Origin of the sequence: Pantoea sp. B65 (assembly GCF_047308185.1) — a bacterium.
Lineage (GTDB): Bacteria > Pseudomonadota > Gammaproteobacteria > Enterobacterales > Enterobacteriaceae > Erwinia.
Genome location: NZ_JAHXPU010000011.1, coordinates 1 through 115,343, shown reverse-complemented (window position 1 = coordinate 115,343; position 115,343 = coordinate 1). Strand labels below are relative to the sequence as shown.

General features: G+C 54.3%; 103 protein-coding genes and 1 riboswitch (1 of these 104 running past the window's edge). Of the genes, 59 read left to right on the top strand and 44 right to left on the bottom strand.

The annotated features are described in order from the left end of the window. Both dnaG and rpsU read right to left on the bottom strand, forming a co-directional pair. Nucleotides 1–957: the 5' portion of a DNA primase gene (gene dnaG / locus JWF83_RS01340; RefSeq protein WP_413648099.1), read on the bottom strand. 789 nt of this gene lie to the left of the window's left edge; the window shows 957 of its 1,746 coding nt (coding positions 1–957); the start codon lies at nt 955–957; its stop codon lies beyond the left edge, outside the window. A 151-nt stretch (nt 958–1,108) separates the two neighbouring features. Then, the gene (gene rpsU / locus JWF83_RS01335) at nt 1,109–1,324 is read right to left on the bottom strand and encodes a 30S ribosomal protein S21 (RefSeq protein ID WP_001144069.1); all 216 of its coding nucleotides are present in this window, start codon (nt 1,322–1,324) and stop codon (nt 1,109–1,111) included. A 304-nt stretch (nt 1,325–1,628) separates the two neighbouring features. Between rpsU and tsaD the strand changes: the two genes are divergently transcribed. Then, nucleotides 1,629–2,648 carry a tRNA (adenosine(37)-N6)-threonylcarbamoyltransferase complex transferase subunit TsaD gene (tsaD, locus tag JWF83_RS01330; protein ID WP_413648098.1) on the top strand — a complete coding sequence of 340 codons (1,020 nt, stop codon included), beginning with the start codon at nt 1,629–1,631 and terminating at the stop codon, nt 2,646–2,648. Between the two features lie 22 nt (nt 2,649–2,670). Here tsaD and plsY read toward each other — a convergent pair whose 3' ends face one another. After that, on the bottom strand, nt 2,671–3,282 hold the full coding sequence (gene plsY / locus JWF83_RS01325; RefSeq protein ID WP_413648097.1) for a glycerol-3-phosphate 1-O-acyltransferase PlsY: 612 nt from the start codon (nt 3,280–3,282) through the stop codon (nt 2,671–2,673). A 107-nt stretch (nt 3,283–3,389) separates the two neighbouring features. On the opposite strand from plsY, the gene folB reads away from it, so the two are divergent. Beyond that, nucleotides 3,390–3,749, top strand: coding sequence for a bifunctional dihydroneopterin aldolase/7,8-dihydroneopterin epimerase (gene folB / locus JWF83_RS01320; protein ID WP_413648096.1), 360 nt, complete (start codon nt 3,390–3,392; stop codon nt 3,747–3,749). Between the two features lie 150 nt (nt 3,750–3,899). After that, nucleotides 3,900–4,718 (top strand): undecaprenyl-diphosphate phosphatase, encoded by an 819-nt coding sequence (gene bacA, locus JWF83_RS01315; RefSeq protein ID WP_413648095.1) that lies wholly within the window; start codon nt 3,900–3,902, stop codon nt 4,716–4,718. 33 nt (nt 4,719–4,751) lie between these two features. On the opposite strand, the gene JWF83_RS01310 is transcribed toward bacA, so the two are convergent. Together JWF83_RS01310 and JWF83_RS01305 are read right to left on the bottom strand one after the other, a co-directional pair. After that, nucleotides 4,752–5,972, bottom strand: a complete 1,221-nt coding sequence (locus tag JWF83_RS01310; protein ID WP_413648094.1) for a multifunctional CCA addition/repair protein — start codon at nt 5,970–5,972, stop codon at nt 4,752–4,754. Nucleotides 5,973–6,167: 195 nt separating this feature from the next. Continuing rightward, nucleotides 6,168–6,788, bottom strand: a complete 621-nt coding sequence (locus JWF83_RS01305) for a TIGR04211 family SH3 domain-containing protein (RefSeq protein WP_413648093.1) — start codon at nt 6,786–6,788, stop codon at nt 6,168–6,170. Between the two features lie 220 nt (nt 6,789–7,008). Between JWF83_RS01305 and JWF83_RS01300 the strand changes: the two genes are divergently transcribed. The 3 genes from JWF83_RS01300 to hldE all read left to right on the top strand — a co-directional run bounded on the left by JWF83_RS01300 (nt 7,009) and on the right by hldE (nt 12,745). Further along, entirely contained in the window at nt 7,009–8,334 is a 1,326-nt protein-coding gene (locus JWF83_RS01300) for an inorganic triphosphatase (RefSeq protein WP_413648092.1), read from the top strand. A gap of 59 nt (nt 8,335–8,393) precedes the next feature. After that, complete coding sequence (gene glnE / locus JWF83_RS01295) at nt 8,394–11,249, top strand: bifunctional [glutamate--ammonia ligase]-adenylyl-L-tyrosine phosphorylase/[glutamate--ammonia-ligase] adenylyltransferase (protein ID WP_413648091.1); 2,856 nt, start codon at nt 8,394–8,396, stop codon at nt 11,247–11,249. 65 nt (nt 11,250–11,314) lie between these two features. Next, nucleotides 11,315–12,745, top strand: a complete 1,431-nt coding sequence (gene hldE / locus JWF83_RS01290) for a bifunctional D-glycero-beta-D-manno-heptose-7-phosphate kinase/D-glycero-beta-D-manno-heptose 1-phosphate adenylyltransferase HldE (RefSeq protein ID WP_413648090.1) — start codon at nt 11,315–11,317, stop codon at nt 12,743–12,745. Nucleotides 12,746–12,783: 38 nt separating this feature from the next. Here hldE and ubiK read toward each other — a convergent pair whose 3' ends face one another. Beyond that, nucleotides 12,784–13,071 (bottom strand): ubiquinone biosynthesis accessory factor UbiK, encoded by a 288-nt coding sequence (gene ubiK, locus JWF83_RS01285; RefSeq protein WP_413648089.1) that lies wholly within the window; start codon nt 13,069–13,071, stop codon nt 12,784–12,786. A gap of 236 nt (nt 13,072–13,307) precedes the next feature. Continuing rightward, a riboswitch (FMN riboswitch) is annotated at nt 13,308–13,459 on the top strand. 108 nt (nt 13,460–13,567) lie between these two features. On the opposite strand from ubiK, the gene ribB reads away from it, so the two are divergent. Further along, complete coding sequence (gene ribB, locus JWF83_RS01280; protein WP_413648088.1) at nt 13,568–14,206, top strand: 3,4-dihydroxy-2-butanone-4-phosphate synthase; 639 nt, start codon at nt 13,568–13,570, stop codon at nt 14,204–14,206. 201 nt (nt 14,207–14,407) lie between these two features. Beyond that, nucleotides 14,408–15,193 carry a 4,5-DOPA dioxygenase extradiol gene (gene ygiD, locus JWF83_RS01275; RefSeq protein WP_413648087.1) on the top strand — a complete coding sequence of 262 codons (786 nt, stop codon included), beginning with the start codon at nt 14,408–14,410 and terminating at the stop codon, nt 15,191–15,193. A gap of 47 nt (nt 15,194–15,240) precedes the next feature. Here ygiD and JWF83_RS01270 read toward each other — a convergent pair whose 3' ends face one another. The 3 genes from JWF83_RS01270 to tolC form a co-directional block, all read right to left on the bottom strand. Next, complete coding sequence (locus JWF83_RS01270) at nt 15,241–16,401, bottom strand: glutathionylspermidine synthase family protein (RefSeq protein WP_413648086.1); 1,161 nt, start codon at nt 16,399–16,401, stop codon at nt 15,241–15,243. Nucleotides 16,402–16,409: 8 nt separating this feature from the next. Further along, complete coding sequence (locus JWF83_RS01265; RefSeq protein ID WP_413648085.1) at nt 16,410–17,075, bottom strand: DUF1190 family protein; 666 nt, start codon at nt 17,073–17,075, stop codon at nt 16,410–16,412. Between the two features lie 147 nt (nt 17,076–17,222). Continuing rightward, nucleotides 17,223–18,698: an outer membrane channel protein TolC gene (gene tolC, locus JWF83_RS01260; protein WP_413648084.1), complete on the bottom strand. Its 1,476-nt coding sequence runs from the start codon at nt 18,696–18,698 to the stop codon at nt 17,223–17,225. Nucleotides 18,699–18,912: 214 nt separating this feature from the next. Between tolC and nudF the strand changes: the two genes are divergently transcribed. From nudF to JWF83_RS01230, 6 genes are all read left to right on the top strand, one after another. Beyond that, nucleotides 18,913–19,548 carry an ADP-ribose diphosphatase gene (nudF, locus tag JWF83_RS01255; protein WP_413648083.1) on the top strand — a complete coding sequence of 212 codons (636 nt, stop codon included), beginning with the start codon at nt 18,913–18,915 and terminating at the stop codon, nt 19,546–19,548. After that, the gene (locus JWF83_RS01250; RefSeq protein WP_413648082.1) at nt 19,545–19,970 is read left to right on the top strand and encodes a DUF1249 family protein; all 426 of its coding nucleotides are present in this window, start codon (nt 19,545–19,547) and stop codon (nt 19,968–19,970) included. Before nudF ends, JWF83_RS01250 begins: the two co-directional genes overlap by 4 nt. Nucleotides 19,971–20,015: 45 nt before the next feature. After that, complete coding sequence (gene cpdA / locus JWF83_RS01245; RefSeq protein ID WP_413648081.1) at nt 20,016–20,843, top strand: 3',5'-cyclic-AMP phosphodiesterase; 828 nt, start codon at nt 20,016–20,018, stop codon at nt 20,841–20,843. A gap of 3 nt (nt 20,844–20,846) precedes the next feature. Beyond that, a complete protein-coding gene (yqiA, locus tag JWF83_RS01240; RefSeq protein ID WP_413648080.1) occupies nt 20,847–21,428 on the top strand; it encodes an esterase YqiA in 582 nt (193 codons plus the stop codon). 54 nt (nt 21,429–21,482) lie between these two features. Continuing rightward, entirely contained in the window at nt 21,483–23,378 is a 1,896-nt protein-coding gene (gene parE / locus JWF83_RS01235) for a DNA topoisomerase IV subunit B (protein ID WP_413648079.1), read from the top strand. A 274-nt stretch (nt 23,379–23,652) separates the two neighbouring features. Beyond that, nucleotides 23,653–24,081, top strand: coding sequence for a TOBE domain-containing protein (locus JWF83_RS01230; protein ID WP_413648078.1), 429 nt, complete (start codon nt 23,653–23,655; stop codon nt 24,079–24,081). Nucleotides 24,082–24,135: 54 nt separating this feature from the next. Here JWF83_RS01230 and JWF83_RS01225 read toward each other — a convergent pair whose 3' ends face one another. Genes JWF83_RS01225 through JWF83_RS01215 form a run of 3 tightly spaced genes read right to left on the bottom strand, consistent with a single transcriptional unit; the run spans nt 24,136 to nt 28,526 of the window. Next, the gene (locus tag JWF83_RS01225; RefSeq protein WP_413648077.1) at nt 24,136–25,326 is read right to left on the bottom strand and encodes a glycoside hydrolase family 88 protein; all 1,191 of its coding nucleotides are present in this window, start codon (nt 25,324–25,326) and stop codon (nt 24,136–24,138) included. Nucleotides 25,327–25,358: 32 nt separating this feature from the next. Further along, complete coding sequence (locus JWF83_RS01220; protein ID WP_413648076.1) at nt 25,359–26,651, bottom strand: oligosaccharide MFS transporter; 1,293 nt, start codon at nt 26,649–26,651, stop codon at nt 25,359–25,361. A 36-nt stretch (nt 26,652–26,687) separates the two neighbouring features. Continuing rightward, entirely contained in the window at nt 26,688–28,526 is a 1,839-nt protein-coding gene (locus JWF83_RS01215; protein ID WP_413648075.1) for a DUF2264 domain-containing protein, read from the bottom strand. 237 nt (nt 28,527–28,763) lie between these two features. Between JWF83_RS01215 and JWF83_RS01210 the strand changes: the two genes are divergently transcribed. From JWF83_RS01210 to JWF83_RS01185, 6 genes are all read left to right on the top strand, one after another. Next, on the top strand, nt 28,764–29,621 hold the full coding sequence (locus JWF83_RS01210) for an AraC family transcriptional regulator (RefSeq protein WP_413648074.1): 858 nt from the start codon (nt 28,764–28,766) through the stop codon (nt 29,619–29,621). Nucleotides 29,622–29,919: 298 nt separating this feature from the next. Next, nucleotides 29,920–31,236, top strand: coding sequence for a BNR repeat-containing protein (locus tag JWF83_RS01205; RefSeq protein ID WP_413648073.1), 1,317 nt, complete (start codon nt 29,920–29,922; stop codon nt 31,234–31,236). Between the two features lie 3 nt (nt 31,237–31,239). Then, on the top strand, nt 31,240–32,514 hold the full coding sequence (locus tag JWF83_RS01200; RefSeq protein ID WP_413648072.1) for an oligosaccharide MFS transporter: 1,275 nt from the start codon (nt 31,240–31,242) through the stop codon (nt 32,512–32,514). 160 nt (nt 32,515–32,674) lie between these two features. Further along, complete coding sequence (locus tag JWF83_RS01195) at nt 32,675–33,370, top strand: oligogalacturonate-specific porin KdgM family protein (protein WP_413648071.1); 696 nt, start codon at nt 32,675–32,677, stop codon at nt 33,368–33,370. Nucleotides 33,371–33,527: 157 nt separating this feature from the next. Continuing rightward, nucleotides 33,528–34,805, top strand: coding sequence for an acid phosphatase (locus JWF83_RS01190; protein ID WP_413648070.1), 1,278 nt, complete (start codon nt 33,528–33,530; stop codon nt 34,803–34,805). 156 nt (nt 34,806–34,961) lie between these two features. Then, nucleotides 34,962–35,861 (top strand): LysR family transcriptional regulator, encoded by a 900-nt coding sequence (locus JWF83_RS01185; protein ID WP_413648069.1) that lies wholly within the window; start codon nt 34,962–34,964, stop codon nt 35,859–35,861. Between the two features lie 33 nt (nt 35,862–35,894). Here the strand turns inward: JWF83_RS01185 and JWF83_RS01180 are convergent, their stop codons facing one another. Beyond that, a complete protein-coding gene (locus JWF83_RS01180; RefSeq protein ID WP_413648068.1) occupies nt 35,895–36,203 on the bottom strand; it encodes a putative quinol monooxygenase in 309 nt (102 codons plus the stop codon). Between the two features lie 27 nt (nt 36,204–36,230). Beyond that, nucleotides 36,231–36,812 carry an NAD(P)H-dependent oxidoreductase gene (locus JWF83_RS01175; protein ID WP_413648067.1) on the bottom strand — a complete coding sequence of 194 codons (582 nt, stop codon included), beginning with the start codon at nt 36,810–36,812 and terminating at the stop codon, nt 36,231–36,233. 155 nt (nt 36,813–36,967) lie between these two features. Between JWF83_RS01175 and JWF83_RS01170 the strand changes: the two genes are divergently transcribed. Next, nucleotides 36,968–37,729, top strand: a complete 762-nt coding sequence (locus JWF83_RS01170; protein ID WP_413648066.1) for a transporter substrate-binding domain-containing protein — start codon at nt 36,968–36,970, stop codon at nt 37,727–37,729. A gap of 33 nt (nt 37,730–37,762) precedes the next feature. On the opposite strand, the gene JWF83_RS01165 is transcribed toward JWF83_RS01170, so the two are convergent. Further along, nucleotides 37,763–38,623 (bottom strand): VOC family protein, encoded by an 861-nt coding sequence (locus tag JWF83_RS01165; protein WP_413648065.1) that lies wholly within the window; start codon nt 38,621–38,623, stop codon nt 37,763–37,765. Beyond that, nucleotides 38,623–39,774 (bottom strand): amidohydrolase, encoded by a 1,152-nt coding sequence (locus tag JWF83_RS01160; RefSeq protein WP_413648064.1) that lies wholly within the window; start codon nt 39,772–39,774, stop codon nt 38,623–38,625. The genes JWF83_RS01165 and JWF83_RS01160 overlap by 1 nt, the downstream gene beginning before the upstream one ends. Nucleotides 39,775–40,055: 281 nt before the next feature. Here JWF83_RS01160 and JWF83_RS01155 point away from each other — a divergent pair, with 281 nt between their 5' ends. Beyond that, nucleotides 40,056–41,177 (top strand): amidohydrolase, encoded by a 1,122-nt coding sequence (locus tag JWF83_RS01155; protein WP_413648430.1) that lies wholly within the window; start codon nt 40,056–40,058, stop codon nt 41,175–41,177. A gap of 262 nt (nt 41,178–41,439) precedes the next feature. Then, nucleotides 41,440–41,655, top strand: coding sequence for a hypothetical protein (locus JWF83_RS01150; RefSeq protein ID WP_413648063.1), 216 nt, complete (start codon nt 41,440–41,442; stop codon nt 41,653–41,655). A gap of 44 nt (nt 41,656–41,699) precedes the next feature. Here JWF83_RS01150 and JWF83_RS01145 read toward each other — a convergent pair whose 3' ends face one another. From JWF83_RS01145 to JWF83_RS01120, 6 genes are all read right to left on the bottom strand, one after another. Then, on the bottom strand, nt 41,700–42,566 hold the full coding sequence (locus JWF83_RS01145) for a ketose-bisphosphate aldolase (RefSeq protein ID WP_413648062.1): 867 nt from the start codon (nt 42,564–42,566) through the stop codon (nt 41,700–41,702). A 94-nt stretch (nt 42,567–42,660) separates the two neighbouring features. Continuing rightward, the gene (locus JWF83_RS01140) at nt 42,661–43,512 is read right to left on the bottom strand and encodes a class II fructose-bisphosphate aldolase (RefSeq protein ID WP_413648061.1); all 852 of its coding nucleotides are present in this window, start codon (nt 43,510–43,512) and stop codon (nt 42,661–42,663) included. A gap of 11 nt (nt 43,513–43,523) precedes the next feature. Then, nucleotides 43,524–44,615: a PTS fructose transporter subunit IIC gene (locus JWF83_RS01135; RefSeq protein ID WP_413648060.1), complete on the bottom strand. Its 1,092-nt coding sequence runs from the start codon at nt 44,613–44,615 to the stop codon at nt 43,524–43,526. A gap of 25 nt (nt 44,616–44,640) precedes the next feature. After that, nucleotides 44,641–44,955, bottom strand: a complete 315-nt coding sequence (locus JWF83_RS01130) for a PTS fructose transporter subunit IIB (protein ID WP_413648059.1) — start codon at nt 44,953–44,955, stop codon at nt 44,641–44,643. A 23-nt stretch (nt 44,956–44,978) separates the two neighbouring features. After that, a complete protein-coding gene (locus JWF83_RS01125) occupies nt 44,979–45,449 on the bottom strand; it encodes a PTS sugar transporter subunit IIA (protein ID WP_413648058.1) in 471 nt (156 codons plus the stop codon). 21 nt (nt 45,450–45,470) lie between these two features. Further along, a complete protein-coding gene (locus JWF83_RS01120; protein ID WP_413648429.1) occupies nt 45,471–47,036 on the bottom strand; it encodes a BglG family transcription antiterminator in 1,566 nt (521 codons plus the stop codon). Nucleotides 47,037–47,500: 464 nt separating this feature from the next. Between JWF83_RS01120 and parC the strand changes: the two genes are divergently transcribed. The 3 genes from parC (at nt 47,501) to ftsP (ending at nt 52,195) form a co-directional block, all read left to right on the top strand. Continuing rightward, nucleotides 47,501–49,774: a DNA topoisomerase IV subunit A gene (parC, locus tag JWF83_RS01115; RefSeq protein WP_413648057.1), complete on the top strand. Its 2,274-nt coding sequence runs from the start codon at nt 47,501–47,503 to the stop codon at nt 49,772–49,774. Between the two features lie 114 nt (nt 49,775–49,888). Continuing rightward, nucleotides 49,889–50,626, top strand: a complete 738-nt coding sequence (locus JWF83_RS01110) for a 1-acylglycerol-3-phosphate O-acyltransferase (protein WP_413648056.1) — start codon at nt 49,889–49,891, stop codon at nt 50,624–50,626. A gap of 144 nt (nt 50,627–50,770) precedes the next feature. Further along, the gene (gene ftsP, locus JWF83_RS01105; protein ID WP_413648055.1) at nt 50,771–52,195 is read left to right on the top strand and encodes a cell division protein FtsP; all 1,425 of its coding nucleotides are present in this window, start codon (nt 50,771–50,773) and stop codon (nt 52,193–52,195) included. A 14-nt stretch (nt 52,196–52,209) separates the two neighbouring features. Here the strand turns inward: ftsP and JWF83_RS01100 are convergent, their stop codons facing one another. From JWF83_RS01100 to yqhD, 4 genes are all read right to left on the bottom strand, one after another. Beyond that, nucleotides 52,210–55,893 carry a hypothetical protein gene (locus JWF83_RS01100; RefSeq protein WP_413648054.1) on the bottom strand — a complete coding sequence of 1,228 codons (3,684 nt, stop codon included), beginning with the start codon at nt 55,891–55,893 and terminating at the stop codon, nt 52,210–52,212. A 180-nt stretch (nt 55,894–56,073) separates the two neighbouring features. After that, complete coding sequence (locus tag JWF83_RS01095; RefSeq protein ID WP_413648053.1) at nt 56,074–62,484, bottom strand: hypothetical protein; 6,411 nt, start codon at nt 62,482–62,484, stop codon at nt 56,074–56,076. A 124-nt stretch (nt 62,485–62,608) separates the two neighbouring features. Continuing rightward, nucleotides 62,609–63,433 carry a 2,5-didehydrogluconate reductase DkgA gene (gene dkgA, locus JWF83_RS01090; RefSeq protein WP_413648052.1) on the bottom strand — a complete coding sequence of 275 codons (825 nt, stop codon included), beginning with the start codon at nt 63,431–63,433 and terminating at the stop codon, nt 62,609–62,611. 92 nt (nt 63,434–63,525) lie between these two features. Next, a complete protein-coding gene (gene yqhD, locus JWF83_RS01085; protein WP_413648051.1) occupies nt 63,526–64,683 on the bottom strand; it encodes an alcohol dehydrogenase in 1,158 nt (385 codons plus the stop codon). Between the two features lie 175 nt (nt 64,684–64,858). Here yqhD and JWF83_RS01080 point away from each other — a divergent pair, with 175 nt between their 5' ends. Beyond that, nucleotides 64,859–65,749 (top strand): AraC family transcriptional regulator, encoded by an 891-nt coding sequence (locus JWF83_RS01080; RefSeq protein ID WP_413648050.1) that lies wholly within the window; start codon nt 64,859–64,861, stop codon nt 65,747–65,749. A 31-nt stretch (nt 65,750–65,780) separates the two neighbouring features. Here the strand turns inward: JWF83_RS01080 and JWF83_RS01075 are convergent, their stop codons facing one another. From JWF83_RS01075 to JWF83_RS01055, 5 genes are all read right to left on the bottom strand, one after another. Further along, a complete protein-coding gene (locus tag JWF83_RS01075; protein WP_413648049.1) occupies nt 65,781–66,446 on the bottom strand; it encodes a DedA family protein in 666 nt (221 codons plus the stop codon). A gap of 156 nt (nt 66,447–66,602) precedes the next feature. Next, nucleotides 66,603–67,793 carry a cystathionine beta-lyase gene (gene metC / locus JWF83_RS01070; protein ID WP_413648048.1) on the bottom strand — a complete coding sequence of 397 codons (1,191 nt, stop codon included), beginning with the start codon at nt 67,791–67,793 and terminating at the stop codon, nt 66,603–66,605. Nucleotides 67,794–67,931: 138 nt separating this feature from the next. After that, the gene (locus JWF83_RS01065) at nt 67,932–69,224 is read right to left on the bottom strand and encodes a TRAP transporter large permease (protein WP_413648047.1); all 1,293 of its coding nucleotides are present in this window, start codon (nt 69,222–69,224) and stop codon (nt 67,932–67,934) included. 9 nt (nt 69,225–69,233) lie between these two features. Next, the gene (locus tag JWF83_RS01060) at nt 69,234–69,740 is read right to left on the bottom strand and encodes a TRAP transporter small permease (RefSeq protein ID WP_413648046.1); all 507 of its coding nucleotides are present in this window, start codon (nt 69,738–69,740) and stop codon (nt 69,234–69,236) included. Nucleotides 69,741–69,752: 12 nt separating this feature from the next. Further along, a complete protein-coding gene (locus tag JWF83_RS01055; RefSeq protein ID WP_413648045.1) occupies nt 69,753–70,721 on the bottom strand; it encodes a TRAP transporter substrate-binding protein in 969 nt (322 codons plus the stop codon). A gap of 331 nt (nt 70,722–71,052) precedes the next feature. Between JWF83_RS01055 and exbB the strand changes: the two genes are divergently transcribed. Next, nucleotides 71,053–71,787, top strand: a complete 735-nt coding sequence (gene exbB / locus JWF83_RS01050; RefSeq protein WP_413648428.1) for a tol-pal system-associated acyl-CoA thioesterase — start codon at nt 71,053–71,055, stop codon at nt 71,785–71,787. Between the two features lie 5 nt (nt 71,788–71,792). Beyond that, nucleotides 71,793–72,215, top strand: a complete 423-nt coding sequence (gene exbD, locus JWF83_RS01045; protein ID WP_413648044.1) for a TonB system transport protein ExbD — start codon at nt 71,793–71,795, stop codon at nt 72,213–72,215. Nucleotides 72,216–72,270: 55 nt separating this feature from the next. Here the strand turns inward: exbD and JWF83_RS01040 are convergent, their stop codons facing one another. Together JWF83_RS01040 and JWF83_RS01035 are read right to left on the bottom strand one after the other, a co-directional pair. Beyond that, nucleotides 72,271–74,349, bottom strand: coding sequence for an EAL domain-containing protein (locus JWF83_RS01040; RefSeq protein WP_413648043.1), 2,079 nt, complete (start codon nt 74,347–74,349; stop codon nt 72,271–72,273). Nucleotides 74,350–74,447: 98 nt separating this feature from the next. Beyond that, entirely contained in the window at nt 74,448–76,544 is a 2,097-nt protein-coding gene (locus tag JWF83_RS01035; RefSeq protein WP_413648042.1) for a putative bifunctional diguanylate cyclase/phosphodiesterase, read from the bottom strand. A gap of 556 nt (nt 76,545–77,100) precedes the next feature. On the opposite strand from JWF83_RS01035, the gene JWF83_RS01030 reads away from it, so the two are divergent. The 8 genes from JWF83_RS01030 to JWF83_RS00995 all read left to right on the top strand — a co-directional run bounded on the left by JWF83_RS01030 (nt 77,101) and on the right by JWF83_RS00995 (nt 86,325). Continuing rightward, the gene (locus JWF83_RS01030) at nt 77,101–77,667 is read left to right on the top strand and encodes a spore coat protein U domain-containing protein (protein WP_413648041.1); all 567 of its coding nucleotides are present in this window, start codon (nt 77,101–77,103) and stop codon (nt 77,665–77,667) included. 55 nt (nt 77,668–77,722) lie between these two features. Then, on the top strand, nt 77,723–78,220 hold the full coding sequence (locus JWF83_RS01025; protein ID WP_413648427.1) for a spore coat U domain-containing protein: 498 nt from the start codon (nt 77,723–77,725) through the stop codon (nt 78,218–78,220). A 31-nt stretch (nt 78,221–78,251) separates the two neighbouring features. Beyond that, the gene (locus JWF83_RS01020; RefSeq protein ID WP_413648040.1) at nt 78,252–78,959 is read left to right on the top strand and encodes a molecular chaperone; all 708 of its coding nucleotides are present in this window, start codon (nt 78,252–78,254) and stop codon (nt 78,957–78,959) included. 9 nt (nt 78,960–78,968) lie between these two features. Then, nucleotides 78,969–81,413 carry a fimbria/pilus outer membrane usher protein gene (locus JWF83_RS01015; protein ID WP_413648039.1) on the top strand — a complete coding sequence of 815 codons (2,445 nt, stop codon included), beginning with the start codon at nt 78,969–78,971 and terminating at the stop codon, nt 81,411–81,413. Then, nucleotides 81,410–82,402: a spore coat protein U domain-containing protein gene (locus JWF83_RS01010; RefSeq protein WP_413648038.1), complete on the top strand. Its 993-nt coding sequence runs from the start codon at nt 81,410–81,412 to the stop codon at nt 82,400–82,402. Before JWF83_RS01015 ends, JWF83_RS01010 begins: the two co-directional genes overlap by 4 nt. A 430-nt stretch (nt 82,403–82,832) precedes the next feature. Further along, on the top strand, nt 82,833–83,321 hold the full coding sequence (locus JWF83_RS01005) for a DUF2569 domain-containing protein (protein WP_413648037.1): 489 nt from the start codon (nt 82,833–82,835) through the stop codon (nt 83,319–83,321). Between the two features lie 432 nt (nt 83,322–83,753). Further along, nucleotides 83,754–84,626 (top strand): Rpn family recombination-promoting nuclease/putative transposase, encoded by an 873-nt coding sequence (locus JWF83_RS01000; RefSeq protein WP_413648036.1) that lies wholly within the window; start codon nt 83,754–83,756, stop codon nt 84,624–84,626. Nucleotides 84,627–84,915: 289 nt separating this feature from the next. After that, on the top strand, nt 84,916–86,325 hold the full coding sequence (locus JWF83_RS00995) for a PLP-dependent aminotransferase family protein (RefSeq protein ID WP_413648035.1): 1,410 nt from the start codon (nt 84,916–84,918) through the stop codon (nt 86,323–86,325). A 1-nt stretch (nt 86,326) separates the two neighbouring features. On the opposite strand, the gene JWF83_RS00990 is transcribed toward JWF83_RS00995, so the two are convergent. The 8 genes from JWF83_RS00990 to JWF83_RS00955 all read right to left on the bottom strand — a co-directional run bounded on the left by JWF83_RS00990 (nt 86,327) and on the right by JWF83_RS00955 (nt 93,162). Further along, nucleotides 86,327–86,812, bottom strand: coding sequence for a YlaC family protein (locus JWF83_RS00990; protein ID WP_413648034.1), 486 nt, complete (start codon nt 86,810–86,812; stop codon nt 86,327–86,329). A gap of 136 nt (nt 86,813–86,948) precedes the next feature. Continuing rightward, the gene (locus tag JWF83_RS00985; protein ID WP_413648033.1) at nt 86,949–89,048 is read right to left on the bottom strand and encodes a flagellar biosynthesis protein FlhA; all 2,100 of its coding nucleotides are present in this window, start codon (nt 89,046–89,048) and stop codon (nt 86,949–86,951) included. After that, nucleotides 89,035–90,171 carry a flagellar biosynthesis protein FlhB gene (gene flhB / locus JWF83_RS00980; protein ID WP_413648032.1) on the bottom strand — a complete coding sequence of 379 codons (1,137 nt, stop codon included), beginning with the start codon at nt 90,169–90,171 and terminating at the stop codon, nt 89,035–89,037. Before flhB ends, JWF83_RS00985 begins: the two co-directional genes overlap by 14 nt. After that, nucleotides 90,171–90,944, bottom strand: a complete 774-nt coding sequence (fliR, locus tag JWF83_RS00975) for a flagellar biosynthetic protein FliR (RefSeq protein ID WP_413648425.1) — start codon at nt 90,942–90,944, stop codon at nt 90,171–90,173. The genes flhB and fliR overlap by 1 nt, the downstream gene beginning before the upstream one ends. 2 nt (nt 90,945–90,946) lie before the next feature. Then, nucleotides 90,947–91,219 (bottom strand): flagellar biosynthesis protein FliQ, encoded by a 273-nt coding sequence (gene fliQ, locus JWF83_RS00970; RefSeq protein WP_413648031.1) that lies wholly within the window; start codon nt 91,217–91,219, stop codon nt 90,947–90,949. Then, complete coding sequence (gene fliP, locus JWF83_RS00965) at nt 91,216–91,920, bottom strand: flagellar type III secretion system pore protein FliP (protein ID WP_413648423.1); 705 nt, start codon at nt 91,918–91,920, stop codon at nt 91,216–91,218. Before fliP ends, fliQ begins: the two co-directional genes overlap by 4 nt. Before the next feature lie 50 nt (nt 91,921–91,970). Further along, nucleotides 91,971–92,345: a flagellar motor switch protein FliN gene (gene fliN, locus JWF83_RS00960; RefSeq protein ID WP_413648030.1), complete on the bottom strand. Its 375-nt coding sequence runs from the start codon at nt 92,343–92,345 to the stop codon at nt 91,971–91,973. After that, on the bottom strand, nt 92,338–93,162 hold the full coding sequence (locus JWF83_RS00955; protein WP_413648029.1) for a FliM/FliN family flagellar motor switch protein: 825 nt from the start codon (nt 93,160–93,162) through the stop codon (nt 92,338–92,340). Before JWF83_RS00955 ends, fliN begins: the two co-directional genes overlap by 8 nt. Nucleotides 93,163–93,723: 561 nt before the next feature. Between JWF83_RS00955 and JWF83_RS00950 the strand changes: the two genes are divergently transcribed. The 9 genes from JWF83_RS00950 to JWF83_RS00910 are packed head-to-tail and all read left to right on the top strand — an operon-like array spanning nt 93,724 to nt 102,573. Further along, a complete protein-coding gene (locus tag JWF83_RS00950) occupies nt 93,724–94,740 on the top strand; it encodes a sigma-54 interaction domain-containing protein (protein ID WP_413648028.1) in 1,017 nt (338 codons plus the stop codon). Nucleotides 94,741–94,759: 19 nt separating this feature from the next. Continuing rightward, nucleotides 94,760–95,107: a flagellar hook-basal body complex protein FliE gene (locus JWF83_RS00945; RefSeq protein ID WP_413648027.1), complete on the top strand. Its 348-nt coding sequence runs from the start codon at nt 94,760–94,762 to the stop codon at nt 95,105–95,107. Between the two features lie 9 nt (nt 95,108–95,116). After that, nucleotides 95,117–96,745, top strand: a complete 1,629-nt coding sequence (fliF, locus tag JWF83_RS00940; protein ID WP_413648026.1) for a flagellar basal-body MS-ring/collar protein FliF — start codon at nt 95,117–95,119, stop codon at nt 96,743–96,745. Further along, nucleotides 96,717–97,763 carry a flagellar motor switch protein FliG gene (locus JWF83_RS00935; RefSeq protein ID WP_413648025.1) on the top strand — a complete coding sequence of 349 codons (1,047 nt, stop codon included), beginning with the start codon at nt 96,717–96,719 and terminating at the stop codon, nt 97,761–97,763. Before fliF ends, JWF83_RS00935 begins: the two co-directional genes overlap by 29 nt. Before the next feature lie 3 nt (nt 97,764–97,766). Then, a complete protein-coding gene (gene fliH, locus JWF83_RS00930; RefSeq protein WP_413648024.1) occupies nt 97,767–98,459 on the top strand; it encodes a flagellar assembly protein FliH in 693 nt (230 codons plus the stop codon). After that, nucleotides 98,459–99,778, top strand: a complete 1,320-nt coding sequence (fliI, locus tag JWF83_RS00925) for a flagellar protein export ATPase FliI (protein ID WP_413648421.1) — start codon at nt 98,459–98,461, stop codon at nt 99,776–99,778. Before fliH ends, fliI begins: the two co-directional genes overlap by 1 nt. A 12-nt stretch (nt 99,779–99,790) precedes the next feature. After that, nucleotides 99,791–100,234, top strand: coding sequence for a flagellar FliJ family protein (locus JWF83_RS00920; protein WP_413648023.1), 444 nt, complete (start codon nt 99,791–99,793; stop codon nt 100,232–100,234). A 12-nt stretch (nt 100,235–100,246) separates the two neighbouring features. After that, nucleotides 100,247–101,677, top strand: a complete 1,431-nt coding sequence (locus JWF83_RS00915; RefSeq protein ID WP_413648022.1) for a glycosyltransferase family 2 protein — start codon at nt 100,247–100,249, stop codon at nt 101,675–101,677. Further along, nucleotides 101,677–102,573 carry a hypothetical protein gene (locus JWF83_RS00910; RefSeq protein ID WP_413648021.1) on the top strand — a complete coding sequence of 299 codons (897 nt, stop codon included), beginning with the start codon at nt 101,677–101,679 and terminating at the stop codon, nt 102,571–102,573. The genes JWF83_RS00915 and JWF83_RS00910 overlap by 1 nt, the downstream gene beginning before the upstream one ends. Nucleotides 102,574–102,622: 49 nt before the next feature. On the opposite strand, the gene flgN is transcribed toward JWF83_RS00910, so the two are convergent. The 3 genes from flgN to flgA form a co-directional block, all read right to left on the bottom strand. After that, on the bottom strand, nt 102,623–103,054 hold the full coding sequence (gene flgN / locus JWF83_RS00905; RefSeq protein ID WP_413648020.1) for a flagellar export chaperone FlgN: 432 nt from the start codon (nt 103,052–103,054) through the stop codon (nt 102,623–102,625). After that, entirely contained in the window at nt 103,051–103,320 is a 270-nt protein-coding gene (flgM, locus tag JWF83_RS00900; RefSeq protein ID WP_413648019.1) for a flagellar biosynthesis anti-sigma factor FlgM, read from the bottom strand. The genes flgN and flgM overlap by 4 nt, the downstream gene beginning before the upstream one ends. 83 nt (nt 103,321–103,403) lie before the next feature. After that, nucleotides 103,404–104,165: a flagellar basal body P-ring formation chaperone FlgA gene (gene flgA / locus JWF83_RS00895; protein ID WP_413648018.1), complete on the bottom strand. Its 762-nt coding sequence runs from the start codon at nt 104,163–104,165 to the stop codon at nt 103,404–103,406. Nucleotides 104,166–104,248: 83 nt separating this feature from the next. Here flgA and JWF83_RS00890 point away from each other — a divergent pair, with 83 nt between their 5' ends. The 13 genes from JWF83_RS00890 to JWF83_RS00830 all read left to right on the top strand — a co-directional run bounded on the left by JWF83_RS00890 (nt 104,249) and on the right by JWF83_RS00830 (nt 115,324). Next, entirely contained in the window at nt 104,249–104,599 is a 351-nt protein-coding gene (locus JWF83_RS00890; RefSeq protein WP_413648017.1) for a flagellar basal body protein, read from the top strand. 2 nt (nt 104,600–104,601) lie between these two features. Next, on the top strand, nt 104,602–105,027 hold the full coding sequence (gene flgC / locus JWF83_RS00885) for a flagellar basal body rod protein FlgC (RefSeq protein ID WP_413648016.1): 426 nt from the start codon (nt 104,602–104,604) through the stop codon (nt 105,025–105,027). Between the two features lie 2 nt (nt 105,028–105,029). Then, entirely contained in the window at nt 105,030–105,758 is a 729-nt protein-coding gene (locus JWF83_RS00880; RefSeq protein WP_413648015.1) for a flagellar hook capping FlgD N-terminal domain-containing protein, read from the top strand. Nucleotides 105,759–105,768: 10 nt separating this feature from the next. After that, complete coding sequence (gene flgE / locus JWF83_RS00875) at nt 105,769–106,959, top strand: flagellar hook protein FlgE (protein WP_413648014.1); 1,191 nt, start codon at nt 105,769–105,771, stop codon at nt 106,957–106,959. A gap of 2 nt (nt 106,960–106,961) precedes the next feature. Further along, a complete protein-coding gene (locus tag JWF83_RS00870) occupies nt 106,962–107,693 on the top strand; it encodes a flagellar basal body rod protein FlgF (RefSeq protein ID WP_413648013.1) in 732 nt (243 codons plus the stop codon). Between the two features lie 22 nt (nt 107,694–107,715). Continuing rightward, on the top strand, nt 107,716–108,501 hold the full coding sequence (flgG, locus tag JWF83_RS00865; protein WP_413648012.1) for a flagellar basal-body rod protein FlgG: 786 nt from the start codon (nt 107,716–107,718) through the stop codon (nt 108,499–108,501). A 51-nt stretch (nt 108,502–108,552) separates the two neighbouring features. Continuing rightward, nucleotides 108,553–109,215, top strand: coding sequence for a flagellar basal body L-ring protein FlgH (gene flgH / locus JWF83_RS00860; RefSeq protein WP_413648011.1), 663 nt, complete (start codon nt 108,553–108,555; stop codon nt 109,213–109,215). Nucleotides 109,216–109,226: 11 nt separating this feature from the next. Beyond that, nucleotides 109,227–110,330: a flagellar basal body P-ring protein FlgI gene (locus tag JWF83_RS00855; RefSeq protein WP_413648010.1), complete on the top strand. Its 1,104-nt coding sequence runs from the start codon at nt 109,227–109,229 to the stop codon at nt 110,328–110,330. An 11-nt stretch (nt 110,331–110,341) separates the two neighbouring features. After that, entirely contained in the window at nt 110,342–110,650 is a 309-nt protein-coding gene (locus JWF83_RS00850; protein ID WP_413648009.1) for a rod-binding protein, read from the top strand. An 80-nt stretch (nt 110,651–110,730) separates the two neighbouring features. After that, nucleotides 110,731–112,101, top strand: a complete 1,371-nt coding sequence (gene flgK, locus JWF83_RS00845; RefSeq protein ID WP_413648008.1) for a flagellar hook-associated protein FlgK — start codon at nt 110,731–110,733, stop codon at nt 112,099–112,101. Nucleotides 112,102–112,111: 10 nt separating this feature from the next. After that, nucleotides 112,112–113,020 carry a flagellar hook-associated protein FlgL gene (flgL, locus tag JWF83_RS00840; protein WP_413648007.1) on the top strand — a complete coding sequence of 303 codons (909 nt, stop codon included), beginning with the start codon at nt 112,112–112,114 and terminating at the stop codon, nt 113,018–113,020. 9 nt (nt 113,021–113,029) lie between these two features. Then, entirely contained in the window at nt 113,030–114,073 is a 1,044-nt protein-coding gene (locus tag JWF83_RS00835; protein WP_413648006.1) for a hypothetical protein, read from the top strand. Nucleotides 114,074–114,334: 261 nt separating this feature from the next. After that, nucleotides 114,335–115,324 carry an IS110 family transposase gene (locus JWF83_RS00830; protein WP_413647956.1) on the top strand — a complete coding sequence of 330 codons (990 nt, stop codon included), beginning with the start codon at nt 114,335–114,337 and terminating at the stop codon, nt 115,322–115,324. Nucleotides 115,325–115,343 lie beyond the last annotated feature (19 nt).

Below are 115,343 nucleotides of genomic sequence, written 5' to 3'. Positions count from 1 at the left end.
CCATGCAGCTTCGCGACCAGCACGATCGCCGTCATAACAACAAATTACATTATCGGTCGAACGGAAAAGAAGTTGAATATGATCGGCAGTTGTTGCGGTGCCAAGCGAGGCTACAGCATAATCGATGCCAAATTGCGCCAGCGCCACCACATCCATATAACCTTCCACAACCAACAAACGTGCAGGTTCTGGATGGTTTCTATGTGCTTCATACAGGCCATAAAGCTGACGGCCTTTGTGAAAAATTTCCGTTTCCGGCGAGTTGAGGTATTTCGGCATACCATCGCCTAATACACGCCCGCCAAAGCCGATTACCCGTCCGCGTTTATCGTGAATTGGAAACATCACGCGCTCACGGAAGCGGTCATAACTGCGACCTTTGTCGTTGGTCACCAGCATGCCGGCATCAATCAGCGACTGACGATTCTCTTCGTCGCGGCCAAAGCGTTTTAATACGTTGTCCCAGCCTGGCGGGGCAAAGCCAATCGCAAACTGCTTAATAATTTCAGCACTCAGTCCGCGTTGCGCCAGGTAGTCACGGGCCGTTGCGGCGTTATCCTGTGGTAAGGCTTGTTGATAGAAGCTGCTTAAGCCTTCCATTAACTGATACAGGCTTTGACGCTGATGACGCTCCAGCTGACTTGGGCCGCTACCGGCTTCATAGGGAACTTCCAGCCCATATACAGTGGCAAGTTCTTCAATGCTCTCAACAAATTCCAGACGATCGTAGTTCATCAGGAAATCAATCGCATTGCCGTGTGCGCCACAGCCGAAGCAGTGATAAAATTGTTTTTCACCATTTACGGTGAATGAAGGGGTTTTCTCGTTATGAAAAGGACAGCACGCGTGATAATTCTTACCCTGCTTTTTTAGCTTCACGCGCGCATCGATAAGATCCACGATGTCCGTGCGAGCCAGTAAGTCATTGATAAATACCCGTGGAATACGTCCAGCCATAAGCCCCGCTTGTTCTGCCTATAAAATGATTCAGCTCATAAACGAGAACAAGCCGCGCATTCCTTTCGGAAAGCACGGCCTCTTATAATGACTCTGTCTGCGTGTCTATCTGCGTGTACTACGCGCGGCGGAGGCGAGCCTCCGGAAGAAATTAGTACAGACGAGTGCGGCGTGCGTTTTCGCGAGCCAGTTTCTTCGCGTGGCGTTTCACTGCTGAAGCTTTAGCGCGCTTACGTTCGGTCGTTGGTTTTTCGTAAAACTCACGACGACGAACTTCAGCCAGAACGCCTGCTTTCTCACAAGAACGCTTGAAGCGACGTAATGCTACGTCGAATGGCTCGTTTTCACGTACTTTAATTACCGGCATGTAACTCTCACCTCGATAAATTCGGTTTTTGCGGCTGGCGTCGGTGCCAGCTAATTTCAAAATGGTGCGGAATATTACTCCAACATAAGCTGCGTTGTAAAGCACCATAAGCAAATGACACCAACAGAAGCGCCTGTGCGGCTGCCGGCTTTTTTCAGGGGGCTGATTATACATCAATCAATTTGCCGCCGGGGGAATATTTTACCTTTTCTGGCGGTTTAGTGAGCGGTTAGCCGTCAAAATAGCCGCAGGCGAAGGGGGGGTTATGCTAAACTGCGCGCCGCGACAAAGAGGTAAACAATTGATGCGTGTACTGGGAATTGAAACATCCTGCGATGAAACCGGCATCGCGATTTATGATGATATCAGCGGTCTGCTGGCTAACCAGCTGTATAGTCAGGTAAAACTGCATGCGGATTACGGCGGCGTGGTGCCTGAACTGGCATCGCGCGATCATGTGCGTAAAACCGTGCCGCTGATTCAGGCGGCATTAAAAGAGGCCGGGCTGACGGCGCAGGATATTGATGGCGTCGCCTATACCGCAGGACCTGGCCTGGTTGGCGCGCTGCTGGTGGGAGCCACTATTGGTCGCTCACTGGCTTTTGCCTGGGATGTGCCAGCGGTACCGGTACACCATATGGAAGGCCATCTGCTGGCGCCGATGCTGGAAGATAATCCACCGGCGTTCCCGTTTGTGGCGCTGCTGGTCTCTGGTGGTCATACCCAGCTGATTAGCGTCACCGGTATCGGTGAATACCGCTTACTTGGCGAATCGATTGACGATGCCGCCGGTGAGGCCTTTGATAAAACCGCCAAACTGTTAGGGCTGGATTATCCGGGGGGACCGATGCTGTCGAAAATGGCGCAGCAGGGGCAGGCGGGACGGTTTACCTTTCCACGGCCGATGACCGACCGTCCGGGGATGGATTTCAGCTTCTCCGGTCTGAAAACCTTTGCGGCTAACACCATTCGTGAAAATAGCGCTGATCAGCAGACACATGCCGATATTGCACGTGCCTTCGAAGATGCGGTGGTTGATACGCTGGCGATTAAATGCAAGCGTGCACTGGAGCACACGGGGTATCAGCGTCTGGTGATTGCTGGCGGCGTCAGCGCCAACCGGACTTTGCGCAGCAAGCTGGCGGAGATGATGCAGACGCGTGGCGGCGAGGTATTTTATGCGCGCCCGGCGTTTTGTACCGATAACGGCGCCATGATTGCTTATGCCGGAATGGTTCGCCTGAAAGGCGGCACCCGTGGTGATCTCAGTGTTAGCGTGCGGCCGCGCTGGCCGCTGGCCGAGTTGCCCGCCATCGCCGGTTAACCTGCAGGCAAAAAAATCCGCATTATGCGGATTTTTTGTTTTTACGTTTTTTCTTCCAGATTCGGTTTTCCTGCCCGCGCCACAGGCGCTGAATATTGTCGTGATGACGCAACAATATCAGGCAGGAGAGCATCGCCACCGGAAAGGTGAACTGCGGTTTAAACCACCAGACGTAAAACGGCGCAATCAGCGCGCTGACAATCGCGCCAAGCGAGGAGTAACCGCTGAGCAGTACGGTAAGTAGCCAGGTGCCGGTCATCAGGCCGGTTAAATCCCAGCCGATCGGCGCAATTGCCCCGAGGGCAGTTGCCACCCCTTTACCGCCTTTAAAACGGAAGAATACCGGATAGATATGGCCGAGGCAGGCAGCGATGCCGGTCAGTCCCAGCCAGACCGGTGAGACGCCGAGAAAGTAAGCCAGCCAAACCGGCAACATTCCCTTCAGTACATCAAACACCAGTACGGTTGCGGCTGCGCCTTTGCCACCGATGCGCAGTACATTGGTGGCGCCGGGATTACCGGAACCGCTTTGGCGCGGATCGGGCAGACCTGCGAGACGGCACACCAGGATCGCGCTGGAAATGGAGCCGCAAAGATACGCGAAAATGATCATACCAGGCGCGATTGCACTCATAACAACGTTCCGTTCCGTAAAGGTCGTTTTATTCTCATCATCTGTGGATAATACGCATAAACCGCCGGAAGTGGTATCCGGCTAACGCAAAAACAGAGAGCGTCATCATGGATATCGTATTTATTGAGCAACTTACCGTGGTCACCACCATTGGAGTTTATGACTGGGAACAGACCATTCAGCAGAAGTTAGTGTTCGATGTCGAAATGGCATGGGATAACCGTAAAGCAGCGGCCAGCGATGACGTGAACGACTGTCTGAGCTATGCCGATGTGTCAGAGGCGATTATTTCACATGTTGCTAACGGCAAGTTTGCGCTGGTAGAACGTGTGGCTGAAGAAGTGGCTTCATTACTGTTGTCACGTTTCGCTACCCCCTGGGTGCGGATAAAAGTCAGCAAACCCGGAGCGGTGGCGCAGGCGGCGCAGGTGGGGGTTTTAATTGAGCGCGGGACTAATCTGAAATAAACCCAATGTGATTGCCATCACAATGAAACCAAACCACATTATGTTGTGTCAAAAGCCGGCTTACAAACGTGGTTGGCGTATTTTTCTGGCGGTAGCCCATGTAGCGACCGCCTTTTTAATGGTTTAAAAATTTAGGGTAGAGGGCATTTGATGGCAGATATTCATCAGCTTTGGGTGGCGGCAATCCTCGGGATTGTTGAGGGGCTTACTGAGTTTCTTCCAGTATCATCCACCGGTCATATGATCATTGTCGGCCATCTGTTGGGTTTTGAAGGTCAGAAAGCTGAGACCTTTGAGGTGGTGATTCAGCTGGGTTCCATTCTGGCGGTGGTCGTGATGTTCTGGCGCCGACTGTTTGGCCTGATTGGTATTCACTTCGGTGAAGTGAAGCATGAAGGCAGCGGTAGCGGTCATCTGACGCTGATTCACATTTTGTTGGGGATGGTTCCGGCCGTAGTGATTGGCCTGGTCCTGCATGATCAAATCAAATCGCTGTTTAACCCAGTCAACGTGATGTATGCGCTGGTGGTCGGCGGTGTGCTGCTGCTGGCGGCCGAATTCCTCAAGCCAAAGAAGCCGAAGGCGGAAGGGATTGATGATATTACTTATCGTCAGGCCTTTATTATCGGCTGCTTCCAGTGTCTGGCGTTATGGCCGGGCTTCTCGCGTTCCGGTGCCACTATCTCCGGCGGGATGCTGATGGGCGTCAGTCGTTATGCCGCGTCAGAGTTCTCTTTTATGCTGGCTGTGCCGATGATGATGGGCGCCACGGTTCTGGACCTGTATAAGAGCAGGGGCTTCCTGAGCCTGGCCGACTTCCCGATGTTTGCCGTCGGTTTTGTCACCGCCTTTATCGTGGCGCTGATTGCGATTAAAACCTTCCTGCATATTATCAAACGTATTTCGTTTGTGCCTTTTGCCATCTACCGCTTTATTATCGCGGCAGTGGTTTATATGCTGTTTGTCTGAGTGAGTTTGCCGGGGCCGGCATCGCGCTGGCCCCTATATTGCCTGCCACGCCTCTAACGCCGCAACTCTTCGGCGCGTTAATTCTTCTCGTACCGCCGGCCCGGTAAACCCTGCCGCGACTACTGCTTTCGTCGGGACACTTAATGCTACCTGAAACGCTGCCCGCAGGTAGTCACCCTGTGGATAAGGGTTGTTCTCAAAACCGCTACGTCCACGCGCATCGGCTTCACTGGTGATGGCAATCTGCTCGACGCGATGCGGCTTGCGCCAGGCATCAATACGGTCAAATAGCTGGATTAGCGTTTCCGCCTGATGGCGCTGCACGCCATGCACCAGGTCGTGGAACTCGGCGACCAGCATTGCCAGATCGCGCGCGCTATTGGGGACTCTTAATCGCTGGCATAACCCGACAACCAGCGGGACGCCGGCAGGGCCATGTCCATGATGGCTGGGCCATTTCTCCCGTGGCGTGAGCGCCTTGCCGACATCATGGCACAGGGTGGCAAAGCGGATATCAACTTCCGGGCTGAGCCTGGCGGCGATCGCCAGCGTCATCAGCGTATGCACGCCGGTATCGATCTCCGGATGCCACTTCGCCGGTGCCGGTACGCCATACAGATTATCGATTTCCGGGAAAAGTACCGCCAGCGCCTGGCAGTCGCGCAATACCTGGAAATAGACTTGCGGATTGGGCGACTGCAGGGCATTTTCCGTCTCTTTCCATACCCGTTCCGCGGTTAACTCGGCCAGCTCGCCGCTTGTGGCCATCTGTTGCATTAACGCCATTGTTTCATCGGCAATGCGAAAACCGAGATGGGCAAAACGCGCGGCAAAACGCGCCACGCGCAGCACGCGCAGCGGATCTTCATTAAATGCCGCAGAGACATGGCGCAGCAGGCGCCGTTGGATATCCTCGCGGCCACCGTAAGGATCGATATATTCGCCATGCTCGTCACGCGCAATCGCGTTAATCGTCAGATCGCGACGCATTAAATCTTGTTCAAGGGTGACATCAGCGGCAAAGTCAGTGACAAAGCCGGTGTAGCCTTTGCCTGACTTACGTTCAGTACGCGCCAGCGCATACTCTTCACGGCTTGCCGGATGCAAAAAGACCGGGAAATCACGGCCCACCTGCTGATAACCCTGATCCAGCATGGTCTGCGGGGTGGCGCCGACCACTACCCAGTCTTTGTCTTTGATCGGCAGCTTAAGCAGTCCATCGCGTACTGCGCCACCGACAAGGTAAGTTTTCACTAACAGCTCTCCAGAACGCTTTGGTCGCGAAATTCGGGGAATGAAAATCAATTAGCGTAATTGTCGCACAAAGGAGGGGAAATGCGGGCACGAAAAAAGCATTGCCATGCGGGCGGCATAAATGCTGTGACCACCGGTAGGGTAACGCATTGATACGGGCAGCATAAATGCCGCCCGTACCACGGGGGCAAACCATCAATTCATCCAGCGATCGCTCTTCTTGCGGCGCGGGATCATATGCGGCAGCAACAGGCCCAGCAGCAGGCCAACGCCCGCGACGCCACCACCATACATAAACCACTGCATAATAATGGTGCGTTGTTTATCATCCAGCTGCACATTGGCGGCATTCACTTTCTTCTGCGCTACCACCAATTGATTTTTCAGCTTCTGATTCTCATCTTTCAGCCCGTTGATCACGCTATCGCTGCCGGTGACTTTCTTCTGCATATCGGCAGTGCGTTGATTCCAGCTGCTATCAATATTAGCCAGCTTATCGGTCAGATCTTTCACCTGTTTTTCTAACTCCGGCACCCGGGTGCGCAGGCTTGGCTGCGCACTCAGTTGCGCCAGAGGGATCCAGGTGGTGCGGCCATTGGCATCGCGAATCTGACCATATTTAGTATTGTCGTTAGTCTGCAGCAGCGTGACTTCTTCACCTGCATTCACACTACCTATCAGCCGATAGTCGTCACCTGGACCACTGCGAACCCAGGTGGAGAGTTCGTCAGAAATATAACGTTTCTCTTCAGCGTGAGCAGAAAGTGCGATGGTAAAAGTGAGTAAAGTCAGGCCAATAAGCTGTGATTTCTTCATTAAATCTCTTTTTTGCATAATGTCCGGGAAAGTAAAGGCACAGTCTGGAGAGGCTCTGCAAAAATCTGAATGAGAACTTTCCTGGTCTCAGAGAGGTGCAGATACGCTCGCGAAAATGTAAGAAAGCCGAGACAGCGGCGGTTTTTCTGCATTACTCTTCACTCTTAACTATCTGCTTAATCTCATCTGCCTGTGCCGGTGAGTCTTTGAATAAGAAATTATGACCATCGAAATCGAACTAAAGTTCATTGTGTTGCCCGAAGCGGCGACAAAACTTGCCACTCAGCTGGCTGGCTGGCCGCATCAGCACACCCCTGCGCTGGCGCTGACCAACATCTATTTCGAAACCGCAGACAACCAGTTACGTCGCTGGGATATGGGGCTGCGCATCCGTGGATGTGGCGAACGCTATGAAATGACGTTAAAAACCGCCGGACAAAGCATTGGCGGCCTGCATCAGCGACCGGAATATAATATCGACCTGGCGCAGCCGGAACTTAATCTCCAGTTGCTGCCGGCCGATGTCTGGCCTGCCGGTTGCGATGTCGCCGCGCTGCAGCAGCAGCTTAGCGCGCTGTTCAGCACCCATTTTCAGCGTGAGAAATGGCTGGTGAGCTATCACAACAGTGAAATCGAAGTGGCGTTTGACCAGGGCGAAATCACGGCAGCTGAGCTAAGCGAGCCTCTCTATGAAATCGAGCTGGAACTGAAAAGCGGCGAACGCAATGACCTGCTGGCGTTTGCTGCTGAACTGGCCAAAATGGGCGGTTTGCGCCTTGGCAGCCTGAGCAAAGCCGCGCGCGGTTATGCTCTGGCGCAGGGAAAACCGCAGCAGGCGTTACGTCCGGTGCCGGTAATGCACGTAAAGCCGAAAGCCACGGTAGAAGAGGGGATGCGTGCGGCCTTTATGCTGGCACTGAGCCAGTGGCAGTACCACGAAGAGCTGTGGTTGCACGGCCATTCTGCGGCGCAAGCAGCGGTACAGGAAGCGCTGGAAACGCTGCGCCAGGCATTTTCGTTGTTTGGCACGCTGGTACCGCGCAAGGCCAGCAGCGAATTGCGTCAGAACCTTACCGCGCTGGAAGAGGCGCTGATGGATGCGTCTGCCGATGCGCAACACCTCTGTTACAGCACTCTCTGGTTGGATACCCAGTTAGCGCTTACTAACTGGCTGGCAACGGAGCGCTGGCGCCTGTTTATTGATGCCAAAGCGGATGCCAGATTGCAGGGTTCCTTTAAACGTTTTGCCGACATTATGCTGGGACGTATTGCCGCCGATCTGAAAGAGACGTTTGCCCATGTCCACCATTCCGGTGAGTATCAGGATAAGGCGACCCGTCTGGCACGTCAGTTGTTAGCGGTGCATCTGTTAGCCGGTGCTTACAATAGCACGGCGGTAAATGCATGGATTGGCAGCTGGCAGCAGTTGCTGCAGGCGATCCGCGATGGCCAGGAGAGCTGGCTGGACGCCCATTGTCGTCAGGCGCTGAAGCAACCGGCATTCTGGATGAATGGCAGCGTAAAAGAGCGTCCGGCAAGCGAATAACCCCGCACTGCCACCGGTAGCGTGGCTGATATTGACGAAACAGGTTTCAGGGAGAGTTTATGTTGCCATTGTTATCACAACCGTTGCCCGCGTTGTTGCTGGATCAAGCCGCTAAATGCTGTGAACGCCTGGCTTTGCCGCTCACGGAAGTTAGCACGCAGCAACAGGCGGTGCTGGCGTTCAGTGATTTCATCAGCGAAAACCTGGCGATGCATCCGCAATGGTGGCTGCAGTTGCAGCAGTCAGCCCCGGAGCCGGGTGAGTGGCAACACTATGCGCAGTGGCTGGATGTGCAACTGGCGGCAGTGAGCGATGAAACTACCCTGATGCGTGAGCTGCGGCTGTTTCGTCGTCATATGCTGGTGCGCATTGCCTGGATGCAGACGCTGGCGATTAGCACCACCGAACAATCATTGCAGCAGCTAAGCGTGCTGGCTGAGACCCTGATTATCACCGCGCGCGACTGGTTGTATCAGGCCTGCTGTCGCGATTTTGGCACCCCGTGCAATGCACAGGGCGAACCACAGCCCCTGCTGATTTTAGGCATGGGCAAACTCGGCGGCGGCGAGCTGAATTTCTCCTCCGATATCGACCTGATCTTCTCTTATCCGGAAAATGGCAGTACACGCGGCGGCCGGCGTGAACTGGACAATGCGCAGTTCTTTACCCGCCTCGGCCAGCGGCTGATTAAAGTCCTCGATCAACCCACCGTTGATGGTTTTGTCTACCGGGTGGATATGCGTTTACGGCCGTTTGGCGACAGCGGTCCGCTGGTGCTGAGCTTTGCGGCGCTGGAGGATTATTATCAGGAGCAGGGGCGCGACTGGGAGCGCTATGCGATGGTAAAAGCGCGCCTGATGGGGGGGGCTGATGACCGCTGGAGCCAGGAACTGCACCAGATGCTGCGCCCGTTTGTCTTTCGCCGTTATATCGATTTCAGCGTGATTCAGTCGCTGCGCAATATGAAAAGCATGATTGCGCGCGAGGTGCGTCGGCGCGGCCTGACCGACAATATTAAGCTGGGTGCCGGCGGTATCCGCGAAACCGAATTTATCGTTCAGGTGTTTCAACTGATCCGCGGTGGACGTGAGCGCTCGCTACAGCTGCGTTCCTTGCTGCCAACGCTACAGTCGATTGGCGCATTGAATCTGTTATCGGCGTCGCAGCTGAGTCAGCTGCATAATGGCTACCTGTTTTTACGCCGGCTGGAGAACCTGTTGCAAAGTATCGCCGATGAGCAGACCCAGACCTTGCCGGTTGATGAGCTGAACCGTGCACGTCTGGCATGGGCGATGGGATATGCTGACTGGCAGGCGTTGCATGCCGAACTGGATCGCCATATGGCGGCAGTTCGGGCGATTTTTGATGAGTTAATTGGCGATGACACGCCGGACATTGATGAGCAGCAGGACGCCGCCGACTACGGCGTATTATGGCAGGACACGCTGGATGAAGCTGAACTGGCGCCGCTGGTGCCGCATCTGGATGATATTGGCCGACACAGTCTGCTGCGGGAAATTAACGATTTTCGTCATGATGTTGATAAGCGTACTATCGGGCCGCGCGGACGTCAGGCGCTGGACCAGCTGATGCCACGCTTGCTGAGTGAGGTCTGCCCGCGCGATGATGCGGCGATTACCCTCAGCCGTTTAACTCCGTTGTTGCTCGGCGTGGTGACCCGCAGTACCTATCTGGAACTGCTGACGGAATTCCACGGTGCGCTGAAACATTTGATCCGCCTGTGCGCCGCCTCGCCAATGCTGGCCAGCCAGCTGGCGCGCCATCCGCTGTTGCTTGACGAACTGCTGGATCCGGCCACCCTCTATCAGCCCACCGCTACTGACGCCTATCGTGATGAGTTGCGCCAGTATCTGCTGCGTATTCCCGAGGATGATGAGGAGCAGCAGCTGGAAGCACTGCGCCAGTTTAAACAGGCACAGCATCTGCGTATCGCGGCGGCGGATATCGCCGAAACCCTGCCGGTGATGAAAGTCAGCGATCATCTGACCTGGCTGGCCGAGGCAATTATCGAATCGGTGGTGCAGCAGGCGTGGAACCTGATGGTACAACGTTATGGCCTGCCTTCGCACCTGACGCACGAAGGTGAACGCGGCTTTGCGGTGGTTGGGTATGGCAAGCTGGGCGGTTGGGAGCTGGGATACAGTTCCGATCTGGATTTGGTGTTTCTGCACGACTGCCCGGTTGATGCTGTCACCGTCGGTGAGCGCAGCATTGATGGCCGGCAGTTTTATCTGCGTCTGGCGCAGCGGGTGATGCATCTGTTTAGCACTCGTACCTCTTCCGGTATTTTATATGAGGTAGATGCCCGTCTGCGCCCGTCCGGCGCCGCCGGCATGCTGGTCAGCACCTTCGACGCCTTTGATGATTATCAGCGCAATGAGGCCTGGACCTGGGAACATCAGGCGCTGGTGCGGGCGCGTATTGTCTATGGCGAGGCGGATCTCAGCCGACGCTTTGATGATATCCGCCGCGGGATTCTCTGCCTGCCGCGCGATGCGCAACAGCTGAAAACCGAGGTGCGTGAAATGCGGGAAAAGATGCGCGCGCATCTTGGCAATAAGCATAAAGGGCGCTGGGATATCAAAGCCGATGCCGGTGGCATTACGGATATTGAATTCATTACGCAATATCTTGTCTTACGCTATGCTTCGGAACAGCCGAAGTTAACGCGCTGGTCAGATAATGTGCGCATCCTCGAGTTGCTGTCCAGTTACCACAAGATGGATGAGGCGGAAGCGAAAGCGCTGACTGCCGCTTATGTCACTTTGCGGGATGAGCTGCATCATCTGGCGTTACAGGCGCTGCCGGGGCATGTCGATGATGAGGCTTTCCCCGAAGCGCGCCAGCAGGTTACCGCCAGCTGGCAGCGTTGGTTTGAGAACCCGCAGGGATAGACCGTGTTTTTCGCAACTATGTTATTATCCCGCGCAATATTTTTCCGCAGTCTGGAGTGTCAGGAATGAAAGTAACACTGCCCGATTTTAGCCGTGCAGGCGTGCTGGTGGTTGGTGATGTGATGTTGGATCGTTACTGGTATGGCCCGACCAGCCGTATTTCACCGGAAGCGCCGGTGCCGGTAGTCAAAGTTGATAACGTGGAAGAGCGTCCGGGCGGCGCAGCTAACGTGGCAATGAACATTGCTTCGCTGGGAGCGGGATCGCGCCTGGTGGGGCTGACCGGAGTGGATGACGCGGCGCGCGCGCTGAGCGCTTCCCTGAGTAATGTCAATGTGCAGTGCGATTTTGTCGCGGTGCCGACCCATCCGACCATCACCAAATTACGTATCCTTTCACGTAATCAGCAGCTGATTCGCCTCGATTTCGAAGAGGGATTTGAAGGCGTGGATCCGCAACCGATCCATCAGCGCATTAGCGCGGCGTTACCGCATATTGGTGCGCTGGTGCTGTCTGATTATGCCAAAGGCGCGCTGGCCAGCGTTGAGGTGATGATCAAACTGGCGCGCGCGGCGAACGTGCCGGTGCTGGTGGATCCGAAAGGGACCGATTTTGCCCGTTACCGTGGCGCCACTCTGCTGACGCCGAACCTGTCAGAGTTTGAAGCGGTGGTGGGTAAGTGCCGGGATGAGGCGCAGATTGTCGAACGCGGTATGCAGCTGATTGCTGATTTTGAGCTGTCGGCGCTGCTGGTCACGCGTTCCGAGAATGGCATGACCCTGCTGCAACCGGGCAAACAACCGCTGCATTTGCCAACCCAGGCGCAGGAAGTGTTTGATGTTACCGGTGCCGGCGATACGGTGATTGGCGTACTGGCTGCTACCCTGGCGGCAGGTGATTCGCTGGAAGAGGCCTGTTTTATGGCCAATGCCGCTGCCGGTGTCGTCGTGGGTAAACTCGGTACTTCAACTGTCAGCACAGTGGAACTGGAAAATGCCATTCATGCCCGCCCGGAAACCGGCTTTGGGGTGATGGATGAAGTACAGCTGAAACATGCGGTTGAACAGGCGCGTAAACGCGGCGAAAAAGTGGTCATGACCAACGGTTGTTTCGACATTCTGCATGCCGGACACGTTTCTTATCTCGCCAATGCGCGCAAGCTGGGCGACCGTCTGATTGTCGCGGTAAACAGCGATGCATCAACCAAACGCCTGAAAGGGGAGAGTCGCCCGGTGAATCCGCTGATCAATCGTATGATCGTGCTGGGCGCGCTGGAAGCGGTGGACTGGGTGGTGCCTTTTGAAGAGGACACGCCGCAGCGTTTAATCGCTGAGGTATTGCCTGACCTGCTGGTAAAAGGCGGCGATTACAAGCCGGAAGATATCGCCGGCAGCAAAGAAGTATGGGCGAACGGCGGTGAAGTTCGCGTCCTGAACTTTGAAGATGGCATCTCGACCAGCAATATCATCAAAACCATTCGCGCAGCGAAAAGCTGAGCTTAGTGGGACGGGCCACGCCCGTCCCCTTCCACGTTTTACTGCGGATCTTCGGTCTTAATCACTTCTTTTGGCACAGTTTCGCTGGCGCGGCTTTCCAGCACCGCCAGGCGTTGCTCCAGTGCAGCCAGTTTTTCCCGCGTACGTAACAGCACCTGGGTCTGGACGTCAAACTCTTCCCGATTTACCAGATCCATGCGCGTCAGCTGTGCCTGTAGTACCTGACGAATTTTCTTTTCAACGTCGTCGCCAAACTCACGAATACCTTTCGGCATTGATTCATGAACCTGTCGGGCAAGTTGTTCAATTTTTTTCGGGTCAATCATGGCGGTTTCCTGGTCACAACAAGTATCTGCTAAGTGTAATGCCTGAACCGAAAAGGATAAACCTGAAAACAGCGATAGCTGTCTGTGCGGGCGGTATTAAACCCTTGCTTGCGGGGATGGCGGTGTTTGCGGGCTTGCTGCGCGGCGAATTATGCAGCGTATTCAGCAGCATTTTGCATAACAATTTGCCGTTTTTGTTCGTTGCTCTGATTTTTTATTGGCGCTATAGTGAGTGTGCTTATTCTCAGGGCGGGGCGAAATTCCCCACCGGCGGTAAATCAGCTTACGCTGAAAGCCCGCGAGCGCTTCAGGCCGCCAGGCCCGAAGGTCAGCAGACCCGGTGTAATTCCGGGGCCGACGGTTAGAGTCCGGATGGGAGAGAGTAACGACATTTGTCGGGCGAAAGCCCGGCACGCGTTATTTTTTGTCACAGCATGACACTCCTCAAGATCGCCCTGATTCTGGTAACCCATACATTTAATAAGGTTTATTTACCATGAATCAGACGCTACTTTCTGAATTTGGCACGCCGGAACAGCGTGTAGAACGTGCAATCGCAGCGCTGCGTGAAGGTCGCGGCATAATGGTCCTCGACGATGAAGATCGTGAAAACGAAGGTGATATGATCTTCGCTGCAGAAACCATGACGGTTGAACAAATGGCCCTAACCATTCGCTACGGCAGCGGGATTGTCTGTCTCTGCCTGACCGAAGAACGTCGCCAGCAGTTGGATCTGCCGATGATGGTGGAAAACAACACCAGCGCTTACGGCACCGGCTTTACCGTCACCATTGAGGCGGCAAAAGGCGTGACCACCGGCGTCTCGGCTGCAGACCGCCTGACCACCATTAAGACCGCTATCGCCGATAATGCCCGGCCTTCCGACTTAAACCGTCCGGGCCACGTATTCCCGTTGCGCGCCCATCCTGGCGGCGTGCTGTCACGTGGTGGTCATACCGAAGCGACCATTGATCTGGTGACGCTGGCAGGATTTAAACCGGCCGGTGTGTTGTGCGAACTGACCAATGATGATGGTTCAATGGCACATGCGCCGGAAGTGGTGGCATTTGCGAAGCAGCAAAATATGCATGTCGTCACTATCGAAGATCTGGTGGCTTATCGCCGCAACCGTTAAGCGCGGGCAGAACGACGTTAGCAGGCCGGTGCGGGTAATCGCAGCGGCCTTTTTTCTGGCCAGGATAAACTTCAGCCATCTCTGTGACGCAGGATATATCAAATTTATTGAATATCTTCGTCATCGTTATCCGGGTTCATCTGCCAGGCAAAGAGCGTAATGTAACTGACATCAACCATAACACTCTTTCCGGGGATGAAGATGAGTCAAACACGTATGCCGGCTCTTTTCCTGGGTCACGGCAGCCCAATGAACGTGCTGGAAGAAAATATCTATACCGAAAGCTGGCGCAAACTGGGTGAGACCCTGCCGCGCCCAAAAGCGATTGTCGCGGTTTCTGCCCACTGGTATACCCGTGGCACAGCGGTGACGGCAATGGAAAAGCCGCGCACCATTCATGATTTTGGTGGCTTTCCACAGGCACTGTTTGATACGCATTATCCTGCCCCCGGGTCGCCGGCATTAGCGCGGCAGATTGCGGAACTGCTGTCACCGGTTGATGTGCATCTCGACCAGGAGTGGGGTTTCGATCACGGCTCATGGGGCGTGCTAATCAAAATGTACCCGCAAGCGGATATTCCGTTGGTACAGCTGAGCGTTGATGGCACTAAACCTGCCGCGTATCATTTTGAGCTGGGCCGCAAACTGGCCGCATTGCGTGAACAAGGGGTGATGATTGTCGCCAGCGGCAATGTGGTGCATAACCTGCGTATGGTGAAATGGCAGGGGGCGGCGGATGCGTATCCATGGGCGGAATCATTTAATCAGTATGTGCGTGACAATCTGAGCTGGCAGGGGCCGACAGAACAGCACCCGCTGGTGAACTTTATGAACCACGAAGGGGCTGCCTTATCGAATCCGACACCGGAACACTATCTGCCACTGCTGTACGTGTTAGGTGCCAGAGCGCAGGATGAGGCGGTATCAATCCCGGTCGATGGGATTGAGATGGCATCATTAAGTATGTTGTCCGTGCAGGTCGGTTAAAACGAGCCGCAGGGAGTCATTAATGGCTCCCTTTGTCTGATGCAGATCTATTCCACAAATGCATGTGGATAGAAGCGTGACAGATCCTGAGTGATCAGCGCACGATCCTCACGCAAACCAATCCCTGCAGGTTGATCGTCAATCAGCCAACTGCCAATCAGTGTATAACTGTCACCAAACTTCGGTAACGGGTGGAACTGCTGCACAATCATCCCCTCTTCACCGTAAGGCCCGTCGACACGCGCAATTTCCTGGCCATTTTCGACAATGCGAATATTAGCGCCTTCGCGGGAAAACAGCGGTTTCACCACGTATTTATCCATGGCCGGCACATTATCTTCGGCGAAGTAAGCAGGCAGCAGATTGGGGTGGTTCGGGAACATTTGCCACAGCAGCGGCAGCAGCGCTTTATTCGAGATAATACTTTTCCAGCCCGGCTCCAGCCAGCGTACGCCAGCATCTTCCAGTTTGGTTGAGAACATCTCGCGCAGCATAAACTCCCACGGATAGAGCTTAAACAGGTTACTAATCACCTGATCGTTAATATCGGTAAACTGCCCCTTTTCACCGAGACCAATTTCATCAATATAGAGAAATTCGACCGGCAGACCGGCTTCGGTGGCGCAATCCTGCAGATACTGAACGGTGCCGCGATCTTCATCGGTATCACGGCAGCAGGCAAAGTGCAGCCAGCTAAATCCGTGCTGCTGATGCAGTGCGGCGAAGCGTTCAATCAGCTTCTCCTGCAGGCTGTTAAACTGATCGCTGCCCACCGCAAGCTGGCCGGCCTTCAGCTGATCTTCCAGCCAGATCCACTGGAAAAACGCCGCTTCATACAGAGAGGTTGGCGTGTCGGCATTATTTTCCAGCAGTTTGGCATCACCCTGACCATCCCACGCCAGATCGAGGCGAGAATAGAGGGAGGGTTGCGACGTTTTCCATGAGTGGCGCACAAAATCCCAGGTGTGCTTCGGGATGCGGAATTTGGTCAACAGCTCTTCGCTGTTGACCACTTTATCCACCACCTGCAGACACATCTGATGCAGTTCACGGGTGGTATCTTCCAGATAATCGATTTGCGCCAGGGTAAACTGATAGTAAGCGTCTTCACACCAGTACGGCTCACCGTGCATGGTATGAAAACGGAAACCGTACTCTGTCGCTTTCTCGCGCCAGTCAGGCCGTTCGCTTATAGCAATACGCTTCATCAGGCTGATTAGCCTCCGTAAGTGCGGCTGGAGCCGGAAGCGGCGCCGCTGCTGCGCTGCATACTGGTTTGCTTCATCACCGTCTCACCGAAGCCACCGCGCGTTACCGTGCTGGTGGTGGCCGGTTTCGGCGCCAGTGCGGTTTTCGGTACCGTCATGGTGCGGCCTGGTGTCGCCGCGCCATAGTTACGACCGGCAGCATCGACAAAGTTGCCGTTGGCCGGACTGCCAGGCGCGCGTGAGGTAAACAGCGGTTGCGATGCGCCGCCACCCATCATCCGCCCCATCATATAACCCGCCATCAGCGGCATCCAGAAGCTACCGCTCTGCTGGGCTTCGGCATTGTTGGTGGTGCCGACACCCGCCTGTGCTGGCGCCTGCTGACACTGGCTTTCACCAAATTCAGCAACACAATCTTCGCGCGTGGCATATTTCGGCGCGGTTTTTTCCGCTTCCTTCAGCGCGCTGTTATAGGCAGTGGTGCACTGCGCACTCTGACCCGGATTCGCTTTCGAACAGTCATCCGCATTTTGATACATGGAGACGGTTTCGTCTGACTGCTCACAGCCCGCTAACATAAACACTGCAGTAACGGCCAGCGCAACTGGCGTTAAATGACGTGCGCTCCAACTCTTACGGAAGGAGGCATAATTAATTTGTTTAGTCCGTTTCATAACCATCTGTCCTGTGCCCAAAGGTAGGGCATAGAATAGGGTAAGAGTGGTGGAATTTGAAGCGATCAGGGCGGTCGGAACGGGGATCTTTACTTAGCTATACGTTTGATTGTGAAAGGGGCAGTGGATTACTGCCCCTGAAACTACTTACTGGCCGAATGGGTTGGCTGAAGAACGGGCAGAGGTGCGCTTCGCCGCCGGCGTTGCTGCTGTAGCCTGAGTCGACTTGCTGCCGTTATCGGCTGCGGCATCCTGCTGCGGATTTTCTGGCGCCACGCTGTCTGGCGTGGTGGAGATATCCTTCCCTAAACGGTTGTTCAGCGCGGTCAGATCCTGCTCATTCAGCGTACCGAGCGCAGATTTAATATTCAGCTCGTTAATCATGTAATTATAACGGGCATCAGACAGCTGCTGCTTGGCATTGTACAGCGTGGTCGTCGCATCCAGCACATCAACGATGGTACGCGTACCCACCTGATAACCCGCTTCCATCGCATCCAGTGAACTCTGAGCTGACACCACTGCCTGTTTGTAGGCATTGATGCTGCTGATAGAGGCGTTCACATTGTTAAATGATGAGCGCACGGTTTGCACCGTGGAGCGATGCGCGCTTTCCAGCTGTTCGCTGGCGCTGACAAAAGAATACTGCGCCTGCTTCACCTGTGAAGTGACCGATCCGCCACTGTACAGCGGCAGAGTAAAGCTCAGACCAACCTGGTTGCTACCGGTAATGCTGTCGGTAGTGGAGCTACTCTGGCCGGCACGACTACCGCCATATTTGTTGTTAGACAGGCCGGATGAGGCCGTCAAGTCCAGAGTTGGCATATGGCCGGTTTCGGCGGAGCGAATCTGCTCACGTGCCAGATCCTGTGACAGGCGCGCGGATAACAGGCTCAGGTTACGGCTTTCTGCCTCTTTCAGCAGGGCGTTCACCGGCTGCGGTCGCTCAGTTTTAAAGCTGTCGATATTCAGCGAAGCCAGTGACGGGTAGTAATTACCGGTCACCTGCCGCAGCGTTTCCACCGCATTATCCAGATTGTTACGGGCAGTGACCTCACTCGCCAGCACGCTGTCGTACTCGGAGCGGGCGTTCTGCACATCGGTGATCGCCACTAAACCAACGTTAAAACGTTGCGTGGTCTGATCCAACTGGCGGTAGATCGACTGTTTCTGCGCTTCAGTATAAGAGAGCGAGTCAATGGCGCGTAACACATTGAAATAGGCCGTCGCGGTGTTCAGCATCAGCGTCTGCTGCGCAGTCTGATAGGTGACATCCTGAATACCGGCAGTTTTTTCCTGCAACGTCAGCGCGCGCCATTTCGACATATCAAACAGCGTCTGGGTAAGCTGCAGCGTGCCGCTGGTGGTATTAGAGTGCACACCACTGCTGTCGCGATAGCCGTTGTTATAGGTATAATCTGCGCCTAAACCGAGTTGTGGTAACAGTGGGCTGCGCGCTTCATTAATTTTTTCGAATGCAGCATCTCGGTCAGCAGCCGAGCTACGAAGGTCAGGGTTAGTGATGCGTGCCTGCTGATAGATTTGCAACAGGTTCTCTGCCTGACTTGCAACGCTGAAGCCACCCAGGCTCAGGCCGATAAGTAATGGGAGCAGTTTCTTCATTTGCATTCCTTGTAGTGCAGCAATATTGCTATGGTAGCGCTGACATAAGTCAAAAAATAATCGCCGATTCTAGCAGAGTCTGCCGTGGGGATAAGTTGGCTGAACGTGCCATCTTTCCTTAATTTACGTAAATAATTCAGAAAGAACCATACTTCTGCAAGATTGAGATTTATCGACCTCAGTTTTGCTCCCGGATGACGAAGGAGGCGTGACGATGACCAGCGAAAAAAAATACCCTGTGACTTTCACAAAAAACGATGTAGAAATTATTGCACGTGACGCACTATACCGCGGTTTTTTTTCATTAGAACGTTATCGCTTCCGCCATCGTCTGTTTAATGGCGAAATGAGCGGCGTCGTGCAGCGCGAAATTTTAGAGCGTGGTCATGCTGCGGTGCTGCTACCCTATGATCCAATCCGTGATGAAGTGGTGTTGATCGAACAGATCCGCATCGCTGCCTTTGATACCAGCCCGACCCCCTGGCTGATGGAGATGGTGGCCGGTATTATAGAGCCGGGGGAAAGTGTTGAAGACGTGGCGCGGCGTGAAGCGGTCGAAGAAGCCGGCGTCATCGTCGGACGACTGAAGCCGGTACTAAACTATCTTGCCAGTCCCGGCGGCACCAGTGAGCGTTTATTCATCATGGTAGGCGAAGTGGATGCCAGCGCGGCAAAGGGATGCCACGGTCTGGAGGAAGAGAATGAGGATATTCTGGTCCATGTGGTAAGCCGTGAACAGGCCTATCAGTGGGTAGAAGAGGGTAAAATAGATAACGCGGCCTCTGTCATCGCCCTGCAATGGCTGGAGCTGCACCATAAGAAACTACGCGAAGAGTGGGATTCGAAATGACCAAGCGCTACATTCCTGATTTTCCCGAAATGATGCGCCTGTGCGAGACCAATTTCGCGCAGCTGCGTCGCTTACTGCCGCGCAACGATGAAGCGGGTGAAGCGGTGACTTATCAGGTCAAGAGCGCCAGCTATAGCATCACTATTCTGGAGTCAACGCGCTACACCACGCTGGTGGAAATTAAGCAAACCGTGCCGGCCGTAAGTTACTGGAGCCTGCCGTCAATGTCTGTCAGGCTTTATCATGACGCGATGGTTGCGGAAGTGTGTTCGACGCAGCAGATCTATCGCTTTAAAGCACGTTATGATTATCCCAATAAGAAGTTGCATCAACGTGACGAAAAGCATCAAATAAACCAGTTCCTTGCTGACTGGTTGCGCTACTGTTTAGCGCATGGCGCGATGGCTGTACCAGCCTGTTAACCGTGCGATAAAAAGCGATAATGGCGTGGAGACTAAGGATACTCTTTGGATAGCCTGTTAAAACTTCCTGTGTCGAGTGGGGACAAAATCAGGATTTTACAAATAACGGATACCCACCTTTTCGCAGGTAAAAATGAAACGCTGCTGGGTGTGAATACCTGGGCAAGTTATGACGCAGTGCTAAACGCTATTGAGGCGGAAGGGCGTTATTACGATTTGATCGTGGCGACTGGCGATTTAGCTCAGGATCATACGATCGAAGCCTATCAGCATTTCGCTGAGGGTATCTCGCGCCTGTCTGCTCCTTGTGTCTGGTTACCCGGCAATCATGATTTTCAGCCTGCCATGTTTAATACCCTGGCCGAGGCGGAAATCGCTGATGCCAAGCATGTGCTGTTGGGCGATCGCTGGCAGGTGGTGCTGCTGGATAGTCAGGTATTTGGCGTACCGCACGGGATGCTGAGCGACTATCAACTTGAGTGGCTGGAAAAAACACTCGCTTTGCAGCCACAGCGCCATACGCTGGTGTTATTGCATCATCATCCGCTGCCATCGGGTTGTAACTGGCTCGATCAACATAGTTTACGCAATTCCCATGCGCTGGATGCGGTGCTTCAGCACTACCCGCTGGCAAAAACGCTGCTGTGTGGTCATATCCACCAGGATCTTGACCTCGACTGGAATGGACGCCGCGTTCTGGCCTCACCATCGACCTGTGTTCAGTTCAAACCGCACTGTACCAATTTCGCCATTGACTCTGTGGCGCCGGGCTGGCGTGGATTGGATCTGTTTAACGATGGCCGGGTGGAAACGCAGGTACAACGTTTGCAAACGCAGGCGTTTAGTCCCGATCTCGATTCCGAAGGTTACTGAGCCATGGCCACGCTGCTCTATCTGCATGGTTTTAACAGCTCGCCGCGATCTGCGAAGGCGACCCAGTTCAGCCAATGGCTGGCGCAGCATGCGCCTGAGATTGAAATGCTGGTGCCGCAGCTGCCCGCTTTTCCCGATGAGGCGGCATTGCTGCTGGAAAAAGTGGTGATGGAGCGCGCCGGTGAACCGCTGGGCATCGTGGGGTCGTCATTGGGCGGCTACTATGCCACCTGGTTATCGCAATGCTTCCTGTTGCCGGCGGTGGTGGTGAACCCGGCGGTCAGGCCGTTCGAGCTGCTGGCCGACTACCTTGGCAACAACGAGAACCCATACACCGGCCAGCAATATGTGTTAGAGTCTTGCCACATTCACGATCTGAAAGTCATGCAAATTGACCCGCTGGAGTCGCCGGATCTTATCTGGCTACTGCAACAGACGGGCGATGAAGTGCTCGATTACCGTCAGGCCCTGGACTATTACAGCGCCTGCCGCCAGACGGTAGAAGAGGGCGGAAACCATGCCTTTATCGGATTCGAACGCCATTTCTCGCAGATCCTCGACTTTATTGGTTTGCATCACGCCTGAAGCGATTGCGAGAGCATGGCTAACCGTTTTTAAGCCACCAATCAGATTTATACGATGACTCAATCCAGCTATAACGCTGATTCCATTGAGGTACTCAGCGGCCTCGAACCCGTTCGCCGACGTCCGGGAATGTACACCGACACCTCGCGCCCGAACCATCTCGGCCAGGAAGTCATAGATAACAGCATCGATGAAGCGTTAGCAGGACATGCCAAACGTGTGGAAGTGATTCTGCATGCCGATCAGTCACTGGAAGTCATTGATGACGGTCGTGGTATGCCGGTGGATATCCACCCTGAAGAGGGCGTACCAGCCGTTGAGCTGATCATGTGTCGTCTGCATGCCGGTGGTAAATTTTCCAATAAGAACTATCAGTTCTCAGGCGGCCTGCATGGCGTCGGCATTTCTGTGGTCAACGCCCTGTCGAAGCGCGTGGAAGTCACGGTACGGCGTAATGGCGAAGTGTACGAAATGGCCTTTGAAAATGGCGATAAAGTGCAGGATCTTACGGTAACCGGCACTGTCGGTAAGCGTAACACCGGTACCCGCGTCCATTTCTGGCCGGATGTCTCTTTCTTTGATAGTCCACGTTTCTCGGTATCGCGCATGACGCATGTGCTGAAAGCCAAGGCGGTGCTCTGTCCGGGCGTGGAAATCCTGTTTAAAGATAAAGTTAACAACACCGAACAACGCTGGCTTTACGCCGATGGTCTGAATGACTATCTCGCCGAAGCGGTAAACGGTCTGCCGACACTACCGGAAAAACCGTTTATCGGTTCATTTTCCGGTGATGTCGAAGCGGTGGACTGGGCGTTGCTGTGGCTACCGGAAGGCGGTGAACTGCTGACGGAAAGTTACGTTAACCTGATACCGACCATGCAGGGCGGTACCCACGTTAATGGCTTACGCCAGGGGTTGCTGGATGCGATGCGTGAATTCTGCGAGTACCGCAATATCCTGCCGCGCGGCGTGAAGCTGTCGGCGGAAGATATCTGGGATCGCTGTGCTTACGTGCTATCGGTGAAAATGCAGGATCCGCAATTTGCCGGTCAGACTAAAGAGCGTCTCTCTTCACGTCAGTGTGCAGCCTTTGTTTCTGGGGTGGTGAAAGATGCCTTCAGTCTGTGGCTGAACCAGAATATTCAGATCGCCGAACAGCTGGCGGAACTGGCGATCTCCAGCGCCCAGCGCCGTATGCGTGCGGCGAAAAAGGTGGTGCGTAAAAAACTCACCAGTGGCCCGGCACTGCCCGGCAAGCTGGCGGACTGTAGTGCGCAGGATCTCAGCCGTACCGAACTGTTCCTGGTGGAAGGGGATTCCGCCGGCGGATCGGCGAAACAGGCGCGCGACCGCGAATATCAGGCGATCATGCCGCTGAAAGGTAAGATCCTTAACACCTGGGAGGTCTCTTCCGACGAGGTGTTAGCCTCGCAGGAAGTGCATGATATTTCGGTAGCGATCGGGATCGATCCGGATAGCGACGATCTGAGTCAGTTGCGTTACGGTAAAGTGTGCATCCTCGCGGATGCGGACTCCGATGGTCTGCATATTGCCACCCTGCTGTGCGCGCTGTTTGTGCGTCATTTCCGCTCGCTGGTAAAAGGTGGCCACGTCTATGTGGCGATGCCGCCGCTGTACCGTATCGACCTCGGCAAAGAGGTCTATTACGCCCTCGATGAAGAGGAGAAGGCGGGGATCCTTGAGCAACTGAAGCGCAAGAAAGGCAAGCCGGGCGTCCAGCGCTTTAAAGGTCTGGGTGAAATGAACCCACTGCAACTGCGTGAAACCACGCTGGATCCCAATACCCGCCGTCTGGTGCAGCTAACCATTGACGATGACAATGTGGAGCAGACCTTAGCGGTTATGGATATGCTGCTGGCCAAGAAGCGTTCGGAAGATCGCCGCAACTGGCTGCAGGAAAAAGGGGATACTGCGGAAATCGAAGTTTAACTGCGATTCTGACCACTATTTAGATAAACGCCTAATTCTGCGCTAAAATGCCGGGATTAGGCGTTATAACGATGTTGTTTATCACCCTTCCCCGAATCAAATATTCATTATCAACCACCGCATGCGCACGGGTTTTGCTGCCATCTGTATCTGCCCGCTGAGGACCCGCGCTCAGGCAGCATGCCACTGCAAACATGGCGTATGGCTTGCTATTGTTAAATCCATAGTTTAATAATGGTTATTCCCTTTGTTGCGGATTTATCACGGAGTGAAGATGAAAGTTTCGGCGCGTAATCAGCTGTCCGGCACAGTTTCGGCAATTGTCGAAGGTGCGGTTAATGATGAAGTTATTTTATCACTGGATACCGGTGAAAGCCTTGTAACCGTGGTGACGAAAAGTAGTGTGAAGACCCTCGGGCTGACGGTGGGTAAACACGCTATCGCGATTATCAAAGCCCCCTGGGTGGTGCTGGCAGCTCCGGATTGCGGACTGAACTTCTCAGCGCGTAATCAGTTTGTCGGTAAAATCGACGCGGTAAATCTCGGTGCGGTGAATTCCTCTGTGAGTCTCACTTCAGAGAAAGGGCTGGCGCTGACTGCGGTCGTCACTAACGACAGTGTCAGCGAGTTAAGCCTGAAAAAGGGCGATACCGTTCTGGCGCTGATTAAAGCTTCCAGCGTGATTTTAGCGACGCAAAAGTAAACCCGGTGCTGTTTAGCGACAGGCCACAACCCTGCATCGGGTGGTGGCCATCGATTACCAGTATGGCTTCCAGGGTTGTGTCATCCGCACTAATGCTTCGACGTAGAAATAGTCCCCCCAGCTGCAGCACTCATCCACCCCTTTATTGTCGGCCAGATGATATACCGAATGTTTTAGCAGGCCATTACCGGCATCACTGTGGCGGGCAAGGTAGTCTTTTGTCAGGGAAGACATAATGCGCATTGCCCATTGATGGTAGCTTTCACGATCGGGATCGGTAAGCGGCAAATGTTTAATCAGCTCCAGTAAACCACACACCGCAATCGCGGCAGAAGATGAATCGCGCAAGGCATCGGTTCCCAGCAACGAGAGGTCCCAGTGGCATACGGCATCGTCAGGCAGACGATTGAGAAAATAGTTTGCCAGCCGTTTCGATAACTCCACCATCTCCCGGTCACCGGTATAGATATAGCTAAGCAGGAAGCCATAGATTCCCCAGGCCTGACCCCGCGACCAGCAGGAGTCATCGGTATACCCTTGCTGCGTATTGCCATACTTAGGGGCGCCGGTTATCACATCCATATAATAGGTATGATAAGTTGAAGCATCACTGCGCACCAGGTAGCGGGCGGCATGGCGAACGTGTTGTTGCGCCGCATCAGCAAAGCGCGGATCGCCGGTTTGTTCGCTTGCCCAGTAAAGCAGGGGAAGATTCATATTACAGTCAATAATCATTCGTCCGGCCTGCTGCGGATCATTCAGATCTCCCCAGGCCTGAATAATATGAGCCTGTGCATGATAGCGTTCTAACAGCGCTTCTGCCGCCAGCAGAGAAAAACCACGCGCTTCCCTGTTAGCGGTCAGCCGCCATGCCGGCACACAGGAAAGGGTATACAGAAAGCCCAGATCGTGAGTATTGGTATCATGGCGACCGGCAATGCGCAGACCGAAAGAGCGCACATGTTTCTCAGCCATAATGCGGAATTTATCCTCCCCACTCATTTCCCAGGCCAGCCATAACTGACCGGTCCAGAAACTGGTCGTCCATTCAACATTCTCCGTCAATGGGTAATAACCATTGACGCAGGTTTCAGCCGGATATTTCTCTCCGAATTCAGTTAAATTACGACTAATCAGCTCAAGAACATGATTACGAGCGGAAGTTAACTCATCATGAATTTTATTACGATCAACAACTGGCGTTGTGACTTCACGTAATTGTTCTTTGTTGATATTATTTAACATACTTCGGCTTCTCCATAATTTAAAAATGATAATTAATGTTCAACTGGCTGCTGCCTGACCCCGGCGGCACTATTTTCTTCGGTTTGCGGATGCTTATTAGCGCCCGGGCGACGCTGACAGCTGGACAGCGTCACTGACGAGATCAGCGTAAATGTCAGTGCGGTGATCCCCATAATTATATAAGTTTTTTCGAAGCCAATACGGTCATACATATAACCGGCTGGTGATGACACCACCACATTTCCCAGATATAACATCGCCTGATAACCCAGTAAATACATGGTGGCATTAACTCGCTTGTCGAAATGTTCAACAATGTATTTAAATACTGAAACCAGCAACAGACAAATTTCCACACCGTACATTGGTTTAATTACGGAGATCAGCAGGTGGGAGTCGCACAGGCCGGAAATTATCAGACGGGTACTGACTATCAGACCAACCAGCAGCAGTCCTTTCTTGGCGCCGATATAATTAACAAACAACGGAACAAACATATACATGATAAATTCAATACCTGACTGCACGGTTCCAAGGTAACCGAAAATGGTATTGCCTTTATGAATATCATCAAAGAAAGTGACGAAATAGCGGGAGAACTGTTGTTCGGCGATAAACATCATCCAGCACACGCCCGCTACGTAAAGACAGAATGCCCAGAATTTTCTATTTTTGAGTAACTGATAAACATCAGTCAGCACAATTTTATCTTTTGCAATCACTTCACTGGCATGACTTGAGTGGACATTTACCTTCAGGCTCAGCAAAACCATTAGCATAACCACAGAAGTCACGCTGCCGAGGATAAAGTTATAGGCTGGCGACAGGTTGAACAGGATGCCGGAGAAAGACGAGGCTACCGCCCAGCCAAGGGATCCCCACATGCGTACCTGGCCAAACTCCATGCCATTAAGGCGGCTAAAGCGGTCAGTATAGGATTCACAGGCCGCCACACCGGCGTACCAGGCGAAACTGAGATAGATGGCGCCGACAATGATCCCCAGCATGGTATTGGAAAGCAGTAATGGCTGGTACACATAAATAAAGAATGGCGCCATTAATGCCGACATGAAAACCACAAAATAGAGTAAATATTTCTTCATGCCGATCTTATCCAGAATATAACCGTACACCGGTTTTAGCAGCACGGAGAAGATGCCGTTAACCGCAAAGACGGTACCGATAACAGATCCACTTAAGTTGGTTTTTTGCCCCAGCCAGATGGCGAGAAGACCGATACTGGCAGACCAGGTGAAAAAATAGAGGAAAATAAAGCTGCTTATTTTATAATATTCAGCTCTGTTACTGTCTGTGATATTTTTCATAGAGATCCCGATAAGGTATTTAATTTTGTTAAAGGGTCAGATGAGTATGGTAGTTTTCTTTTTGCTATCGGCAGAGATAACCGTAATCATGTTCTCTGTTAGTAATAACTGAGGCTTGTCCTGATAAACCTCAGCGGTTTTTCCTGTTGCCGCCACGGCGCAACACAGCCATTGTTTTCCGGTGGTTATCCTGCCATTCAATACCGGAATAATGGCACATTCAGCAAACATAATGCTGCTATTCGGCGGAGTAATAACCGACCCGGCAGAGCGTTGCTGGCCGACCGGCAGATCATAAATGACACTGGCGCCATTACTGGCATTGATCAGGCATCCTTTTCCCTGCCCGATTATTTTCGCCACTTCAGGCGCATTTATCAGTGCGAAACCGCCTTCAACGGATTTCAGCTCACGCTTGCTATCAATAAGATGGGCGCGAATATGCCATTCGCCGCAGGGAATTAACCAGCTGGCGATATGCACGTCATGCCATGGAGACCAGCGGGAGAAAATATAATCCTCAGCGACAATAACTTCGCTACATTCGCGACGGCCACGATAATAGTCATCATTTTCACAGAGTAATAAAGCAGAATCCGCTGCGGCATGTTTAATGCCGAAACGTCCCCGTTCGATAGTAAAGCCAAATAGAGAGGAGTAGGCAAAGCGCGTGTATTTTGCCTCAGTGTTGACGTAGTTGTTCAGTTCAAGTTGTCCGGAGGTCAGCATATAGACATGTTTTGAATCGTCGCTATGCACAATAATCTGAGACGCTTGGGGTATTACGCGCTTTTTGTCCGGCAGCGACAGTGGTTTTTCTTCCGCCAGCCAGAAGGGATGATCTTCCGCCAGCGCCAGGATAAGAAACACTTTCAATGCCCAGTAGGGTGAACCGGGGGAATTGTAGTCCTCACACATCGCCAGATTAGGATACGCATACCCTAAGGTAAGAATGCCGTCACGATCAAAAATCGGCTGGCGTAACCACCAGCGTAAATGTCGCAGGATAAGCCCTTTCAGCTCTCCCGGCGGTAAGATATCAACACCCGAAAATGCCACCGCGCACCAGAACGCAATCATCGCAAAGCGATAAGTCAGGCTGCGTCCAAAGGGAACCGAGGCGCCATCGGCAGCGGACATATAAATGAAGTCTGTGGCGAAGGCTTTTGCCCGCTCGCGCAGTATTGTGGCTCTTTCTGCGTCTTCACTGTCGCTCAGCGTGGCATATATCAAGCCATAGAAATGGAAAGCCATTGAAATATAATAATCTTTTGGCCGCCCCGCGCCATCAGAATACCAGCCATGGCCAAGATAATAGGCTTCCATTTGCGCGAAACGGCGTTCAATAACGTGCTTATCCCACGGGAATCCGGCGCGCCGGAACCCGAGTTGTACCATGATCGCAAAGTAGTTCCAGTTGCTGTCCGGCATTTCGGCAGCAGAGATTTGATTCAGCCAGTTAAAGATATTTTGCTGCTGCCGTTGGCTAAATTTATCAGTCAGTTTCTCCTGCAGCAGGGCCAGCCCCACGCCGTAGACGCCCATTTCCACCAGTCGCTGGTCATACGGCCCGCTATAACCCCAAAATCCGGCATGTTGCGGATCCGTTCCTTGCTTAATGGCCTCAATATATTTTTCACTGAACGGCACTTCTGCACCCGAACTCATCAGTGGAAACAGTCCCCACAGTACCCGGGATAACCCCTCCATTTTGGCTATCTCAGTGCCATAATGCGCGGCAGTTTCACCCAATGAGAAACCGGATGCTCCGGCAGGAAACTGTTTATCTACATCGCGCAACAGGGTGAGTAAGACTTCAATTACGCTGTTTCTGGAGGACAATATAATTGAGTTTTTATTTTTGCCGGCATGCATACAATGACCTCTAACGGTAAGATGGCCGGTCGCCGGGATAATGCCGGTTATTCAGGGTTTTTGCCTGAAAACCGGTTTTATGCGACCTTTTATGCATTAAAGGATAGGGAAATAGCCGATATCAGAAGTGTTATCTTCGTCACAATAAATGAATATTGATGGTTTGTGGATCTTTGAAATTTAAAATTATGGTTTATTCTCTGTTTTCTGATATGAAAAATTTAGAAACATTGCACAATGACTCACGATACTCAAGCTAAACCCGAACGGCTGGAGCTGATTTCGCTCAATAACAGTATCGTTTCGTTCAGTCGCCTCTATGCCAATACGGTGCGCTATCACCACTGGCACCAGTGTATTGAAATACTCTATGTTGAGCAGGGGCATGGGGTGGTGATTGTTGATAACAAACATTACACCATGCGTCCGGGACGGCTATTTATATTTCCGCCGTTTACCCTGCACAAAGTGATGGTGGAAGAGAGTGATCGTGATATATATCGCCGCACTATTATTCATGTTGATCACTATGCGATCCTCGGTATTCTGAAACACTTTCCGCTTAATCAAAACCGGTTGCGTAACTTTTCCAAAAAAGGCGGCGCGGCATTTGTTGCCGATGTCCGGCATATTCATGCCTACCTCGAAGTGATGTTTGACCTGTATAATAAAAACGATCTGAATACCGAAGGCGTTGCCTGTTTGTTGTTAAATTTATTCAGTGTCTTGCCGGAAGAGCAGCAGGAGAGCCCTGAAGAGAGCTATCGTCTCTCTACCCAGGTTTTGTTCTGGATAGAAGAAAACTACACCGGGAAGTTCAGTTTAGATAAGCTCGCCGCCGATATTAATAAGTCCAGAAGTTATATATCCCGACGATTTCAGTATGAAACTGGTGAGAAAATCCATGATTACATTACTATTTTTAGATTAAGAAAGGCATGTGAGCTGCTGTTGCATGAGTCATTGAGTATCAATGACATCGCAGCCAAAGTGGGTTTTTCCGATGTGACTTACTTTATCAGCTCCTTTAAAAAAGGCATTGGCGAGACCCCACTGCAGTACAGAAAACATCATAGCGCCCGTAAACAGTCCTGAGACGCCTCCTCCGCTGTCATCTCTGCCTGCAGCCTGGCGGTTATAAATGGCCAGGCAGCAGAAATTTTCCCTGAGCAATTTTTTTTAATTTTACCCATGATTTTATATTAAATGGGCAATGGTTTTAAATTTAATGGAAATTAGTTTTAAATCATTTGCAATTATGTGACTGACCCGTCATTTTGCCGGAATTGCATGCGGATATTCTTGCCGCAGACAGGCATTATTCCTGTTTTTTTAATGGTCCGGAGTAGTGCGAAAAATAAACGATAAATCACTGCGCATCAGGCGGGAAGAAATGGAAACAGTTGAAGAGAATCTGGCGGGAATAAGGTGTTCGGTTATCGGCCCCTGTTGTTCTGATTTTACGGTGGAATATGCTCTGCTGGTGAAAGATAAATTCTATGTGGCGTATTACGATGTTGAACACTGTATTACCGTGGCCAGTAAGTCAGACGATGATAGCCACTGGGAAATCAGCCATCCGCAGGGCGAGTGGCTGGCTGATAAAAACCGCTATATGCACCAGACCGAATTCGACAGCCATAACTATCTGACGCTGGCGATAGATAACCAGGGGCATCTGCATTTAGCGGGGAATATGCACAAGGATAAAATGGTCTGGTTTCGTTCCCAACGGCCCGGTGATATCCACTCTCTGATTCAGCAACCGATGACCGGAATGCGTGAGCAGAGCGCAACGTATCCGCTGTTTTTCAGTGGGCGTAAAGGTGAACTGCTATTTCGTTATCGTGATGGTGAAAGCGGCAACGGCGATGATATTTACAACCGCTGGAACGATGCGCAGCAGCGCTGGCTGCGCCTGCTGGAGCAACCCCTGCTCAGCGGCAATGGCTTACGTAACGCCTATGCCCGCCTGCCGGTATTTGGACCGGATGATCAGTGGCATATGATCTGGATGTGGCGCAATACGCCGCATTGTGAAACCAATCATCAACTCTGTTATGCCCGTAGCCCGGATTTGCTGCACTGGTATCGCCATGACGGATGCCGGTTAACCCTGCCGATCACCATTGATAGCGGCGATATTGTCGACCCGGCTCCGGTGGAACAGGGCCTGATCAATATGAGCCAGAGTCTGGGGTTTGACAGTAAAGGGCGGCCGCTGGTCACCTGGCACCGTTATGACGATGCCGGTTGTTCGCAGGCCTGGATTGCCCGCCCACAAGGCAAAAGCTGGCAGATCCGCCAGATCAGCGACTGGAATTTCCGCTGGGATTTTAAAGGGATGGGTTCAATCCCGCCGGATGTGATTATCTCCGCCGCCCGTGCAGAAGCCGGTCAGCTGGTGGTGACTTTCCAGCTGAAGGATGGCCGCAGCGGCGAATGGCGTCTGGATGAAGAGAACCTGACGCTGGACGCGATGCGTTTGTGCCCGGTCACGCCACTGCCGGCTGCACTTTACCAATGCCAGTCTGGTGTTCATCCGCAGGCTGAAGTGCAAATTATTGCTGAACTCTATCAGCAGCAGCCACGGCATTTCTTACGCTGGGAAGCCCTGCCGATCCAACGCGATCTTGCCTCGGGCCAGAATGTTATCCCCGGCCAGCTGTGCGTTATCAGCGTGGCATCATCCAACGACGACAAGGAATAGACCATGTCAACCTCCGCTACCAGCCGGTCAGCCTATGTCCGGATAAGCACGTGTTTATTTTTATATTATTTTTCCTGGTCAATCAGTTGGTCTTTTCTGGCTATCTGGTTGGGGGATAGTATCGGGTTTACCAGTACCCAGATCGGCTATACCTTATCGGTTAACGCCTTATTTGCCCTGATGATAAAACCGGTGTTTGGTTTTATTATGGACAAACTCGGCATTAATAAATCATTACTGATTGGCGTGGCGCTGGCATCGATATTCGCTGCGCCGTTCTTTATTTATGTGTATCAGACCTTATTGCAGACACATATGGTGCTGGGCGTTATTTGTGGCGGCTTATATCTGGGTACCGCCTACCTGGCCGGTGTGCTGGTGTTCGAATCCTATGCTGACCGCTACAGCCGCGCGTTTAACTTTGAATTTGGCCGGGTGCGGATGTGGGGATCGCTGGGCTGGGCCATCGCCTCGATTTTTTCCGGTAAGTTATTCAACATCAATCCGCATATTAATTTTACGATTACTTCGCTGGTTGCGGTGCTGGTGCTGCTGACATTATTCACGCTGAAAACACAGGGTGAGGGAATTAACTGGCAGGCGATCGACGAAGCCAAAAAAGAGAAAGTTAACGGAAAAGATGTTAAATCATTATTCCGGCATGCCAGTTTCTGGGTGTTGATGTTGTTCTACGGTGGGATTATCTGGATGATGCAGAGTGCCGAACAGCAGTTCCCACGCTACTTCGTTACCTTTTTCCCCACTCATCAGGACGGTAACTCAATGCTCGGCTATATGGGCTTTGTCCAGTCGGCCTGTGAGTTTGTATTGATGTTCACCATACCTTTCATGATCAACCGTATTGGCGCCCGTAATGGTTTACTGCTGGCGGGGTTTGTTATTGGTTTACGCCTGGTGGTATCCGGGCTGGCGACTCAGCCATGGATGATCATCATCATTAAGCCGTTCTATGGACTGGAGATGGCGCTGTTGCTGGTATCCATTTTTAAATTCCTCGCCATGTATTTTGATAAACGGCTGACCGGTACTATTTATATGGTGTTGGGGTGCTTTAATTATCTCGGTATCACCGCCATTAACCCGGTTGCCGGTTACTTTTATGATAAGCATGGTTTCGCCACCACCTATATCGTTATGGGCTGTATTGCCTGGTTGATCACACTGGTGGGGATAAAATTCCTCGGCAGACAGAGCAATACCCGCCATGGTATGCAGCTCACGGTGAATGAACTCAGGCAGGCTGCGGAGAAGAAATAATCTTTTTCAGCGGGTAGCGCCTCTCTCTGATACGACAAATGATAAAACATTTAAATAAATGTTATGTCCGTGGCCAGCTATGGTCTGAATAGCTGGCTCAATAAATAAAGTCAATTAAAAATAACATTAAATAACCTTCTAATACTAACAGGAAAAAATAATGCGCAGAGTTAAATTAGCGTTGGTGGTCTGTGGTGCATTTTATTCTGTCTCTTCATTTTCTGCCGGACCCTGGATTGAGCTTCGCGAAGCATTTAATACCGCTTCGGAACAGCATGAGTTAGTGGTGCGTGGCGCCTATAATTTTGCTAATGGCGCCGGGATAATGCTGACAAACTCCTATAGCGTCAATAAATATGACGAGTTCAAACATAGTTATAATGAGATGGAAGCCTGGTATCCGTTGTTTAAACCCACCACGGAATTCACCATTTCACCGGCCCTGATTCTGACCGACAATAGCAGTGGCTCTACTGTTTCACCGTATATGGATTTCAACTACAAGTTTACGCCGGATTTTAATGTTACTTTCCGCTATCGTTACAATAACAAGAACTATGAAACTTTAGATAATAATGCACAGTATGACAAAGACAGTACTCATCAATTTGTTATGTACTGGAACTTAAAAATCAACGATAGCTGGGCCTATACCTTTGAACCAGATTATTTTATTCATATCAACGATTACTCCAGTAAAAATGGCAAGGATCATAACTGGGAACTTAATAATAAGCTGACCTACACCATGACGGCAAACTGGAAGCCTTATGTTGAAGCTTCCTGGCTGGATCGCTGGAATAATTATAATCGCGAGCAATATCGTTTCCGCGTCGGCATTCGTTACTATTTCTGAATGTCAGCCTCCCGGCACGGAAGCCAGGGAGGCGCCAGAAAGAATCTTTCTGCGCGTATAAAGACATTGCAAAACATTACCGTGCAACAAAATTGTCATCTGGCGGTGCCAGACTCGACAACAGGCAAGGTAATGGTTTGATTATAAGGAAAAATAAATGAAAATTCGCTTAACGGTTATTGCAGTTGCGTTGCTGATTACCCAGCAGGTGCAGGCCAGTGCCGCCACGTTGCCACAAGCTGAAGCGCTGGCAAATAGCAGCTCGCCGGCGGCGGCCAGCCAGGCGTTTGCCGCGCTGGAAATGCAGGCGCTACAGGCGCAGCGTCATACTCTGCAGGGCGAGGCCGCAGCGCTGACGCGCGATCGGCTGGAAAAGGCCGCGCAAACAGATACTCAGGCTGACCGCAGCTGGCTGAAGGCCCGCGGTTATGATTTCCAGACTAAAGCCAGACAGCAGGCCGGTATTGAACTGCTTTCGGGCTTCAGTACGCTGCCGGATGCAGTACTTCAGGCCAACCGCGACACCGTGGCGGCCATCAACCTCAACGCCACCCAGGGCGTCCGCCATCAGGCGCTGGCCGATGCTGAAGGGATCTCGTATCTCTATTTTCTCGCTGACGCCATGGGACCTCGCCTTGGCAAGGCATTTCTCACTGCCTATGACAAAGGCGAGATCGGCAAAGCCGCTGCGCTGATTAAAGCCAGCGAAGTCAGTACCAGTGTGGCGAAAAAGCACTTTAACTATCCGCGTCCTTTCCTGGTTAGCGGCAATACCATTCATCTGGTAGCAGATGATGTGGTGATCAAAGATAATAAACCTTACACCGCCGACGGCGGCTCGTTCCCGAGCGGACACACCAATACGGGTTATACCGACGCGCTGCTGATGGCGGAGATGATCCCGGAGCGGTTTGACGCTCTGGTGGTACGTGGCGCGCGCTATGGCTACTCGCGTATTGTGCTGGGGGTGCATTACCCGCTCGATATCATCGGTTCCAGAATGGTGGTGCAGAGCAATCTCGCGCATTATCTTAACGATCCGCATTATCGCGCGTTGTTTAGCGAGGCCAGAGATCAGCTGCGTAGCGCACTGGAAAAAGAGTGCGGTACCTCGCTGGCCGAATGTGCGCAAACTGCAGGCAAAGACGATCCCTATCGCGACCCGGCGATGAAAGGGTTCTATCGCTTTACCATGAGTTACGGCCTGCCGCAGCAGCAGGGTAAAGCGCCACGCCTTGTAGTGCCGGAAGGGGCGGAAGTGCTGCTGGAAACCGCGCTGCCAAACCTCTCCGCCGCACAGCGCCGCGCGTTGATGGTGAATAGCGCGTTACCGGCAGGCTACCCGCTTTCCGGCAGCACGCCAGAGCAGGCATTCTGGCAGCGCGTCGATCTGTCGGCGGCTTTTGCGCTGGCAAAGCCTGCTGGCGCCCGGTAATAAGCACATTGATTTTCGCCAAAAATGTCAATTGATCGCGCAGAAAACATGTTAGGGTTAATGATGGTTTTTCGTTAAATCCACAGTTTAACCACTTCAACTTAGTCAGGGCGGCGAGCAGGTCGCCCTTATTGTTTCCGGTCTGCGGGATAGTCTGTGAAAATCACTCTTGAAGAACTACGCGCCTGGGTGGTAGTGGTCGATACCGGTTCGATTACTGCTGCTGCTGAACAGCTTAACCAGACCAGCTCCGGCATTAGCCGCGCGCTGAGCCGGCTGGAAAATAAGCTGCAAACCACCTTACTGCACCGCACCACGCGTCGGCTGGCGCTGAGCGAAGAGGGGCAGATCTTTCTGGAGCATGCGCGCCAGATCCTCACTTCGGTAGAAACCGCCGAAGAGCAAATCGCCCGGCGCCGTGAGATCCCTTCCGGACGGCTGCGGATTAATGCCGCGACACCGTTTATGCTGCATGTGATTGTACCGCTGGTGGCGGAGTTTTCCGCGCGCTATCCACTGATCCAGCTGGAACTGAATACCGATGACGTGGTGATCGACCTGCTGGAGCAGCAGACCGATATCGCCATTCGCATTGGTGAGCTGCGTGATTCGACAATCCATGCGCGCAATTTAGGCAGCAGTAAACTGCGTCTGCTGGCCAGCCCGGACTACCTGGCGAAATATGGTCAGCCAGCCAGCATCGCCGATCTGGCCAGTCACCGGCTGATCGGTTTTACCCAGTTGGATAAACATAATATCTGGCCGGTGTGGCGCAGCGAGGGGGAGTTTTTGCAGGTGAAACCGGATGTGTCGGCCTCCAGCGGTGAAACCATTCGTCAGCTGGCGGTGTATGGCCAGGGGATCGCGCGGTTATCTGACTTTGTCAGCCGGGAGGATCGTGAAAGTGGCCGGCTGTTGCCGGTGCTGGAACAGGAGACGCAGGAGATGCGCCATCCGATCAGTGCGGTGTACTATCGTAATAGCACGCTTTCCGCGCGCATCACCTGCTTTCTCGATTTCCTCAGCGAGCAGATCGCCAGTAAACCGCTATTGTGAGCGGGGCGGAGCGCTCTCCGCCCGGCGCGACGGTTACTTCGCCGCTTCCAGCACAAAAATCTTCACATCAACCACATCATCTTTAATGATGGCGCGATGAGCTTCCATATGGGGCATCTGCTGATGCTGCTCCAGATGACGCAGCGAATCCCAGTGTTCCAGCATAAAAATGGAATTGGGTGAGTGCTGTTTCCACGGTACCTGTGCTTTATGGTCGAGCAGCGCCTGATAACCGCCGCAACCCTCTTCTTCTAATACCGTCGGCGTTAAACGCGCAATCGCCGCCATGACGTCGTCACGGCGACCCGGTTTGACACAGATTTCAGCAATCACGGTCAGCATATGCATTATCCCTTATGATAATTTCAGTTAAGCAAAGACTTTGCTCAGGTGCTCACGATAGCGTTCGATGTCACGTGGAATGTCGGGCAGCTTGATCACATCGTTGCAAATAAAGGTCGGTAACGCTTCCATGCCAAGGAACTGATTCGCTTTATGGAAGTGCAGATACAGCCCATCAACGCCGACGCCTTCAAAGAACTGCTCCGGATCGGTAAACGCCTGTAGCGGTGCGTTCCAGGTCAGTGACAGCATATAGGTTTTACCCTGAATCAGACCACCGGAACCATATTTCTTCGCCGCATCGGAACGGGTACGGCCATCGCTGGCATACAGTTTACCGTGGCCTTCGGTGAAGACTTCATCAATATATTTTTTCAGGATCCAGGGTTCACCCATCCACCAGCCTGGCATCTGATAGATCACGGTATCTGCCGCGAGGTATTTGTCGACTTCTGCCGCGACATCATAGCCTTCATCCACCATGGTGATGGTTACCTGATGGCCGTTATCGCGCAGGAAACTGGCGGCAACGTTGGTCAGCGTATGGTTCAGTTCGCCTTTGGAATGGGCAAACTGTTTGCCCGCATCAATAATCAGAATCTTGCTCATGCGCTTTTTCTTCTCCAGTTCATGAATTTAAGCCAGTGTACGCGCGTGCGTGCGGGAAAAAAATGTGCGATAGATCACAACACTTTTGCTTCAGCAGCAACAATCCCGGTGGCTGGGATAGGATTTAGCCCTGATTAACCAGGAGAATGACAGCAATGACCAAAGCATGGGCAGTGGTATTAATGATGCTGGCGGGCAGTGCCAGCGCGCAGTCGCACCTTGACCGGGTAATGCAGAGTAAGACACTTAATGTCTGTACCACCGGTGATTACAAACCCTATACCTTCCTGCGCAGTGACGGCAGTTATGAAGGGATAGATATCGCTATGGCGCAGTCGCTGGCGGAAAGTCTTGGAGCCAGAGTCAACTGGGTCGCTACCACATGGAAAACCCTGACGCCGGATTTTCTCGCGAAGCAGTGTGATATTGCGCTGGGTGGCGTTTCCGTCACGCTGAAACGCCAGCAAACGGCGTGGTTCGCCATCCCGCTGGGGAGCGACGGAAAGATCCCGCTGGTGCGCTGCGCCGATAAAGCAAAATATCAGACCGTGGCGCAGCTGAATAAGCCGCAAGTGCGGCTGATCGAACCGGCGGGCGGCACCAATGAAGCCTTTGTTCACAGCCACTTACCTGACGGCAATCTGACGCTGTTCCATGATAATGTGACCATTTTCCAGCAACTGGTAGACAATAAAGCCGATGTGATGATCACCGATGCTTCGGAAGCGCTGTATCAGCAGAAACGCTATCCGCAGTTGTGCGCGCTCAATCCGGATAAGCCGATGCAGTACGGCGAGAAGGCTTATATGCTGCCGCGCGATGATATCAGCTGGAAACTGTATGTCGACCAGTGGCTGCATCTGAGTACCGCCACTGGCGAGTATCAAAATATTGTCGACCAGTGGCTGGCTCACTGATTAAGCATCCATTGATGCTGCCAGTTAACGACGCTATAGGTGAAAGCGCAGCGCCAGATTAAACGCCCGGCTGGCATCCACCACGATGGCATCCGGCTGTTCGCGGAACGGAATATCGCCGCGTAGCAGGCTGGCGCGGGTTTTGCTCAGTTCGCCGGTCTGCAGACTCAGTGCCGCCATGCGCGGCTCACCCTGATAGTCAGCCGGCAGCCCGCCAAAGCGGTTCTCCATATAGCTGGTGGCGGCAAAACGCACCGTCGCGACACCGGCCCGCAGCGTAAAAGCGCCATCAAGACCGGCGAGGATGCGATGGCTGCCAAACAACTGACAGTAGACTTGCACCACCCTGGCCGGATCCTGCGCCACAATCACAAACTCGCTGATATCGCTGACCCCATTAGGATGCTGTTGCCGGGCGGGCTGCCAGATTGCCTGCGGCGTCAGATGCTGACAGAAAAAACTACGTCCGTTGGCGACCAGCGCCGGACGTAGCGGCACGGTACGAAACTGTGCTTCCGGTTCGCTACTATCGTTCCGGGCCAGTGGCTGCCCGAACGAGGCCGGGGCATCGCCGTCCAGATCCTGACGTTGCAGATGCTGATATACTGCATCGGCATCGCCGGTTTTCCACGCCAGGCCGCTCAGACCGGGCGGATATGGCCACGGATGATCACCATCCGTCGCCATACTCAATAGTTCAAGATAAGTATGATTAAACACCGCCAGATGATGAGTGGCACCCGAGGTATCATAGCCGCGCGGCGTTAGCTGAAAACCCAACCGTCGGTAGAGCTCGCTCACGCTGGTCAGCTGGTCGGAAACATTAATCACCACATGATCCAGCTCGGGTGTGGGAGCCGGGATCGCCAGCGCAACTCTCCTTGTTTTCGCCATCAGGACGTCAGGCTTTCCGGTGGCGCGACCGCCTGCAGAGCGCGTGGCGCCAGCGCGGTAAAATAGTCTACCGCCGGAGCAATCAGTGCTTCTGCGGGATCAAATCCTGGGTGATGCAACCCAAACTGGCTGGCGCTGCCAATGCTGACAAAAGCGCCGGGGATCTGCTGCAAATAGAAAGCGAAATCCTCACCTCCCATTTGCAATGGCGCCACCTCGGTGCGATAGCCTGACTGCTCAGCCTGCTGCAGGGCAAAATCCGCCCATGCCGGTGTATTAACCAGCGCCGGTGGGCCTGGCTGCCAGTCAAGCTCAGCCTCTGCGCCAAAACCCTCAGCAATACCGCTGATAATCGCCTGAATACGCTGCGGGATCTGCTGGCGAATGGCATCATTGTGGGTGCGAACCGTCCCTTCCAGCTCGACACTTTGTGGCAGCACATTCCAGGTATTACCGGCAGTAAAACGCGTGATGCTGACTACTACCGACTCCAGTGAACTGAACACCCGGCTCGGTAATGCCTGTAATGCCAGCACGATCTGGCTGCCAATCACAATGCTGTCCACCCCTTCATGGGGACGGGCAGCGTGAGCGCCTTTGCCGCGCAGACGGATCACGAAGCGATCGACATTGGCGTAAAAGGCGCCGCCACGGGTTTTCAGCGTGCCGAGCGGTAGATCCGGCGCATTGTGCATGCCGAAAATCGCCTGCACACCTTTTAAGGCGCCGGCATCGATCAACTGCTGCGCGCCATTAAAGGTCTCTTCTGCGGGCTGAAACAGGATGCGTACCCGGCCCGGCAGGGATTTCTCCTGCTGGCGCAAACGATGCGCCACTCCCAGCATCACCGAGGTATGCACATCATGGCCGCAGGCATGCATCACGCCATTGTTTTGCGACTTCCATGGATGGCTGGTGGCTTCCTCAATCGGCAGCGCATCAATATCGGCGCGCAAGGCGATCAGCGCGTCACCGTGACCAATTTCCGCCACTACGCCCGTTCTGAGCGGCAACGGCAGCAGACGAATATCGGCCTGCTGTAGCCAGGCGGTAATGCGTTTCGTGGTATCGAACTCATGGTTCGACAGTTCAGGATGCTGATGCAGTTCGCGGCGCCAGCGCACCAGTTGTTCCGTGGAGATCTCCGCCATGCTTATCCTCAGAATTGTGAAAGGAAATGAGCCAGCTGCATATCATCGGCAATTGAGCGGTCAGAGATAAACCAAGGATTTACACTAAGCTTTTGCGAAAATATGCAATAGAGGTGCAGGGGGGCGCGCATCAGGCGTGATGTTTCTTATGCCGTTTTTAAATTCGTTAGCTCAGAATTGTTGTTTTACCAAATAAGCTAGCCACCCCACTATCAATGCCATTGATATCTGAAAGGGGATGGGTGGATGTTATATCGCCTGAGCAACCCGGGAGAAAGATGATGAGCGTAACTCTGGAAGCCCAACTGATCGCCTGGCGGCGCGAGCTGCATCAATATCCTGAACTGTCAAACCATGAATATGCTACCAGTGAGCGTATTCGCGGCTGGCTGGCAGACGCCGGGATTCGCCTCCCCGATTATCCGGTTAGCACCGGCGTTATTGCTGAAATCGGCAGCGGTGAACCGCTAATCGCGCTACGCGCCGATATAGACGCACTGCCGATCCATGAAGCCACCGGACTGGGCTATCGCTCACGCCATGAAGGGGTGATGCATGCCTGCGGTCACGATATGCACAGCGCGGTGATGCTGGGCGCGGCGCTGCTGTTGAAAGCGCAGGAAAGCCAGTTGCCCGGACGCGTCAGGCTGCTGTTTCAGCCGGGCGAAGAGAACTGTACCGGCGCACGCCAGTTTATCAATGCGGGGGCACTGAATGGCGTGCAGGCGATTTTTGGCATGCACAATGAGCCTGGCTTGCCGACCGGCACCTTCGCCACGCGCGCCGGGGCTTTCTATGCCAATGCGGACCGTTTTGTTATCCGGGTTGAGGGTAAAGGCGCGCATGCCGCTCATCCGGAGCAGGGGGTCGATGCCATTGTGATCGCCAGTCAAATTATTCAGGCACTGCAGGCGTTAACCAGCCGCAGCTTTAATACCCTCGACAGTCTGGTGCTGAGTATCACCCGTATTGATGGCGGCAAAAGCTGGAACGTCCTGCCAGGGGTGGTGGAGTTTGGCGGCACTGCCCGTACCCATGATTTCCAGGTGCGGGCGCAGCTGGAAGCGCGGGTGCGCAGGGTGGTGGAGTCTGTTGCCGCCGGCGCTGGCGCGCATGCCACACTGAGCTGGCATCCGGGGCCACCGGTGCTGATCAACGATAGCCATTGGGCAAACTTTAGCAGCGAGGTGGCGCGTCAGTGCGGTTATACGGTGCAAACCGCGGATTTGCATCTTGGCGGCGAAGATTTTGCTATCTATCTGCAGCAGATCGCCGGCGCTTTTGTCAGTATCGGCAGCGGCAGCGAATACGGTTTGCATCACGGCGGATTTAATCCGGACGAAGCGCTGATCGCACCGGCCGCAAATTACTTTGCACGCCTCGCCAGCCAGGCTCTGCGCTAAATAATCAGCGTGCTAATGCGACAGCCTGGTTTGCTGCGGTTACTCCCCCCTTCATTGCCGATGGCAGTTATCAACCATCCCCGCTAAATAGGGCGTTAAAACCACGGCTTTAAACATTAGGGTGGTTAATCCGCTAAGGTAATTTATTCGCTGTAAACCGGCGATTAAGCTGAGCCAGTTTCCCGATCGCGGTGCGACCTGGCTGGCGTTACGATCCGGCCGTGCTGATGCCACGCTCGGCTATACCGGCGAAAACGGCTGGTTGCTGAAAAGTCAGAGCGATCTGAAACGCGTCGGGCCAATCTTTGATACGGTTTACGCCGGTATCCCGGTCAGTAAGCAATCCGGTGACGCGAAATACTGGGTTGAGGCGGTGAACTCCCTGATAAAGGACGGAACCTGGCAAAAAATTCTCGCCAAATATGGTGTGGAAGAGGTTGCTATCGATCGCTCCGAACTGAATCCGGCAAAAGGATAAGCGATATGTCTTGCCAGCGTACTGGCAAGACATACCTGACCGGCTTAAGCACGATACAGATGTGCCTTACCGGTACCACCGAAGAGCGCCATTTTGTAGCGGATCACTTCTTTGGCCGCCTTGATCGGTTCCGGGTAGATGGCATTCGGATCCCACCAGCTTTCACGGCTGAGGATCTCGCGGGCCTTCGCGAAGTAGGCGTACTTCATATCGCTGGAGATATTGATCTTACCGACACCGAGGGTAACGGCTTCCGCCACCTCCGCATCCGGGTTAGCGGATCCGCCATGCAGAACCAGCGGGATCGACAGGCGTTGCGAGATATCACGCAGAATATGCATCTGCAACTCTGGCTTCATATTTTTCGGATAGATGCCGTGCGCAGTGCCAATCGCCACCGCCAGCGTATCGACGCCGGTACGCCGGACAAAATCTTCCGCCTGTGCCGGATCGGTATAGATCACTTTACTGACGCCGCCTTCGATCGTCGTGCCGGTATCACCGATGGTGCCCAGTTCGCCCTCCACCGAGACACCCACCGCATGCGCCAGTTTGACCACTTCGCGGGTTAGCGCCACATTCTCTTCATAAGGCAGCAGCGAGCCGTCGATCATCACGGAAGTAAAGCCGCACTGGATCGCCCGCTGCACATGAGCAATCGAGGCGCCGTGATCGAGGTGAATAACAAACGGCACTTTGCTGCGCAGGGTTCTTTCGCGTACATAGGCGAAAAACGCATCGGTGACAAACTCCAGCTCGCTGGGATGAATAGAGATAATCGCCGGAGTGTCGGTGGATTCCGCTTCTTCCACTACCGCACGAATAAAGCAGCTGTCGGCAACGTTAAAGGCGCCAATAGCAAAACGGTGTTCGCGGGTGGGTTTCAGCATTTCGTGCATTGAAATCAACATGTTACTTCTCCATCTGGGTTAAATTGGGCGAAAGCATTCCCACATCAGGGCACAGGCGCTGACGGGTATAACGGTAAAGGGAACAGGCCAGGGGTCAGGCTTTGTTGGCGGCACCCGACCAGCTGAGATACTCAAACACCACCTGCTGACAGGCGGACTCCATCTGCATGAGCAGATCGGCCAGTTCGGCAGAGGGTTGCTGCCGCAGCGCGTTTTGCAGCGCGTTTTTCCCGGCTTCAAATACCGCCGCGCCGACATTAATCTTCGCCACGCCGTGCTGGCTGACGCGGCGAATATCCTCGGCTTTGGTGCCGCTGCCGCCATGTAGCGCCAGCGGTACCGGCGACTCGCGATGCAACGCCGACAGACGTTCAAAGTTAATTTCCGGCGTGACATCTGGCGGATAAAGGCCGTGGGCGGTACCGACGGAGACCGCCAGCAGATCGATGCCGGTCTGGCTGATAAATGGCATCACATCTTCCACCCGGGTCATTTTTACTGCGGCATCGTCGAGGTTATACACCGGGGCATCGGCGATATGCCCCAGTTCCCCTTCGACGCAGACATCGGCGGTTGCCGCCATTTGCACTACCTGGCGTGTCTGACGAATATTTTCCGCCAGCGGATGGCCTGACGCGTCAATCATCAGGCCGGTAAATCCGGCGCGAAATGACTGGCCAATCAGATCAAAAGCTTTGCCATGGTCGAGACTGAGTGCCACCGGCACCGATGCCTGCTGCGCCAGCGCCTGCACCAGCGGCATGGCGATATGCGGCGGAAAGTGTCGGCTATGGCCCTGATAAACATTCAGGATCAGCGGCGCCTGCTGCTGTTCCGCGGCGGCGATGGCGGCGCGCGCGGTTTCCAGATTGAAGCAGTTGATGGCTAATACCGCGTACTGTCGCTGCCAGGCGTCATCAATCACGGTTTTCATTGAGGCGTACATAGCTACTCCTGTTATTCGAGAGTGAATTTAATGTCTTCATCACGCACGCTGTGGTCTTCGACGTCATCGAACTCTTCGTCGGCCTGGGTGACCGGTTTCTTAATCAGCGACAGCATCACACCGCAGATGGTGGTACCAATGCCGAGCGCCAGACAGAACATCAGCGGTTTGGTAAATAGCGGCACCACAAACATTCCGCCGTGCGGCACCGGCGCTTCCACTCCCCAGACCATAATCAGACCACCGGCGATGGCGGAAGCCACCACGCAACTGCCCACCACCCGTAGCAGATCACGGGCCGCAATCGGGATCACCCCTTCGGTAATCATGCAGATACCCATCGGGAAAGCCGCCTTTAGCGCCTCTTTCTCGGCTCTGGTGTATTTATGGCGCGTCAGCAGGAACGACAGGGTGATGCCAAACGGGGGAATAATCGAGCCGACAAATTTCACCGCTTCCGGGCCGTAGATGCCATCGACCAGCATGCCATCGGCAAACAGTGACATGGTTTTATTCACCGGCCCGCCGAAGTCAAAGGTGGCCATGGCGCCGAGAATCGCCCCCATCAGGAATTTGGATCCGCCCTGCATCGATTGCAGCATGGCGATCAGCGCCTTTTGCAGCCAGATAATCGGCTGACCGACAAAGGTCATCATCAGCAGCCCGGCGATAATGGTGCTCAGCACCGGCAGGATCATCACCGGCATCAGGCCCTGCATTGATTGCGGTAACCTGATAGCGCGGCGCAGCAGCAGTACGGTGTAACCGACGAGAAAACCGCCGAGAATACCGCCAATAAAACCAGTCTGAATCTGTCCGCAGATAAAGCCGACGATCAGACCAGGCGCAAAACCGGGGCGATCGGCAATCGAATAGGCAATGGCGGCGCTGATCAGCGGCACAATCAGCCCCATACCCCAGCCGCCAATCTGGTTCAGCATCCAGGCAATACTGCCGGTTTTTTCCGCGACGTGGGTGCCGCCAATCACCTGACCGAGGGCGATACAGATCCCGGCGGCGACAATCAGCGGGATCATCCATGAAATACCGGTAAGCAGGTGCCCCTTAATTTGCTGACCGACTTTACTTTTGTTGTCGTTCATAATGTTTATTCCGAAAAGTTTATCTTCAGGCGCGTTCTAACGAACCCGCTACTTTTTCCAGAAACTTAACCGGGGACTTAATGACAATATCCGTTTTGACCCGGACAACAGGTTTGCCTTTAAAGCGTTCCTCACCTTTAATCTTGATATCGATGGCTAAAATAACCACGTCGGCGGCGGCGATTTCACTGGCGGTTAATTCATTCTCGGTGCCAATGGTGCCCTGGGTTTCGACTCTTATTTCATGATTTAACGCCTTAGCGCCTTTAATCAGTTTTTCCCGCGCAATATAGGTATGCGCGATGCCTGCGGTGCAGGCGGCGACACAAACTATTTTCATCTTATGCCTCGTCTTATTTCGGGTTAACAGAGGTCTGTTTCCGCGTACTGGCTGAACAGTTGAATAATTCTTTCCGGGTCGGTCTCGTCCAACAGTTGAGCAATCACCTCATCGTCGGCCAGCGCGCTGGCAACCTGAGACAGCAGGCGAATATGTGTCGTGTTCTGATCTTCCAGACGCACGGCAAAAAGAATAATGCAGCGTACCTTGCTGCCATCAAGGGTCTCCCAGGCGATATCCTGGCGCGTGCGGCCAATGGCCAGCGTGGTCTGTTTTACCGCCGACGATTTACCGTGCGGAATGGCAATATGGTTTTCAAAACCGGTGGAGCCTTCGGCTTCGCGCAGATAAACATCGCGGATAAACACCTCTTTGCTGCTCAGTGCGCCATCCTGATACAGCAGATCGGTCAGTTCCTGAATCGCTTCATCTTTGCTGGTGGCAGTCATGGTGAGTTTGACGCGCTTAGCATTAAGAATTTTATTAATATCCATTTACTTCACCTCATAAGAAAATTAATGCTCAGTTGCCGGGAGTGCGTTGACCGCCTGATGTAATTTGCTGGCAATCACCTTCTCAGTAACACGTTTAATATCATCGTCATTAAAAAATGCCGAAACATACACCACCGGGATCTGCTGCTGTTCCAGATGAATAGTGGAGATCACCAGCTCGATATCTTCATGCTGACAGAAACTGGCCATATTACTGGCGGAGACGACGCCGACGATAATCCAGTCGGGAAAGGCGCGCAGAATACGACTTTTCAGCAGGTGAGAAGTGCCGACGCCGCTGGAACAGACCACCAGGATGCGCTTATGGGCAATTTGCCGCTCCAGCGCCGCCTGAAAGTGAATGCTCAAATAGCCAATTTCATCTGGCGCAATTTCCTGCAACTGAAAGCGCTGGCACAGCTGGCTAATCGCCTGTTGGGTGATTTGGTAAATATCCTGTAGTTCGCTTTTAATATCGTCTAATAACGGGTTGCGAATACGGATATGGTATTTAAGCCGGTTCAGTAGCGGCTTTACATGAATTAACAGGCCATCATAAAGTAACTTGTCGTTACGCAGATCAATATTAATTAGATCGGAAAACAGGTCAATTAAACAGAGCGTTAAGCGGCGTGACTGCCCGTTAGCATAATTATAATGCGGCGGCTGATTGTCGGTTCGCTCTTCGATAACGATACCTGAGGAGATAATATACTGGTAGATAAACCACACTTCGTCAGCAGGCAGCGAGTTATCGACGCGCTGTTCGATATGCTGCACCATCTTCGCGGCGATGGTGAAAATATGATTATCCACCTGCTGGTAAATAGTCTCCTCACCCAGCGTCAGGGAGTTTCCCGTAGCCATACGGTGCATCATAATCAGGATATGGGTGAACATATTGACGTAATAGGGTTCACCCAGCTGCCACGCTAGCTGTTGCTCCATCTCCTGCAACAGTTGCTGGACGAAATCGACATCCTCCGCGCCAAAATAGTGGGTCAGGGCGTGGTAGCTACCGGGGTCGAGGCGCGAATGGTTAATCATTCCCGGCTCTTTGTGGTTCATCACCTGATTGATTAACGCCACCATCGCCTGACGCACACTGCTTTCGCTGCCTTCAATATGCGTGCCGCTCTGGCTGCGCACCAGTGTCAGCCCGAGCGGTTGCATCCAGCTTTCGATGATTTTCAGATCGTTAACGATTGATGCGCTGCTGATAAAATAGCGCTCGGACAGTTTACTGATCGACGTCTCCCGCGGCGTATCGCTTAACAGCTGCGAGGCTATTTTTACCCGCCGCGCATTGTTCGCCAGCGCATCGCTGTCGCCGTCATCCACCACAATTTGCTGTTCCAGCAGAATTAAACGCTGGTCATCGGCGGCAATTAACATGATGCCCGCGCCGACCTTTTTGTCTGGATAAATATTCCAGGCAGAAAGGAAGGCTTCAACAAACTGCATATCGCGATGGACGGTTTTTTCTGAGACATCCAGATAATGTGCAATATTTTTAACCGTCACATGCTCCTGATGCTGCAGCAGGAATTTCAATAATCGGTTTTGTCGTGAGGTAAGTGGCTGCATCATATTACCCTTTCCAGTTTGCATCAGATGTTCTGATGCTTATTTTTTGATTACTGTTGCTTACTTATTTCCTTTACGGTTGCCGGGTGAAAAATGAGTATTTAACTGACTGTGATGATTAATCTAGTCGCCGGTAGTCGTCACGACAATACTAAAAATTGTCCGCTGCATCGGACAAAATTAAAAGGTCATGGCGATGGGGTAATTAATTGGGATGAGGGTCACATTCCTGCGTGGAATAAATAATTGTGACCCTGTTCGCAGATTAAATATTATTTTAATAATAACTGGCAATTAATCCGCTTTCGGCTATTCAGGTCATCTGCGCAGCGCGTCTGCGCAGCAGCTTCGCGGTTCCCTGTGACAGAACATCACCAGATAAGGTACTATCCTCGCCAAACTTACCGCTGTGTGGCGTGTCGAAGTGACTAATAATCGCGCTGCGATGTGAGGAAATGAGATTCATGAGCGATTTGACGCAGGATGGTGCAGAGCGTCTTGCCCTGCATACGTTTACAGAGAATGCGTACCTCAACTACTCCATGTACGTCATCATGGACAGGGCGCTTCCTTATATAGGCGATGGCCTGAAGCCGGTTCAGCGCCGCATTGTCTATGCCATGTCGGAACTGGGGCTGAATAACAGCGCCAAATTTAAAAAATCCGCGCGTACCGTTGGTGACGTGTTGGGTAAATACCATCCCCATGGCGACAGCGCCTGTTACGAGGCGATGGTCCTGATGGCGCAGCCCTTCTCCTATCGCTATCCGCTGGTCGATGGCCAGGGGAACTGGGGTGCGCCGGACGATCCGAAATCCTTTGCGGCGATGCGCTATACCGAGTCACGGCTGTCGAAATATGCTGAGCTGCTGCTCGGCGAGCTGGGCCAGGGCACGGTTGATTATGTCCCGAACTTTGACGGCACCCTGCAGGAGCCGAAAATGCTGCCTGCGCGCCTGCCCAATATCCTGCTGAACGGCACCACGGGTATCGCGGTGGGGATGGCGACGGATATTCCGCCGCATAACCTGCGCGAAGTGGCGAAAGCGGCGATTGCCCTGATCGACAGCCCGAAAACCACGCTGGATGAATTGCTGGATATTGTGCAGGGGCCGGATTACCCGACCGAAGCGGAAATTATTACTCCACGTAATGAGATCCGTAAGATCTATGAAAATGGCCGTGGCTCGGTGCGCATGCGGGCGGTGTGGAAACGCGAAGATGGCGATGTGGTGATCACCGCGCTGCCGCATCAGGTCTCTGGCGCGCGCGTGCTGGAGCAGATTGCGGCGCAGATGCGCAATAAAAAATTGCCGATGGTGGAGGATCTGCGTGACGAATCCAATCACGAAAACCCGACGCGTCTGGTAATTGTGCCACGCTCCGGCCGGGTGGATATGGAGCAGGTGATGAACCACCTGTTTGCCACCACCGATCTGGAAAAAAGTTATCGCATTAACCTGAATATGATCGGCCTCGACAATCGTCCGGCGGTGAAAAACCTGCTGGAGATCCTGACTGAGTGGCTGGTATTCCGTCGCGATACGGTGCGTCGTCGCCTGAATCACCGTCTGGAAAAAGTGCTGAAACGCCTGCATATCCTGGAAGGTTTGCTGGTTGCGTTTCTCAATATCGACGAAGTCATTCATATCATTCGTACTGAGGATGAACCTAAGCCGGTGCTGATGTCGCGCTTCGCGATTAGCGAAACGCAGGCGGAAGCGATTCTGGAATTAAAACTGCGTCATCTCGCCAAACTGGAAGAGATGAAGATTCGCGGTGAACAGGATGAGCTGGCGAAAGAGCGCGATCATCTGCAGGGCATTCTCGCCTCTGAGCGTAAAATGAATACCCTGCTGAAAAAAGAGCTGCAGGCCGACAGCGATGCCTACGGCGACGATCGTCGTTCTCCGCTGCGTGAGCGCGACGAAGCCAAAGCCATCAGCGAACATGAGCTGGTGCCTTCTGAACCGGTGACCATTGTGCTGTCGCAGTCTGGCTGGGTACGCAGCGCCAAAGGGCATGATATCGATCCGTCCGGTCTGAGTTATAAAGCCGGTGACAGTTATCGTGCGGCGGCGCGTGGCAAGAGCAATCAGCCGGTGGTATTTATTGACTCCACGGGTCGCAGCTATGCGCTGGATCCGATGACGCTGCCATCGGCCCGTGGCCAGGGCGAGCCGCTGACCGGTAAGCTGACGCCGCCGCCGGGCGCGGTAATCGAGCAGGTACTGATGGAAGCCGATGAGCAAAAACTGCTGATGGCTTCCGATGCCGGTTATGGTTTTGTCTGTACTTTCAGCGATCTGGTGTCGCGCAACCGCGCCGGTAAAACGCTGCTGTCACTGCCGGAAAATGCCAGGGTGATGACGCCAATGGCGATTCACAGTGACGATGATCTGCTGCTGGCGATCACCTCCGCCGGGCGTATGTTACTGTTCCCGGTCGGCGATTTGCCGCAGCTGTCGAAAGGCAAGGGTAACAAGATTATCTCGATTCCGGCGGCGCAAGCCGCATCGGGCGAAGATAAGCTGGCATGGCTGCTGTTGCTGCCGGCGAACAGCGCCATAACCCTGCACGTAGGCAAACGCAAACTGACGCTGCGCGCCGAAGAGTTGCAGAAATTCCGGGCTGAACGTGGCCGCCGCGGTACCTTGTTACCGCGTGGCTTACAGCGTATCGATCGGGTGGATGTTGATGCGCCTGCGCGTCCAACGGTGGGTGATAGCGAAGAATAACGGCCAGTATCGGGCGTGCTAACGGCGGGGATCACCGCCGCCACGTCCGGCGTATTACCGGTGTGTGTTGCTGAAGCACCAGGTTCTTAGCTCGGAAGCAATAACGAGGTTGTGATGCTCTTAATTTTACGTGCCATTTTTGTCGTCATTTATTCGGTTCTGGTTTGTGTGTTTGGCTGTATTTACTGCCTGTTTTCACCACGAAATCCGCGTCATGTTGCGACCTTTGGCCGCCTGTTTGGCCGCCTGTCGTGGGTGTTTGGCGTGAAAGTTGAACTGCGCCGGCCTGCCGGTGCTGAAAATTATGGTAATGCCATTTATATTGCTAACCATCAGAACAACTACGACATGATCACCGCGGCCAAGATTGTGCAGCCAACGACGGTGACTATCGGTAAGAAGAGCCTGTTGTGGATCCCGTTTTTTGGACTGCTTTACTGGCTGACCGGTAACCTGCTGATCGATCGCAATAACCGGGCGAAAGCCGCTGGCACTATTGGTGAAATGGTGGAGCAATTTCAAAAGAAAAAAATCTCTTTCTGGATGTTCCCGGAAGGTACGCGCAGCCGCGGTCGCGGTTTGCTGCCGTTTAAAACCGGCGCCTTTCACGCCGCCATGACCGCAGGCGTGCCGATTATCCCGATCGTGGTGTCTAATACCCATAACAAAATTAAACTGAATCGCTGGAAAAATGGTTTAGTGATTATCGAGATGCTGCCGCCGGTAGATGTTAAGCAGTTCGAAAATCAGTCAGTACGTAAGCTGGCAACCCACTGCCGCGAGCTGATGATGGTTAAGCTGGAACAGCTGAATGCTGAAGTGGCTGAGCGCGAAGCCAGTAATAAGATTTAACCCTCTGGTGATATTGCAGGAATTTCAGGACCAGGGCGGCATTGATGCCGCCCGTGTTAATGTTTTGCACCATTAATCTCACTATCATAAAAAAATGGAAAGCGGCATGTTCTGCCTGGCCGCGTTTACGGGTTCGGAGTTTTTATGTCCTTCAGTCGACGTCAATTTATTCAGGCATCGGGTATCGCCCTGTGCGCGGGCGCAGTGCCTTTCAGCGCCCGCGCGGCAGGTAAGGCAACCGCACTGCCGGTGCCACCGTTGCTGGAGTCCCGTCGTGGCCAGCCGCTGTTTCTCACTCTGCAACATAGCAACTGGTCATTTAGCGGCGACAACAACAAAGTGCCGGTATGGGGAATTAATGGTCTCTATCTCGGGCCGACGGTACGCGTCTGGAGTGGCGATGATGTCAAACTGATCTACAGTAACCGCCTGAGTGAGCCGGTAGCGATGACCGTGGCGGGATTGCAGGTGCCCGGCGCGCTGATGGGCGGAGCACCGCGTATGATGTCACCCGGTATTGACTGGTCGCCGGTGGTGCCGATTCGTCAGGCCGCCGCCACCTGCTGGTATCACGCCAACACGCCGAACCGTATGGCGCCTCATGTCTATAACGGCCTGGCGGGAATGTGGCTGGTGGAGGATGAGATCAGTAAAAACTTACCGATTCCCAACCATTATGGCGTCGATGATTTCCCGGTGATTATTCAGGATAAGCGGCTGGATAATTTTGGCGTACCGAAATATGACCCGCCATCCAATGGCGGATTTATTGGCGATACCCTGCTGGTCAATGGCGTGCAAAACCCATATGTCGAGGTGTCACGCGGCTGGGTGCGGTTACGCCTGCTGAATGCCTCCAACTCCCGGCGTTATCAGCTGGGAATGAGTGACGGTCGCCCGTTTAATGTTATCGCCGGCGATCAGGGGTTTCTGCCTGCGCCGGTAGCGGTACTACAGCTGTCGCTGGCTCCGGGCGAGCGGCGCGAAGTGCTGGTCGATATGTCGCAGGGCGCGGAAGTGTCAATTACCGCCGGCGTGGCCGCCAGTATTATGGATCGCCTGCGTGGCTTCTTTGAACCTTCGACGATTTTAACCTCCACCACGGTGCTGAACCTGCGTCCTACCGGGCTGCTGCCGTTAGTCACGGATAATTTGCCGATGCGACTGGTAGCCGATCAGATCCTTGATGGCCTGCCGGGCCGCACCCGCGAATTCCGCCTTGGCGATTCGTTGCCGGGGATTAATGGCGCGCTCTGGGATATGACGCGTATTGATGTGCAGTCCCGGCAGGGGAGCTTTGAGCGCTGGATTATTCATTCCGATACGCCGCAGTCCTTCCATATTGAAGGGGTGATGTTCCTGCTGAAGAACGTCAATGGCGCTCTGCCAATGGGCGAGGACCGCGGCTGGAAAGATACCGTCTGGGTGGATGGCGATGTTGAACTGCTGGTGATGTTTACCCAGCCGTCATCCGAACATTTCCCGTTTGTTTATCACAGCCAGATGCTGGAGATGGCCGATCGTGGTTCCGCAGGGCAGTTGCTGGTACAGCCTGCGGTTTCATACTGATCGGCCGGAACGCTTTATTCCATCCGCGCCGCCGTCCGCTTTCTCAGCGACCGCTGGCGCGTTTTTTCCTGCTCAACATCCGCGATCAGCTGATCTAAATCGACATTCACCAGATAGCGATCATTGTTGGCGATAAACGTATCGGCGGCGATATGACGCAAATGCGCAATGCTGTAATCCAGATTGCCGTACTCGCGCAGTCCCTGGCCGATTGCGCGGAATAAGCAGTCGCCATCTGCCGGGTTGGCGATTAACCCGCCGTGGCGATCAACCGCATTATAGTGCGTTGCACCCTCTTCGCCGCTCAGAAAGAGTGGCACATGCAGTTGGTGCGGCAATGGCTGAAACCGATCTCCATGCAGGATATAGCCATCCTGCCGCCAGGGGTAAACATGGGTGACCGCGCCGCGGTGGATAGTCAGCACCATATTCTGCGGCATGCCTTCCGCTCGCGCCAATATTAGCGGGGCCATATCTCCCAGCTCTGAACGCCAGGCTTTCGCCGTGCGTAACAGCGTATCGGCAATATTGCGAATATCAGCGGCAGTAAAACTCACTTCTGGCCGCAGCGGCGTGTCGGTGGTAGTAAGCTCTTGTTGTTCGGTTTTGATCCTCGTCAGCGCTTCATCCCTGCTGATGTTGCTGTCCTGCATCATGCGCTTAATGTGTTGCCTGGTTTCCGCGGCTTCCTGCTCTCTGGCGACCTCAATGGCAAAGTTGGGGTTATAGCGCTCGCCATAGCTGATAAAATACTCCTCGCCCGGCATCACCGGGCGGGTGGTGACATAAAAATGGATGTTAGAGGCGTAAAGCACACAGGCCACATTATTGTCGCTAATTTTCTCTTTACCCGGCAGCTGGCCAGTATTCATTTTTCTCAGACGATTACCCTGACTCACGGCACTGACCACGCGCGTGCCGGCGCCGGTGCCAAAAATATAGGTCAGAACCGCACGGGTACCATATTTTCTTCTCTCCTGACTAAGGGTGCCGGGGACGCCCGAGGCCGAGCCGTCAATATGCCAGGCACCGCTATAGGCGCCAAGCACGGTAAATTTTTCCACCACCTCGTTGCTGCTGTTAAACAGGCCGTTGCCCAGCGGGATAATCTCCTCGTCCACCTGATGATGGGAACCATGGATTGCCAGGTACCCCGGCCGGTAAGAGGGCAGGGCAATATTCGTTGCCACTATCTGGCGAAATTGCTCCCGCAGCTGTGCTTTCAGTTGCTTTGCTTCTTTACTGCGCATACCGGTAAAGACGTGGTTCATTTCTCCCCAGTGATTGACTCGCCAGGTTTCTGACGGCCCGAGTTTTTGAATGATGTCTGATGGTGAACCGTCCGCAGTATTTAATATCGGGCCATTATCGTCGTCTGGCATCACCTCCAGCAGCCGCGGTTCCGGCAGCCGGCTTGAAATGACGTGGTCATCTTTATCAAAGGTAATAACCTCAACTCCTCCGCCGCTCGGTGAGGGCGGTTCGGTTTTTATCTGCGGCACTGACGACGATGGCGACGGAGGTGGCGACGGGGAGTCGTCAGCCGTGGGGTTCTGTTGGCTATACTTGCGCAAAAAGTAGGAAAAATTACCGGGTTTCAGATCATGCTGACGGGCAAATGTGGTCATCGCTCCCTTTGTCTGCCGGTGCTTCGCTGGTAGTTTGAGCCACTCGGAGATTATCGCCGGGTAACTCAGTCTTTGCTCGGTGGCATGCAGGCGGGGCAGCTGTTGCAGGTTACTGGAACTGAATGTCGCCGTATTCACGAATTTCAGCCAGCGGCTAATCAGGATGCCATTTTTCACCGCATACTGTATCGCCTCTTGCCGGGTTTGCGGTTTTTCGCGACTAATGCGCTGCCATTCTTGCAGATAAGGCGTCAGTTCCATGGTTGTCGGTGGATTGACTTCCTGTTCCCCATAGGGGGTTAATCCATCAAGGTCTACCAGTTTTCGCCAGCGAATCGGGTCAAGTTTATTGACCCTGGCGTACTCCCCGCGGCCAATTTTCCCCCGTTCTTCCCGCGTCATCGCCTGCCATTTTTTACAATACTCAACCAGATCCCTGGTCAGGTTTTCCTGCGCCTGGCGTACCTTTTCTTTTCCGCCCGGGGTCAGGCCGTGATTGGACGCATACTTGGCCCATTGCACCACGCTGAATTTTTTTTCGACCGCATACTCTTCAGCCGAACACCCTGCGCCGCCCTGTTGTTCCGTCAGCTGCTGCCATTGCAGGCACTCTTTGACCCAGTTTACTTTGACCGTATCCTCCCGCGGTTGAATCAATCTTTTCCCTGGTGCTCTCAGCCCCTTACCGGTTACTAATCTTGTCCAGTTGCCAGGATCCAGCCCTTTTTCAATGGCATAGTCCATTGCCGCCGGGTATTTATCTGGCTCTTCAGCCAGAATACGCAGCCATTCCTGACAATGAAATTTGTAATCGACAGGTTGGATGTTATTGGCGAAGGCCAGTTTGGCTTGCCCGGTTTTCGACAATCCATTATCTCCGGCATAAGCCAGCCACACGCTTAACGGCAGGTTTTGTTGACGGCCATACTTTTCGGCTTCGCCCGGCGCCGCTGGCCGGCGTTGCGTTTTATTCTGCCAGTGCTGGCAATGGTAACCCCAGTCCACCTTATCCGCGGATAGCGTCGGGGCCAGCTTAGCTTTTCCTCTGCTGGTCAGGCCATCGGCATCGACCAGGCGACGCCACCAGGTAATGTGCAACCGGTTTGCCCTGGCATATAACCTTGCGGCGTCTGGTTTTTTTCGCTCCTCATCCGCGAGTTCACACCATGCATTAAGGTGGAAGGTATAATCCGGCGGCGTTTTATCCGCGGCAATCTGCGCTTCAAACTGCCGATCCTTACCCTTGGTGGTGAGGCCTTTCTGGTCCACCAGCACTGACCAGACAGGAAAATAGATATTATATTTATCCGCATAAGCGCGGGGGTCCGCACGTTGTTCATCTGTCATGTTCTCCCATTTATTCAGATGAAAAACATAATCGGTATTTGATCTGAGCTGGCCGTGGGTCAGACGATCTTTTCCCCGCTGCTTGAGTCCTTTGTCATTAGCCATATTTAGCCAGCTCGCCGGGTTGAGATTATGCGTTTTGCCGTAACCCGCCGCGCCGCCGCAGGCATCGCGCTCCTGCTGTGACATCTCATGCCAGGTCTTGACATGTTTACCCGGCGGCGCATAAACCGCGGCAGATGCGGTGTTATCCGCTTGCTGAGCGCTGTCGGCGTCGGGCTGTCGGGCGATTTTCTGATGTTTTATCATCAGGGCAACCATTTCCCCGGCTGAGCTGGAGCCCTGAGCAGCGCGCTGGGCGGATTCTTTTAGCGACATTTTTTTTACCGGCCGTATTAGCGAGCGGCCGCTGGCTATCCCGGGTTCAGGCGCCAGCGCTGAGGGCGCTGCGCCCGGCAGCGCGCTGGGTGGCGGTGCAGAAGAGGACAGAGCACCGCGACTGAAGGTGGGTGCTGCTGTGAACCCCCGGGTTAGCGGGGCTTCTGGCTGGTGTAGCGGCGGCAGAGGAGGCGCGCGCAAGATAATGCCGGCTGCCGACTGCTGCGGAGTGTTGGCGGTCTGGCGGAGATTTGCGCTTAACCCGCTGGCGGAAGAAGAAGCTGGCGGCGGAATAGGGGTGGCGTGACTACTTTGGCTGACGGGAACCAGCTTATTATTCGGCATAGGCGGCAGTTATTCCTTAAGTTATAAAACTATGCTGAAACAGACAAGTTAACCGCACAGTAACCGCAGAGGCGGTCTGTTGGCTGTCAGAAAAAGACTGGAGTTCCATTGATATTGCACGATGGGCTTTTTGTAGTGGTGGTTTAGCTGTGACTGGCCCGGACGGCGTAAATCCCACTCCTACGGCGGTAAATCTGACAGGTCCGTAAAAATACGGCGTTTAAATGGTAATCGGAGGGCAGACAGCTCCATCTTCAGCTTCTCCACATCCACCATGGCAAGGTAACGGGCACTATCGGCAAGAAAAGCCCCGGCCGCCAGATTACGCAACCGCTGGAAGCTGAAGCCCCCGACTCCGCGTTGGCGCAAAGCGTGGCTAATCGCCTGATATAAGCAGTCGCCATCGGGTTTGATCGGAATAATATTGCCCGGCACCAGCTCGACATCATAGTGTCCGATCTCTGCGCTATACCTTAACGCAATATGCAACTCTTCTGGCCGGGAGTGATAAGGCCCCTGGATAAACTGCTCTTCAGCACCCCGCCGATAGATATGAGTGACATTACTGTGGTTGATGCTGAGCACCAGGTTGTCCGGTAGCTGTGCCGCATTCATCACCAGCAGCGGAGCCTGCTCGCCTAATTCCGAGTGCCAGGCGCCCGGAGCACGCAGCATCAGATTAGCCATATCCTCGATATCCCTGGCGCTGAACGTGACCTCTGCCGGCGCGATTGTCGGTTCGGGTTTCACGCCAGCCGCCGGTTGCGGTGGCGATTCGTAGAAGTCACCGTAATCAATAAAGTACTCCTCGCCGGGTTTTACCTCGCGGGTGGTGACAAACATCGTGATGTTTTTGCCAAAACGGACGGCGGCGACATTATTATTCGCAATCGGCGGATGATTACCCAGCTGGCCGGTATTGATATTTTTGGTGATATTACTGCTGCTCAGGGCGCTGACGGTACGTCCCCAGGCGCGGGTGCCGAACAGGTAGGTTGAGGTGCGCAGCGCTCCCATTTTCTTGCGCTCGCGCCGTAGTGACTCTTCGCTATCATGGTAGATACCGGCATAGGGGCCAAGCAGCGTCAGGGCGGGGATTGCGGCATCGCTACCGTTAAATACCCCATTGCCCAGTGAGATAATTTCGCCATTCACCTCATGATAAGTGGGGGCGATAACCATACGGTTATTGGCCGTAAGATGCAGGGCGGTTTCATTCTCTACCGTCCAGCGAAAATGGTCGCGCAGCCGGGTTTTCGCCTCGTTTGCCTGCCTGGTGCTCATGGCGGCAAACACCCGGTTCAGCTCGCCCCAGCAACTTACGGTCATCTCACTGGCAGGTTTGCCTTCCGCCTGCAGCGTTACGCTTTTCTGCGGATTATCCGGGTCGCGCAGAATCGGATAATGATTGTGGATGCCGGAGAGATCACGCAGCAGGGGGTTTTCGGTTGGTTCAGTGTGTAGCGTGGCGCCCTGGTCATCGAGCGTAATCAACGTGATGCCACGCCGTTGCGGCTGACTGGCCGTCAGCGTCTCGCTTTTAATCTCTGTGGCGGGAGAGGTCTGCGGCGCTGGTTTGCCGCCTGAGTTCATTTTCAGGCGCGATAGCAGACGGTGACGCTCCAGCAGCCTGGCGCCTTTATTCTTCAGGCCGCCGGGATGCGTCAGACTAAGCCAGTAGGCGGTGCTGATCAGATTATCTTCCGCATATTGCCGCGGGCCGCCGCAGTTGTTCCGCTCCTGCTGCGACATTTCCGACCATAACTGAAGGTGCGCGCCATAGTCCGGTACGCCACGGGTGGCGGTGAGCAGTTTGACTTTGCCTTCAACGGTCAGGCCGCCATCATCGGCCAGTTTTGACCAGCTGTTTAATTTAACCCCATGGGTCAGGGCATAGGATATTGCGCCGCCGGCTTCGTCTCTCTGCGCGGCCGTCATGCGATGCCATTGCTGGCAGTGCCAGGCCAGGTCGGCTTTATAGGGGGTGATGGGTTGCAACCTCTCCATACCCAGGCGACTCACCCCGTCATTGTGCGCCAGCTTCAGCCAGATATTCTCATTCAGCTTATATTCCCGGGCATATCCGGCAGCGCCGCCGATCTGAATCCGGGCGGTCGGTGACATTTGATGCCAGCTATACAGATGAGCCGTGTATTTCGCCTGCGGATTGCGCAGCTTCTTCTGGCCGCTAATGGTGAGTCCGTCGTCACTGGCCAGCCCTAACCAGGTACTGATCGTCAGATTGTAATGGGTGGCATAATTCCATACGCCGATAGCTTCCCGCTGCTGCCGGGTCATATTATTCCATGCATGACAGTGCCAGGTATAATTCGGTTTCAGCTGCGGTTTAAGTTCGTCGGTAATCTCCCCCTGCGCCGCCTGGCGCCGGTTAAAATCGAGCAGCTTGCCCTGGCCAAGCCGCTTCAGTCCGGCAAGATTGGCCAGACTGGCGAAGGTCCCCGGATGCAGATTGTTATCCAGCGCATAGCCGGCCACGCCGCGCTTCCTGCGCGCCTCTGGCGACATCTCATCCCAAATCTGCAGATGGCGGATAATATCCTGGCGATTGACAAACGGCAGTGCCAGCATCGCTTCACCGGTTTCTGACAGACCGCGGCTGATGGCCATTTTGATCCAGTAGTCCGGATTCAGACCATGCCGTAAGCCATAGATGCGTGCGCCTCCCCATGCCTTCCTTTCGTCATAGCTCATATCCTTCCAGCGCTGCAGATGATTATGAAAGCTGAGTGGGGCGGTGCGGGGTTCCACCCTTTCCGGCGCGGCGACTACCGCCGCTGGCGCTGTCTGCGCGGTTTCCGGCGCGCCAGTAAGCGCTGCGGGCGGCAGATAGTCTGGCGCCATGGCGCGCATTACCGCCGCGCGCTTCTGTTTTCTTTTTTCCAGTAGCGTCTGTCCCTCTTTCGACAGGCCTGCCGGATTTGCCAGACGTTTCCAGTAGAGAATATTCAGGCGATTGACCAGCGCATACAGGTAGACTGCATCGGGGGCATTTCTTTCCTCGGCCGGTTTATTCAGCCATCTCTCAAGGTGCAGATCGTAATTTTTACGGTTGTTATCCGGCATGATCAGCCGGCTTTCACCTAAGCGCGTCAGGCCGCTATTGTTGGCGAGGCTGGTCCAGTAGTCGAGATTAAGGCCGTTAATTCTGCCGTACTGACGTGCGCCGCCGACGCGCTTTTTGACCTGTTGCGGCATCTCATGCCAGATCTGACAATGCAGGGTGTAATCAACCCTCGCATCATAGGTCGAGGCGAGCAGTTTTTTTCTGCCGGATCGGGTCAGCCCGCTCTTATGGGCCAGGTTCAGCCATCTTTCCGGCAGCAGATCGTTTGCCTGCGCATAGCCGGTCAGGCCAGTCTGATTTCTCTGTTGCTGCGTCATGCTATCCCAGATGCGACAATGCCAGGTATAGTCGATCTTCGGGCCGGACATCGGCCGGTAGATCGCTCCGGCCGCTACCGGTTGGTTACTGCCCGCCAGTACCGCCCAGATGCGGCGCATCAGGCCATGTTTTTCCGCATAGCCGTTTAACCCGCCCATCTCTGCCTGCTGTTGTGCCGTCATCGCCAGCCACTGCTGGCGGTGGTAGCTATAGTCAATTTTGCCGCTATTGCTGGCGGTCAGCACCGTCAGCCCCTCGGCAGTCAACCCGCCATTATCCGCCAGTCTTGACCAGATGGTGGCGCGTAACTGATTGCTGATGCCATAACCCTCCGCCCCTGCTGCCTCGTCGCGCTGTGCCTGCGTCATGTTGTGCCACAGCTGGCCGTGATACTCGTAGTCTTCACCTCTGGCGCTGGTGGCGGCAATCAGCCTTATCAGCCCCCGGCTGGTGGTACTTTCGTTGGTCGCCAGATTCTGCCAGCTCAGCCGGTTCAGCTGATAGAGATCGGCATATCCTCTGGAGCCACCGACGGCTTTTTTATCGCTACTACTCATCTCATCCCAGTTAAGAAGATGCTCCGAGTAATCGCTCAGGCGTGCCGTCGCGGTTGAGGCCAGCCGGTCTATTCCCTTTTGCTTAAGCCCGCCAGCGTTAACCATATTGAACCATGTGGTCAGCGTCAGACCGTAATAGCGGGCATAATTCTGCGGACTGCCCCAGGCATCCCGTTCTTCCTGTAGCAGGTTGTCCCATTTCTGCAGATGGAAGAGATAATCCCCGGCATGCTGGTTGTCCTGCGACGCGGTCAGCCGCTCTTCTCCGGCGGCGGTCAGGCCATGATCGTCCGCCAGCCTGCGCCATGAGTCAGCATTCAGATAGTGATGCGCAGCGTATTGATGCGCGCCGCCGCTGGCCTGACGCGCTTCTGCAGTCATCGTTTGCCATACCCGGCAATGGTGATTAATAAAGTCGGTGATGCTTTGACAGGGAGCCGCTTCGCCTGCGGCAACATCGCTGGTGCGGCGGGTTTTACTCTGCTGCTGCGGATCGGCGTCGCCTTCACGTTTGTTGAGATAGAAGAGACTGATATCCTGCAAGCGACTCCCTGGCAGGGTAGTATCGGCTGGCGGCGAATGGAGCAGGGTATTGATATGGTGTGCGTAATGGATCGCCTGATTAAGCTGCGTCAGCATCACCTCCGCGCCGCTGACTGTTGCCGGTGGCGCGGCGGCGCACAGCGGCAGCGGCGGCAAATCGCTGCGCTGTGCCTCATCCGGCAGCAGCACCGGGTTTTGCGCGTATTTCCGCCACTGGCGCTGTAACGCCTGATGCACATCAAATACCTGTATTTGATCCGGCAGGCCGCTGCCTGCTTCGCCAAAGCCGATAATCTTTATCTGCCGGTTCAGTTCGCTTACGGTGATTTTGCGCAGTACATGGCCAGCGCGACGCGGAGCCTGCTGATAAGCCACGGAGCGGGAAGCGCTGGTGCTGGCGCGGATGACGCCGATGCGCGCGCGCAGCAGGTTCTGCACGGCATAATCGCCCGCTTTGCGTGCCTGCAACAGCCGATGGCGCGCAACCTGCACCACGAAAGGAGCGGCGACGGCAGTGACCTTTTTATCGCGGGTGATATGGCAATTAACCGGGCCGTTCTCCTTCAGCGTCACGATGCGGCTTTTTCGTTCCCCTTCGATTTGACAGATAATCTCAACCTGCTGCTTCAGCCAGTGATCTTCCTGGCACTGCCATTCCAGCAGTTGTTGGCGCGCCAGTGCCAGCTCATCCCCCCGTTGTTGCCTTTCGTGGATATAGCTCGCGTAATGGGTCTGCCACTGTGCCGCGCGTTGCATGTCCTGCTGCTGTTTACGGGCATATTCCTCAGCCAGATGGTAGCGATTGCTGATGGTAAAGTTGCCCAGCGCTGCCGCCAGCTGCGCCCAGGCCTGCTGCTTTTTCCGCGTCATCAGCCGCTCCTGATTCAGCTGGCTAAGACGTAAACTCAGATTACGGAAGAAATCCGCGTCATCCAGCAGCGTCTGGCAGCGCGCGGCGGCGCGATAAACCTGGGCTTCACTCAGCAGATCCTGCAGGTAGCGGCGGATCTCCGCGCTAAAAGGGGTACAGAAGGTAAAACAGTGCAGCAGGGCGGGCAGTAGCGGCGGCTGCGCTGCCGCCGGGGCGAGGGTGGTGATCATGCGGTAACCGCTCAGCTGCTCGCCGAGGCTGCGCATCAGCGCCGCACGCGCATCCCGCTGGCTATCCAGCAGCTGCAGCCAGCGGCGTGCTGATAGTCTGGTCGCCTGCCGGGCGCTGGCTGTTTGCCGCGCGGCCATCCATGCCTGCTTCAGCGTCGTCAGTTGTCTGATCGCCTCACCAGCGGGCGCGCCGCGCTCTGGCAACAACTGACTGATCTCTGCGGCGAGGCGGGCGCTGGTACGCTCCATTCCCGTACAATCAATCTCGCTGGCCGGGGGTTCGTCGAACAGATCGCGCATAATCATACGACCAATACTCGCGCGCATTTGCGGGATCTCTCTGATAGTCAGGGCGCGACTGAGCTGTGCCTGCTTGTTTTCGACGTCACTGCATAACTGCCAGGCGCGCGCTTTCTGCTGAGGGCTGATATCCGCGCGATTTCCCTCGCTGATAGCGCGCAGCCGCTGCGCAAGAGTTTGCAGGTAGTCGAGTGTCTGCTCGCCGTGGCTGATAGCCTGCATTGCCGTAATATCACGGTTAAAAGCACCCAGGTCGGCCACCAGCTGTGGGTCGATGGCGACCGGTTGCCGTTGGCTAAAGGTGCGCTGTATCAGCTCCAGATCGCCGCGGAAGGCGCTGGCCAGACGATCGTCGCGCGCCAGCAGACGGCTGCACAGGGCGGGAATCTGCTGTTGGTAATCATCGGCACCGCGTATGGTTTCGGTAATCTCTGCCGCTGGCGGCGGCGGTAACGGCGTGAATAACGGCCTGTCCGGCGGATTGCGCGCGGCGACTGGCCGGGCGGTGACCACGGGCGCCCAACTTGCTGCGCAAATAACGTTAGGGGTAGCGGGGGCGGCGCGGGTGGTGAGTAACGGGCGGTTGCCGATCCGGGTGATCTGTGCGGTGAAATGCGGCAGGTTTGCCGCGGGTTCAGCGCTGGCAACGGTGGCCGGGCGGGTGCTGATGGTCAGGTTCTGGTCCATAAGAACACCAAATTCCTTTTTGCTGAAATCTGATGGGTAAAGTTATAGCTGGTAATAAAGCAAATGAGTGTGCCAATGCTCTGAACGGGCGGCAAACATGCCGCCCCTGTGACAGAGTAGCAGTTTAGTTAATATCGTCCGGATTCGGCCCCAGCCGGTTGCCTTTATCCAGCCGGCTAATCTCGCTGATCTCCGTTTTTTCCAGACGGAAATCGAATACCTTAAAGTTCTCTTCAATACGCGCGGGGGTGACGGATTTCGGGATCACCACCAGGCCGCTGTCGAGGTGCCAGCGGATCACAATCTGCGCTACGCTTTTGCCATACTTCTTCGCCAGGTTTTTAATGATTTCCTGATCAAATACCCCTTTACCCCCCTGGGCCAGCGGACTCCAGGATTCAGTCTGAATCTGGTGCATCGCATTCCATGCATGCAGCTCACGCTGTTGCAGCATCGGGTGCAGCTCAATCTGGTTCACCACCGGTGTGACGCCGGTTTCGTCAATCAGGCGTTTAACATGTGGCTGGTTAAAGTTGCAGACGCCAATACTTTTGGTCAGCCCCTGTTGCTGCAACTCAATCAGCGCCTGCCATGCGGCCACATAGTGGTCTTTTTGCGGGCAGGGCCAGTGCATCAGATACAGGTCAACACTCTCCAGCTGCAGTTTTTTCAGACTGGTTTCCAGCGCCTGTCTGGCATTAAGCTGATCGTCATTCCACAGTTTGGTGGTAATAAAGATATCGTCACGCGGCACATCAGTTTCCTGCAGCGCCTGACCAATGCCCTCTTCATTTTTGTAGATAGCGGCAGTATCTATTAAACGATAACCGGTGCTGAGCGCTTTCACTGCCGCATCGCGTGCTTCCGCAATGCTGGCCTGCCAGACACCAAGTCCAAGCTGTGGCATCATATTGCCATCGCGGAGTTTAATAACGGGTTGATCTACCATAACGTCTCCTTTCCAGCGAGTTAACCGGTATCAGCGACACCGGTTTAAGATTAGAGTTTAGTCAACAACCCGGGGTTCCATGGAATTATCGCTTAACGCGCGTCTTCGTAGATTTTACGGCTGACAGCCGGAGTGATATCCCGATGTTCACCCAATTGCGTCAGGCCTTTCTCTTCCAGTTTCACCAGCAGGGCCGGAATCGAACTGCCGTCCAGCTGATAATCCTGCATCCGGGTTGGCACGCCCATCGCTTCGAAGAATTCACGGGTGGCGGTGATCGCCAGATCGATACGTTGCTCTTCATCACCTTCACTGAAGCCCCAGACGCGGGCGGCGTACTGCAACAGCTTGCCGCGCTTCTGCTCACGTTTAATATTCAGCAGTGACGGCAGCACGATAGCCAGCGTCTGCGCATGGTCGAGGCCATGCATCGCGGTAAGTTCATGACCGAGCATATGGGTTGCCCAATCCTGCGGTACGCCCGCGCCGATCAGACCGTTCAGCGCCATGGTGGCGCTCCACATGACATTGGCGCGAACCGCGTAGTTTTCCGGTTCCTTCAGCGCTTTCGGACCGTCTTCAATCAGCGTCAGCAGCAGGCCTTCGGCAAAGCGATCCTGCACTTTGGCATCAACCGGATAAGTCAGATACTGCTCAATGGTATGTACAAAGGCATCCACCACCCCGTTGGCGATCTGGCGTTCAGGCAGGGTATAGGTATAGACCGGGTCCAGCACCGCAAAGCGTGGCTGCACAAACGGTGAGCTGAATGCCTGTTTGTCGCCGGTAGCGCGACGGGTAATAACCGCACCGCTGTTGGATTCCGAACCGGTGGCTGGCAGCGTTAGCACCGAGCCCATTGGCAGCGCCTGTTTGATCTCTGCGCCGCGGGTTTTCAGAATGTTCCATGGTTCGTCAGCATAGAATGTCGCCGCGGCAATAAATTTGGTGCCATCGAGCACCGAACCGCCGCCGACCGCCAGCAGAAAATCGATTTTTTCCGCTTTCACCAGCGCCACTGCTTTCATCAGCGTTTCATACGATGGGTTCGGCTCAATACCGCCAAACTCCAGCAGTTCAAAACCCTGCAGCGCGCTGTATACCTGGTCCATCACGCCATTTTTTTTCACGCTACCACCACCAAAGGTGATCAGCACTTTGCTGCCAGCGGGAATTTCTTTGCTCAAATGCACAATCTGGTTGTTACCAAAAAGAATGCGGGTTGGCGTATGCAGAGTGAAGTTATTCATCGTTATTATCCTTTATCGCGGGGAGGTCATTTAACATGGTGACTATTGTCGGGATTCGTCGCTGTGCGCTCAATGCTCATTCCTGCCTTAATCTTGCCTGTTTCTCTAATCCTCTGGAGAATTGCGCAGCGACAGGGCAAACTCTCTCTATTGCTCACCGACCGGGAAACTCATCATGGATCATCAAGCTGTCTCTGGCAGGCTGGCCGCACAGGTCATAGGTCTGATGACGCACGGCAAAGCCTCCCTGGCGGCAGTGCCGGATATTAATCTGATCTACGCCAACCGGCCCTGTGGCCGAACGCCGGTAATGTACAAGCCGGGAATTATCATCCTGTTTCAGGGGCAGAAGACCGGCTATCTTGGCACCAGTGTGTTCCATTACGATGCCACCAAGTACCTGATGCTGACGGTGCCACTGCCGTTTGAGTGCGAGACCTTTGCTACTGAGGAAGCGCCGCTGGCCGGGCTTTCTCTGCATGTCGACACCATGACGCTCCAGGATTTGCTGATTGATATTGGCGATGACGACAGTTTCCACCCTGAACCGCAAACGCGTGGTATTCACTCGTCGTTGCTGACGGAAGAGATGCTTTGCGCCTGTGAGCGCCTGCTGGACGTGATGTCCAGTCCGCGTGATGCGCGGGTGTTAGGGCCACAGATTGTGCGTGAAATTCTTTATCATGTACTGGTGGGGCCCTGTGGCGGCGCGCTGCTGTCGCTGATTAGCCGCCAGACCCAGTTCAGTCAGATTGCGCGCGCGTTGCGCCGTATCGAACATCATTACACTGACAACCTGAGCGTTGAGCTGCTGGCCGCCGAGGTCAATATGAGTGTGTCAGCGTTCCACCATAACTTTAAAGCGGTGACCAGCACTTCGCCGTTGCAGTATCTGAAGAGCTATCGTCTGCATCAGGCACGGATGATGATGCTGCACGATGGCCTGAAAGCCAGCGCGGCGGCAATGAAAGTGGGTTACGAAAGCGCCTCGCAATTTTCCCGTGAGTTTAAGCGTTTTTTCGGCGTGACGCCGGGCGAGGAAGTGTCAAGAATGCGCGCCTCCTGAGAAGGTGCGCACTCCCGTCAGGCCTGATTCATCAGGCCTGTTGCTTGTTCTTTTTATGTTTCCATACCACCACGATACTGCCTGTCAGACCGATAAATAACAGTGCAACCGGCAGGATCATCAGTACCGCCATCATCTGGTTTTCATGATGTTTAATAAAGGGTACCTGGCTGATGCCATAGCCGAAAGCCACGACAATGCTCACCCACAGTAATCCGCTCAGCCAGTTAAAAAACTGGAAGCGCCCGTTATTCAGACCAGAAATACCGGCCATGGTTGGTAACAGGGTACGGACAAAGGCCAGAAAACGTCCTACCAGTAACGCCATTAATCCGTGACGATTAAACAGATTCCATGCACGCTGATGATATTGCGCCGGCAGATGTAGCAGCCAGCTTTTTACCATTTTTGTATTACCGAGCCAGCGGCCCTGCAAATAGCTTAACCAGCAACCGAGACTGGCAGCGGTGGTCAGGATCACCATCGTCGGGATAAAATCCATCACCCCTTTCGCCACCATCGCGCCAGCCAGCAGTAACAGGCTATCACCCGGTAAAAAAGAGGCGGGCAGCAAACCATTTTCAAGGAACAGAGTAACAAACATCACACCATAAACAATCCACACGACATCCGGATTGGCCAGCGCTGTGAAATCCTGATGCCAGAGCGCCTGCACAATCTCATGTAACACACCCATGTTGTATCCTGTTTGCTGCGGTTTTTAATTATTAGTCTTACACCGGCCCCGATTGTAACCGCAAAAGGCAAGCCACACCTTGATCTATGGCGCGAAGCTGCATATTCGTTGAGGCCTGATTAAGGTTTCTCAGCGTAAGTTGCAGCTGTTTGGTGGTTATTGCGTCAGTCGTGCAAATCCGGCAGCCAAATCGTCGATTAAATCGTCAACGTTTTCCAGGCCGATATGAACGCGTACCAGTGTACCGTTAAAGTCAACACCTGCAACAGGGCGGATTTCCGCCAGCTCTTCCGGCTGGTTGGCCAGAATCAGCGACTCATAGCCACCCCATGAATAGGCCATGCTGAAGTGTTCAAAGTGGTCGAGATAGTTTGCCAGTTGCTGTGGGCTTAATTTCTGCCGCAGTACGAAGGAGAACAGGCCGCTGCTGCCGCTAAAATCACGCTGCCAGAACTGATGTCCTTTACACTGCGGCAGCGCCGGATGATTGACTATCGCCACTTCCGGACGTTCGGCCAGCCAGTTGGCGATGCGGATGCTGCTCTCTTCATGCTGACGCAGGCGGACCGCCAGGGTGCGCAGTCCGCGGCTGGCCATATAGGCGGTATCCGCATCCACCATCTGGCCCATCAGATAGGAGTTTTCCCGCAGCTGTGCCCAGCAGCGTTCATTGGCGACGGCGGTGCCGATCATTGCATCGGAGTGACCAATCAGGTACTTGGTACCGGCCTGAATCGAGATATCGACGCCGAAATCAAGGGCGCGGAACAGAATACCGGCTGCCCAGGTGTTATCCAGCATAATCACCGCGTCTGGCGCTTTGCGGCGTACCGCGGCGACAATCGCCGGGACATCCTGTACTTCCATGGTGATCGAACCCGGTGATTCGAGAAACACCACTTTGGTATTCGGCTGCACCAGTTCAGCGATCTCTGCGCCGATGCTGTGATCAAACCAGGTGGTTGAGACATTCATCTTGCTGAGAATTTTGGTGCAGAAGTCCTGAGTCGGTTCATACACCGAGCCGCTCATCAGCACGTTATCACCGGCGGCAACAAAGGCGAGGATGGCGTTGGCGACAGCCGCCGCGCCACAGGGATAGAGCGCGCAACCGGCACCGCCTTCCAGCTCGGTCATCGCTTCCTGTAGTGAAAAGTGCGTCAGGGTACCGCGGCGACCATAAAACAGTTCACCACTGGCCCGGCCGGCGGTGGCGCGCTTTTTATCGGCAACGGTGTCAAACACCAGCGAGGAGGCGCGCTGAATGACACTGTTAACCGAACCCTGAGTGAATTTTTTTGCCCGACCTGCACTGATCAGCGCAGTTTCAATTTTCTTCTTCGTCATACCCAAGCGGCCCTGCTAATTCCATAAGAAAGAAATAACTTAACACGATTGACCGCAGCGGGCGGCAATAAATGCCACCCCTGAATGGTAATAGCAGAAACAGCTCAGGGGAGCGATTAATGGCTCCCGCCAGCCGGATTAATCGGTCATCACGCCCGCCAGCCGTGGTAGCCACAGAGAAATCGCCGGGACATAGGTAATCAGCATCAGAATAAAGAACAGCGCGCCATAGAATGGCAGCATGGCGCGTACCACCTGCTCTATCTTTTGCTTACTGACGGCGCTGGCGACAAACAGCACCGAACCGACCGGCGGCGTAATCAGGCCGATACCGAGGTTAACCATCATAATCATGCCAAAATGCACCGGATCAATACCGAGCGCATTGGTTACCGGCAGCAGAACCGGGGTTAAGATCAGAATAATCGGCGCCATATCCATCAGGGTGCCGATCAACAGCAGCATGATATTAATGCACATCAGAATGACGTATTTGTTATCGGAGATGCTGGTGAAAAAGTGGGTGATGCGATCCGGCAGCTGCATCCAGGTCATCACCGCGCCAAACGAGGCGGCAAAACCAATCAGCACCATCACAATGGTGACGGTTTTTACCGTGCGGCACATCAGCTTCGGCAGCTCGTTCCATTGGTAATCACGATAGATAAACATGGTGACGAAAAATGCCCACAGGCAGGCGATTGCCGCGGATTCCGTGGCGGTGAACACCCCGCTGAGAATGCCGCCGAGGATAATCACTACCGTCATTAGCCCCCACAGCGCATCAATAAGGATTTTCAGCGCCTGCTTAAACGGCACCCGCTCGCCTTTCGGGTAGTTACGTTGGTGGGCAAAAGCGATACACATTACCATCAGCGTGATGCCCAGCAGCAGGCCTGGCAGCACGCCAGCGATAAACAGCGCGGCAATCGACACCGTGCCGCCCGCCGCCAGGGAGTAGATCACCGCGTTATGGCTGGGCGGGATCAGGATCGCCTGCACCGATCCGCTGGCGGTTACCGCCGCAGCGTAATCGCGCGGATAACCTTTTTGTTCCATCTCCGGGATCATCACCGATCCAATCGATGCGGTATCCGCCACTGAGGAGCCAGAGATGGCGCCAAAGAACGTGGAGGCGACAATATTAACCAGTGACAGACCGCCGCGAATAAAACCGACAAACACATAGGCAAAATTCACCAGACGGCGGGCAATCCCCCCCTCCGCCATAATCGCCCCGGCGAGAATAAAGAACGGGATCGCCAGCAGCGAAAACTTGTTTACGCCATTGGTCATCTGGATCATCAGCGCCTCCAGCGGCAGATCGATCCACCAGGCGCCCACCAGTGCGCTCAGTCCTACCGCGTAGGCGACCGGCATACCGACCGCCAGCAATAGCGCTAAACTAAACAGCAGTACAAATGCATCCATAGCTAACCCTCAGGTGTTACCCATAATGACCACCGGGCGATGTTCCTGCGAACCAAACGCCAGACGTTCCAGCACAAACAACAGGGTCAGCGCGGAACCGATCGGAACCGGCAGATAACTCTGTCCGGCGCTTAACAGCGGAAATTCAGCGATAGGCTGCGTCCACAGCTGCAGACAGAGCTGGGCGCTGTACCAGAGGATAAACAGGCAGATCGCCAGCATCAGCAGATCGGCAATGCGTGCCGCCAGCCGACGCAACGTTTCCGGCAGACGGTCAGTCAGCATGGAAACCGCGATATGCGACCCGGCGCGGTAACTCACCGCGGCGCCGACAAAAGTGAAGGTCACCATACACAGAATCGCCAGCGGCTCCGGCCACGGAGCGCCATCGTTCAGCACGTAGCGCATAAAGATGGCGAACGGCACTACCAGCGTCATCACCAGCAACGCCAGACCGGAAAGCACCATCGCCGCCAGATACAACCCATCCATCAGGTGGTGACATTTGTTCGCCATAGGGACTCCTGATTATTTAACATCAGCAATGGCTTGCATCAGCTGTTGATGCTGAGCGGCATATTTATCACGAACCGGCTGCGTCGCCTCAATGTAAGGGGTTTTATCAATTTCATGGAACTGCACGCCACCCGCTTTCATCTTGTCGATCGACTGCTGGTTATAGGCTGCCCAGAGCTGCCGTTGTTCGGCCTGCGCCTCTTTCGCCAGCTTCAGGATCAACTGCTGATCTTCTTTGCTCAGCTTGTCCCATTTGGTTTTGGAGTAGAGGAATAGCTCAGGAATGATAAAGTGACCGCTGAGGGTGTAGTTTTTCACGACCGGCAGATAGTTATGGGCGACAAAGGTCGGTGGATTATTTTCCGTGCCGTCGATAACGCCAGTCTGCATGCCGCTGAACACTTCGCTGACGCCCATTGGCACTGCGTTGGCTCCCATCGCTTTCAGGGTGTCAATCGCCACCGGACTGCCCTGCACGCGAATTTTCATGCCGCGCAGATCTTCCGCTTTCAATACCGGTTTTTTGGTGATCAGATTGCGCGTGCCGCCATCCATCCAGCCGAGAAACACCAGTTTGGCATTAGGGTTGTTGGTAATTTTATCGCCAATCTGCTGGCCGATATTGCCGTCCAGAACCTTATGCATATGGTTTTCATCACGGAAGACATAGGGCAGGGTAAAGACTTCGATTTCCGGCAGAATCGCCGCTACCGGCGCCATCGACACGCGAATGATATCAATGGCGCCGATTTGCGCCTGCTCGATCATCTGTTTCTCGTCGCCCATCACGCCGCTGGGAAACACTTTGATTTCAAGACGATTATCAGTGGCCTGCGCCAGCTTTTCGCCCATATGTTCTACCGCCACCACATTGGGATAGCCCTTGGGATGGACATCTGCCGCACGAATAGTGGCAGCATGAACAGCGTTAAATGAGACAGTTAGCAGGCACAGGCTGAAGAATGTACGGGTTAAATTCATCTCAGGCTCCAGAGGCAAGTCATTGTTAGAATAATGTGGTTCAAAAAGTAACGTTAAAAAAGTAGCGTTAAAAATGGGCAGTGGCGGTGAAGCGACTCACATTTTTGCGATATTTTGAAATGTCATTCGCTAATTTATAAAACATCATTTCAAAAATGTGATGGCGGTTGGATGTTAAAAATCGCTCCGGAGTTGTTTTTACGCAAAACTGCGGCCGGAAATGGCTGATAAAATGTAAATAGTAATGAGAACTACTATCAATTCAGCGCTGATTTGATATGATCCGCGCTTGATTTATTAAGTTGTTAATCGAGGTTGGAGACACAGCGTGGTGACCAATAATCTGATGCAAACAGATCTCTCTGTTTGGGGTATGTATGAACATGCCGACATCGTAGTGAAAACGGTAATGATTGGACTGTTATTGGCATCCGTCATCACCTGGGCGATCTTCTTTAGTAAGAGCGTGGAATTGCTGGCGGCAAAACGCCGTCTGAAGCGCGAGCAGCAGGCGCTGGCCAGCGTACGTTCGCTTAATGAAGCCTCAGAAAACAGCAAGAGCTTTCAGTCCGGTAGTCTCAGCACCTGGCTGATCAACGAAGCGCTGAATGAACTTGAGCTCTCCGCCGGTTCCGATGACAACGACGGTATTAAAGAACGTACCGGCTTTCGCCTCGAGCGTCGGGTGGCGGCATTCAGCCGTTATGCCGGTCGCGGTAATGGCTACCTTGCCACCATCGGTGCGATTGCGCCGTTCGTCGGTCTGTTCGGCACCGTCTGGGGCATTATGAACAGTTTTATTGGCATCGCCAAAACCCAGACCACCAATCTGGCGGTGGTTGCGCCGGGCATCGCCGAAGCGCTGCTGGCGACCGCCATTGGTCTGGTTGCCGCTATCCCGGCGGTAGTTATTTATAACGTGTTTGCCCGCATGATTGCCAACTACCGCGCCTCATTGGGCGATGTGGCGGCACAGGTGCTGCTGTTGCAGAGCCGCGATCTGGATCTGGCGAATCGCGCGGATGCGCATCGTACCCCGGCTGCCCATAAGCTGCGGGTAGGTTAAGCATTATGGCGATGCGATTAAACGAAGATCTCGACAGCAATGGTGAAATGCATGAAATCAACGTCACGCCGTTTATCGACGTGATGCTGGTACTGCTGATCATCTTTATGGTTGCCGCGCCGCTGGCGACAGTGGATGTCCGCGTTAATCTGCCTGCCTCAACCAGTGCCCCGCAACCGCGCCCGGAAAAACCGGTTTATCTGTCGATTAAAGCCGACAAGCAGTTGTTTATTGGCAACGAGGCGGTGAACAGCACCAATCTGGTGGCGGCGCTGGAAACCCAGACCGAAGGGAAGAAAGATACCACCATTTTCTTCCAGGCGGACAAAAGCGTCGATTACGAAACCCTGATGGGCGTAATGGATGCCCTGCGTCAGGCGGGATATCTGAAGATTGGCCTGATGGGAATGGAAACCGTCAGCAAATAGTATCTGGCACTGCGGATCGCATGAAAGCGATCCGCTGACGCTAGCTGCCGGCCGGTTATTCCGGCGGCGCCTGTGCAGCTACATAGTTTCTCAGTGCATCGATCTGTTCCGGTGGAACCGGGCGCCCCAGCAGAAAGCCCTGCAGCGTATTGCAACCCAGGCCGGTAAGGAATGCCTGCTGTTCTTCGGTTTCTACCCCTTCCGCCACCACTTTCAGGTTCAGTGACTGCGCCAGCGCCACAATCGCCGAAACAATAGTGGCATCCTCGGTATCCGCCCGCAGTTCGTTAACAAAGGCGCGGTCTATTTTCAGTTCACTGGCCGGTAAACGCTTCAGATAAAGCAGACTGGAATAGCCGGTACCAAAGTCGTCAATCGATGCCTTTACCCCCAGCCGGGTTAATTCCGTCAGAATACGCACGCTTTCATCCGGATCGCGCATGGCGGTGGTCTCCGTTACCTCCAGCGTCAGTAATTCCGCCGGGATCTGATGCTGTTTCAGCGCCGCCATTACCGTCTCAACCAGATTATTCTGCTCAAACTGCAACGATGACAGATTGACCGCCACTGACCAGTGCGGGTGACCTTGCAGGTGCCAGACCCGCAGCTGGCGGCAGGCTTCATTAATCACCCAGTTCCCCATATTGACGATAATGCCGGTTTTTTCTGCCAGCGGCAGAAACACCTCCGGGGTCAGCAGGCCGCGCACCGGGTGTTGCCAGCGTATCAGAGCTTCAAAACCGATGATCGGGCCACGAGGCGCGCAATATTTTGGCTGATAAAACAGACGCAGTTGCTGATGATCCAGCGCCAGCCACAGATCGTTAATCAGCTGAAGCTGATTCTGCGCGATGCTGTTCATCGACGGCTGGAAAAAGCTGTAGCCGTTGCGGCCGTTATTTTTCGTGTGATACATCGCGGCATCGGCATTAAACAGCAGCTCACGCTCATCGGCGCCGTCTCCGGGAAACACCGCTATACCAATACTCAGCGATACCACCAGTTCGTAGCGGGAAATTTCAAATGGCACGGCAATCGCCCTGACCAGCGCGCCCGCCACGGTGGCGGCATCATCCGGGTCATCAATCTCAATTAACAGTACAAACTCATCGCCGCCCAGCCGTGCCAGCGTATGGTGGCCGTGCATTTTTTTATTCATGCGCTCGGTAATGGCAATCAACAGGTTGTCGCCAATATGGTGACCAAAGGCATCGTTGACCGCTTTAAAACCATCAACATCAATAAACATCAGCGCGAACTGCGATTTCTCACGGCTGGCTTTATTGATGGCCTGATCGAGCCGGTCTTCCAGCAGGATGCGGTTTGGCAGCCGGGTCAGATTGTCATGTAATGCCAACTGCGCCAGCTCACGGTTGGCTTCGGCCAGCGAGGAGGCCAGGACCGAAGTACGCGCCTGTAAACGTGCATCAAGCATCGATACCAGTAGCGTAATGCCGAGGATCGCCAGCGTCACCACCATCACCAGGATCGCCAGCCAGTTGCTGTTAACGCCGCTATGGGTGGGGTGGCTTGCCAGCGGAAAGCTGGCCGCCGCCATACCGGTGTAGTGCATACCGGCAATTGCAACCCCCATAATGATGGCGGCGCCGGCGCGCAGCCAGGTCATGCGGGCGCGGTTTTGCCGCAGAGTAAACGCCAGCCACAGCGCGGCTCCTGACGCGCCGAGCGCAATCACCACCGAACAGGCCACCCAGCCCCAGCTCCAGACAATGCCCGGCTCAAACATTAGCGCCGCCATGCCGGTATAGTGCATCGCCACCACGCCGCTGCCCATCACCAGCGAGCCGAAACAGAGTCGGGCTGGCGGCAGTTCACCGTAGCAGACAATCCACATGGCAAATACCGAAGCGGCGACAGCGATCACCATCGATAACCCGGTCAGCGCGGCGTTGTAGCTGATCGCAATCGGCAAATTCATTGCCAGCATCCCGATAAAGTGCATTGACCAGACGCCAATCCCCATGGCGAACCCCCCGCCAAGCAACCAGACCGTCGCCGCCCGGCCTTTACTGCTGCGCACGCGGGCGGCCATATCCAGGGCGGTGTAAGAGGCAAGAATAGCCACAATAAAAGAGACAATAACCATAATCTGGTCGTAGGAGCTAACGAGCATAAATATTCCCAGGGTCCGTTGACCAGCAAGCGGGTTGCAGAGAGTGAGTAAAATTATAAGGCATTATTTCGCGGGGTTATTTTTGCACATGCCATCATTCAGGCGGAAGCCAGCGGCGGCTGGCGATCAATGACGGAGGACGACTGTCTGATCACCTCAAATTCGCCAGCCTGGTCGGCTGGCATCGGTTTACCCAATAAATAGCCCTGTAAGCTGTCAAAACCCAGGCCAGTTAACAGCTGTTGCTGTTCAGTGGTTTCGACCCCTTCCGCGACAATGCGCAAGTTCAGGCGCTGCGCCACCGTTACCATGGCGGTGATGATATTGCTGTCGTCGCTATCCGGCTTCAGAGTATTAATAAAAGTACGGTCGATTTTTAATTCACTCGCCGCCAGCTGTTTCAGGTGCAGCAGATTAGTGTAGCCAATACCAAAGTTATCTATTGATACTTTGACGCCGAGTTCACAGAGTGCGGCAATAATGCGCTGACTGAGCTGCGGATCGCGCATGGCGATCGCTTCGGTGACTTCCAGCATCAGTGACGACGCGGGCAGCTGGTAGTGCTGCAGCGCGGTTTGCACGGTACCGACCAGATCCTGCTGGCCAAATTGCAGGGCGGATAAATTCACCGACACGGTCCAGCCCTGATGCCCCTGTTGATACCAACTGTGCAGCTGACGGCAGGCTTCATTAATCACCCAGTTACCAATCGAAATAATTAACCCGGTTTTTTCGGCGCGCGGCAGGAATATCTCCGGCGTCAGCAGACCGCGCTGCGGATGTTGCCAGCGCAACAGCGCTTCAAAGCCGAGTAAATCACCGCTGTGGGCGGCGAACTTCGGCTGGTAATACAGGCACAGTTCATCACGCTCCAGAGCGGTCCAGAGATCGTTTGCCAGCTGCAACTGATGCTGGGTAACCATGTTCATCGACGGTGCAAAGAAGTGCCAGCCGTTACGACCGCTGTGCTTGGTATGGTACATCGCCATATCAGCACTCAGCATCAGCTGATGCTCATCCCGACCATCCGCCGGGAATAGCGCAATACCAATACTCAGTGACACCGAGAGTTGATAGCGCTCCATGATAAAGGGCGCCTCAATGGCTGTTACCAGGCTTTCAGCCAGCCGGGTAGCGCCACTGGCGTCGGTTACCTCCAGTAGCAATACGAATTCATCACCGCCAAGCCGCGCCAGCATATGATTGGGCCGCAGTTTGCCCGACAGCCGCTCTGCCACGCAGATCAGCAGCCGGTCGCCAATAGGGTGACCATAGGCGTCGTTAATGGTCTTAAAACCATCAATATCGATCACCATCAGTGCAAAGCTGCTGTTCTCACGGGTAGCCTGTCTGATCGCCTGATCGAGTCGCTTCTCCAGCTGAATGCGGTTTGGCAACTGGGTCAGGGGATCATGGGTGGCCAGTTGCACCAGCTCATAATTGGCGCGTTCCAGGCGTGCGGTTAAGCGCGAAGTGCGAATTTGCGAATCGAGCATGGAGACCAGCAGGGTAAAACCGAGAATCGAAAAGGTGATGGCGGTGACCCAAAGTGCCAGACCATGTTCGCTGACGCCGGTCATCAGCATCTGACTGCCAGCGGAGAACTGCGCGGCGGCCATGCCGGTATAGTGCATACCCGCCACCGCCATCCCCATAATAATTGCCGCCATAGCGCGTTGCGCCAGTAATCCGCGCTCTCCCTGCCGCAGGTGGAATGCCAGCCACATGGCGAGGGTCGATGCCAGCAGGGCAATAACCACCGACAGCGCCACCAGCGATGGCCGCCACTGAATCGCGGGGGCGATTAGCAGGGCCATCATGCCTATAAAGTGCATGGCCACCACGCCACTGGCAAGCAGCAGCGACCCGCCGATCAGCCGGGCGGGCGTCAGCTGATGGCGACAGACCTGCCGTAACGCCAGGATTGACGCCACGATGGCAATAGCAAGAGAAGCCCCGGTCAGTGGTAGCTGGTAATGCACCTCCATCGGCATCATCATCGCCAGCATGCCGATAAAGTGCATCGCCCAGATGCCAATCCCCATCGCCGTGCCGCCGCCCAGCAGCCAGTAAAACGCCGCACGCCCTTGTGACATCGTGACCCGACCGGCGATATCAAGGGCAGTAAAAGAGGCGATAAACGCCACAATAAAGGAAATAGCGATTAGCACAGGATCCCAGTTTGTGACGAGCATGACTCATTCCTCGTATTGCCAGTAGCACCGCTGACGGTACTGCGCAGTTATATAAAAATTATTGTTATGTCGCGCTCGGGGTGATGACGCAGACACGGTTGGTGGTAGCCGTGGGTTAGCGCTTTTCACCTGAAAATAAGCGGTGTTTTCCTCGGCTGTCCGGTAACGGTCAATACCCTGATAATTTATTAGGTTAATTAATATCGCAACCTGGTTACCAGAAAATAACATTGTAATAAAAATTCGGATAGATCCTCTGGATATTATCTTTGTAAACATCATGCGTGCTGCGTTGTGTCATATGACAAAACGATCTTTTTTGCTGTGAAAATGCCCGTATTTATATTTTTTATTTTGTCACTACCGATAGTTTCAGGCTGTTCTATAGTAAATAAAACTGATGAATTATGTCGATTTCCTCCCGGGGGCTATCCACGAATTTCATCCTGCAACACCACCGGCGTTGAAAGACGCCCGGCTTTTTTTTATGGTTGTCGGTTGCTTTCTCACCAGGCTGAAAAGTAAAAAACATCACCCAAATAGGTAAGGAATGTTTATGGAGATAAAGCTTTTTCTGGTGGGCTGTGGCCTGAGCCTCGGTGTTGCCTCTACAGGTTTTGCCGCCACCACAACGGGAACGATAAACGCCACGCTGACGCTGACTACCGGTTGTCTGGTCAACGGACAAAGTGCAACGACAGGGGTTAATTTCGGTACTCTGAACTTCGGTAGCAGCGCTGCCACCTTTGACACGCTCAACGCTACCCTGGTCGGTTCGGCAGGGAACGGTATCTTTGTGCGCTGCACCAGCGGCCAGACATTTAACGTGCGGGTCACCAGCAGTAACGCTGCGCCTGGTACGGTGTATGGCACGGTAACCAGCGCGCCGCGTTATCTGGTGCTGGGCAGCGATAACACCAGAGGTATTGCCTACACCCTGTACAGTGATGCCGCTTTTGCCACCTCGATAGCCAATAACGCCGATCTGCCATCAACCGGCACCCCCGATCCGGTGCTGGGCAGTAACTTCCCGGTTTATGGTCGCGTCGCCGGAGGCGGTTTTAACGCCGCCATCCCGGCAGGGACCTACACGGATACCATTAATGTTGCTGTGAACTACTGATTCAGGATGCCAGGGAGGCACCGTGCCGGGAAAGGTAGGGTTTAACATGGCGTTTATGCGGCCACTGTGCGCGTTGCTGGGTATTTACCTCAGCAGCGCGCAGTCATTGCCGACGCAAAGTTTTCAGGTTGCCGCCTCTGTTGTTGCCGGATGTGTGATTTCCGGCAGCAACACCGGGGTATTTGGCGCACTGGATTTCGGTACGCGATCCGGGGTCGACAACGGCAGCGTCAGCGCCAGCTATGTGCAGAGTTCCACCATCAATCTGGCCTGTACGCCGGGTACTACCCTGAATATGAGCATTAATGGCGGCAATAACTACGCCACTACCCGTAACCTGAAACTGGCGAATTACAGCAATGTTGTCGGCTATCAAATTTTTACCAGCGCCAGCCACAGCGCCGCCAGTGAAATCCCGGTCAGCCAGAACGTAGCGCTGAGTTATGGCAACGCCAATAACATAACGCTGCCCATCTATGGCCTGCTGCAACTGAACGGCGTCGCCCGGGCCGGAAATTATACTGACACACTGACGGTTACCCTGAGCTGGTAAGGCACCACTTCTGTTAATAAGGACATTTGCAATGAATATCGCACGCATCGTACAACTGCTGTTAGCGACACTCTCTGGCGCGCCAGCCTTTGCCGGCAACTCGGTGCTGATTTGGCCTATCGATCCAAAAGTGGCCAGTGACGAGAAGGCGGCGGAACTGTGGCTGGAAAATCGTGGCGCCAGCACCACCCTGATGCAGGTGCGGGTATTTAGCTGGCAGCAGGTGGATGGTGTGGAGCAATACCAGACTCAGCAGCAGCTGTTAGCCAGTCCGCCGCTGGTGCGCATTGAACCGGGACAGAAGCAGTTGGTTCGTCTGGTTAAGCAGACCGCGCCGCCGCCCGGACAGGAAGCGGCTTATCGGGTATTGCTGGATGAGATCCCGACGCCGCAGCCGCCGGGGGAGAATCAGGCCGGGCTGAATTTCCAGATGCGCTATTCCGTGCCGCTGTTCGTTTATGGTCACGGGCTGGATGCTGCAACGGCTAAGCCGCTATTAAGCTGGCGCATTATCAGACAGCAGGGCAAAGCCTTTCTTGAGATGACCAATCGCGGGGCTGGCCATGCGCGCCTGAGTAAAGCCAGCCTCGGGGGACGCAGTTTGTCCGACGGTCTGTATGGTTATGTGCTGGCCAACTCCACTTACCGCTGGCCACTCTCCTTTCCGGCGGCGGCAAATTCAGAGCTGGTGGCGGAACTGAACAATAAAAGCTGGCGCAGTAGCGGTTCAGTACATTAACGGATGAGTATGCCTTCACTGCCACCAGGGTGGCGCTACCCGCTGGTGATGACCGCGCTGTTAAGCGGCCTCGCCCCGCCAGAAGGCTGGGCGGAAACTTACCGCGCTTTGCCACCGCCCCCCACGCTCAGTAGTCGCGGGGCGAATCAGCAATATATGCTGGGGCTGGTGGTGAATCAACGCGATAACGGCGACATTGTGCCGGTTGAGTTTCGCGACGGTCACTACCTGCTGCGTGCCGGCGATCTGCAGCGCGTCGGTATTCCGCAGGCAAAACTGGCTGCGCCGCTGGTGGATGTCTCAGCGATGCCGGAGATCAGGGCCGAATATGACCGTCAGCGTCAGCGCATATTACTGACGGTTCCGGCTGGCTGGCTGCCGGCGCAAACCTTTAATAGTGAAAGCCCCCGGCCGCGTTATCCCGCCCGCGCCAGCAACGGCGCGCTGATTAACTATGACTTCTATACCAGCCGTACCGACAGCAGCGGTACGCGCCTCGCGGCGTGGCATGAGTTTCGGCTGTTTGGCGATCCCGGCCAGTTTGTCAGTAACGGCAGCTGGCAGCAGCAGCTGGAGGGCGATGGCGGTTCGTTTGATGAGGGTTATATTCGCTACGACACCTCCTGGACCCGTCAGAACGAAGCCGACTCTCTTAACTGGCAGGTGGGGGATCTGGTTACCGATGCGCTGGGCTGGAGCAGCAGTGTCCGGCTTGGCGGGGTGCAGCTGGCGCGCGATTTCTCGCTGCGTCCGGATCTGGTGACCTACCCACTGCCCACCTTTGCCGGTCAGGTGTCGCTGCCTTCGACGCTCGACCTGTTTGTTAACGGTTACCGTAATAGCTCTAATAAGGTACAGCCGGGGCCATACTCACTGACCAATATGCCGTTTATTAACGGCGCCGGGAATGCGGTAATCGTCACTACCGATGCCACAGGACGTCAGATTACCACCACGCTGCCTTTTTATGTTTCCAGCGAGCTGCTGAAGCCCGGTTTATCTGACTTCTCGGTTGCTGCCGGAGCGATCCGCGAGAATTACGGCATCAGCAACTTTGATTACGGACCGGCGGCAGTGAGCGGCTCGTATCGTTACGGTGCGACCGACTGGCTAACGCTGGAAACCCATGCGGAGGGGGCGAACGCGCTGGCGCAGGGTGGCGGTGGTGCGCAGCTCAAAATCGGGCCGCTCGGAGTGATCAATGCTGCGCTGGCGCAGAGCCGGATGTCAGCAGACAGCGGCAGACAATACAGCTGGGGCTATCAGTATAACAATCGCTGGTTCAGTATCGGTACTCAGCACCAGCTGCGCACCAGCGAGTATGGCGACCTGGCGTGGGTGGGTAACCGTCGTGGCGGTGCTGCTGACGACGGTTACGGGTTAAGCCGCCGTAGCGCTCAGTACAACACCAGTATTTCCCTGGACCATTATGGCAGTCTCGGCGCCGCTTTTATTGATATCACCAGCGGCTCCGGCGATCGCACCCGCTTATGGAATCTGTCATGGAGCAAAAATATCTGGGGCAGCAGCAGCCTGTATATCTCCGCCAGCCACGATCGACAGCAGGGCGCCTGGAGCGGCGCCATCTCGCTGATGATCCCCTTTGGCGCGCGTGGTAATGCCAGCATGAGTAGCGAACGCGACCCGCAGGGCGGAAGCGCGCAGCGGGTCTGGCTTTCACGTGCCATGCCGGCTGATGGTGGCATCGCATGGGATGCCTCCTGGGCGCATCAGGGCATCGGCGGTGATTATCGTCAGGGGAGCCTGAACTGGCGGACGCAGAAAATGCAAACCTCCGCCGGTTTCTATGGCAGTGATGACAACACCACCGAGTGGGCTGATGTGTCCGGCGCGCTGGTGCTAATGGATGGGAGGCTGTTTGCCGCCAATCAGGTTAACGATGCTTTTGTGCTGGTGAAAACCGGCTATCCCGACATTAATGTGCGCTATGAGAATCAGTCGCTGGGGAACACCAGTGACCAGGGATATCTGCTGGTGCCGGGGGTCAGTTCTCTCTATCCGGCAAAATATAATATCGACATTCTCGATCTCCCTGCCGATATGACCGCTTTACAGGTTGAGCAACGCTTCGCGGTAAAACGTCAGAGTGGCTACCTGCTGAATTTCCCGATTGAACAGCTGCGCGCCGCCAGTGTCATTCTGCACGATCAGTATGGTGAACCGTTGCCGGTATCCACTCAGGTGATGCGCCAGGGGCAGGCGACAGCCTATGTTGGCTGGGATGGCCTCAGCTGGCTGGACAACCTGACGGCTGATAATGCGCTGGTGGCGCTGACGCCGGATGGGCGCCGCTGTGAAAGCCGCTTAATTATTGCTGGTGGTCCGCCAAAAGCCCTGAATACTTACGGACCGATAACCTGCCCCCTGTCGCCGCTGCCAGCGGAGGCATCCACGGCGCCGCAATCGGCTCTGCCCTCAGGAAACCGACCATGAAAAGACTTTTATTGGTACTTATACCGTTGATCGCCATCGGATTTGCTACTGGCAGCCGGGCAGCCTGTTCGTTGCCTGCTTCGACCGCCAGCTTTGGCACGGTGACGTCGTTTACTGCCGGCAGTGCCGTCAGCGCAACATCAACCACGGCTCGTGTTAACTGCGGATCGGGTCTGATTATCGGGCTGCTGTCGTCGAATAACATTACGTTAGCCCTGTCGACGGCCAGCAATATTTCCGCTACGCGCGGCACCATGAAACGCGCAGGGGATACCGGCAGTGACAATATTCCGGTTCAGCTCTGTGCGGTATCAACCTGCGCATCAGAGATGACCATCGGAGCAACGGCGGTAACCTATAGTTCCAGTCAGTTGCTGAACCTTGGCCTCGGCGGCTCATATAACTTTTCTATTCCGCTCTATCTGCGCACCGTTTTACCGGCGACGCCGGTAGCCGCCGGCACCTATAGCGTTATGCTAAGTGTGGCGGTCACTTATCGTATCTGTACCGGACTGTCAGTGGGGGGATTACTCTGCCTGTCGGGTCAGGACCAGAATGGCTCAGGCGTTATTCCGCTTACCGTCACCATGGTAGTCACCAATGACTGCACCACCATTAACGCCCCCAATATCAGCTTTGGCAGTGCGCCGCTGGTCGGCAGTTTCACCACGGTTTCGCAATCGATCAGTGTGATTTGCACCAAAGGCAGCAGCTATAGCGTTGGTCTGAGCAATGGCGCGCATGCGGTCAATAATCTGCGCTATATGGCCAGTGGCAGTAATATGCTTGGCTACGAAATTTATAAAGCCAGCAGCAGCGATCGCTGGGGGGCGAATGGCAGTGAGCGTCAGAGCAGCGCTAATGCCAACACGGTCAGCAGCGATGGCGTGACGCGCAGTTATAATTACACCGCCCGGGTACTTACCACCCAGAATACGCCCGCGGTGGGAAGTTACACGGATAATGTGGTAGTGGATTTATCATTCTGATGGCGCGATTAAATACCTGTCACCGGAGATACATTCGGCTTAATATTTTTTCCGGCTAACGGCCAGGTAAACAGGATGTAACCTGGAAGCGTATTGTAAGGGGAATAGAGGGTGTTTTTGTTCTTCTGTCTGATGCGCTACGCGGATACTAATTTTAACTATCGGTTTTACTTTGCCTTTCTTTATATTCCGCCTTAAGTGGAATTAGTTTTATTAAATCACTAACCAGCCAGTCTTAAGTGTATTTCTAAATATTAATGATAATCTATTGGTTATTGTTTTAGTTATCGGTAGCTATGTTGGTGTTACTGAGGTAAGGCCTGAAACAGCTAATAAAAAATCCCGCCTGGTGTTCTTATCGGGTTAAGCCTGTTTTTTGTACAGCTTCAGTGTTGGTTAATGTGTTAACGTCTGTTAAAAAGGAAGTCAGATGCAGTGTATTAAATGTGAAAATGAAGCAATAAAAAATTCTGATTATTGTCAGGGATGTGAAGAGAATGCTTTTAAGAAAATAGGCGGTTTTCTGTATATCCCGGCGGTTAGTATTGTTCTGTCCATATGTTTTTCCACATTTCAGGCAATGGGCGCACTAAAATATTTACTTTATCCTGATAACATCCGATCGGTTATACCGTTAATTATTTTTGAGTTCTGCGGCTGGCTGATGATTGCCGGGCTTGCCGTTTATACTGCCGGTCAATTTTTCAGAAAACGTCGCAAGACTCCGGGTTTTTATATCTCTCTTCTTGTTGCTAATCTGCTCTTTTGTCTGACTGATCTCAGCGTCGCATACTCTGTTTATGATGTACAGTTACAGCATGGTCAATTCGCATGGTTAGGCAGAAACATCATAGGATGTGCTATTTGGATCTCTTATTTTTTAGTTTCCGTTCGGGTTAAACGTACATTTGTACGCTAATCACCAGGGTGGAAATGGACGGCAGCGCCGGGGAATTATGCTGGAAATAATAAACCAACTGATGAGAAAAGTTAGATGCTAAAGGGTTGCATGCCAAATTATCCATCAGTGATAGTCATGAAAATAGATTTTTATCAGCAAGTGGCGTGATTACCTCGATCTTCTGCCTGGTCTTAAGCCATCAGCACGGGAGCCATAAATGGCTCCCCTACAGTAATAAGTTAGTTAAAATGGTTATTGTGGTGACTAATTAAATTTCATGCGGGATTGTAAGAGATGTAACTGCCATATTTTTGTTGTCAGATTAATCACATTTTTATTCAATGCGTCTTTCTATGTGATTTTTGATTTGTTATTTTCCTGCTCGCCTTACTCAACGCTTTTTCTGGCGTAATTATCACAACGTCAAACGGAATGACAGGATTAACAATAATGAAAGTGACATCTGCACCACATGATAAAATATTTAAGCAATTCCTTACCAATCTTGATACCGCCAGAGCATTTCTGAAGGCCCATCTGCCACCGGCATTCTTGAAAGTTTGTAGACTGGATACTCTGCAACTGGTATCAGGTAGTTTTATCGATATGGACCAGCGGGAGCTGCGATCCGATATATATTACTCAATGAAAACAGTTACAGGAAACAGTAATATTTACTGTGTGATAGAACATCAGAGCTCCCCCCACCGGCATATGCCTTACCGGATGTTGCGCTATGTCGTCGCCGGAATGCAACCCTATTATGATGCCAGACATGAACAACTGCCGCTGGTTATACCTATCCTGTTCTATCATGGACGGAAGAGACCCTATCCAAATGCGCTGCATTTGCGAAAGGAATTAAATGTGCCAAGTCTGGCCGTGGGGCTGTATAACAGCGGTTTTCTGCTGGTGGATGTCACAGCTATTTCCGATAGTGAAATAATGAAGCATAAGGGGGTGGCATTACTTGAGTTTATGCAGAAGAATATCTTTCAGCGAGATTTTTCCGCGTACTTTGAGCAACTGGTCACATTGTTACAAAGTGATTATTATACCGAGGGGCAGCGCACTGCTTCGATTGAATATATACTGCGGGCAGGAGATACTACCGACCCGACATCATTTATCCGTATGCTGGTGAAGGCATTACCACAAGATGAGGAGTTAATTATGACAATGGCGCAAAGACTTAAGCTGGAAGGACGTCAGGAAGAAGTACGCAGAATTGCCCGTGCATTACTTCATGAGGGCGTGCACGCTTCGATGGTAAGGAGAGTGACCGGACTATCTCAGAGTGAACTTAAACGACTCCATCACTAATGATATAAATAAAACTCACATTAAAATCTTGATAATTATTATCTGAAATATAATTGGTTTTATACTGCAGGCGGTAATCATTTGAGTCTGAGATTTATTATCAATGGTGAGTAATGATTTGACTGCGTAAACCGGACAGACAACGTTCTGTAACAAACCATCATTATGACTCTCTCAGGGTGACATACTGATCTGCGCTGTAGTATGTCACCTTTACCATCCCCACGACATTCCCGCCCTTATTACCTATAATAGTTCCCCTCTATTCTCAAATGGCCTGTAACAGATCGTGGCAAAATACCAACAGCTGGTGCATCAGATTCGTGCACAGATTGAAGCGGAAGTGTGGCAACCGGGCGAACGTCTGCCTTCGCTGCGAGAGCAAGTGATGCTTAGCGGGCTGAGTCTGATGACGGTCATGCATGCCTATCAGGTGCTGGAAAGCCAGGGCTGGATCCTGTCGCGCCCGCAGTCCGGCTATTATGTGGCGCCGCGCGCAGAGTTTCTCAGTCAACCGGTCAGCCATCAGAAAGTGCAGCTGGCGGAAACGGTTGATATCAATGCCTTTATCTTCGATGTATTGCAGGCCTGCCGCGATCCGTCGATCATTCCCTTTGGCTCTGCCTTTCCCGATCCGGAGCTGTTTCCGCAGCGGCAGCTGATGCGATCGCTGAATAGCGTTTCCCGTACTTTAACCCCGGCTGACGCCATTAATAACCTGCCGCCCGGCAATGAGTTGCTGCGTAAAATGCTGGCGCAACGCTATGCCCAGCAGGGGATCACCGTGTCGCCGGATGAAATTGTTATTACCAACGGTGCGATGGAGGCTCTGAACCTCAGTATGCAGGCGGTTACCGAGCCGGGTGACTGGGTGGTGATTGAAAACCCGTCGTTTTACGGCGCGCTACAGGCGATTGAGCGGTTAAAGCTGAAGGCGGTGGCGATCGCCACCGATCCGCAACATGGCATGGATCTCGATGAACTGCGAAGCGCACTGGCGCGCTGGCCGATTAAAGCCTGCTGGCTGATGAGCAACCAGCAAAATCCGGTGGGTTTTACCCTCAGTAGCGAAAAGAAGCAGCAACTGGTGGCGCTGTTGGCTGAATATAAGGTGGCGCTGGTTGAAGATGATGTTTACAGCGAGCTCTATTTCGGTGGTGAAAAACCATTACCGGCCAAGGCGTTTGATCACAACAGCAACGTATTGCACTGCTCTTCTTTCTCGAAAAATCTGGTGGCCGGGTTTCGTGTGGGCTGGGTGGCGGCGGGCAGGCATGCCCAGCGTATTCAGCGCTTACAGCTGATGAGTACCCTGTCGACCAGCGCGCCGATGCAGCTGGCGCTGGCTAACTATCTCGGCACCCGTAGCTATGACAGCCACCTGCGCAAGTTGCGGCAGGTGCTGGAGCAGCGTAAGAATCTGGCGCGCCAGTCGCTAAAACGTCATCTGCCTTATGGCACGCGCATCAATGATTCGCGCGGCGGTTATTTTCTCTGGATTGAGTTGCCCAAACAGGTGAATGCCACCGAGCTTTACTATCGTGCGCTGAGCCACCATATCAGTATTGCGCCCGGCAGCATGTTTTCGTCAGGTCAGCAGTATGCCAACTATTTTCGCTTTAATGCGGCCTGGCCATGGGATGACGCGCAGGAAGCGGCGGCGGCGATCCTTGGCGGCCTGATAGCCGCCATGATGTGATTTATACCCGGCTGGCGGGCGCGTTGCCCCAGGTCAGGGAATAGACATCATAGAAATCGACGTTGCCTTTATTCGATAACAAGTGGCTAATGCCAGCTTTCACGTTTTCCGGCGTGGCATGGTGGTTGAGGATCTCGGTGACTGCCGCATCAGACAGGGTGCGCACGTAATACCACTCGCCGTAATAGCAGACGCGTAAATCGTGCAGGTGGTCGATATCCTCAAAGCGGTATTTCGGATTGATATCCAGCAGCATCAGTACGCTCATTACCAGAATAAACACCGTCGCGCCCCAGAACGCCGGCCAGCCAAGAAAATCGGTGGTAAAGATCAGTGCTACCGTCAGGGCATAACAGATATACATCGACAGCCACAGGCCAGGATGGGTTTTGAGAAAGTTAAAGCTGAAGCGAGGTTTGTTATCGCGCTGTTCAGTACGATTGAGTATCTCGATCTCACGCTGCAGGATCTGTTTTATTTCGTTCATTATTCACCTCGGTCTTAAAACTCCAGCCAGAGTAAAATTAGAACACGCTATGCAGGATAATAACAGGCACAGTTAGGGCCCGTTTTTCTATAACAGTTGCAACCGGCGGCATAAATGCCGCCGGTGCATTTTTGCTTTAACTGACATTACCAACAATTTGCAGATTGGCGTCATCCGGTACTTCATTATACGAAAGCACCTGCAAACCGCTGGCGAACAGCCGCGCATAGCGTGCAATCAGCGGGCGCAGCTGCGGTGTCACCAGCAGTACGGTCGTCAGGTTCTGCGCTTTCAGCTGTTCCAGAATCACTGGCAGTGTCGACTGCAACTGGGTGAGGATATTCGGATCCACCGGAAAACTATCCAGCGCCACTTTCCCCGCCTGCTGTGCCTGGCTGAGCGCCGACAGCAGCAAATTTTCCAGCGTATTTTCCAGCGTAAAGGCCGACAGCGGCTTATTATCCGGCGCTATGGCCGCCACCAGCGCGCGGCGCAGCGCGTAACGCACATCCGAAGCCAGCAGAATCGGATCTTTGGTTACCGCCGCGCTTTCCAGCAGGGTGGTGGCGATGGTGGTAATATCCTTTAGTGAGACCTGATCGACCAGCAGCAGGCGATACACTTTTAGCTGCTGACTGTAATTCAGCGTGCTGTTCAGGTCTTCCGCCAGTTTAGGCGCCATCCCCGCCAGCCGCTCGTTCAGCCGGGTAATATCATCGTAGTTAAACAGCTCCGGCAGGTTTTCACGCGCGACTTTATTCAGATGAGTGGCAATCACACTCGGGCAATCCACGACCTGGTAGCCGAGGTTCAGCGCTTTGGCCTTCAGCTCCGGTAAGATCCAGGTCACCGCCAGCCCGTAGGCCGGATCAACATCCAGTACGCCGTCGATCTCTCCATACTGTTCACCGGTCGGCAGCGCCATTAGCCGATCGGCATGCACTTCGCCGATGGCGCTGCGCACCCCATTGATTTGTATCGCGTACTGCGCCGGTTTAAGGCGAAAGTCCTCGCGAATGGCGATTTCCGGCAGCAGCAGACCGCTGGTCTCCGAAACCACCTGGCGTACCCCGCGCACACGCTGCGTCAGCGGGCTGCCTTTCGCTTTATCCACCAGCGTAACCAGCTTATAACCGAGATTGAGGCCAATCGGTTCAATCACCGGAATGCTTTCCCAGCTGACGTTGTAATGTTCATCGTCATCCAGCGCCTTGCTGATCGCCTGCAGATCCTGCGGCGTCTGTGCTGGTTTGATCATGGTCTTACTCTGGCGCCAGGCAGCAAACAACAGCAGCGCGGTAAAGGCAAGGAATACCAGATGCGGCATTCCCGGCACCACCGCCAGAACAAACATCACCAGCGCAGCGGTATACAGCGTGGCGGGTTTCGCCAGCAGCTGGCTTTTAATCTCATCGCCGATCTCGCCACCATCGCTGACGCGGGTGACAATAATTGCCGCCGCCGTTGCCAGCAGCAGGGAAGGGATCTGCGCCACCAGACCGTCACCGATGGTCAGCAGAACATACTGTTCAAACGCCTGACCCGCTTCCAGATGATGTTTAAAAATACCGATCAGAATCCCGCCCAGCACGTTGATCAGCAGGATCATAATCCCGGCGATGGCATCACCGCGCACAAACTTCGAGGCGCCATCCATCGCGCCGTAGAAGTCGGCCTCACTGGCCACCTCTTTCCGGCGCGCACCGGCCTGCTCCTGATTGATCAGACCAGCGTTAAGATCGGCATCGATCGCCATCTGTTTACCTGGCAGGGCATCCAGGGTAAAACGCGCCGAGACCTCGGAGATACGCTCCGCACCCTTGGTCACCACCACAAAGTTGATGATCATCAGGATGATGAACACCACGAAACCGACGACAAAGTTGCCGCCGATCACCACGTTGCCGAATGCCTCGATCACTTTACCGGCAGCGCCTGCGCCTTCGTGACCGTTAAGCAGTACCACGCGCGTGGAGGCGACGTTCAGCGTCAGACGCATCAGCGTGGTCACCAGCAAAATCGTCGGGAACACCGAGAAATCGAGCGGGCGGCGGCTGTTTACACTGGCCAGCAATACCATGATGGAAAGCACGATATTAAAGGTAAACAGAATATCCAGCACCAGCGGCGACAGCGGTAAGATCACCATCGCCAGTACGCTTAGCAGCAGCGTGGGTACGCCAATATGACTATTACGCAGCATGGCCAGCAGATGTTGGGTATTAAACTTTCCCATGCGTTTTTACATCCTCTTTTGGAATCGATATCTGGCGGTCCAGCTGTGGCTTGTCGCCGGCACCCGCGCGCCAGGATTTTAGTTGCATCACATAGGTCAGCACATGCGCCATGGCGCGAAACAGTGATGCCGGAATTTGTTGGTTAACGCGCGTGCTGTGATAAATCGAGCGCGCCAGCGGAGGAAACTCCACCACCTCCACCAGGTGCTTTTCCGCTACCGAGCGGATATAGAGCGCGATATCGTCCACCCCTTTGGCGACGATATACGGCGCCGCCGCTTTCGCCGGGTCATACTTCAGCGCTACCGCGAAGTGTGTCGGGTTGGTAATCACCACATCGGCTTGCGGCACCTGGCTGTTAATCTGTCCCATGGCGATTTGCCGTTGCAACTGACGGATACGGCCTTTGATTTGTGGATTCCCTTCCTGATTTTTATACTCCTCGCGCACATCCTTTTTGCTCATCTTCATTTTTTTGGTGAACAGGTGTTTGCTCAGCGGAATATCAATAAAGGCAAACAGCGCGATAGTGACCACGAACAGGCTGATAATCGAATACCACAACGCCAGACCATGAAAGATCGACTCCTGCAAAAACAGCGTTTGCAGACCGATCAGTTCCGGCAGGTTGCTGTTGATCATCAGATACAGCAGGCCAAGTAAAATGCAGCATTTGGCGATCATCTTCAGCACATCAACCAGATGCTGACCGGAAAACAGCCGCTTAACGCCGGCGATCGGGCTGATCTTTTTAATGTCGGGTTTAATGCGCTGTAGCACAAAAATCCAGCCGCCCGGCACCAGACTGGCGATGATCGACGCTGCCGGGATCGGCAGCAGCGTGGCGAGGAATTTCATCACAATCAGCACATTGGTCAGCATAAACTGCCCCATGGCGCCCTCGTCCTCCAGCCGCATGGCAATATCCGTCATCGATTCAAAGGAGTCCTGAATCAGCTGCTGATAGTAAGGGAAGAAAAACGGCACGGTAAACAGACTGGCTACCAGCCCGGCAGCCATAGTGACGTCTTTCGAACGCGGGATATCGCCTTTGTCACGCGCCTTTTGCAGCTTACTGGCGGTGGGTTTTTCGCTTTTGTCTCCACTACTGTTGCCTGACATCAGTCGCTCCTCAGCCGGTCAAACTGTGCCAGGATCTGATTGGTTAAATGCAGATAATGGTCACCGATATTGCTGCTGAGCAGCAGGAAACAGAACAAGCCAAACAGCATGCTGATTGGGAAACCGAGCGAGAACAGGTTCAGGGTCGGCGAGACCTTATTCAGCAAGCCAAACACCCCCTGCACCAGCAGCATAATAAATACCGTTGGCATCGCCAGCAGCAGCGCGCCGGAGATAATCCAGCCGAAACCGGTGACAAAAGTGCGCAGGGTCAGAGCGTTAATCGCCTCGCCAATCGGCCAGTAAGTAAAGCTTTTATACAGCACGGTGATCAGCAGCAGATGGCCGTCCATAGCGAAAAACAGCAGCGCGGAAAAAACAAAAATAATCTGTGAAATCACCATGGTGGAACTGCCGCTGCCGGGATCGTTCATCACCGCCATCCCCAGCCCCATATTCATCGACAGAATCGATCCGGCGGTCTGCAGTGCCCAGAACACCCAGTTGAGCATCTGACCAAACAGCAAACCCCAGAGCACCTGCTCGGCGGTCAGCAACAGCGCCTGAACGCTCATCAGCTCGCGCAGAATGACGTTGTTATCGATCATCGGCGTGAGCACGATGCTTAACAGCAGCGCCAGCGCCACTTTGGCTTTACGCGGAAAGGCGCGCTGTTCGACGATCGGGCAAAAGTGGAAAAATGCCAGGATCCGGACAAACGGCAGCCACAGCGCCAGCAGCGGATTAATCAGATCGTTAATTGCAATGCCCATCATCAGCCCACCAGCTTCGCGGCCTGTTCAAAGATCAGCTGAGTGAAATCGATAAGCTGCGTCAGCATCCATTTCCCGGCCAGCACCAGTACTACCAGCGTTACCACCAGACGCGGCAGAAAGCTCAGCGTCTGTTCGTTAATCTGGGTGGTAGCCTGGAAGATACTTACCAGCAAACCGGTGATCAGACTGGGCACAATCGCCACCACCGAGATCAGCAGCACCAGCTTTAACCCCTGCGCGAGGATATCGCCCGCCACATCAATGGTCATCATGGCGACAGCCCCTGTACGCTATGTGTTAGCGTGCCGACGATCAGCGACCAGCCGTCACAGAGTACAAACAGGATCAGCTTAAAGGGCAGTGAGACGATCAGCGGCGACAGCATCATCATCCCCATCGCCATCAGAATGCTGGAGACGATCAGGTCGATTACCAGGAAAGGGATATAGATCATAAAACCGATCTTAAACGCCGTCTTTAGTTCGCTGAGCATAAAGGCCGGTGCGACAATCGACAGATCCTGGTCCTGCGGATTGCCGCTTACCTGCGCGATACTCATAATTTGCGCCATCGCGCTATTACTGGTCTGCGACAGCATAAATTTCTTCAGCGGCGCTTCGCCGTTGCTCAGCGCCTGCTTCAGGGTGATCTGCTCATTCTGATACGGCACCACTGCCTCGCTGTAAACCTGCGTCCACACCGGACGCATCACCAGAATTGTCAGTACCAACGCAATACCGGTTAATACCTTATTCGGCGGGCTTTGCTGCAGGCCAATGGCCTGGCGCAACAGTGCCAGCACGATAATAAAGCGGGTAAAGCAGGTCATCATGAGCAGCATGGTCGGCAGCAGGCCGAGCAGCGTCATCAGGATCAGGATTTCAACTTTCACGCTGTAATCCTGCCCGCTGGCAGTCGGCGTTGCCGAAAACAGCGTCAGTCCGTTTTGCTGCGCCAGCGCCATCGCTGGCATCAGCGCAAGGGCGGCCAGCAGCAGGGTGGCAACGACCCGGCGGGAAGCCATCATAATGTCAGTTCACCCAGCTCTTTATTGTTGAACTCAATAATGCGCAGGCCGTACTTGTCGTTAAGTACCACCACTTCCGCTTTGCCTAACAGAATACCGTTCACTTTAACGTCCAGCGGTTCACCGGCCAGCTTATCCAACTCAATCACCGAATCGTTATTGACGTTAATCAACTCCGCCAGCGAGATATCAACGGAGGCAACCTCCAGCGTCAGGGTGACCGGGATGCGGCTGAACAGCGACAGATTGCGCTGTTTGCGCTGCTGCAACTGGGCTTGTTGCTCATTCTCCGCCTGATCGCTGGCGGCCGGTTCGTCGACAGAGAAATCAAAATCCAGCGCGCTGGCCAGATCGTTATTTATATCAGTCATGGTGTTGTTCACTCGTACGGTCACTAAATTCGGAAAAGAAAAGTTGGCCGCGATCTTCACGAATGGCGGCATTAAACAGCGGCTGCGGGCCGATAAATAACGGGACACGATCCGGCAGCGCCATCGGCAGGATATCGCCGTGCTTCAGCAGCAGCAGTTCCGCTACCGTCAGCGGTAATGTCGCCAGACGACCATGCAAACGCACCGGCAAATTGCTGAAAGTGGCCTGCACATCTTGCTGCTGTACTTCCTGCTGCAGCCTGGCGCGGTCGGCGGCGTGCTGACGCATATTGGTCAGCAGGCGATCGACATGCGCGGCATCCAACAGCAGTGAGAAATTGCCCTGGTCATAACCATCGAGGGTAAATTCGATTCGCCAGGCCCATTGCGTAATCAGCGCGGAATAATCGGGTTTAATGGTTAGTTTTTCGCCAAATAATGCATCGCTGGTCAGCAATGACACCAGTTCAATTGCCAGCTTATTTTGCAGGCGCTCTTCCGTTTTAGTTACCGGGGCCGGCTCGGCAGGCATATTTTGCTGATTATCCTTCGCTAAACCGTAATAATCCTGCAAAATGTTCAGCAGCAGCGCACGGTCAATATTAAAACCAAGGTTGCCAATTGCGCTGATAAAAATCTGACTATTCTTTTTCCAGGAGTCCATCTGGAATTGCATGGCCTTGAGCGCCACATTGACGCGAAACTTCTTCAGGAAATAAATACTCAGCTTGCCATCAAACTGATCGAATTTATCGGTAAAGATTTTTGGCACTTTATGATAAGGGCGGCCAAGTTTATTGACATCCAGTCTCATCATCTCAGGATGCTCTCCCTGATGATAGATTCTGATTTTGGCACTTTTTGAACGCATCATTATGATCCAGGTTAACGCATAAATGATGTCAGGCATCGATGATGACCGACATCATTCTGGTCGCGGTTAATTGAGTCCGTTATTTAGCATCGTGCATTGATCTTTTATGGTTGATAAGAAATATGAAAGTCTGATCGTTGCCATGCTTAGGAAAAATCCTTGCCTGTATTAAATCGGATGGTAATGCGGTATGCAATACTGCTTTTCTTATTAATCTGTTAATTATATTTTTGGAAAAATATTAATTTAAATGTGTAACGTGTTGATTTAAATCCATTAATTTTTTAATACGCCGTTAATGCTGGTTATGAATCATCCGAAATGTATACTTGGCGTAAATTTTATCCGTTGTCTGTAATATCGCGTTTAAGCACTGTCTTACTCACTGTTTTATCATGTTGGTTTAATGCAGCGATCTGAATAGCGATTATCAAACATAAATAATTACGTCCTTATCGCTTCTTGATGGATAACGAGGTAAGCCAAGGGTGGAGGATTATTGTTATGGATTGGGTCGGGAACCGTCTCGATAAAAAACCAGTTAGTTATATTGCCAGAGCGCCGTCCAGCATCAGTATGTTCTCGCTGGCCGATCGTCTGGCAAAATTTAATGTGCCTGTTTTAATTACCGGTGAGACCGGTACCGGGAAAGAGTGCGTGGCGAAATATATTCATCACGCGGCATTTGATGAGACGGCGCCCTATGTCGGGGTTAACTGTGCGGCAATTCCGGAAAATATGCTGGAGGCGATTCTTTTTGGCTATGAAAAAGGTGCCTTTACCGGCGCGATTAGCAGTCAGCCAGGAAAATTTGAGCAGGCCAATGGCGGTACATTATTACTGGATGAAATTGGCGATATGCCGCTGTCATTACAGGCTAAATTGCTGCGCGTATTACAGGAACAGGAAGTTGAACGCCTTGGTAGCCATAAAAAAATAGCGCTGGATATCCGTCTTATTGCTTCGACGAATAAAGATCTGAGCGTGGAGATCGCCGAAGGGCGTTTCCGTCAGGATCTCTATTACCGCCTTTCCGTGGTGCCGATTCATATCGCGCCGTTGCGCGATCGCAAGGAGGAGATCATTCCGCTAACCGAGTTTTTTATTGGCAAATACCGCGCGCTGGTGGCGCAGACCCCGACGCTGACCGCTGACGCCCGTGCGCTACTGGAGGGGTACCACTGGCCGGGTAATGTGCGCGAGCTGGAAAACATCATTCAGCGCGGGCTGATTATGAGCGCCGATGGCCGGCTGAATGCCGCCTGTTTCGGCCTGCAACGGTCAGCGGAACCCGCGTTGCAATCACTACTGCCGGCCAGTAGCGCTGGCGAAGCGGGTGACGAAAGTCCGATTAAGCAGCGCGGCCGGATCGCCGAGTTTCAGTACATCGTCGATCTGCTCAACCACCATCAGGGAAATAAATCGAAAACCGCCGAGTTTCTGGGCATAACCCCGCGGGCGCTGCGTTACCGCCTGGCCTCCATGCGGCAGCAGGGATTCGACCTGGGTTTCACCTCTTAAGCGACAGCAGGAACATAACATGATTGAGAAACTTCACGCCACCGGCGTGCAAAACCAGATGATTGCCGAAATGCAGCGTATGCAGGCACAGGCCGCCGCAGGCGCCATCGATCCGGCCAGCGGCGACCACCGCATCAGCGCAGGGGCGCCCTCCTTTGGTCAGGTGTTGGATAACGCCGTCAGCCATGTTGACGGGCTGCAGCACTCCGCCAGCGACAGGCAGCGCGCCATCGAAATGGGCACCAGCGACGATTTAACCGGCACCATGCTGGAGAGCCAGAAAGCCAGTATCGCCTTCTCTGCCCTGATGCAGGTGCGTAACAAACTGACCCATGCTTTTGACGAAGTCATGAATATTTCAATGTAAGGGTGTGTTGTGCGCGGAAAATTTAAACAGATGCTGGCGGGCTTTCCGGCAGACCAACTGAAAAAGTGGCTGGTGCCGGGCGCCATCGCCGTGGCGATCACGGCGGTGGTGATCGCGCTGCTGTGGCGCAGTAATAACCAGTACACCACGCTGTTTGGCTCCCAGGAGAATATTCCGGTCGCCCAGGTGGTGGAAGTGCTCGCTGGCGAAGGGCTGGGTTATCGCGTGGAACCGAACAGCGGCAATCTGCTGGTGCGTGAAAGCGATTTGCCAAAGGCGCGTATGGCGCTGGCCGCCAAAGGGATCAGCGCGCAGACGCCGAAAGGCTACGAGCTGATGGATAAAGAGGAGATGCTGGGGAGCAGCCAGTTTATTCAGAATGTGCGCTTTAAACGCAGCCTGGAAGGGGAGCTGGCTCAGAGCATTATGGCGCTGGATAGCGTCGACTTCGCGCGCGTGCATTTAGGCATCTCTGAAGCCAGCTCTTTTGTCCTCAGCAACAAACCTGACAGCAGCGCATCGGTAGTGGTGCGCCTGAAGTATGGCAAAACCCTCAGCGATGAGCAGGTGGCGGCGATCGTTAATCTGGTGGCCGGCAGCGTGCCGGGGATGAAACCGGCACAGGTACGGGTGGTGGATCAACACGGCGCTCTGCTCTCGGCCAATATCGAAGAGTTGCTGAGCGGGCGTAGCGGGATCAAAAACAGTAGCGAGATGATTCAGCGGCTGCGCAATGAGATCGAACACAATCTGGCACATATTCTGACGCCGGTGATCGGCGCGGAAAACTTCCGCATCAGCGTGGTGCCGCGGATTAACTTCAGCCAGGTGGAAGAGACTCAGGAGCGTTATCTCGGCGACCCGCGCGTCAGCAGTGAGAGTCTGCAACAGGAAAATACCACCGACCAGCTGGCGATCGGCATTCCCGGTTCGCTGAGTAACCGGCCGGTCGCGACAACGCCGCCGGCGGAAAACAGCAATCCGCAGGCGCTGTCGACGCGTAACCAGGCGCAGCGCCAGTTTCAGTTTGATCGCGATGTGCGCCATGTGCGCTATCCCGGTTATCAGCTGGAGAAGCTGTCGGTGGCGGTGGTGCTGAATGAAAGCGCCAAAGCGGTACAGGGATGGAGCGAAGCTAATCACCTGGCGATGAATCAGCTGCTGGCCAATGCCGCCGGCATTGATACCCGACGCGGCGACGAGCTGACCCTGACGCAACTGTCATTTACCCGGCCGGAGGTAGCGGAAGTGGCGGAGCTGCAGTGGTGGGAACGTGACAGCACTCTGCTGTGGGCCGAGCGTGGCGGTATTGGTCTGCTGGCGCTGCTGGTGATCCTGTTTGGTCTGCTGCCGATGATGCGGCGTGTCGGCCAGACGCCGGCGCATCCGAAGCCGGCGTCACCGGCGCTGCCGGATGGCGTCTTCGTCAGGGATGATGGTGAGAAAGAGAGCGAGCTCTCTCCGGTGCTGGCTGCGGGAAACTTGCCGGGTGATGACCATCTGCCGCCGCAAGGTTCCGGACTGGAAACCAAAGTCAGCTACTTACAAACCCTGGCGCACAGCGAGACCGATCGCGTCGCCGAAGTATTGAAACAGTGGATAGGCAGCAATGAGCTTAGCAACAGCAGTGGAAAATAACCTCAGCACTAGCAAACCAGCGAAGGGTAGCAGCCATACCCGTCTGGAGCAGGCCGCCATTCTGTTGCTGAGCATTGGTGAGGAGGCGGCCGCAACGGTGATGAGCAAGCTGTCGCGCGAGGAGGTGCTGCGCCTAAGCGAAACGATGGCGCGTCTGCATGGCGTCAGGGTGGCGCAGGCGCGGGTGGCGCTGAATAACTTTTTTCAGGATTACCGCGAGCAGAGCGGTATTAACGGCGCCTCGCGCAGCTATCTGCGCAGCATTCTGGAAAAGGCGCTGGGGGGCGAAATTGCCCGTAGTGTGATTACCGGTATTTACGGCGACGAGATCCGTTACCGTATGGCGCGCCTGCAATGGGTGGATGCGCCACAGCTGGCGGCGTTGATCGACCAGGAGCATCTGCAGTTGCAGGCGGTGTTTCTCGCCTTTTTACCGCCGGATGTCGCGGCACTGGTGTTAATGCATCTTGAGCCGACGCGCCAGAACGAGATCCTCTACCGCATTGCCAAACTGGATGACGTCAATCGCGATGTGGTCGATGAGCTGGATCGGCTGATCGAGCGCGGCGTGGCGGTGCTGTCGGAGCACGGTTCCAAAGTGCAGGGTATCCGCCAGGCGGCGAATATCGTCAACCGGATTTCGGAGAACCAGCAATCGCTGCTGGACCAACTGCAGGCGCGTGACGAGCAGGTGGTCGATGCGCTGAAAACCGAGATGTACGAGTTCTTTATTCTCAGCCGGCAGAATGCCGCCACCCTGCAGCGACTGCTGGAGGATATTCCGCTGGAGAAGTGGGCGATTGCGCTGAAAGGTACCGAACCGGTGCTGAGTCAGGTGATCTTCGATGCTATGCCGCGCCGTCAGGTGCAGCTGCTGCAAAGTACCATTAGCCGCCTTGGTGCGGTGCCGGTCAGCCGGATTGAGCAGGTGCGCAAAGAGATTATGGCTTACGTACGCGAACTGGCGGAAGAGGGTGAGATTCAGGTGCAATTGTTCAGTGAACAGACCATGGAGTAAGCGATGATCAGCAAGCTAAAAACGGAAGCCGGCGGCACGGCGCGTCTGCACCAGTTTCCACCGCTGCGCCATGGCTGGCGTGCGGCGGACGCGGGCAGCAGCCACTATCAGCAACAGCTGATGGACGGCTTTCAGCAGGGCGTCAGCGATGGTTTTGAGCAGGGACTGCAGCAGGGCAAAGATCAGGGATATCAGGAGGGGCTGCGCAGTGGCCGCGAAGAGGGGTTGCGTCTTGGACGCGAGGACGGCAAACGCATTGCGCATACCCAGTTTATGCTGGCGGCACAGCCGCTGGATGCCCTGATCCGGCAACTGCAGACGACGCTGAACGAACATGAGCAGCGGCGCCGTGCCGAGCTGCTGCAACTGGTGGAGAAAGTGGCGCGCCAGGTTATTCGTTGTGAGCTGGCGCTGCAACCGACGCAGATGCTGGCGCTGGTGGAGGAGTCGCTGCTCAGCCTGCCGGAGGCGCCGACCCGGCTGCGGGTATTGCTGAATCCGGAAGAGCTGCTGCGCATCAGCGAAATCGAACCGGCAAAAGTGGCGGAGTGGGGCCTGACTGCGGAAGCGGAGCTGGAATCCGGAGAGTGTCGGGTGATTACCGAGTCTGCCGAAATGGATATTGGTTGTCATCACCGGCTGGAACAGTGCATGGACGCCTTAACGCAGAATCTGAGCGAAGCAGCGGGTGAGTGATGAGGGATAACGCCGCGTTTGATAAGGCGCTGAGGTCGATCGACAACATTGCGCTGGCGCGCGTCGCCGGACGACTTGTGCGGGTAAACGGCATCCTACTGGAGAGTATTGGCTGTCGTCTGGCGGTGGGACAACGCTGTCAGGTTGAAGACGCCAGCGGCGGACTGGTCGACGCGCAGGCGGTCGGCTTCGATCGCAACGTAACTTTTCTGATGCCGTTTAAGCAGCCGGAAGGGTTGATCGGCGGCGCCCGGGTGTTTCCGGCGGAAAAGTCCGCCGGGGTATCGATTGGCGCCAGCTGGCTGGGGCGGGTAGTGAACGGGCTTGGCGAACCGATTGACGGCAAAGGCAAACTCGCGGGCGACAGCCTGTTGCCACTGCAGCCGGAGTCAATTCATCCGCTGACGCGCAAACCGGTAGCGACGCCGCTGGATGTCGGCGTGAAGGCGATTAACGGTCTGCTGACCATTGGCAAAGGGCAGCGCGTCGGGCTGATGGCCGGTTCCGGCGTCGGTAAAAGCGTGCTGCTCGGCATGATCACCCGGGCGACGCAGGCCGAAGTGGTGGTGGTGGGGTTGATTGGCGAGCGCGGGCGCGAAGTGAAAGAGTTTATTGAACATGCGCTGCAGGCCGCCGGGATGGCGAAGTCGGTGGTGGTGGCGGCGCCGGCGGATGAATCGCCGCTAATGCGTATTAAAGCCACCGAAATGTGCCATGCCATCGCCGCCCATTTTCGCGATCGCGGCAAAGATGTGCTGCTGCTGGTCGACTCGCTGACGCGTTACGCCATGGCGCAGCGTGAGATTGCGTTGTCACTCGGTGAGCCGCCAGCGACCAAAGGCTATCCGCCCTCGGCTTTCGGCATTATTCCCCGGCTGGTGGAGAGCGCAGGCAATAGCGACAGCGACGGCACTATGACGGCGATTTATACCGTGCTGGCGGAAGGCGATGACCAGCAGGATCCGATTGTCGACTGCGCGCGCGCGGTACTGGACGGCCATATTGTGTTGTCACGCCAGCTGGCGGAAGCCGGGCACTATCCGGCAATCGATATTGGTCAGAGCATCAGCCGCTGCATGAACCAGGTGACCGGGCGTGAACATCAGCAGGCGGCGCAGACGCTGAAGCAGCTGTACGCCGACTATATGGCGCTGAAGCCGCTGATTCCACTGGGGGGCTATGTTGCCGGTGTCGATGCCCAGGCTGACCGTGCGGTACGTCTGTATCCGGCTATCGACAGCTATCTGTGTCAGCAGGTAGATGACTGTGCCTCGCTGCAACAGTCGATCGTCGATCTGACTGCTCTCAGCCGTGCTTAATGTGGAACGCCAATGTTTAAAACCCGGAAAACTATCGCCACCCTTGAGCAACTGCGCCTGCTGCGTGAACGGGCGGTCAGCGAAACCAGCGGCAAACTGGTGCAGCAACAGCAGCTGTGCCAGCGCTATCACAACAATATTGATGCGCTAAATTCGCTCAGCAGTGGCGATGCGATTGCCAGCCAGGACGCCACGCAGATGCACAATCTGGCGCGCTACAAAGCCAATATTCAGCGGGTGATTGACTGGCAAAAACAGGAGCACGCGCTGGCGCAGATCGAGCAGCAGCAGTTACAGCAGGACCTGATCCTACAGGCCTGCCGCGAGAAGACGGTGGAAGTGGTACTGCAACAGCAACAGGCGGCACTGTTGCGCGCACGCAACGGCCAGGAACAGAAAATTACCGACGGACAGGCGATGCAGAGCTGGCTGCGCCATCGCCGCAGGCATCAATAAGGGGGGACTAAGATGAAAAACCGGCAATCCGATCAACGCGCGGGCAGTTTGCTGCAGCAGTTGCTGGCGCGTAACAACACCGCAGCGCAGGGTGAACTGCCTTTTGTCAGTGTGGTGACCCCTACCTGGAATCGTCGTGCTTTTTTGCCGTTCCTGCTGCATATGTTTCTCTATCAGGATTATCCGGCGGATCGGCGTGAGCTGGTGATCCTTGATGACTCTGAGCAGAGCAGCGCCGATCTGGTCGCCAGCTTAAGTCAGTATGCGCCGCACCCGCAGCTGATCCGCTATTACCATCAGTGCGAGCGCCTGACGCTGGGACAGAAACGTAATCAGCTTAATCAGTTAGCGCGCGGCGAGTATATCGTCTGTATGGATGATGATGACTATTATCGCGCCGACAAACTGAGCTATACCATCAGCGAAATGCGGCGGCATAAAGCGCTGTTTGCCGGCTGCGACAGCATTCCGGTGTGGTACAGCCATGTGAATCGCATTTATCAGACCGCCAGTATCGGCAGACGGCATGCCCTGAATGGCACCTTTGCCTGTCATCGCAACTTCCTGAAGAAACACCGCTATGACGATGCCGCCAATCTGGCGGAAGAGTCGTCGTTCCTGAAGGGGTTTACCGTACCGGTTTTGCAGCTCGATCCTTTCCGTTCGATTTTGTGCATTTCCCATCATGCCAATACCTACGACAAAGATTTTATCTTTAGCAACTGCCAGCGCCTGCCGCTGACGCTGGAAAGCATCGTCACTGACCGCTATCTGCTGCAGCACTACCAGCGACTGAACCGCGCGACGGCCGGCAGCAAGATCGCATGGGAGTTTATCGATCGGATAGTGATTAATGCACACTCCGGGCAGGCGCAGGCGGCGGAACGCATGCAGCGACAATTACTGGAGCTGGGGGCGCTGCCGCAGCAGCTGGCGTTTTATCGTCCGGCCAGTCAGTCCGAAGCGGCGCATAGCAGTCAGCTGGCGATCGTCAGACGGGCAAAGGCGCAGCAGTGGCGCAATGTATTGGTCGTCGATGAAAACGCGCTTTTTGTCCGCCAGGAAAAGGCGATTATCAGTACCAATAAGCTGTTCGCCGCCCTGCAACATATCCCCTGGGATGGCGCCTTCCTCGGCTGCCAGCTGGATACTGCTTTTCCACTGGCATCGCTACCCAGCGCGGTAAAAGTTTCCGGCGCGCGCCAAACGGCGGTGGCCAGCCTGTTCAGCCAGCGTAGCTATGACGCGTTGATTGCCGCGCTGTCGGCGCCGGATGCCAGCGCAACGTCGTGGCAGATGCTGTTTCGTCATGGTCAGTGGCTGGCGGTGTATCCCAGCCTGATTTACCTCGACAGCGATGCCAGCGGTAAGGATCTGATCGCTGACTTCTTCAAAAAATTACCGACAACTTTACCTAATACTATTATCTCTACGGAACAGTAATGAAACAGATACGGAGTTATATCCCCCAATATCTCTTGCGCCTGCACGAGGCAGACTGGCACTGCCAGTGCCCAACGTGTCAGCAGGACTACCCTTTTGTCATTATCGACTGGCAGGATCAGCGGCGCTACAGTGCCAGCCTGAGCTGTGAGCGGGTGGCGCAGGACATCCTGTTTAACGCTGACGCTTTTGTCTTGCACAGCGCGGAAGAGATGTCAGCCGCCGCATGGCAGCCGAATCAGCTGCAGCAAAAGATTAATCAGGGCTGCATTAACCTGGCAATAAGCGACGCGGGGGACATCCCGGTGAAGCTTTATGCCATCGGTATTTATATCAACCAGATGATGAAATTATCGGCTGACGACGTCGCACAGATTACCCGCTGTGGCGAGGAGTTTAGCCGCCTGCTGGCGCAGGGCGCTCTGGCCGAACATTTTGATCTGCTGCCGGTGATTAGCAAATACAAATTGCAGGCGGTCAGAGCCTTAAGCGCCACCCGGCTGGATACCACGCTTGATGCCCGGGCGGGCATGGCGCTGTCGTTAAAGTTAAATGAGTTTACTGTGCTGGCGGATAACTATCTGGAGCAAAACCTGACGGCGTTAGATCAGGATGCGCAGCTGGCGACTTTTATGCAGCAGCACCGGCAGCTGTGGCAAAACTTTATCCTGTACCGCTGCTATCACCATCTGTTCCCGCTCAATAGCCAGGATGCATTTTTAGCGCTGTGCGGCGATGTTTATCTGCTGAAAATCTTGTGCGGGTTGCTGATACAGAGTGAAATTGAGCTGGATGAAGTGCGTATCAGTGCGCTGTTTGCCGCCATGGAGCGGCAGCCGGTGAGGTTAACCTGCGATGCCGATATGCTGCTGGTTGGATTATCGTTATTGAAATAACTGACGGGCGGCATTGATGCTATGCCGCCCGTGCTGATGGCTTAAACCATCATCCCTGATAAAACATTGTGGCCGGTTCCGGCCGGATAAGCTGTTGCAGGGTCTCTTGCTGCATGCTTAGCAGCAGGCCGTTACGTTGATTGATTTGCTGGCAATGCAGGGCACGGCTTTCCAGGGTTGACCAGCAGGTCGCCACCTGGGCAGCAACGCGTTCGGGGAGACAAGGCAGGATTTTTTTGAGCCCTTCGCTGTCCGGAGAGAGATTTAGCGCACACAACAGGCTGTGGCGGCGTTGCGCCGACAGGTGTAATTGTTGATAGAGAGACATCAGCCGCTGTCTCACCTCTTCACTGCCGTTACTGTCGCAGGCGATGATTTTTTCATGTTGCAGCTGCAACAGGATCTGCAAGCTGTCGTAATGCTGCAGGTCCTGTTTAATATCGGCCAGCAGCTGTTTTACCCGCCCGGTATTACTGTTCATCGACGAAAATAGTCCATCATGCTGCGCGCCAGCTTCTCACTGTCGGGCGTGAGTTCACCGCTGGCAATCGCCTGTTTCATTTCGGCGACGCGTGCCTCGTCCACTTCCGGCATCTGGCGCAGCGACTGTTGCGCTTCACTGATAATGCTGCCGGACTCCGCAGTTTTCGCCGTGGTGGTGGTTTTTTTACTGTCGTCCGCTTTTTCGCTGGTGGTCGTGAGGCCAGAGGAAACCGGACGCAGGTTGGAAACGGTAATTTTCATCATGTCTTGTGCCCTTAACGCAAAATATGTTCTCGGTGTCAGGTAATAACGGCACGCGGCGGCGGAAAGTTAAATTCCGCTTTGCATCATGCGCCTGGAGCCAGCAGCATGCGCACCACGCCGACATCATCCACCAGCGCTGAGACCACCTTCTGGCTGCTCAGGTTACGCACCTTAATCACATCGCCTTTGCGTCCTTTTTTCATCGCTTCCCCGATGCTTTTCGCCTCAATGCCATCCTGAGCGGCGATCATCACTACCCGCTGACCCCGCTCGATGACCAGCGGCTGCTCAAGCTGGGCAGGAGAGATGGCCTGCATATCGCGGATACGCTTTTTCACCGTCAGGCCCAGTACCTCGTCCGGGCGGCTGATATAGCCGTCACGCATACCGCTGATGTTGCGCTTTTTCAGCTCCACATCGCTGGCCGCTAACTGCTTACCACGCTCCAGACTGGTTTTAGCCACCAGGATCGGCAGATAGATATCCGGTTTCACCGTTACCGCAATTTCCCAGCGGTTCGCTCCTTCACAGCGAATATCGTAGCGTAATCGCGCCAGATCGAGACGGTCGCCTGCCGGTAACGAGGAAATTAAGGGTTGGTCACAGCGCGGAAACCGGCTGACTTCCGTGGGAATAAATACGTTGAGTTTGCTGCTGTAGCCCTGCCAGTTTTTCTGGCGCGCCACGCGCTGAATATCCGCCGTGGCATTGACGGTGGCCTGACTGTAGATCTGTTTACGCGCAGTTTGTGGTTCCACTGCGGACCACGCCGGCCGGGCGGAAGCCAGCATCAGAACGGTGGTGGCAAGGAAACAGGCTTTCCGCTTATTGGCGACGATGTACATTTTATCCTCATTAAATCAACTGGTTATAGTTTGGCACGCAATTTGCTAAATGGCTGCGAATCAATAATCAGGAGGAGTACATCGTGGGAATAAGTTTTGACAAGGCGCTGAGCGTTCATCCGGCCGCACTACAGCTTCGACTTTCCCGAGCAGAGCTGTTGTCGGCGAACCTGGCCAATGTGGATACCCCGAACTTCAAGGCTAAAGATATTGATTTTGCCGCGGAGATGCAACGCTCAATCAGCAAAAGTTCATTCGCTGCGGCGCCGGCGGTGAAATATCGCGTGCCTTATCAACCAGCTACCGACGGCAATACCGTGGCGCTGGATGTTGAACAGGCGGAGTTCTCAAAAAACACGCTGGATTATCAGGTAAGCATGCAGTTTCTCAATGCAAAAATTATCGGCATGAAACAGGCAATTGAAGGGAAATAATCATGTCATTCAATGAAATATATCGTGTTTCCGGTTCAGCCATGACCGCGCAAACCGTGCGGCTGAATACCATCGCCAGTAACCTGGCGAATGCGGAATCACCGGCCGCCAGCGAGGCGGCCACCTATAAAGCGCGTCGCCCGGTATTTGCCGCCATCTACCAGAACAGTCAGCTGATGGATAACCGCGCCATGGCGGGCGCCCGGGTGCAGGTACTGGATGTGGTCGAAACCGGCGGCGCTATCCGGCGCTATGAACCGGGCAGCCCGCTGGCGGACAACGAGGGGTATGTGTTCTACCCGGACATTAATACCGTTGAGGAGATGGCAGACATGATGTCTGCGTCACGCAACTTCGAAACCAATGTGGAAGTGCTGAACAGCGTGAAAAGTATGCAACAGAGTTTGCTGAAACTGGGAGAAGGATAACCATGGCGCTTAACAACGTACAACGTAATGAAAACAATGATGTTTTCAACGCTCAGCAGTCGCCGCAGAGTAACGGCAGCGTCAGCGATATGTTCCTGAAACTGCTGGTGGCGCAGATCCAGAACCAGGATCCGACCAACCCGACCGACAGCGCGCAGTACATCAGTCAGTTGTCGCAGATGTCGCAAATGGAATCGATGCAGGCGCTGACGGAAACCATGGCGGGCGTTTACTACATGGCGGAAAGCATGCAGGCGCTGGGGATGTCGAATCTGGTCGGGCAGCAGGTATTTGTCAGCAGCAACGCCATTCAGATCGAGAACCAGCAGCGGATTGAGGGTCGCCTTAATCTGAAGCATCCGGCGAATAACGTTACCGTGCATATCAAAGATGCCGCCGGCAAAGAGATCAAGCTGGAGCTGGGGAAACAGGCGGCGGGCGATGTGGAATTCACCATCGATCCGGCTGAACTGGGACTGAGCGATGGCAAATACACCCTCAGCGTGGTGACCGATACCGGCGAGAAAGAGGTGTCGGTTGAAATCGCCGGGACGGTGAACAGCGTGCGCTTTGATCCGCAAACCGGTGCGCCAATGCTGAATATCCCCGGCCTCGGCGAGGTGGCTTACAACACCATTCGCCAGTTTGGCAACAGCAAAGTGCCCGTCGGCGGGCGATCCAATCTGTTTTCGGCGCGTTCTGGCTTAACCAACAGTTCCGCGCAAATTTAAGGACCATTTTATGAGTTTTAATATTGCAACTTCCGGCCTCAATGCTGCAACCAAACAGCTGGGCGCCATCAGTAATAACATCGCCAACGGCGGCACCGTTGGCTATAAAGCGATGCGTGCAGAGTTTGCTTCGCTGTATGCCAGCGGCCAGCCGCTGGGCGTCGGCGTAACCAGTATCTCGCAGAGCATTGCGCAAAACGGCAATGTCACCAGCAGCGCCCGTGGCCTCGATCTGGCGATTTCCGGCAACGGTTTCTTTGTCACCAAAGACAGCAGCGGCAAGACCAGCTACACCCGTGCCGGTTATATGGGTACGGATATCAATGGCTATCTGATCAATAACCTCGGCAATAAAATTCAGGGCTATACGGTGGGCGCCAACGGTCAGCTACAGACCGGCGTCATCAGCGACCTGCAGCTGAAAACCGGTGGTATTCCGGCGAAAGCCACTGACAGTCTGGAGTTCACCGCTAACCTGAATGCCAATGCCAGCATTCCGACGGTGACGCCATTTGATAAGGCGAACTCCGAGAGTTACAACAATACCTACAGCAGCAAGGTGTATGACTCACTTGGCCGCGAACACAATATCGAACAGTACTTTGTAAAAACCGCCGACGGTGAATGGAAGGCTTACTACTTCGTTGACGGCGCCGCCGCTACGCCAGCCTCTGTCGATCTGTCGTTCAATACCAACGGCGTACTGATTATGCCGGCCGCCCCGGTCAATATTCAGGCGCCGGCAGCAGGAGCGCAGCCGCTGAATATCGCGCTTAACTATACCGGCAGCAGTCAGTACGGCACCGATTTCAACGTGTCAAAAAACAATGCCAATGGTTACGCCGCCGGTGAACGTAACGGCGAGCAGATCGATGAAGACGGCAAGATCTACGCCACTTACAGCAACGGTGAGCGCATGCTGCAGGGGCAACTGGTACTGGCGACTTTTGCCAATATCGACGGCCTGGCATCGGAAAACGGTACCGCATGGTCGATGACCAATCAGTCTGGTCAGGCGTTGCTGGGCGCGCCGAAAACCGGTCTGAATGGCGCCATCAAAGCGTTTGCCCTCGAAGACTCCAACGTTGATATGACCGCCGAACTGGTGGGACTGATGTCAGCACAGCGTAACTATCAGGCCAACACCAAAGTCATCTCGACCAATGAGAAGATGACGATGGCCCTGTTCCAGGCGATTTAATTATGGATCGTTTGATTTATACCGCCGTCAGCGGCGCCAGCCGTAGCCTGACTCAGCAGATGATTCACTCCAACAACCTTGCGAATGCCAATACCGAGGGCTTTCGCGCCGATCTGGAGCGGGCCAGCACCCGGCGGGTTCAGGGCTATGGCTATGACTCGCGTTTTCAGGTCAGTAGCCAGAACGGCGGCATCAATATGGCGCCAGGGGCGCTGCGTGAAACCGGTCGCGAACTGGATTTCGCCATTAAAGGCGATGGTCTGGTGGCGTTACAGGATGGACGGCGCGAAGCCTATACCCGTAGCGGCCATATTGATATCGATGACGAGGGCAACCTCTCCGTTAGCGGCTTACCGCTGCTCGGTGAAAATGGGCCCATCCAGCTGCCGCCTTTCTCTCAGGTTGCTATCGGCGACGACGGCACCATTACCGTGATCCCGGAGAATGGCGATATCGCCGCAGCGGCGGATGTCGATCGTATCAAGCTGGTGGCTATTCCGGCGGAACAGCTGAGTAAAAACAATGATGGTTTGCTGGTCAGCAATCGCGCCACCACGCCGCGCAGCGAAAGCGTCATGGTCGCTTCCGAACATCTGGAAACCAGCAACGTTTCGGCGATTACCGAGATGGTACAAACCGTGTCATTGAGCCGTCAGTTTGAAGCGCAAATCAAAATGATGAAGGCCGCTGAGTCGCTGGCGCAGGCGGGTAACCGCCTGATCCGTGGCAGTTAACCAACTTCAGGAAGCATAAATTATGAATCCCGCATTATGGGTAAGTAAAACCGGTCTGGCGGCGCAGGATGCCAAAATGACCGCGATTTCTAATAACCTGGCCAACGTCAATACCACCGGTTTTAAACGCGACCGGGTGGTATTTCAGGATCTGTTTTATCAGACGCCGCGTGCGCCGGGCACCATGCTTGATCAAAACAATGTCGCGCCGAACGGCGTGCAGTTTGGCAGCGGCGTCAGGATCCTTGGCACACAGAAGCAGTTTACCGTCGGTTCGATGCAGGTCACCAATCAGGATCTGGATGTGGCGATCACCGGTCAGGGATTTTTCCAGGTAGAGACGCTGGATGGCGATATCGCCTATACCCGCGCGGGCAACCTCTCTATCAGCCCGGACGGCGTGCTGACTAACGCCCAGGGGCTGCCGCTGGTGCCGCAGATTGAACTGCCGGAGCACACCAAAAAACTGTCGATTGCCAAAGATGGCACCGTGACCGCCAGCGTCGGCGGCGAAACCGATGCGGTAGAGCTGGGGCAGATTACGCTGGTGAACTTTGTCAATCCGGGCGGTCTGGAAGCGGTTGGCGGCAATCTGTATCGCGAAACCGCCGCCAGCGGTGAAGCGGTAGAAGGTGTACCGGGCGAAGAGGCATTCGGCGCGCTGGAACAGGGCTCGCTGGAGGGTTCTAACGTGCAGGTGGTGGAAGAGATGGTGGATATGATCACCGTACAGCGTGCCTACGAGATGAACGCCAAAATGGTTTCAGCAGCCGATGACATGCTGAAGTTTATCAATCAGCAAATGTAACCGTCAGGCGGAAGCGCGGCTTCCGCCTGAAGAACGATCACAGGTAGAACCATGAATAAATTGCTGATGCTGCTCAGCGTGTTGCTGCTGGCGGGCTGTGAAAGCTCGGCCTTGCTGGTACAGAAGGATGATGCCGCTTTTGCCCCACCGGAAAGCCCGGTCCAGCCGGAGTCGAAGGTCAGCGGCGGCGGGCTATATAACAACAACTATAACTGGTCGCTGACGCAGGATCGCCGGGCATATCGCGTCGGCGATATCCTCACCGTGCGGCTGGATGAAACGACCCAGTCGAGCAAGCAGGCAAAAACCAATTTTGGCAAAAAGAACAGTGCCGAGTTAGGCGCGCCGACGCTGTTTGGCGCCACCGTCGATGACCTGAGCGGCTCGGTATCCGCCAACCGCAACTTCAACGGCAATGCCAGCTCCGCTCAGCAAAATATGCTGCGTGGCTCGATTACCGTGGCGGTGCATCAGGTACTGCCCAGCGGCGTGCTGGTGATCCGTGGCGAGAAGTGGCTGACGCTGAACCAGGGCGATGAATATATGCGCGTCACCGGGCTGGTGCGTTCCGAAGATATTCAGCGCGATAACTCGGTGTCGTCACAACGTATTGCCAATGCCCGCATCTCCTATGCCGGTCGCGGCGCGCTCAGTGATGCTAATTCAGCGGGCTGGTTAACCCGATTCTTTAACCACCCTCTGTTCCCTATTTAAGGTAAATCAAGATGTTACGTTATGTTTTTTTGTTTCTCGCGGCGGCAACGGCGCTGGCGGGCCTGCAGGTCCGCGCCCAACCGCTGAATAGCCTGGTCGATGTGCAGGGGATTCGCGGTAACCAGCTGGTGGGCTATAGCCTGGTGGTCGGGCTGGATGGCACTGGCGATCGCAACCAGGTGAAGTTTACCAATCAGTCGGTGACCAATATGTTGCGTCAGTTTGGCGTGCAGTTGCCGGAAAAAATCGATCCGAAAGTGAAGAATGTGGCGGCGGTGGCGCTCAGCGCCACCCTGCCGCCAATGTATGCGCGCGGGCAAACCATTGATGTCACCGTATCGTCGATTGGCGATGCGAAAAGCCTGCGCGGCGGCACCCTGTTGCTGACCCAGCTGCGCGGCGCCGATGGCGAAGTGTACGCGCTGGCACAGGGGAATGTGGTTGCTGGCGGGGTAAAAGCCGAGGGCAACAGCGGCTCCAGCGTGTCGGTCAACACCTTAACCGTTGGCCGGGTGCCAAACGGCGCCAGCGTGGAGCGCGAAGTGCCGAGCGATTTTCAGGATAACAGCCAGGTAATGCTGAACCTGAAACGTCCCAGTTTTAAAACCGCCAACAGTATCGCGGTGGCGCTGAATCAGGCATTTGGCAGTGGTACGGCGCTGGCGAAAAGCGCCACCAACGTATCGGTTAATGCACCGGCCGATCCCAGCGCGCGCGTGGCGTTTATGTCGATGCTGGAAGATGTGCAAATCAATGCCGGTAAACAGGCGCCGCGCGTGGTGTTCAATGCCCGTACCGGCACCGTGGTGCTGGGCGACGGCATTATTGTGCGCGCGGCGGCGGTATCGCACGGCAACCTGACGGTGACGATTCGTGAATCAAACCAGGTCAGCCAGCCAGGACCGCTCAGCCGCGGCCGGACGGTGGTGACGCCGCAAAGTGATATCGCGGTCAGTCAGGGTAATGGTCAGATGGTCACCATTCCGGCCGGGACCAATTTGCGCAGCATCGTCAACACCATCAACAGTCTCGGCGCATCGCCGGACGACATTATGGCCATTCTGCAGGCGCTGCATGAAGCCGGGGCGCTGGATGCGGAATTAGTGGTGATCTAAGGAGATTAACGATGATAACCCCGCTACGAAGTGAGTTTTCCGCCATACCCGGCGATATCAGCGGCAGGGTCCGGCCGCAAACTATTGCCCAGGCCGCAGAGCAGTTTGAGGCGATGTTTCTGCGCACCATGCTGCAGCAAATGCGCAAAAGCGTCGATGCGCTCAGCAGTGAAAATGGCATGTTCAGCAGCCGTGAAGCGCGCACTCTGCGCGATTTTTATGATGATGCGCTGGCCCAGGATCTGGCCAGCCAGCGCAGCACGGGGATCGCCGATCTGCTGATTAAACAGCTGTCCGCGGATGGCGGACGGACAGCATAAGAAGCGCCAGACATCCCGACGTTGCGCGGCGTTCACGCTGCCGGCGCCGGGGCTTAGCACCATCTCTAATGGAGGATCAGATGAGTTTACATTCTATTGGCTATAGCGGCGTGCAGGCCGCACGCATCGGCATGAATGTTACCGCACTAAATCTCAGTAATGCGTTGACTCCAGGCTATAGCCGTCAGCACATTGTGCAGCAGGCGATTGGCCCGATGGGCAATCAGCGTCTGTTTAGCGGTAACGGCGTAGAGGTCAGCCAAATTATGCGTATGGCCGATCAGTTTCGAATTGGCCAGGTGTGGCGTGGGGGCACGCAAGTCAGCTATTACGATCAGACCCAGACTTATCTTGGCGGGCTGGAGACAATTCTCGGTTCCGATTCCACCGGGATCGGCGACGGCCTGGATAACCTGTTTAAATCACTGAACGGCGCCACGGAAAAACCGAATAATCAGGCGATGCGTCAGGATGTACTGACCGAAGCCAGATCGCTGGCGATGCGCTTTAACAACGTGCAGAAATTTATTCAGAGCCAGCGGAGCGATATTCAGCAGCAACAGCAGGGGACGGTGGTCAGCATTAACACCCTGACGGAAAATATTGCCAAATATAATCAGAAAATTGTCGAAATCACCGCCGCTGGCGGCGATACCAATATTCTGCGCGATCAGCGCGACGAGCTGGTGAAAGAGCTGAGTAATTACGCCGATGTACGCGTGAATATTAATGATAAAGGCGAATATAACATCTCACTGCCATCGGGCCAGCCGCTGGTTAACGGCAAAGATTTTGGCACTCTGAGTATTCAGCCAGACAGTAACGGCATGATGAAGATGACGCTCAGCTACGCGGGCAGCAGCTATGACACGCCGATGTCCTGTGGCGGCAAACTTGGCGCTCTGCATGACTATGCCAGCGGGACGCTGAGCGAGATGGATGAATCGGTTAAGGGGATGGCGCAAGCGCTGGCGACGGCATTTAACGCGCAGCTGGCCAGTGGTTTTGACTTAAATGGCAATCCGGGCGGCGCGCTGTTTATTTTTGACGCTAACGATCCCGGTGGAATGCTGCAGGTTACGGATTTGCAATGGCATGAGCTGGCATTCTCTTCTGCTGCCGGCGAAAGCGGCAACAACCAGAACCTGCTGGAGCTGATTAAGATTAAAAACCAAAACTATGACATTCCCGGCATGGGTGAAACCAGTCTGGATAATGCCAGCGCCACCCTGATCAGCACCGTGGGAATTAAAAGCCGCCAGAATCAGACCGAATTACAGTCAGCCGTGGCGTTGCTGGAACAGGCGATTATCCAGCGCGATAACTACAGTGCGGTGAATGACGACGAAGAGTATATCAACCTGTCGACTTATACCCAGTCGTATCAGGCCAATATGAAAGTGATTGCTACCGGCGACCAGATATTTCGCGATCTTCTGGCGCTATTCTAAGGAGCCTGTTATGAGAGTCAGTACCCTCACCTTTACCAATACGGCGCTTAATAATTTTAACCGCAATAATATGCAGTTAAGTAAAGTACAGACGCAAATCAGTCTGGATAAGCGTATTACTAAGCCCTCCGACGATCCGATCGCCAGTAGCCAGCTGGCGCAGTTGCGTCGCGAGCAGGCGGCGATCGGCCAGTATCAGCACAATATCAGCCGGTTATCCGGCAATCTGGCCCAGCAGGAAGTTCATATTGATGCCACCAGCAGCACACTGATGACGATGATGGATAAGATCCGGGAAGCCAATAACGGTCATCTTAGCGTGGCAGATATGGACGGCTACGGCACCGAACTGCAGGCGCTAATGGAGTCGCTAATTGCCCAGCTGAATACCCGCGATGCTGACGGCAACTATCAGTTTGGCGGCACCATTACCGATCGACCTCCGGTAGTGCAGGATCCGGCGACCGGCCAGTGGATCTATCAGGGTAACGATAACCAGTCGGCGGCGACCGTCGCCCATGTTGTTGATATCCGGGTGACCACGCAACTGGCGCAGGCTTTCGGCAGCGATATGGCGACGCTGAATCAGTTGCAGGATCTGATTGGCAAAATGAAAGATCCGACGCTGCCGCCCTCCAGCTATGCCGAAGATATGGGGCAGATGTTGTCCGGGTTACAGGAGAACCATAACCGTGTGGCAGCGCTGTATACTGACCTTGGCGGGCGGCAGAATCATCTGACGCTGCTGAATGATGCGCACAGCGATAATGACGTGGTCAATCAGCAGGTGATTGAGCAGCTTCAGGGACTTGATTATGCCGAAGCCTGGATGAATCTGATGCGTTACACCTCATCCAACGAGGCGGCTTACAAGTCATTTGTCCAGGTTTCGCAACTTTCACTGTTTAAACTGGGCTAAGTTTCCATCATGCAGGTAGACACACATCGTAACTCACTGTTAACCCCCTCCGCGCTGGCGGGGGGAACTATCCGGCAGAGCGCGGCGATCGCCGGGCGGCAGAATATGCTGGATCGTAAAGTGGCGGGTTTTCCCGATCAGCCGCTGATTTCTGCGCAGCCGCTGCGCTATAACGTGCAGCTGAATCAGCAACTGACCCATGTGCAGCAGGCCGATCACTTTCTGCAGCGTACGGAAAAGCAGGTGCTGCAGCTGAATCACGCCATTACGCGCCGCGCGCCGATCGCTGAGGTGCAGGGGCAGGCGGAAGCACTACAGCAGTTGCTGACGTTCCGCCAGCAACTATCGGGCGGCACTGTCAGTCGTCAGTTGCAGGTGTCGCTGGAGGCCAGGCCACAGGTAAAATTTACCCTGCGTGATGGCAATACATTGCTGAATAATCCTCAACCGGAGGTGCTGACTTTTTCACTGGCCGGGCAAAAGCGTGAAGTCAGCGCGGCTTCGCTGCCTGCGGCAAGCTCTGCCCGGCAGGCGCTGCTGACGTTAAATCAGGCGCTGGGTAAATGGGGGATTTATGGCAGTCTCGACAGCCAGCGGCAGGTTAGTTTTCAGGTGGCCGAGCAGGACTGGGCGCGTATCGATCAGCACCTGAGCGTGAAGGGGGGTGGCGAGCGTTATCCGGAAAATCAGTTTTTCCCGGTGAAACCGCAGATGGAAAATGGGCTGGAAGATGATGTGCAACGTTTCCTGAAGACGCCTTCCGTCAGCACCGCGCGGCAGCTATTGCCATGCCTCGATAATGCGTTAACCACACTGTCGCAGCAGCGCCGTGGCCTGCAGCGCAGTAAGGCGGCGGTACAGATGCGAATTGAGAGTATGGCGACGTTTAGCGGCAGTGATACGGCGCAGGCGGCATCCAGGCAGCTGGCGCAGCAACTTAACCATGAGAGTTTTGCTCAGCTGACGCAGGCTCTGGCCGCGCAGGCGAATGTGCACTGCGCAACCGTGCGCAATGTGCTGGCACAGAGCCAGCTATCGGCACGGGCGGCATAAATGCCGTCATTATGACCGATGCTTATGTTACGGGAGCCATAAATGCCGCCCCTTGTATCTTGTTTTCTGTGGTGGTTAGCTACCACTACATGAAACGGAGGCAGATTCAGGCTCCCCTTAAGGCTCTGACCTTCATTCGTAGCATAATCCCTCCGTTTCTCCTTTCACGCCAGCATCTACTCTGAACGGTAACCGGAAGCTCTGACTTCGTATGTACAAGGCAGGATGGCGTGATGGTTTATGTGAAAGGGAGACAACCTCATGATTTATCTCGGCGTTGATATCAGCAAACAAAAATTCGATGTCTGCCTGCTCCCCGAAGGCTCCTCGGGGAAAAAGAAAAGCAAAGTCTTTAAGAATGCACCCGGTGCTGACCGGGAGCTGAAGACCTGGCTGCTCCGGCAGAAGTGTGATCCCGCACAGGTGACCGTGGTTATGGAGGCGACCAGCGTTTATCACGAAAACCTCGCCTTTGCCCTTCATCACGACAGCACCGTAACCGTCTGTATGGCAAATCCGCAGCGGGTGCGCGAGTTCGCAAGAGGCATGGGTATCCTGACCAAAAATGACACCGTGGATGCTTTTGTTCTGGCCTGCTACGGTGAACTGAAACAGCCTGAACCCTGGGTTCCCCCCGCGCCGGAAGTCCGCAAACTGCGGGCACTGTTGCGCCGCCGGGACGCCCTGCAGGAGGATGTGCAGCGCACCCTCAACCGCCTGGAAAAGGCTCTCTCAACGCAGACGCCGCGCGAGGTGATAACATCCCTTAAGCGCACCCGCCAGTGGCTGCAGAAAGAGCTGGAGCGCATAGAGCAGCTTATCGCAGACCATATAAACAACCATCCCGGACTGAAAGAAGATCTCGACCTGCTGAAGTCGATAAAGTGCGTCAAGGATAAAACCGGCCAGATGATGCTGGCAGTTCTGCGCGCAGGAGAGTTCAGGAGCGCTTCGCAGGTGGCGGCGTATCTCGGTCTGGTCCCGGTGGAAAGGTCATCAGGAAGCTCGGTATGGCACAGGCCGCGGATGTCAAAGGCGGGGCCACCGGAAGTGCGTGCAAAGCTGTATGTGGCCGCGCTGAGCGCCATTCGTTATAACGCACAGGGCAAGGCGCTTTATGAGCGGCTGCTTGCCAGAGGCACCGCAAAAAAAGCGGCAGTGGGTGCGGTGATGAGGAAACTGGTGCATCTGTGCTACGGGGTACTGAAGACACGGCAGCCATGGGACGCAAACTATGCAGCTACCGCTTGACGTTCAAGACGGTAGCTAC

Bases quoted from the DNA above. Each gene is read 5' to 3' on its own strand.
- rpsU (WP_001144069.1), bottom strand. From the start codon at position 1,324: ATGCCGGTAATTAAAGTACGTGAAAACGAGCCATTCGACGTAGCATTA.
- tsaD (WP_413648098.1), top strand. From the start codon at position 1,629: ATGCGTGTACTGGGAATTGAAACATCCTGCGATGAAACCGGCATCGCG.
- plsY (WP_413648097.1), bottom strand. From the start codon at position 3,282: ATGAGTGCAATCGCGCCTGGTATGATCATTTTCGCGTATCTTTGCGGC.
- folB (WP_413648096.1), top strand. From the start codon at position 3,390: ATGGATATCGTATTTATTGAGCAACTTACCGTGGTCACCACCATTGGA.
- bacA (WP_413648095.1), top strand. From the start codon at position 3,900: ATGGCAGATATTCATCAGCTTTGGGTGGCGGCAATCCTCGGGATTGTT.
- JWF83_RS01305 (WP_413648093.1), bottom strand. From the start codon at position 6,788: ATGAAGAAATCACAGCTTATTGGCCTGACTTTACTCACTTTTACCATC.
- JWF83_RS01300 (WP_413648092.1), top strand. From the start codon at position 7,009: ATGACCATCGAAATCGAACTAAAGTTCATTGTGTTGCCCGAAGCGGCG.
- glnE (WP_413648091.1), top strand. From the start codon at position 8,394: ATGTTGCCATTGTTATCACAACCGTTGCCCGCGTTGTTGCTGGATCAA.
- hldE (WP_413648090.1), top strand. From the start codon at position 11,315: ATGAAAGTAACACTGCCCGATTTTAGCCGTGCAGGCGTGCTGGTGGTT.
- ubiK (WP_413648089.1), bottom strand. From the start codon at position 13,071: ATGATTGACCCGAAAAAAATTGAACAACTTGCCCGACAGGTTCATGAA.
- ribB (WP_413648088.1), top strand. From the start codon at position 13,568: ATGAATCAGACGCTACTTTCTGAATTTGGCACGCCGGAACAGCGTGTA.
- ygiD (WP_413648087.1), top strand. From the start codon at position 14,408: ATGAGTCAAACACGTATGCCGGCTCTTTTCCTGGGTCACGGCAGCCCA.
- JWF83_RS01270 (WP_413648086.1), bottom strand. From the start codon at position 16,401: ATGAAGCGTATTGCTATAAGCGAACGGCCTGACTGGCGCGAGAAAGCG.
- JWF83_RS01265 (WP_413648085.1), bottom strand. From the start codon at position 17,075: ATGAAACGGACTAAACAAATTAATTATGCCTCCTTCCGTAAGAGTTGG.
- tolC (WP_413648084.1), bottom strand. From the start codon at position 18,698: ATGAAGAAACTGCTCCCATTACTTATCGGCCTGAGCCTGGGTGGCTTC.
- nudF (WP_413648083.1), top strand. From the start codon at position 18,913: ATGACCAGCGAAAAAAAATACCCTGTGACTTTCACAAAAAACGATGTA.
- JWF83_RS01250 (WP_413648082.1), top strand. From the start codon at position 19,545: ATGACCAAGCGCTACATTCCTGATTTTCCCGAAATGATGCGCCTGTGC.
- yqiA (WP_413648080.1), top strand. From the start codon at position 20,847: ATGGCCACGCTGCTCTATCTGCATGGTTTTAACAGCTCGCCGCGATCT.
- parE (WP_413648079.1), top strand. From the start codon at position 21,483: ATGACTCAATCCAGCTATAACGCTGATTCCATTGAGGTACTCAGCGGC.
- JWF83_RS01230 (WP_413648078.1), top strand. From the start codon at position 23,653: ATGAAAGTTTCGGCGCGTAATCAGCTGTCCGGCACAGTTTCGGCAATT.
- JWF83_RS01225 (WP_413648077.1), bottom strand. From the start codon at position 25,326: ATGTTAAATAATATCAACAAAGAACAATTACGTGAAGTCACAACGCCA.
- JWF83_RS01220 (WP_413648076.1), bottom strand. From the start codon at position 26,651: ATGAAAAATATCACAGACAGTAACAGAGCTGAATATTATAAAATAAGC.
- JWF83_RS01215 (WP_413648075.1), bottom strand. From the start codon at position 28,526: ATGCATGCCGGCAAAAATAAAAACTCAATTATATTGTCCTCCAGAAAC.
- JWF83_RS01210 (WP_413648074.1), top strand. From the start codon at position 28,764: ATGACTCACGATACTCAAGCTAAACCCGAACGGCTGGAGCTGATTTCG.
- JWF83_RS01205 (WP_413648073.1), top strand. From the start codon at position 29,920: ATGGAAACAGTTGAAGAGAATCTGGCGGGAATAAGGTGTTCGGTTATC.
- JWF83_RS01200 (WP_413648072.1), top strand. From the start codon at position 31,240: ATGTCAACCTCCGCTACCAGCCGGTCAGCCTATGTCCGGATAAGCACG.
- JWF83_RS01195 (WP_413648071.1), top strand. From the start codon at position 32,675: ATGCGCAGAGTTAAATTAGCGTTGGTGGTCTGTGGTGCATTTTATTCT.
- JWF83_RS01190 (WP_413648070.1), top strand. From the start codon at position 33,528: ATGAAAATTCGCTTAACGGTTATTGCAGTTGCGTTGCTGATTACCCAG.
- JWF83_RS01180 (WP_413648068.1), bottom strand. From the start codon at position 36,203: ATGCTGACCGTGATTGCTGAAATCTGTGTCAAACCGGGTCGCCGTGAC.
- JWF83_RS01175 (WP_413648067.1), bottom strand. From the start codon at position 36,812: ATGAGCAAGATTCTGATTATTGATGCGGGCAAACAGTTTGCCCATTCC.
- JWF83_RS01170 (WP_413648066.1), top strand. From the start codon at position 36,968: ATGACCAAAGCATGGGCAGTGGTATTAATGATGCTGGCGGGCAGTGCC.
- JWF83_RS01165 (WP_413648065.1), bottom strand. From the start codon at position 38,623: ATGGCGAAAACAAGGAGAGTTGCGCTGGCGATCCCGGCTCCCACACCC.
- JWF83_RS01160 (WP_413648064.1), bottom strand. From the start codon at position 39,774: ATGGCGGAGATCTCCACGGAACAACTGGTGCGCTGGCGCCGCGAACTG.
- JWF83_RS01155 (WP_413648430.1), top strand. From the start codon at position 40,056: ATGAGCGTAACTCTGGAAGCCCAACTGATCGCCTGGCGGCGCGAGCTG.
- JWF83_RS01145 (WP_413648062.1), bottom strand. From the start codon at position 42,566: ATGTTGATTTCAATGCACGAAATGCTGAAACCCACCCGCGAACACCGT.
- JWF83_RS01140 (WP_413648061.1), bottom strand. From the start codon at position 43,512: ATGTACGCCTCAATGAAAACCGTGATTGATGACGCCTGGCAGCGACAG.
- JWF83_RS01135 (WP_413648060.1), bottom strand. From the start codon at position 44,615: ATGAACGACAACAAAAGTAAAGTCGGTCAGCAAATTAAGGGGCACCTG.
- JWF83_RS01130 (WP_413648059.1), bottom strand. From the start codon at position 44,955: ATGAAAATAGTTTGTGTCGCCGCCTGCACCGCAGGCATCGCGCATACC.
- JWF83_RS01125 (WP_413648058.1), bottom strand. From the start codon at position 45,449: ATGGATATTAATAAAATTCTTAATGCTAAGCGCGTCAAACTCACCATG.
- JWF83_RS01120 (WP_413648429.1), bottom strand. From the start codon at position 47,036: ATGCAGCCACTTACCTCACGACAAAACCGATTATTGAAATTCCTGCTG.
- parC (WP_413648057.1), top strand. From the start codon at position 47,501: ATGAGCGATTTGACGCAGGATGGTGCAGAGCGTCTTGCCCTGCATACG.
- JWF83_RS01110 (WP_413648056.1), top strand. From the start codon at position 49,889: ATGCTCTTAATTTTACGTGCCATTTTTGTCGTCATTTATTCGGTTCTG.
- ftsP (WP_413648055.1), top strand. From the start codon at position 50,771: ATGTCCTTCAGTCGACGTCAATTTATTCAGGCATCGGGTATCGCCCTG.
- JWF83_RS01100 (WP_413648054.1), bottom strand. From the start codon at position 55,893: ATGCCGAATAATAAGCTGGTTCCCGTCAGCCAAAGTAGTCACGCCACC.
- JWF83_RS01095 (WP_413648053.1), bottom strand. From the start codon at position 62,484: ATGGACCAGAACCTGACCATCAGCACCCGCCCGGCCACCGTTGCCAGC.
- dkgA (WP_413648052.1), bottom strand. From the start codon at position 63,433: ATGGTAGATCAACCCGTTATTAAACTCCGCGATGGCAATATGATGCCA.
- yqhD (WP_413648051.1), bottom strand. From the start codon at position 64,683: ATGAATAACTTCACTCTGCATACGCCAACCCGCATTCTTTTTGGTAAC.
- JWF83_RS01080 (WP_413648050.1), top strand. From the start codon at position 64,859: ATGGATCATCAAGCTGTCTCTGGCAGGCTGGCCGCACAGGTCATAGGT.
- JWF83_RS01075 (WP_413648049.1), bottom strand. From the start codon at position 66,446: ATGGGTGTGTTACATGAGATTGTGCAGGCGCTCTGGCATCAGGATTTC.
- metC (WP_413648048.1), bottom strand. From the start codon at position 67,793: ATGACGAAGAAGAAAATTGAAACTGCGCTGATCAGTGCAGGTCGGGCA.
- JWF83_RS01065 (WP_413648047.1), bottom strand. From the start codon at position 69,224: ATGGATGCATTTGTACTGCTGTTTAGTTTAGCGCTATTGCTGGCGGTC.
- JWF83_RS01060 (WP_413648046.1), bottom strand. From the start codon at position 69,740: ATGGCGAACAAATGTCACCACCTGATGGATGGGTTGTATCTGGCGGCG.
- JWF83_RS01055 (WP_413648045.1), bottom strand. From the start codon at position 70,721: ATGAATTTAACCCGTACATTCTTCAGCCTGTGCCTGCTAACTGTCTCA.
- exbD (WP_413648044.1), top strand. From the start codon at position 71,793: ATGGCGATGCGATTAAACGAAGATCTCGACAGCAATGGTGAAATGCAT.
- JWF83_RS01040 (WP_413648043.1), bottom strand. From the start codon at position 74,349: ATGCTCGTTAGCTCCTACGACCAGATTATGGTTATTGTCTCTTTTATT.
- JWF83_RS01035 (WP_413648042.1), bottom strand. From the start codon at position 76,544: ATGCTCGTCACAAACTGGGATCCTGTGCTAATCGCTATTTCCTTTATT.
- JWF83_RS01030 (WP_413648041.1), top strand. From the start codon at position 77,101: ATGGAGATAAAGCTTTTTCTGGTGGGCTGTGGCCTGAGCCTCGGTGTT.
- JWF83_RS01025 (WP_413648427.1), top strand. From the start codon at position 77,723: ATGCGGCCACTGTGCGCGTTGCTGGGTATTTACCTCAGCAGCGCGCAG.
- JWF83_RS01020 (WP_413648040.1), top strand. From the start codon at position 78,252: ATGAATATCGCACGCATCGTACAACTGCTGTTAGCGACACTCTCTGGC.
- JWF83_RS01015 (WP_413648039.1), top strand. From the start codon at position 78,969: ATGCCTTCACTGCCACCAGGGTGGCGCTACCCGCTGGTGATGACCGCG.
- JWF83_RS01010 (WP_413648038.1), top strand. From the start codon at position 81,410: ATGAAAAGACTTTTATTGGTACTTATACCGTTGATCGCCATCGGATTT.
- JWF83_RS01005 (WP_413648037.1), top strand. From the start codon at position 82,833: ATGCAGTGTATTAAATGTGAAAATGAAGCAATAAAAAATTCTGATTAT.
- JWF83_RS01000 (WP_413648036.1), top strand. From the start codon at position 83,754: ATGAAAGTGACATCTGCACCACATGATAAAATATTTAAGCAATTCCTT.
- JWF83_RS00990 (WP_413648034.1), bottom strand. From the start codon at position 86,812: ATGAACGAAATAAAACAGATCCTGCAGCGTGAGATCGAGATACTCAAT.
- JWF83_RS00985 (WP_413648033.1), bottom strand. From the start codon at position 89,048: ATGGGAAAGTTTAATACCCAACATCTGCTGGCCATGCTGCGTAATAGT.
- flhB (WP_413648032.1), bottom strand. From the start codon at position 90,171: ATGTCAGGCAACAGTAGTGGAGACAAAAGCGAAAAACCCACCGCCAGT.
- fliR (WP_413648425.1), bottom strand. From the start codon at position 90,944: ATGGGCATTGCAATTAACGATCTGATTAATCCGCTGCTGGCGCTGTGG.
- fliQ (WP_413648031.1), bottom strand. From the start codon at position 91,219: ATGATGACCATTGATGTGGCGGGCGATATCCTCGCGCAGGGGTTAAAG.
- fliP (WP_413648423.1), bottom strand. From the start codon at position 91,920: ATGCCAGCGATGGCGCTGGCGCAGCAAAACGGACTGACGCTGTTTTCG.
- fliN (WP_413648030.1), bottom strand. From the start codon at position 92,345: ATGACTGATATAAATAACGATCTGGCCAGCGCGCTGGATTTTGATTTC.
- JWF83_RS00955 (WP_413648029.1), bottom strand. From the start codon at position 93,162: ATGATGAGACTGGATGTCAATAAACTTGGCCGCCCTTATCATAAAGTG.
- JWF83_RS00950 (WP_413648028.1), top strand. From the start codon at position 93,724: ATGGATTGGGTCGGGAACCGTCTCGATAAAAAACCAGTTAGTTATATT.
- JWF83_RS00945 (WP_413648027.1), top strand. From the start codon at position 94,760: ATGATTGAGAAACTTCACGCCACCGGCGTGCAAAACCAGATGATTGCC.
- JWF83_RS00935 (WP_413648025.1), top strand. From the start codon at position 96,717: ATGAGCTTAGCAACAGCAGTGGAAAATAACCTCAGCACTAGCAAACCA.
- fliH (WP_413648024.1), top strand. From the start codon at position 97,767: ATGATCAGCAAGCTAAAAACGGAAGCCGGCGGCACGGCGCGTCTGCAC.
- fliI (WP_413648421.1), top strand. From the start codon at position 98,459: ATGAGGGATAACGCCGCGTTTGATAAGGCGCTGAGGTCGATCGACAAC.
- JWF83_RS00920 (WP_413648023.1), top strand. From the start codon at position 99,791: ATGTTTAAAACCCGGAAAACTATCGCCACCCTTGAGCAACTGCGCCTG.
- JWF83_RS00915 (WP_413648022.1), top strand. From the start codon at position 100,247: ATGAAAAACCGGCAATCCGATCAACGCGCGGGCAGTTTGCTGCAGCAG.
- JWF83_RS00910 (WP_413648021.1), top strand. From the start codon at position 101,677: ATGAAACAGATACGGAGTTATATCCCCCAATATCTCTTGCGCCTGCAC.
- flgN (WP_413648020.1), bottom strand. From the start codon at position 103,054: ATGAACAGTAATACCGGGCGGGTAAAACAGCTGCTGGCCGATATTAAA.
- flgM (WP_413648019.1), bottom strand. From the start codon at position 103,320: ATGATGAAAATTACCGTTTCCAACCTGCGTCCGGTTTCCTCTGGCCTC.
- flgA (WP_413648018.1), bottom strand. From the start codon at position 104,165: ATGTACATCGTCGCCAATAAGCGGAAAGCCTGTTTCCTTGCCACCACC.
- flgC (WP_413648016.1), top strand. From the start codon at position 104,602: ATGTCATTCAATGAAATATATCGTGTTTCCGGTTCAGCCATGACCGCG.
- JWF83_RS00880 (WP_413648015.1), top strand. From the start codon at position 105,030: ATGGCGCTTAACAACGTACAACGTAATGAAAACAATGATGTTTTCAAC.
- flgE (WP_413648014.1), top strand. From the start codon at position 105,769: ATGAGTTTTAATATTGCAACTTCCGGCCTCAATGCTGCAACCAAACAG.
- JWF83_RS00870 (WP_413648013.1), top strand. From the start codon at position 106,962: ATGGATCGTTTGATTTATACCGCCGTCAGCGGCGCCAGCCGTAGCCTG.
- flgG (WP_413648012.1), top strand. From the start codon at position 107,716: ATGAATCCCGCATTATGGGTAAGTAAAACCGGTCTGGCGGCGCAGGAT.
- flgH (WP_413648011.1), top strand. From the start codon at position 108,553: ATGAATAAATTGCTGATGCTGCTCAGCGTGTTGCTGCTGGCGGGCTGT.
- JWF83_RS00855 (WP_413648010.1), top strand. From the start codon at position 109,227: ATGTTACGTTATGTTTTTTTGTTTCTCGCGGCGGCAACGGCGCTGGCG.
- JWF83_RS00850 (WP_413648009.1), top strand. From the start codon at position 110,342: ATGATAACCCCGCTACGAAGTGAGTTTTCCGCCATACCCGGCGATATC.
- flgK (WP_413648008.1), top strand. From the start codon at position 110,731: ATGAGTTTACATTCTATTGGCTATAGCGGCGTGCAGGCCGCACGCATC.
- flgL (WP_413648007.1), top strand. From the start codon at position 112,112: ATGAGAGTCAGTACCCTCACCTTTACCAATACGGCGCTTAATAATTTT.
- JWF83_RS00835 (WP_413648006.1), top strand. From the start codon at position 113,030: ATGCAGGTAGACACACATCGTAACTCACTGTTAACCCCCTCCGCGCTG.
- JWF83_RS00830 (WP_413647956.1), top strand. From the start codon at position 114,335: ATGATTTATCTCGGCGTTGATATCAGCAAACAAAAATTCGATGTCTGC.